Source organism: Pseudonocardia yuanmonensis (genome assembly GCF_039542425.1).
GTDB lineage: Bacteria > Actinomycetota > Actinomycetes > Mycobacteriales > Pseudonocardiaceae > Pseudonocardia > Pseudonocardia yuanmonensis.
Genome location: NZ_BAABIC010000027.1, coordinates 1 through 97,543, shown reverse-complemented (window position 1 = coordinate 97,543; position 97,543 = coordinate 1). Strand labels below are relative to the sequence as shown.

Sequence of the window (97,543 nt, the reverse complement as noted above, 5' to 3'; positions counted from 1 at the left end):
CGACGATCCGGTCGCCGTCGGCGAGCAGCAGCGCGACCAGTTCCTGCTGGATGGCGTAGCCGTCGGCCATGCCGAGGTCGGGCTCGGTGTCGGTGAACGGGGGGATCGGGGTGCGGGTGCGTCGGGCGTCGTAGAGCGCGCGGGCCTTGGCTACGGCGTCGATCGTGCGGTCGGTCATGCGGTCAGCTCCTGGGCCAGTGCGATGGCGACGTCGATCATCATGTCCTCCTGGCCGCCGACGTAGCCGAGCTCACCGCAGCGGCGGAGGATGTCGTGGGCGGGCACCTCGTAGCGCTCGGCGGCCCGCTCGGCGTGCAGCAGGAACGAGGAGTAGACCCCGGCCCAGCCCTGGACGATGGCGTTGCGGTCCATCTTCGGCCACCGGGTCAGGTACGGGCGGACGATCTCCTCGGCGGCGTCGAGCAGCCGTCCGACGTCGAGTCCGGTCCGCACACCGAGGCGGTCGAAGACCGCCGCGAGGACCTCGGTGGGGGAGTTGCCCGCGCCGGCGCCGAGCGCGCACAGCGAGCCGTCGAGGTAGCGGACGCCGACCTCCTGGGCGACCACGGAGTTGGCGACGCCGAAGCTGAGGTTCTGGTGGCCGTGGTAGCCCACCCAGGCGTCGTCGCCGACCTCGGCGACCAAGGCCTCGAACCGGGCCCGGGCCTCGTGCATGAGCAGCGCGCCGGCCGAGTCGGTGACGTACGGGGCCTGGCAGCCGGCGTCGACCATGATCCGGGCCTGCTTCGCCAGGTCCGCGGGGCTGGTCTTGTGCGCCATCATCAGGAACCCGCAGGTCTGCATGCCCAGCTCGCGGGCGGCGGCGAAGTGCTGCGGGGAGACGTCGGCCTCGGTGCAGTGGGTGGCCACGCGGACCATCTCCGCGCCGGCGTCGTGGGCGCGCCTGAGGTCGTCGACGGTGCCGATGCCCGGCACCAGCAGCACCGCGATCCCGGCCTGGCGGGCCTCGTCGCGGGCGGCGGCGATCAGCCGCATCTCGTCGGTGCCGGAGAAGCCGTAGTTGAACGACGAGCCGCCGACGCCGTCGCCGTGGCTGACCTCGATCCACTCGATTCCGGCGGCGTCGAGCGCGCGGACGGTGGCGCGGACCTGGGACTCGGTGAACCGGTGCGCCATGGCGTGGCTGCCGTCGCGCAGGGTGGTGTCGACGATGCGCACGTCGTCGCGCAGCGCGGGACGGGACGGGGCGGGGCGGGTCATGCGGCGGCCTCCAGCTGGGCGCGGGCCATCAGCTCGCCGATCCGGGCGGCCGCGGCGGTCATGATGTCGAGGTTGCCGGCGTACGGGGGCAGGTGGTCGCCGTTGCCCTTGACCTCGAGGAACACCGCGACGCGTGCGTGCCCGTCCCAGGCCTCGGTGGGCTCGTCGAACTGCGGCTCGGCGCGCAGGGTGTAGCCGGGCACGTACTCCTGCACCGCGTCGACCATCTCGTGGATCGACGCGGTGATCGCGGGGCGGTCGGCGTCGGCACCGATCATGCAGAACACGGTGTCCCGCATGATCATCGGCGGCTCGACCGGATTGAGAATGATGATCGCCTTACCGCGGGCGGCGCCGCCGACCTCGGCGACGGCCTGGCCGGTGGTGTGGGTGAACTCGTCAATGTTCGCCCGGGTGCCCGCCCCGGCCGAGCGCGACGCGATCGAGGCGACGATCTCGGCGTAGGGCACCGGGGTGACCCGGGAGACCGCGCGCACGATCGGGATCGTCGCCTGACCCCCGCAGGTGATCATCGAGACGTTGGGTGAGGCGAGGTGCTCGGCGCCGTTGACCGCGGGCGAGACCATCGGACCCAGGTGCGCGGGGGTGAGGTCGACGGCCTGGATGCCCGCCTCCGCATAGCGGGGGGCGTGGGCGGCGTGCGCCTTGGCCGAGGTCGCCTCGAACACGATCTGCGGGAGCGGGTCCTGGCGCAGGAGCCAGTCCACCCCCTCCGCGCTGGCCGCAATACCGCGCGCCCGGGCGCGGGCCAGGCCCTCGGACTCCACGACGCCCACGACGTAGCGGACGTCGAGCACCGGACTGGTGGCCAACTTCGCCAGCAGATCGGTGCCGATGTTCCCCGGGCCGACGATGGCCACCGGGATCCTCTGCTGCTGCATAGTGGGACTGTCACATCCTGGGTTCGAGGCGGTCATCAGGGCGACTCGCTCAGTGGAACGCGGGGGAACTCGGGGGCGACGAGCTCGACATGCCATCAGCCGGCTCGACAGGAGCGCCGGGCGAGTAGGCGAAGTCCGTTTGCGTTCGGCGAATCCGGCCCAGCGCGAAGTGGGCGGGCAGGAGTACGCCCCGCTGCGGGCGAGGTCCATGCACAGCTCACGCCGCTGCGGGCGGCGCGCCGCGGATCGGCGTCGCCGGATCGGGCCAGCTCGAAGTCGTTGAACCGGAGGGGATGGTGCAGGACGTCTCGGCTCATGGTCGCTGCGACGCCTTCTGACTCGAGATCGACGACGAGGTGGCCTGTCGTGATCGGGCAGGGGGCAGAGGGCGATACCGGGGACGATGGTGTGCGGAACAGTCACGGTCTCGAGCAGCCTCGCCTCGGCGACCGAGAGCATGCTGTCGGCGTAGGTGCGCGAGGTCGGCTCCGGCCCGCCCGGGGTGCCGCGGTGTGCAGTGCCTCGGGCCAGGACAACTCGTCGGCAACCACGAGATGCCGGGCACGCGGGAAGGCGGGTCCTGCGGAGCAGCCAGTCCACGCCCTTGGCGCTGGCTGCGATCCCCGCTCTCGGGCCGGGCCGTCGGACTCCACCACCCCGATCACGTACCGGACGTCCAGCACGGGGCTGTCGGCGAGCTTCGCCAGGAGGTCCGTACCGACGTTCCCCGGCCCGACGATCGCGACCGGCACTCGCGCAGAACTCATGACACCGCCAGGAAGTCGTGGATCAGGGAGCCGAGCTGCGTCGGGACCTCGTACTGCAGGAGGTGCCCGCAGCCTGCGAACAGGTGCAGGTCGCATTGCCGCAGGTGCTCGGCGAGGAAGAGCGATGCGTCGGCGGAGATCGTCGCGTCGTCCTTGCCGTGCACCGCCAGGACCGGGTGCGAGACGGCGGGGAGCACCGTCTCGTCGTAGGTCGGCATGGGGGCACCGCCGCTCATTGCCGCCTGGAAGGACCGCTGGACCTCCGGACGCACGGCGGTGGCAAGCCGCTCCGTGACGTACCGCTCGATCCCGGGGACCGCCCGGGACAGCTGCGCGTCGACAAGGGTGCGCATGCCCGCCTCGTCCGGGGCCCCGTAGAAGTCGGTCAACGTCGTCAGGTTGGCCTTGACCGGGGTTCCCCCGGCGGCCAGCAGCACGACACGGTCGACGCGCGTAGGGGCGCGGAGGATCAGCTCCAGTGCCACCCGGGCGCCGTAGGAATGCCCGACCAGGTGCACGCGGTCCAGCCCGAGCGCGTCCAGCAGCGCGAGCACGGCGTCGATCCGTCGGTCGAACCACGGGCCCGGCCCGGCGGGCACGTCCTGCGGGTGTCCGCTTCGCCCGAACCCGACGAGGTCGGGGACGAGGCAGCGGAACCCGTCGAGCGCGGGCAGGACCGGCGCGAAGCTCAGCGCTCCGGTCGCGCCCGGGCCGGTGCCGTGCAGGAACAGCACGGGCGGCCCGTGCTCCGCGCCCGCCGTCGCCAGGTGGGTGACGTCCGGGCCGGTGGTCACCTCGTCCGTCCTCACCCCTGCGCCCTCTCGAACGTCAGGGCCCTCCCGAACAGGTCGCGGATCCGCTGCCAGGACACCGTCGCGCCATGCTCGTGGTAGGTGGGGAGGCCCGGGAACATGAAGCCGTGGTCGGCGCCGTCGTAGATCTCGACGGTCGCGTTCGCGCGGGCCAGCTCGTCGCGCAGCGGCTTGTTCACCTCGAGCGAGGCGAGCGTGTCCGCGGCGCCGAACGCCACGAACAACTCGGCGCCCAGCGAACCGACACTCAGGTGGGGCGAGTCCGGCTCCTCCGTCACGCAGAACGACGGGTGCATCGTCGCGCCGGCGACGAACTCGTCGGGCCGGGCGGCGAGCAGCCGGAAGGTGAGCCGCGCGCCCACGCAGAATCCCATGGCGCCCTTGACTCCGGAGCCTGCCACCGGGTCCTCGGCGACGGCGTCGAGCAGGGCGGCCACGTCGGCCAGCACCGCGTCGTCGTCCAGGGAGCCCACTGCGGTCATCAGGCGCTCGAACTCCGGGGAGCCCGGGCCCTTGCCGATCCCGGCCAGGTCGAAGGAGATCTTCGGTCCGATTCGGTGGTAGAGGTCGGGCAGGACCGCGTAGTAGCCGGCCTCGGCCACCTTCGCGGCGACGTCGTAGACGTCCTTTCGCAGCCCCGGTCCGTCGTGGAAGACGACGACCACCGGATGGGGGCCCTCGCCGTCGGGATGGCGTACCGCGACGGCCATCGGCCCGTCCGCGGTCTGTACGAGCAGTTCCTTCTCGATCATGTCGATCCCTCTCCCCGCGTCCGTGCGGTGGTGACCGCGAAGCCGATGATCCACTCCGGTATCGGCCGGTAGAACGACGACTCGGTCCGGTAGGGCCCGGCGGTCTGCAACGCTGCGTGGGCCGCGATCCAGGACCGGACCTCGTGGATGGAGCTGCCGCCCTGCTCGCCGAGCCACTCGACGCCGAAGGTGTCGAACGACGTGAGGTCGCCCTTCGAGAACAGCGTGAGGAGCGCGCGGTCCAGGTCCGGGTTCAGGTCCATGAGCGGCGACTCGCCGCGCGCGAACGACTGGCCGGCCTGATAGATCAGCTCCTCGCGGGCCTGCTGTTCGGCCGGGGTACGGCGCTTGTCCACCAGGTAGGCGGCCGCCTCCGGGGTGGCCTCGCGCAACCGTGGGATCGGCACGTCGTGCGACAAGCCACCCGAGCCGACGAACAGGACCCGCCGGTCGAGCCGACTCGCCCACTCGCCCACGGCCTCCCCGAGTCGCCGGACCCGCCGCAGCGGTCCGAGCGGCTCGGCGACCGAGTTCAGGAAGACCGGGATGACGGGCCGTGCACCGCTCGAGCCGAACAGGATCTCCAGGGGCTGGGAGATACCGTGGTCCACGACCATCTTCTCCGACATCGCCACGTCGAGGTCGGCGTTCAGCAGGTGGGCGATCAGGTCGTCCGCAAGCGCCTGGGGCACCTCGAGGTCCCCGGCGCTCGTGCCGTAGTCCCCGATCGCCGTCGCCGCAGTGCCGACGCAGAACGGCGGCATCAGCTCGTACCGGAAGCCCTGATAATGGTCGGGTCCGAAGACCACGACCAGCTCGGGGTCGAAAGCGTCGGTGAACGCCCGGGCCTCCCGCAAGGCATCCGCCACCGCGCGCGCCACCGACTCGCCCGGATCGGCGGTGTGCAGCAGCGGCGAGTGCGACATGCAGCAGAGGGCGAGCTCGGACTCCATGGTCAGACGTTCAGGGAACGCAGCGCGGGCGCCACGTGCTCGCCGAAGAGCTGGTAGGAGCGCATCGTCTGCTCCTTGGTGAGGTTCCCGAACGAGCCCCAGTTGAGGAAGTTCCCGCAGCCGATGGTCTCCATCTGGTCGACGATCTGGTCGCGGACGGTCTGCGGCGTCCCGACGCAGATCGCGCCGATCCCGACCAGGGCCTCGAAGGAGACGTCGTCCCCGGCGAACGGGCGGAAGAAGGACTGGTAGTGCTCGTAGCCCGCGGGCACGTTGTCCAGGTCGTGGAACACCGCGGCCTCCTTGAACGCGGCGAACAACGCGTTGAAGGCGGGCTCCGCGAGATCGCGGGCTTCCTGCTCGGAGTCGGCGATGAAGACGTTGCGGCACACGCCCATGTCACTGGGCTGTGCCTCGCGCCCCGCGTCCGCGGCGGCCTTCTTGTAGCCGTCGAAGATCGTGCGCATCTGCTCAGTGGGGGAGAACACCGAGGTGAACTTGAAGCCCTTCTGGGCCGCCCAGGCCACGGTGTTCGGGCTCAGTGCAGTGACCCAGATCGGCAGCTCCGGGCGCAGGGGGCGGGGCCAGATACCCACGTTGTCGTAGTTGTAGAACTCACCGTGGAACGACCAGGTCGGCTCCTTCCACGCGGACTGGATGAGAGCGACCGATTCCTCGAAGCGGGCGCGGGTCTCCTCCATCTTCACGCCTTCGCGGATGAACTCCGGCTCATCGACACCCCGCCCCAGGCCGACCTCGAGACGTCCGCCGGTGAGGTGGTCGAGCATCGCGCCCTCCTCGGCGAGGCGGCGCGGGTTGTGGAAGGCGGTGATGTTGGCCATCACGCCGATGTTCATCCGGGTCGTCCGTTGCGCCAGCGTCGCGACCAGGAGGTTCGGTGACGGGCTAATGCTGTACGGGGTGAAATGATGCTCGGAGAAGAAGACCCCGTCGAACCCCTGGTCCTCGGCGGCGACCCAGGACTCCAGCTTCCAGTCGTACAGCTCCTTGCACAGCTGCGGGTCGAACTTCGCAGGGTCCGGATCGTACGGGTAGCTGAAGATCTCGAAGAGCCACGACTTGACCACTTGATGCTCCGTCCACTTCGACATCGGTCCGTCCCGCGTCGTGACTGCGAGGACGGACTCCTTGAGGCAGGAGCGATGCTAAAGCCGGCGTGGGGCTCCGACAATCCGCTCCTCGCTCAAGCCAGTCCACTTCTCGCGTTGACCGCGAATCGCCGGAGCGGGGCCGGAATGGCACTTCGAGACGCCCCTCCAGACGAACCTCCTAGCTTCACGCGGTTCGCGGACGACGAGCAGCGAGAAACGGATGGTCGACCTGTGCGGATACGGGTTGAGTCCATCCGGACCGTGAAGTCCGTGATACTGGAGGTGGACGATGAGGTTCGGTGTCCTCTACGACTTCCGTAATCCCGCGGCCCAGCGATGGCACATCCCGTGGGCCGATTTCTACGGGGCCACTTTCGAGCACATGGAAGAGGTCGAACGGCTCGGCTTCCACGCCCTCAGTCTGTGCGAGCACCATGGCGACCCGGACGGCTACAACCCCGGCCTGCCCGTCACCCTGGCCACGGCGGCGAGCCGAACGAGCACGATCCGGATCGGGACCAACATCATCCAGGTCCCCTTCTACCACCCGGTGCTGCTCGCCGAGCAGCTCGCGGTGCTCGATGTCGTGTCCGGAGGGCGCCTCGACGTCGGTCTGGGGCAGGTCGGCCCGACCTTCGACATGGAGTTCCCCATGTTCGGCGTCAACCCACGCAACCGCCCGAGCATGCTCGACGAGGGCCTCGACATCATGACCCGGGCCTGGCGCTCCCCCGAGCCGTTCTCCCACCACGGCAAACGTTGGCGGCTCGACGACGTCTGGCTGAACCCCAAGCCGCTGCAGGACCCGCTGCCGGTGTGGGTCGTCGCAGCCTTCTCCGAGAAGGCCATGGACCGCGTCGCGGGACGCGGCCTCGACGTCGGCGCCCAGGCGGCTACTTCCTCGGCCTCACCGGCGGTGAGACCTGGAAGCAGTGGCGCGCCGCGTGGCACGCGGCATGCGAAAGGGCGCAGCGAGCCCACGACTACGCCCAGATCTACACCTTCGGCACCTGCTACGTCACCGACGACCCCGAGAAGGCCTGGGCCGAACACCGCGAAGGTCTCTTCCACGCCTTCCACTACGAGCGGGCGGGCCTCCACCCCTACAGCTCGATAATGATGGACACGGTGCCGCAGACCCCGGAGGACATGCCCGGCTGGGAGAACCTGTTCCAGACCCCGGAGCAGGCGATCGCGCAGCTCCGCGCGGACTACGCGGACGGGGGACCGACCGAGCTGCACCTCATGGCGCACCGATCGGGAATGACGTTCGAGCAGTCCGCGCAGTACCTGCGCAACTTCGCGGAGAAGGTCATGCCCGAGGTCGCACAGCTCTGAATCCAGGACATCCGATGAGGCCGGTGGTGGGAGAGTGCGGCGCCACCGGCCTTCTCGTCCGCGGCCGGCGCAAACCGGCTCACACGCAGCGCGAACCGGCTTTCGCTTCCCCGCCAGGGGCTTACGATGACCCAGACTCCGACCAATGGCGCCGGGTTCGGCACGGCGTCGTGACGAGCACAGGAGGACTGCGGGGTGACAGAGCCGATTCGACCCGAACGCGGCGCGCTCGCCCAGGTGGAGCCAGAGCCCTCGGCAGGCACGCTGGTGCGCACGAGCGACGTCGACGAGGCCAGCGCGGCGATCTCTCAGGCCTACGCGCCCAACAAGCTGCAGATCGCGGGGCGCCCGAGCCGGTTCGAGATGCGCTTGTGGACGAACGGCATGCCTGGGCTGGACTTCGGCTACGTCGAGCTCGGGACCGACGTCAGGCTCTACGCACCGCCACCCCGGTACTACGTGGTCGTGCTCGCCGGCGTCGGGCATGTTCGAGTCGGCCAACGGCAGGACTCGGTCCTCGCCACGGGCGGTCGCGCCGTCGTGGTGTCCCCCGACGAATCGGTGTACTTCGAGGACTGGAGCCAGGACTGCCGCCTGATCACCGCTCGCTTCGAGCCCGCGGCGCTGGAGAACATGCTCGCCTCGCTGCTCGGGCGTGTCCCTGCCGCTCCCCTGCGCTTCGCCATCCAACTGGACCTCGACGGGCCCCGCGCGGGCTCGTTCCTCCGAACCCTGCAGCTGCTGCGATCCGAGTCGGGTCGGCCGGACGGGATGATGGCCGACCCGGTCATGGCAGGCAGCCTCGCCGGCCTGGCCATGACGGGCCTGTTGCGAGGACAGCCGCACAACTATTCGGACGAGCTGTCGGGACCCGAACGGAGAGTAGCCCCCGCGAGCATCCGCAACGCCCTCGATCTCATCGAGGAGAAAGCAGCGGACATCGTGTCGGTCGCCGACCTCGCCGCTGCGGCCGGGCTGAGTGTGCGGGCTCTCGAAGAGGGATTCCGCCGATACGTCGGCAAGCCCCCCATGACGTATTTGCGCGAGTTCCGACTCGCCCAGATCCACGCCGAGTTGAGGGCCTCGGAACCCGAATCCACGACGGCCTCTGCAGTCGCGAGACGATGGGGCTTCAACCACTATGGGCGATTCACGGCGAGTTACAGTGCGCGTTACGGCGTAAGCCCCGCGGAAACCCTGCGTCGGCCGCGCAAGGTGATCATCTAGCGCGGGATTCGGCGACCTGGGTACTGCGCTCCGCAGCCATCACGACATCTGCCCCTTGGACGCCGACCACTCGGCGGGCTTCTCCACCCGACGAGCCAAGCCCGCAAGCAGCGGCACGCGGCGATCACGGCAGCCCGAGATGCGCTCGGCGCGGCGCCACTCGAGGAGCCAGTCGGAGTATCACCGACCCGGTGGCGGGGTGGCCGGTTGAAGCGTAGGTCGTGCCGCTCCAACTCCTCCACGTCGCCAACTGCGCTGGTCTTCGGCGGCCGAGATCGCCAGCCACTCTCTAGCGCCGCTCTGATCGAACCCACCGCGACCTTGCGGAGCCCCTGACGCAGATCAAGCCACTGATGCCAGAAGTGCGCTCAACGACCTACGCGACGTGCCGGGCCCCATCGCGTGCTGGTAGGAAGCGTGGAAGTGCAGCAGAGCCTGCGGATCGAGGCGGGCGGCGACCTCGAACACCTCGGGGTGGTGCCCCCGGTCCGCACGGATGCGCTCGAGGACGTCCTCGACCGCCGTCTCCTTGCTCATCGCGCCCCTACTCCGGCTTGGCGCCGAGGAAGGTCTCGTCGTCCAGGGCCAGCACCAGGGACAACAGGGCGCCCGGGTAGCTGTACTCGCGCATGCCCATGAACTGGCCGGACACGAAGGGCGTGAAGGTGGACTCGCCCGGGCCGTAGACCGGGCCGCGGGCGGTCGCCGCCGAGGCCCTGATGTTGGCGAAGTGCACCTCGACCACCGGCTTCCCGGTGTCGTAGAGGGCGAACGGCACCGACTGGCTGGTGGTGGTCAGCCCGGCCGGGTTGACGAGGTATCCGTCGACCGATCGCCGGAGGAGTGGATGTACTCGAGGATGTCGCCCTCGTGGTTCGACATGAACCGCTCGATCTCGACGCCGAGCCGAGCGCCCCACTCCTCGGTGAATCGCCCGAGGCCCTCGGCGGAGACGTCGGGACCGTACATCCGCTTGTTCCGTCGCGCGAGGTTGGAGACGTTCGGGCCGTCGATCACCGAGATGAGGTAGCGCTGGCCGCTCGTCCGCAGGCCGTCGACGGCCGAAGGAGTCGTCACTGTGCTGGCTCGCTTTCCTGTGTCGGGTTCTTCCAGGCGAAGGTCAGTGCGGCCGGTGCCTGCGCCGAGCGGGGCACGGGCCCGACGTGCCGGACGAAGCCCAGGCCGGACACGCCGGCGTCCGCCAGCCAGTTGGCCGTGTCGACGAGGGCGGCAAGGTCGAGGCCTGTGTCGTGGCCGGCGAGCTCGAGGGCCTGCGCGGCGTCCTCGGTGCAGACCCCGCCACCGCGCTGGCCCGGCATCGCCGGGTGGCCACCGCTCCCGGCGAGGGAGACGTCGATGGTGCCGACGCCGAGCTCGGCGAGGGCGAGGACGTTCGCCACGCCGAGCCCCCGGTTGTCGTGAACCTGGACGGTCAGCGCCTCGAGCGGCAGATGGTGGGCGGCGACGTCGAGCAGGTCGCGGATCTGCGGTGGGGCGGCGTAGCCGGAGGAGTCGGCGAGCACCCAGTCGGTGACGCCGATGTCGACGAGCCGCCGCGCGATCGGCTCGAGCTCCGCCGGGCCGCGGGCGGGGCCGGTGGGTCCGCCCCAGGCGAAGATGACGTAGGTGCCCAAAGCGATGCCCAGGTCGGTTGCGACACCGGCGAGGCGCTCGAGCTCGTCGAGGGACTCGGTGGTGCTGCGCCCGATGTTGGCACGGGCGAAGTCCTCGTCTGCCGAGAGCAGGAAGGTGGCGGAGTCGGCGCCGGCGGCGGCAGCGGCGCGCAGGCCGCGCTCGTTGCCGATACAGCAGCCCAGCGTCAGTCCCGGGCCGCGCACCGCGCCGAACACCTCGGCGGCGTCGGCGAGGCCCGGGACGAGATCCGGGCGCACGAAGGAGGACAGCTCGAAGTCCCGGATGCCGGCGCGGACGAGTCGCTGCACGAGCTCGATCTTCAGCTCGGTCGGCACCGGATGGGCCTGGAAAGTGAGGCGTGGCGCGATCTCACGCAGCCGGACATCGTGCCGACCTGTCGTGCCGGGTCTCGCGGAAGGAGGTGGAATCATCAACTGTCCTTGCTGCCGTCAGCGGAGTCGGGTGGGGGAGAGGCCTGCAGCCTCGGCGTCCCAGGAGTCGTCGGTGAGTCCGGTCTCCCGCAGCACCGCCTTGCGGATCTTGCCGGTGGGGGTGGCGGGCATCTGGCCCACGAGCCGGTAGTAGCGGGGCACCATGAAGTGCGGCAGGGCCCGGTCGCAGTGTGCGAAGAGGTCCTTCAGGTCCAGCTCGGCGCCCTCGACGACCTGCACGACGGCCATGACCTCCTGTTCTCCGAGGTCGGAGGCGACGCCGACCGCGGCGGCCCCGGCCACGGCGGGGTGGTCCAGCAGGACGGCCTCGACCTCCTGGGAGGACACGTTCTCGCCGCGACGGCGCAGGGCGTCCTTCTTCCGGTCGACGAAGTAGAAGTAGCCGTCGGAGTCGGTGAAGCCGAGGTCACCGGTGTGCCACCAGAGGTTGCGGGAGGTCTCCACGGTGGCCTCGGGCTGACGGTGGTAGCCGGAGAACATGACGTGCGGGACGCGGGGCCGGTACACGATCTCGCCGACCTGCCCGGGCGGGACCGGGAAGCCCAGGTCGTCGTGGACCTCCAGGAGGGTCGTGGCGGACGGGACGCCCATGGAGCCGATCTTGCGCTCCCGGATCGGGTTCCACACGATCGTCTTGATCTCGGTGAGGCCGTAGCCCTCCACGACGTGGACGCCGAAGCGTTCCTCGGTGGCGGTGAGAACCGGGGGAGGGGCGGGTGCGGCGAAGACCTTGCGGGCGGGATGGTCCCGGTCGCGGTCGGACGGAGGCTGGGCGAGGAGCATGGGCAGGACCGAGCCGAGGGCGTTGAACTGCGTGACCTCGTGGCGACGGATCTCGTCCCAGAAGCGGCTCGCGCTGAACCGGCGGCCGAGCACGACGGTGGCGCCCGCGACGATCGCGTGCAGCGAGATGTTGATCTTCGCGGCCCCGTGGAACAGCGGCAGGCAGGTGTAGAGCCGCTCGTCGGCGGTGGTCTCCATGGCCACGGCGAACTCGTGCGCGGCGACCACCGGCATCAGGCCCGGGTAGATCGCGCCCTTGCTGCGCCCGGTGGTCCCGGACGTCAACATGATCCCCACGGGATCGTCGATGCCGACCTCGGGGAACGCCCGGGCCGGGTCGCCGCGGGCGATCAGGGCGTGCCAGGTGAGGATCTCGACGCCGGGCAGCGACAGCCCGGCCGGGACGGCGTCGGCAAGGAGGACGACGGTGTGCAGCGCGTGCGGACGCTCCGGCAGCTCGGCGACGAGGTCGAGCAGCCCGGGCTCGGTGAGCAGGACCTGCACGTCGGTATGGCCGAGCGCGTGGTCGAGGAAGGTGCCCTTGTAGGCGGTGTTCACCGGCACCTCGACCATCCCCGCCCGGGCAATCCCGAAGAAGGCGACCAGGATCTCGGTGCGATTGGGCACGAACACGCCGACGGACGTGCCGGGGGCGAGGCCGAGGCCGAGCAGGCCGCGGGCCACCGCGGACGACGCCGCGTCCAGCTCGGCGTAGCTGAGCTGCTCGTCGTCGAAGACCAGGGCCGGTTTGTCGGGGGTTCGGGACGCGCGGTCGGCGAGCACTCCGCCGACGGTCCCGCCACCCAGCGAATGCAGGTCGAGCACGGTCAGAGCTCCTTCTTGGCACGTAGCAGGAAGTCCTCCAGAGCAGGATCCCAGCCGGCCTCCGCCCCGGTGGTCACCAGGAAGGTCCCGACACCCATGTCGTGGTAGGTGCCGAGGGTGTTCAGGATCTGCTCCTCGGTTCCGACGAGCGCCTGAGAGTTGGCGAACCCGCCCAGCAGCTTGGTCAGCCCGGTCCAGAAGCAGGTGTCGTGGAGCTCCTCGTCCGTCAGCGCCAGCGCCCGCCGGCGTCCGACGGAGTTGTCGGTGAACGAGGAGCGGAGGAAGGCGTGGCCGCCCTGGGCGTCGGCGATCTGCTGCTCGACGGCGCGGGCCTTCGCCCACGCGTCGTCCTCGGTCTGGCCGAGGAACAGTCGCAGGCTCAGCGAGAACTCCATCGGCCGCGCGTAGCCGTCCGCGGCGGCCCGGACCCGTGCGATGCGCTCCCGTGTCCCGGCGAAGGGCTCGCCCCAGAGCATGTACAGGTCGGCGTGGCGGGCGCCGAAGTCGACCGCGGGGTCGCTCTCCCCGCCCATGAAGATCGGGACCTGGCCCTGAACCGGCCGGGTGAGGATCTTGACGCTCTCCGCGGTGTAGAAGCGGCCCTCGTGGTCGAACGACGACGGTTCGGTCCAGGTCCGGCGGACGAGATCGAGGTACTCGATCGCCCGCTCGTAACGCTCCGACTTCGGGGTGTCGTCGCCCTCGCGATGGAGATCCTTGTCCGAGCCCCCGACCACCACGTTGATGGCCAGTCGCCCGCCGGCCAGCACGTCCAGGGTGGCGAAGTACCGGGCCGCGGCCGTCGGGGCCATCACCCCGGGGCGGTGGGCGATGATCGGCGAGAACTTCTCGGTCATCGCCAGCATGTACGGCGCCGTCGCGTGGTTGTGCGGCCAGATCGACGAGTACCCCACGAGCACCCGGTCGATCGCCTCCGACGCATCGAGCTCACGGACCCGCTCGGCCAGCCGGACGGGGTCGCTCTCGCCCGGTTCGAGCGGCTGGAGCCCCGTGAAGAAGTCGACCATGACTCACCCTCCTGTAGTAGAATGCTTGCACTATATAAGCATGCTGGCTATTTTTCGAGGGCGATCTGCCGGAGGGTCTCGACCACGGGCGCCGACACCTCGATCGTCCCGCGGCGGCGGATCGCCGTTCGGAGCGCAGCCGAGCGGTCGAAGGGGACCCGGACGGCCGCCTCACCCTCGACCGGACGGGTGGCGCGCACGGACTCGGCGAAGGCCGCGGCGCGGGCGGCGAAGTCCGCGGCGTCGCCGAGGATGGACGGGTCGACGATCACGGCCAGGAAGCCGCAGTCGGAGACGCCCTGGGGCGCTGCCGAGGCACCCGCGAGCATGCCGAGCAGGTGGACGACGAGCGCGAGCCCGGATCCCTTGTGGCCGCCCCACACGGCGAAGGCACCCTGAAGGGCCGCGGCGGGGTCGGTGGTCGGCAGGCCCGCGGCGTCGTAGGCCTTCCCCTCGGGCAGCGGTTCGCCGAGCCTGCGCGCGAGGGTGACCTCGGCGTGGGTGATGGACGACGTGCCGATGTCCCAGATCACCGGGCCGTCAACGGTCGGGAAGCCGAAGGCGATCGGGTTGGTACTGAACCGGGCCTCGGTACCTCCGTACGGGGCGACGACGGCGGGACCGCTGCCCGCGATCATCCCGACGAACCCGGCATCGACGACGCCCTCGAGGTAGTACGAGAACATCCCCGTGTACCAGGTCCGGCGGGCGCCGACCACGGCCATGCCCTGGGCGCGTGCCTTCTCCAGGCCGATCTCGATCGCGTGGGCCGCGACGAGGTAGCCGACCTGGTCCCCGCCGTCGAGGGCCGCGGACACCGGCGTCTCCCGGTCGACCCGGATCGACTGCGGCGGCTCCGTGGTGCGGAGGCGCTCGATGATCGACACCGCGCGGGCCAGCCCGGCGTAGGACAGCCCGCGCAGCTCGCAGTCCATGAGATGGTCCGCGATGACCGCGGCCTCCTCCGTGGCGTAGCCCGTCGCGACCAGTGCCTCGGTCACGGTGCGGAGGGCGTCCTCCAGGGTGAGGTCGACCGTCGGTGCGGAGGTGGTGGTCGAGCCGGGCATGTCAGAACCTCCAGTTGTAAGGATGCTGTCTAAGCTTGGTGCGTGGACACAGCTGCGGGTCAGTCGGACTACCTCACCGATGCGGTCACCCGCCTCGAACGCGCCGTGGCCAACATCGGGGCGATGCGGCTGAAGCCGTGGCGCATGACGCTGTCCGGCTACGCCGCGCTCAAGATCCTTGAACGGCAACCCAATTTGTCCCTGGCACAGCTCTCCCGCCGCTGCTTCGTGAAGCCCCAGACGATGACCAGGATCGTCGCCGAGCTCGAGCGCCGGGGATGGGTGGACCGCAGCCCGCACCCGGAGAGCGAGCGGGCCATGTCGCTGACCCTCACCGCAGCCGGCCGGACCAGCCTCACCGAGATGGCCGCCGAGGTCGACAAGATCGAGTCGACGCTCGGCGACATGCTCGAGCCCGGCCAGTTCCCCGAGCTCGTCGCCACCCTGCGACGGTGCGCCGTCGCGGTCGAGACCGAGATCAAGGACGCCCGCCGCGCGGGTCGCGACTGAGCCTCAGGCCGCCTACCGGGGTGGCCGTCGCCGTGGGACGCCGGACCCGGGGCGTCAGGACGGTGGGCAGGGCCAGCGCAGTGAGGCCACTGAGCGCGGCCGAGCCGATCAGGACGAACGCGCCGGCGCGGTTGTCGCCCGTCGTCTGGACCAGCCACTGGGTCACGTACAGGACGGATCCGCCGAAGACGGCCACGGCGATGTTGAAGGCCAGCGAGACGCCGGTGCCGCGCGCGTGCACCGGGAACAGCTCGATGTAGGTGATCGGGGCGATGCCCGTGTAGAACGACGGCGCCGCGGCCAGCAGTACCGCGAAGATGCCGAGCACCCACGGGTTCGTCGACGACGTCAGCCCGGCCATCAGCGGGTACGAGGCGACGACGATCACCGCGGTGGCGATGAGCAGCGCGGGTCGGCGCCCGATCCGGTCCGACACGCGTCCGCCCGCGAGGACGAGCCCGATCCCGACGGCCAGGGCGACGCCGATCACGACGGTCGCCGTCACCAGGGAGAACTTGAGCTGGATGATCAGGTTCTGCACGTAGGTGAACGCGAGGTAGAAGCCGACGGCGTGGGTGGCGGCGACCCCGATGAGCAGCACGCCGCGCCACAGCCTCCGGCCGACGGGCGGCCGGTCCTGCGCGACCTCCTGGACCTCGACGAACTCGGGGGTCTCGCCCAGCCGGCTCCGCAGGTAGAACCCGATCGCCCCCAGCGGGAGCGCCAGCAGGAACGGCACCCGCCAGCCCCAGGCCTGCATGGCCTCCGGGCCGAGGGACAGGGTCAGGCTCACGACGATGACCGCACCGATGAGCAGGCCGGCGAGGCTGCCCATCTGCACGCGGCTCGCCATCTCGCCCTTGCGGTTCTCGGGGGCGAACTCGGCGGCGTAGATGATCGCGGTGCCGTACTCGCCGCCCGCCGCGAGCCCCTGCCCCATCCGCAGGACGACGAGGAGGATCGGGGCGGCGATCCCGATCGTGGCCGCGGTGGGCAGCAGGCCGATCAGCGTGCTCACCACGGCCATGCCGATCAGCGTCACCACGAGGGTGGGCTTGCGGCCGATGCGGTCGGCGAGCGGACCGAGGAGCAGCCCGCCGAGCGGCCGGATGACGAACGCCGCAGCGAATACGGCGAACGTCGAGAGCAGCGCGACGCCGGGGGTGGAGTTGGGGAAGAAGTTCTTCGCCAGCACGGTGGCCACCAGGCCGTACACCGCGTAGTCGTAGTTCTCGACGGTGTTGCCGATCGCGGCGGCCAAGGTGGTGCGGCGCACCGTGCTCGCACGTGCGTGTTCCGCTTCGGACGGTGCCGACATGGCGACCTCTCCTTCGAGGCGATGAAGCAGTTGATGTGCGCAGCTGCACGGTCGCCGAGACGCTAACCGAGCACACACCGACGTGCAAGCATGCTTGCGACATATTCGGTAGCTGAATTAGCCTGAAGCGCGCCTCCACGGCGCAGCATGGAAGGAGAACGACCCGATGCCAGTCATCCCGTCGACGTCGACGAGTTCGGTGCAGGACGGCGACCTCGCCGACCGGCTCGCCGTACGGGACGTCCTCGAGCGCTACACCCATGCGATGGACCGCAGGGACGAGGCACTCATGCGGAGTTGCTTCACGCCGGACGCTGATCTGTCCTACTTCGGCGGCCTGCGTCGCTTCACCGGCACCGAGTTCGCCGATACGTTCGTGTCGTCCCTCGAGCCCTTCGGCTTCATCGACCACAGCATCAGCAGCCTGCGGATCACGGTCGACGGCGACATCGCCGCGGTCGACGTGCATCTCTGCGCCACGATGGCCCTCAAGGACGCCCCGGTCGTACTGATCCGATGGGTCCGGGTGACCGACGAGCTCGTCCGCGAGCCGTCCGGATGGAAGATCGCGAAGCGCCGGCACGTGCCGCAGCTGCAGTACGAGTCGTCGACGTCGGCGATCGACTTCCCGGGCATCGGGGGAAAGGACCCACAGGCCGCCGACCTCTCGTAGCGCTTGCACGCGCTCCCGGCAGGCACGTGGGGTCCGCGGTCTGCTCGCCGCGTGGACGTCGAGGTCGTCGCGTCGAGGCGGCGGCCGCTCTGGTGACGCAGGAGGAGGTCGAGGGCCTTGCGCAGCTCGAGGAGCTGCCCGGGCCACGCGGGGATCTTCGTGCGGATGGTGTTGGGGCCGTTCAAGTTCGAAGGGATCACCGCCGCCCCGCCGACCCACACGTCCTGTTGCCGTCGAGGAGGGCGCGACACCGCCGGGCCCGACCAGCACCATGACGACGGTCTACGGCTGGACGTCATTTGAGTCGACGCATGGTCACGACACGGCCAGGAGAGCGCCGGGACGTCGACGCCACCAGCCGTCTGGCGGACCTGGCCTACCAGAACTGCACCGCGCGGATCGACCGGCCGCCGGCGCCGATGGTGGCCGACTACGCCGCGGCGGTCGGCGACGGAACGATGTGGGTCGCCGAGGACGAGAACGGTCTGCTCGGCTTCATCGTGCTGGTCGACGCCAGTGATCATCTGCTGCTCGACAACGTCGCGGTGGACCCGCACGCCCAGGGTCGGGGAGTCGGCGCGCAGCTCCTCGCCCTCGCCGAGAGCGAAGCCCGCCGCCGCGGGTACGACCGGATCCCAGCTCTACACGAACGAGGCCATGACGGAGAATCTCGACTACTACCCGCGCAAGGGCTACGTCGAGACCCACCGTGGCGAGCAGGACGGGTATCGCCGGGTCTTCTTCAGCAAGACCCTCGGCGTCCGCTCCGAGGAGCGCTCAGGGTCCTAGCCTGTCACTTACGCTCCGGTGGTGGTGCCTGCCACTTACGCTCCGGTGGTGGTGCGTGAGCACGGCGGCGCGACTCAGACGTCCGGACGCATGCCGCGCCACAGCAGGTCCATGAGCGCCTCGGTCTGGCCGCGCCAGTCGGCCCGGGGGTCGAGGAACAGCAGGCCGCCCAGGCCGCGCAGGACGGTCTCCGGGTCGAGGCCGGGGCGGATGGTGCCGGCTTCGACGTTGGCCTCGAGCAGCGTGGCCACCGCGTCGACCATGGCTTCGTAGGCCTTGCCCGGGACGTCCTCGTCGTCGGCGTTCGTCGCGGTACGCAGGGCGTCCGCGAGGCCGCGCTTGGTCATCATGTACCGGGCGAGGTGGTCGGTGGTCCACGCCCGGAAGGCCTCCGGCGGGGACTTCTCCCGCAGCAGGGCGGGGACCACGTCCAGCATCTGCTGCACCTCGTGCCGGTACACCGCGAGGACGAGCGCCCCCTGGGTCGGGAAGTGCCGGTAGACGGTGCCCACCCCCACCCCCGCCGCCTTGGCGATGGCGTTGAACGACAGCTCGCCCGTGTCGGCGAGCGATTCCGCCGCCGCGGCGAGGATGCGCTCGTTGTTGCGGCGGGTGTCCGCGCGCCTCAGGTTCACGGGTCCCGTCGTCATCGTCACCTCCCAGGCCTCCCGCAGGAATGTAAATCACGGTCGGCCGAGCGGCGAAGGGGACACTCGCCAACCGGATAGATATCCGCTAGAGTTCTCGCTGGGACCGGATGATTATCCGTTTTCCATCGTACGGACTGACGAGCCAGCGCCCTCCGATGCCGCGTCATCGCCTCGGCGGACATGCGGCGAGGAAGAGAACCTCAGTGGACATCTCACTCGAAGTGAACGGCAGAACCGAGAACCTGGACGTCGGGCCCGGTGTCACGCTGCTCGACGCGTTGCGCGAGCGGCTCGACGTGACCGGCCCCAAGAAGGGATGCGACCGCGGCCAGTGCGGCGCGTGCACCGTGCACGTGGGCGGCCGTCCCGTGCTGTCGTGTCTGACCCTGGTCGCGACCGTGCGTGCGCCGGTGACCACCGTGGACGGGCTCGCCACCGATGACGAGCTGCACCCGGTCCAGCAGGCGTTCGTCGACCAGGACGCGCTGCAGTGCGGCTTCTGCACGTCCGGACAGATCATGTCGGCCGTCGCCGCGGTGGAGCAGGACGTGGAGGACGTCCGCGAGTTCATGTCCGGCAACCTCTGCCGCTGCTCGGCGTACCCGAACATCGTGGCCGCGATCAAGCAGGTGAGGGGGGCCGATGCAGTCGTTTGAGCTGACCGCACCGACCACCGTCGACGACGCCCTCGCGGGCGCCGGCACCTACCTGGCCGGGGGTACGACGCTGGTCGACCTGATGAAGCTCGACGTCCTGACCCCCCGGCACGTCCAGGACATCAACGCTCTCCCGCTGCGTGGCATCGACACCACCGACGGGCTGCGGCTGGGCGCGCTGGAGCGGATGAGCGATGTCGCGCGGCATCCGGGGGTGTACCCGATGATCTCCCGCGCGCTGCTGCAGAGCGCATCGCAGCAGCTGCGCAACATGGCCAGCATCGGCGGGAACCTGATGCAACGCACCCGGTGCACCTACTTCCGCGACGTGTCGATGCCGTGCAACCGGCGCGATCCCGGCAGTGGCTGCCCGGCGCGCTCGGGTGCCAACCGGACGCACGCGGTGCTGGGCACGAGCGAGGCGTGCGTGGCGACGCATCCGAGCGACGTGGCCGTCGCGCTGGTCGCGCTGGACGCGCGGGTCACCCTCGCGACCTCGGCCGGCAGCCGCACGGTGCCGCTGCTCGACTTCTACCGCCTGCCCCACGACACCCCGCACGTGGAGAACGACCTGCGCCCCGGCGAGCTGATCACCGAGATGGTGGTGCCCCGGTTGGACTGGGCGGCGAACTCGACCTACGTCAAGGTGCGCGACCGGCAGTCCTACGAGTTCGCGCTCTGCTCGGCGGCCGTCGCGCTGGACGTACGGGACGCCCACGTCGTCGACGCCCGCGTGGCGGCCGGCGGCGTCGCGACCGTGCCGTGGCGCCTGACCGCCGTCGAGCAGGCCCTGCGTGGCGCGCCGGCGACCGAGGAGGCCTTCCAGGACGCCGCATCGGTCGCGGCGGAGGGCGCGGCGCCGCTGTCCGCGAACGGCTTCAAGGTTCCGCTGTTGCGCCGGACCGTCGTTCGTGCCCTCTGCGAACTGACTGAGGACGAACCGAGCGGGAGCCGAGGATGATCACCACGCGGATCGACGCCCCACTCAAGGTCACCGGCCGGGCGCGGTACGGGTCGGACCACAACCTGCCCGGCATGCTGCACGGCCACGTGGTGACCAGCACGATCGCGAACGGCGAGATCGCGGCGATGGACGTGGCCGCAGCGCAGGCCGCGCCGGGGGTGGTCGCCGTCTACTCGCCGTTCGACCCCCTCGTCCTGCGCACCCCGACGACCCCCATGCTGGGCGACACCTGGGTGCCGTTGCAGGACCGGAGCGTCACCCACTACGGCCAGCCGGTGGCCTTCGTCGTGGCGGAGACCTACGAGCAGGCCAGGGACGCGAGCGCGCTCGTCGAGGTGTCCTACGACGAGCGGCCCGCCCGCACCTCGCTGGTGGGCAACCTCGACCTGGCCGAGGACGCGCCGCCCGGCCTGGACGGGGAGCCGTCGAGCCACGTCGTCCTCGCGGACGGGGTGGAGTCGATCGAGGACGCGCTGGCGGGGAGCCCGGTCGTGGTCGGGGGGCGGTACTCGACGCCGACCCAGAACCACGCGGCGATGGAGCCGCACTCCGCCGTGGCGCACTGGGACGCCGACGGTCTCACCGTCTACAGCGGGAACCAGGGAGCCTTCGTGCAGCAGGCGGACCTGGCGGCCGCACTGGACGTCGACCCGTCCGCGGTGCACACGGTGAACCCGTTCGTGGGCGGGGCGTTCGGCGGGAAGGGGCGCACGTCCGTGCCGGCGTTCCTGGCCGCGGCCGCCTCCCGGGTCCTCGGGAGGCCGGTCAAGGCGGCGCTGAGCCGAGAACAGGTCTTCACCGCGACCGCGAACCGCCCGGAGACGCTGCAGGAGATCACGCTGGGCGCCGACCGCGACGGCACCCTGATCGCGGTGCGCCACGACTCCTGGTGCAGCGCAGCCACCGACCTGTCGTTCGTGGAACCCACCTCGGCCACGTCCCGGGTGGCCTACCGCACCCCGAACCTGGCCATCAGCCAGAAGGTGGTGCCGCTGCACATCCCGCGGACCACGTTCATGCGCGCGCCGGGCGAGGCGCCCGGGTCGTTCGCGCTGGAGAGCGCGATGGACGAGCTGGCCGTCGCGCTGGACATGGATCCGATCGAGCTGCGGCTGCGCAACGGATCCCTCGGCCCCGTCGGCAGCGACCTGCAGTGGTCGAGCAAGTACCTCGACGACTGCTACCGGATCGGCGCCGAGCGCTTCGGCTGGTCGAGCCGGAGGGCCACCGGCACGCGGGACGGCGACTGGCTGGTCGGGATGGGCACCGCGACGGCGATGTTCCCGGCGCTGCGGTTCCCGACCACGACCGAGATCACGCTGCAGGCGGACGACACGGCGCTGGTCTCGGTCGGCGGCTCCGATCCCGGTACCGGCCTGCTGAGCGTGATGGCGCTGCTCGGGGCCGAGGCGCTGGACGTCGGACCGGAGCGGATCACCCCGCGGCTGGGCCTGTCCGCCTACCCGCCCGGGGGCATGTCCGGCGGGTCGACCGCCACGGCGAGCGTGGGGTCGGCGATCGTGGCCGCGGCCTCGGCGGTGCTCGAGGAGCTGCAGTCGCTCGCGAGCGCGCCGGGCGCGCCGTTCGCGGGGCAGGACGTGACCTACGCCGCCGGCCGGGTGCTGGGTGGCGGACGGTCGATGACGTTCGGGGAGCTGCTGTCCGCGCTCGGTCGGGCCTCGGTCTCCGCCACCGGGTCCTCGGGCCCGGGCGAGGAGATGACCAAGCACTCCTTCAGCTCCTTCGGAGCCCAGTTCTGCGAGGTCCGGGTGCACCGGTGGACGGGTGAGGTGCGGGTGTCGCGGATGCTCGGCGTGTTCGACGCCGGCCGCATCGTGAACGACCAGGCCGCCCGCAGCCAGCTGAGGGGTGGAATGATCTGGGGCGTCTCGGCGGCCCTGCACGAGGGGCTGGAGATCGAGGGCGGCGGGCGGCTCGCGAACGGCGACCTGGCCGGCTACCTGCTCCCGGTCAACGCGGACATCCCCGAGGTCGACGTGCACTTCGTGCAGCACCCGGACACGCTGCACAACCCCGTCGGCGCGCGGGGCATCGGCGAGATCGGGGTGGTCGGCATGGCGGCGGCCGTGGCCAACGCCGTGCACAACGCCACGGGCGTCCGGGTCCGACACACTCCCATCACCATCGAGGACCTCCTCGACGGCCTGCCGTCGTAGGGGCTCGCTCTCGTCCGTCGGGTCGGCGCGCGAACGGTCCAACTGACCCGGAAACGCGCCGACCCGACGACCAGCGAGAGGCGCCGTACGTGGCCGGTCGTCCTCCGGGGGCAGCGGCCGGTAGGACCGCCGGGCACCCGCGCCGGAGCTGCGCGGCCACCTGTGTGCGGGGCACGGCCGACTCGCCGGACGACCCAGCACAGTCGGGGCGGTAGGCCTGGAAGGATCTCGGCCGCCGAGCCTCCTCGGGACCGCCGGAGGAACGCACTCATCAGCAGCCTGTCAGCGGAGCTGGAAGAGGCCGGCTGCGCCCCTGCTGCCGCCGACGCACATGGTGACGACGACATGGCGAGCACCTCGTCGCTGCCCTTCGAGGAGGGCGTGGCCGACCAGCCGTGCGCCGGTCATCCCGTAGGGGTGGCCGATCGCGATGGGGCCGCCGTTGACGTTGAGCCTGGCGGGACCGATAACGAGCGCATCCCGGCAGTACAGCGCCTGGGAGGCGAAGGCCTCGTTGAGCTCCCACAGCGGTCGGTTGTGGGAGCACGTCACGGGCGAAGTAGGCGGTGACCCGGCGCCGGATCTCGTTCTCCCGCGGGTACTGCGGCTTGGCCGCGAACATCGTCGCCGTCTCGGCCGCGCTGCGGCCATGCTTCGTGGCGAGGAGGATCTTCTAACGCTGCAGCCGGACCGGTGATCTTGGGGAGACGCCCAATTGCGTCCGGGCCAGTCTCTGAACGAAGCCCTCGGGCTTTCGCGGCACGCCCCTGCCACCCGGCGGACAGTTCTGACCGCTCGCGCCCATGACGCCACTCATGACACAAAGTCCCGCATACGGGTGCTGCCAAGGGGATTGGAGAGGGTTCCCGCACCAGCGTTGTCGCTGGTAGGAGGCTCGGGAGGGGAGTGCATCGCGCTTTACACCCGAGCGGTCGCAGGTTCGATCCTTCGAGCGCGCTCCAGTGTGTGGCGGCCACGAGGAGGAACTGGGTCACGACACGCCGAGGGGCGACGTGTCGCAGCGGAGGCAGATGACGCCGGGTCCGGGTGCTGGCTGCGACCGCGGCTCGGGCCAGCGCCGCAGCGGGGATCGGAAGGTGTCGCCGGTGGCGAGCTTGGCTGCGGTCTCCGGAACTCCGTACGCTGAGGCTGATAGACGCGATCCGGGGATTCGGGGAGCGCTGCAAACGCATAGTGCGCCGAGCCGACGCCTTCCTCCAGTAGCTCGATCATCCGCCATTGAGCATCAGCACGACGTCGCCGCGCACAGCCAACGGGCGACACCCTCACGAAACCGGGGGTGTACGGCAGGCTTCCGCGAGCGCCACCGCACCACAGCCAGGCGGCGAGCGTCAGGCGGACGAGCGGGTGGACAGCGCGACTCCGGCGGCGGCGTAGTAGCTGTGGCTGAACTCGCAGGGCGTGCCGGTCGAGTCGATCAGCAGCCGCTCTTTGAGCAGCAGGAGCGTGGACGGCGGGACCTCCAGCAAGCGCCCGGTGCGTTCGTGCGCCCGGACCGCGTGCACTGTCGTTTCGATCCGGCTCACCTCCGACCCGTGAGCCCGGGCGAAGAGCTCGTCGAAGTCCGCGGCGGAGTCGCAGCTGAGCGGCCGAGTGGGGACACCCGACCGGGAGTAGCGCAGGTACACAATGAACGGCCGCTCGTCGCGGTACACCCGATATTCGCCGACGGTGATCGTCGGCTCCTCGGTGCGCAGGATGCGGGCGAGGAACAGCGGGGTCGGCACCGTGGCCACAGACAGTCGTTCCGCCCGGTACCGCCCGGTCTCCGCCGGGTCCCAGCCAATCCCATTGTCCAGGGTGAGATCGGCGATCGTCCGCTCGATCGTCGTCCCCGTCCGCCGGTTGCGACGCACGAGGCCCTCTTCGGCCAGTCGGGCCAACCCGCGGCGCATCGAGTTGCGGCTGACACCGAAGTGTGTCGCGAGCTCCTGCTCGTCCAGCCGGGCTCCGACGGGAAGCAGCCCACTGCGCAGGGCCGCGCGCAGCTCACCGTGCACCGACGTCGCGGAGTGCCGCAAGGGGAGACCTGCCCGATCGACCTCGGCGCGGGCCCGAGGAACGACGACCGGCGCCTGTGCCGGTTGGCTCGCCCGGCCGCGTCGGGTTCCGGTGCTCAAGGCGGTCCGCGCAGCAATATAATGGGAGACGCTGTACTCGCGGGGGACACCGTCCGCGCTCCACAGCACCCGGGACTTGACCAGCAGCGCGGTGCCGATCGGCACGCTGAGCTGAGCCGCGACCTTCTCGTCCGCCTCCACCGCCTCCACCCAGCAGTCCACCGCCCCCAGCGGGCTGCCGTAGGCCTGGGTGAACTCCCTGTCGAAGTGGGTGTCCGAGGAGGTGAGCACAAGTTTGCGCTCGGCGCCGTCGGACAAGCTGAACCGGGTGTAGAGCATCGTCGGCTCGCCCCGGCGAACCAGCACGAGTTCCGTGAGGTGGACGCGGGGCCCGTCGTCCGCCAGGTACCGGCGGGTGAGCGGGGTGGCGGCGACCCAGCGGCGTTCCAGGACCTCGCAGTGGTACGCCTCGGCGCCCGCCGTCCTCCAGCCGACGCCGTTGTCGATCTGGACGTCCGTGATGTCCGAGCGGACGACGGTCCCCGCGCGGGGGGACCGCGAGACGATCCCTTCGGCCACGAGAAGGCCGAGTGCGGCGCGCACGGCGTTTCGACTCACCGAGAACCGGTCGACCAACGTGGACTCGTCCAGCCGGTCGTCCGCCTCGATCAGGCCGGTGCGGAGGCTGGACCGCAAGGCGCCATGGACGCTGGTCACGGACCGCAGCCGGACCCGGTGGTCCCGGAGCGCGCGCTCGCGCGTCACGCGGCGGTACTCCTGCTCGTCCTGTGCGGCTCGCATATGTCCTCCAGCCTGACCGGGCGGCATGTCGACGGCCGCTGCGCTGGGGCACGCACGGATCGTTTGACGAGCAGATGCCGCTCCCGTCACCGGTTCGTAACGACCTAGTTGCGCCGCTCCGGTACGGCGCGCCGCCGGCAGCGGAAATCAGCGGAAAAACGCGTGGCCGCGGTCACAGGAAATGGTTCCGCTGAGTGGCGTGGCTCGATCCGTCCGGACCGCCAGCGGCGATCCGGGTGCGTCCGTCTCGTCCGTCCATCGCCTGTGAGCAGCGCTTTCGACGGTCGGCTCGGGGCGGTCCGGCTGGCGGGGATCGGCGTAATTCCGGTTTGACTCCGCGTGTCACGCCGCCGCAATACGGCCTCCATACGGTTCTCGCCATCCCCCGACGGCGACGAAGATCCGGTGATGTTCGTATGAGTGCACCCCCCTTCCACCTGGGTTGGTTCTATTCGAAGGGCTTCGGCCCGAAGGCCTGGAAGCACGGGTGGGCGGGTCCGCGAGCGGCGGTGGCGCGCTTCACGAAGCCGGACGTCGCCGTTGATCTGGCCCGGGCGATGGAGCGCGCCTGCTTCGACTACCTGATGATCGAGGACTCGTCGAACGTCCCGTACACCTACCAGGGCTCGCACAACGCCTATCTGCAGCACTCCGTCGACACCCCGAAGCTCGACCCGATGGTGCTGGCCCCGTTCCTGCTGCAGGCGACCGAGAAGCTCGGCGTCGTCGTGACCTGCTCGACGACCGAGTACCACCCGTTCATGCTGGCCCGCGCGATGAACGCCCTCGACCACACGTCGGACGGTCGGGCCGGCTGGAACGTGGTCACCGGCTCGAACGACGGCGGGGCGCAGAACTACGGCCGGGACAAGCAGTACCCGCACGACGAGCGTTACGACATGGCGGACGAGTTCCTCGAGGTCGCGCACGGGCTCTGGCGCAGCTGGGACGACGACGCGGTGGTATTGGACCTGGAGAAGGGCATCTTCGCGGACGGCGACAAGGTCCACCCGCTGAACCACGAGGGGGCCTACTTCCGCTCCCGCGGTCCGTTGTCGGCGCCGCGGTCGCCGCAGGGCTCGCCGGTGATCTGCCAGGCGGGCGGGTCCGGGCGCGGTCGGGCGTTCGCCTCTCGCTGGGCGGAGACGATCATCTGCGCGGCCCGCGGTGTCGACGCGATGAAGGCCTATCGGGAGGACGTCCGCGCGCAGGCCGTCGCGGCCGGCCGCGATCCCGACTCGATCAAGGTCCTGTTCCTGATCTCGCCGATCGTCGACGAGACGCCGGAGGCGGCGCACGAGCGCCGGCAGGCACGCTACGACTTCGCGGAGAGCGAGGTCGAGTTCGGACTCGCCGCCCTCTCGCGCAGCTCCGGGATCGACTTCTCGCAGTTCGCGCTCGACGAGCCGCTTCCCGCCCTGACGTCCAACGGGCACCAGTCCAGCGTCGCGCAGATGGAGGGCAAGGTCCTCCGGGACGTACTGCGCTACCAGCGCCACCTCGAGTGCGTCCCGCTGACCGGCACCGCTTCGAGCGTCGCTGCCGAGATGCGGGAGATCATGGCGGAGGTCGGCGGGGACGGGTTCCTGCTCAACGAGAGCTACTTCTCCCGGCGGTACGTCGCCGAGATCTGCGACGGACTGGCGCCCGAGCTGCAGCGGCTGGGTCTGACCCGGACCGAATACGAGTTCGACACCTTCCGCGAGAACCTCCTGGCCTTCTAGAAGGAATCCGCTATGAGCGCACGACCTTTCCACCTGGGCTGGTTCTACTCCAAGGGTTTCGGCCCGAAGGCGTGGAAGCACGAATGGGCCGGTCCGCGGTCCTCGGTGGCGCGGTTCACCAAGCCGGACACCGCCGTCGACCTGGCCCGGGCCATGGAGCGGGCCTGCTTCGACTACTTCATGATCGAGGACTCGTCGAACGTCCCCTACACCTTTCAGGGTTCGCACAACGCGTACCTGAAGCACTCGGTCGACACCCCCAAGCTCGACCCGACCGTGCTCGCGCCCTACCTCATCGCCGCGACCGAGAAGCTCGGAATCGTCGTGACCTGTTCGACGACCGAGTACCACCCGTTCATGCTCGCCCGGAAGATGAACGCCCTCGACCACGTCTCCGACGGGCGGATCGGCTGGAACGTGGTCACCGGATCGAACGACGGCGGGGCGCAGAACTACGGGCGGGACAAGCAGTTCCCGCACGACGAGCGCTACGACATGGCGGACGAGTTCCTCGAGGTCGCCCACGGCCTGTGGAGCGGGTGGGACCCCGACGCGCTGGTCCTGGACCTGGAGAAGGGCGTCTTCGCTGACGGGGACAAGGTCCACACCCTGCACCACGACGGCCGGTACTTCCGTTCGCGCGGCCCGCTGTCGTCCCCCCGCTCCCCGCAGGGTTCCCCGGTGATCTGCCAGGCCGGCGGGTCGGCGCGCGGGCAGGCGTTCGCGGGCCGCTGGGCGGAGACGGTCATCGCCTCCGCTTCCACCCCGGAGAAGATGAAGGCCTACCGGGAGAACGTCCGCGCCACCGCCGCGGCGCACGGCCGCAACCCGGACCACATCAAGATCCTCTTTCTCGTCTCGCCGACCGTCGACGAGACCCAGGAGCGCGCCGAGGACCGCTACCGGCGCAGCCTGGAGATCGACGACAACGAGACCGAGTACCAGCTCGCGTCGCTCTCCCGGCAGTCGGGGATCGACTTCTCGCAGTTCGCACTCGACGAGCCGCTGCCCGAGACGTTGGTCAGCAACGGGCACCAGTCGATGGTCGCCCAGTGGCAGGGCCGGGTGCTCGACGACGTCATCCGCGGCAATCCGCTCAACTCCGGCTCCGGAGCCTTCGTCGGCACCGCGGACCGCGTCGCCGCGCACATGGACGAGGTGATGCGGGAGGTCGGCGGGGACGGGTTCCTGCTGGTCAACAGCTACTTCTCCCGGCGGTACGTCACCGAGATCTGCGACGGCCTGGTGCCCGAGCTGCAGCGTCGCGGGCTCACCCGCACCGCCTACGAGCACGACCGGTTCCGCGACAATCTGCTCGCGTTCTGAGGGGCCACGCGATGATCATCACAGCTCAGCTGGCCCTCGGGCCGGACACCACGCTGCCCGCCGTCGAGTCCGCGGTCCGCGGTCTCGAGGCGGCGGGCGTCGCCGCGGTCTGCGTGCTCGACGCCGCCGACACCGGCGCGGTGAGCCCGTTCGAGTCGACCACCCTGTGCGGGCGGCTGGCCTCGACGACGTCGGGGATCGGCCTGGTCGCCACCAACTCCGCGCTCTACGGCTTCCCCTACCACCTCGCCCGCCGGCTCGCGACCGTCGACCACTTCTCCGACGGCCGTTCCGGGTGGCTGCTGAGGACCGGGACCGCTGCCTCGGAGCAGTCGGCCTACGACTGGCGCTCCACCCGCGGGCGGATCGCGGAGCTGCACCGCGCCGCCGAGTACGCCGAGATCGCCCTCGAGCTCTGGGACTCGTGGGAGGACGGCGCCCAGTACCCGGACAAGGCGACCGGGGACTACAAGGACGACACGCGGATCAGCGCGATCGACTACCGCTCGTTGGCCTTCCGGGTCGAGGGCCCGCTCGACGTGCCGCCCTCGCCGCAGCGGCGTCCGGTGCTGGTCGCCGAGGTCGGCACGGCCGAGGAGGCCGGGTACCTCGCCCCGGCGGTGGACGTGGCGCTGGCTCCGGACGCGGCCGTCGCCGCCGCGGTGCGGACCGCCGACCCGGCCACCCTCGTCCTGCTCGTCCTGCCCGCGGACATCCCGGCCGCCGAGGCCTCGCGGCGGCGCACCGAGGCCGGCGCCGCCGGCGTCGCACTGGAGTGCTCGACCGACACCGCCGATGCCGCGGCCACGCTTGCCGCCGCGCTCGGTGCCAGCCGCGCGCCGGGCGGCACGCTCGCCGCCGCGCTCGGCCTCGCCGGGACCCTGACCCACGGAGGACGCGCCGCATGACGCGCATGCACCCCGATAAGATGCACCTCAGCCTCAATTTGACCGAGTACGGCCGGCACTCCGGTGGCTGGCGGCACGCCGTCAGCGACGTCAGCCGGATCCCGAACCTCGAGGCCTACCGGCACGCCGTACGCACCGCCGAGCGCGGTCTGTTCGACCAGGCTTTCATCGCGGACACCCCGGTGCACACCTGGGGCCGGTCCAGCGCCACGACCACCCGGATTGACCCGCTGGAGATCGCGGCGGCGCTGTCCACCGAGACCGAGCACATCGCGATCATCGCGACCCTCTCGACCAGCTACAACGAGCCCTATGACGTGGCCCGCCGGGCGGCGTCGGTCGACGCGATCACCGGTGGTCGCCTCGGGATCAACTACGTCGCGTCGACCGGCGACGCGATGGCGCGCAACTTCCACCGGGCCCGCCAGCTTCCGCACGACGAGCGCTACGTGCGGTCCAACGAGTTCATCGAGGTCGTCACGAAGCTGTGGGCGAACGCCCCGACGGCGGACCGGCCCGGCGAACCGGTCACCCACCACGGGCGGTTCTTCGACGTGGAAGCCACCCTGGACGTCCGGCAGCCGATGCACGGCAGGCCGCTGATCGTGCAGGCGGGCTCGTCGGCCGAAGGGCGCGACCTGGCCGCCCGCTGGGCGGACGCGATCTATGCGGGCGGATCGACCTTGGAGCGGGCCCAGGAGTACTACCAGGACATCAAGGCCCGCGCCGCCGCCTACGGCAGAGACCCGGACAGCATCAAGGTGCTGCTCGGCATCGCTCCGTTCCTCGGCGACAGCGCTGAGGAGGCGGCCGAGCTTCAGGCCGTGCTGGACGCCAACCACGCCGAGGGCGCAGACCTCGTCGGGCACCTGTCCGGCCTGCTCGAGTACGACCTGCGCGCGCACGACCCGGACGGCCCGCTGCCGTTCCACCTGCTCCCGGAGGTGGAGTCGGCGAGCGTCAGCCAGGCCACGCTGTTCACCCGTATGGCGCGCGAGGAGAACCTGACGATCGCGCAGACCGCCTATCGCTCCTACGTGGGCGGGCTGGCGAACATGCAGTTCGTCGCCACCGGCACGCCGGCGCACGTGGCGGACGTGATGGAGGAGTGGTTCCGCGCGGGCACCTGTGACGGCTACTCGCTCGTCGCGCCGATCCTGCCGCAGACCATCGACGCGTTCGTGGACGGCGTGGTGCCGATCCTGCAGGAGCGCGGCCTCTTCCGGACCGCGTACGAGGGCAGCACCATCACCTCCCACTTCGGCCTGTCCTCGCTGGATCCCCGCGTCCCGGCGGCGGTGGCCTGATGGCGGGCCGCACACGCGACGTCGCGCCCTTCCACCTGGCCTGGTTCACCTCGTTCACCGCTCCGGCCTGGCGCTCCACCTTCGGCGGGGACACCGGCACCGAGTGGATGACCGGCGAGTACTACGTGTCGATGGCGCGCCAGCTCGAGCGCGCCGGCTTCGACTTCATGATGTTCGAGGACTCGACGATGGTGTCCGAGGCGCTCGGCGGCACCATGGAGCAGGACCTCAAGCACAGCCTGCACAGCCCGAAGCTGGACCCGTTCCCGCTGCTGCCCCTGCTGGCCAAGGCCACGAAGCACATGGGCTTCATCGCGACCGGCTCCACGTCGTTCTACTCGCCGTACATCCTCGCCCGGGTCATGGCGACGATGGACCACCTCACCGGTGGCCGCATCGGCTGGAACATCGTCACCTCGTCCGAGGACGTCGCGGCGCAGAACTACGGCATGGACGCCCTGCCCCCGCACGACGAGCGCTACGACCGCGCCGAGGAGTTCGTGCAGGTCGTGAAGGCGCTCTGGGACTCCTGGGAGCCGGGCGCCATCGTGATGAACCGGGAGACCGGGCACTACGCGGACCACACCAAGGTCCACCGGATCGACTACCGCGGGAAGTACCACGCCTCGCGGGGGCCGCTGAACATGCCGGCGGGGCCGCAGGGCCACCCGGTGCTCTGCCAGGCGGGCGGCTCGCCCAAGGGGCGGGACTTCGCGGCCAAGCACGCCAACGCGATCGTCGCCACCAACCCGAACGTCGAGAAGATGGCCGCCTACCGGGCGGACATCCGGGAGCGGGCCGCCAAGCACGGCCGCGACCCCGACGACGTCAAGGTGCTGTTCCACGCCGCGCCGATCATCGCGGAGACCACGGAGGAGGCCCAGGCGGCCTACTACCGCGTCTTCGGGATGGACGACCCGCTGCAGATCGAGCAGACGCTGGCGATGACCGCGGCCGTCACGGAGATCGACTTCTTCCAGTACGACCTCGACGCGCCCATGCCACAGGACCTGAAAACCAACGGCCACCAGTCCGTGCTCGACGACTTCATGAAGCGCAACGAGGGCAAGACCCTGCGCGAGTCGCTGGGCGAGCGCCTCCGCCTGGGCCCGCTGCTCGTCGGAACGGTGTCCGAGGTGGCGGACCAGATGGAGGACATCGTGGCCCGCACCGGCGGCGACGGCTTCCTCATCCGGGCGGAGACGGGCCTGTCCCACACCCGCCGCTACATCGACGAGATCTGCTCCGGCCTGGCGCCCGAGCTGCGGCGCCGCGGGCTGATCCGCAGCGACTACCCGAACGACCTGTTCAAGCAGAACCTCCTCCAGTTCTAGGAGTACGACGTGAGTGCCAACCCCTTCCACCTCGCCTGGTTCGGCGCGGGCGGCTTCGGTGTCAAGTCCTGGAACAAGACCTGGTCCGGCCGCGGCGGGCTGGACTGGGCGAGCCCGCAGCTGTGGGTCGACGTCGCGCAGGCCCTGGAGCGGGCGCGCTTCGACTACATCATCATCGAGGACTCGTCCTACGTGCCGGACGCCTACGGCTCGAACTCCAAGGCGTACCTGTCCAGCGCCACCGCCACGCCCAAGATGGACCCGACGGTGCTGGCGCCGATCGTGGCCCACCTGACCAGCCGGATCGGCATCGTGCCGACGCTGTCGGTCACCGAGTACCACCCGTACATGCTGGCGCGGAAGATCAACACCCTGGACCACATGTCGCAGGGCCGTACCGGGTGGAACATCGTCACCTCCTCCAGCCACCGCGCCGCGCAGAACTACGGCAAGGACCTGCTGGAGGAGCACGACCTCCGCTACGACATCGCAGACGAGTTCTTCGACGTCAGCTGCCGGCTGTGGGAGTCGTGGGAGGTCGACGCCGTCACCGTGGACGAGCGGAACGGCGTGTGGGCGGACTACGAGAAGGTCCACACGATCGACTTCGAGGGCAAGTTCTTCAAGGTCCGCGGCCCGCTCAACGCGCCGCAGTCCCCGCAGGGCCGCCCGGTCTTCACCCAGGCCGGCGGGTCGCCGCGGGGCAAGCGGTTCGCCGCGCGCACCGCGAACTCGGTGATCTCCGGCGTCGAGGGCGGCGTCGAGGCGATGAAGCGGTTCCGGGACGACATCCGTGAGCAGGCCGTCGCCTACGGCCGCGACCCGAACGACGTCAAGGTGCTGTTCATGGCCTCCCCGGTGGTCGGCGAGACCGACGAGGAGGCCCGGGCGAAGCGGGAGCGCCAGATCGCGTTCGCCGAGGCCCATCCCGAGCTCGGCCTGCTGCACCTGTCCCGGCACTCCGGCATCGACTTCGCGCAGTTCCCGCTCGACGAGCCGATCCCGGACACCGCGACGACCAATGGTCACCAGCAGATGCTGGCCCAGGCCATCGGCAAGACCCCGCGCGAGTTCCTCCGCAAGAGCCTGTCCACGATGGAGTTCGTCGGCAGCCCCGACACCATCGCGGCGACGATGGACGAGGTCATGCAGGAGGTCGGCGGGGACGGCTTCCTCATCGCGAACTTCGACCTCAACCGCCGGTATGTCAGCGAGATCGCCGACGGCCTGGTCCCCGCGCTGCAGCGTCGCGGCCTCACTCGGACCGAGTACACGCACTCCCGCTTCCGGGACAACCTGCTCGAGTTCTGAGCCCGCATACGGGCTCTGGGCTGCCGACCACCGAATCGAGGACCCGTGACCGAACCCGACATCTCGCGCCCCGCGGACGACCCGCTGCTCGACGTCCGCGACCTGACTGTCCGCTACGGCAGCGGTGCCGACGGCATGGTCGCGGTGGATCGCGCCACCCTCGCGATCGAAGGCGGCGAGCACGTCGCGATCGTGGGGGAGTCCGGCTCGGGCAAGACCACGCTCGCACTTGCCGTCGCGGGCCTGCTCCCGCTGGACGGCGTGGAGACGACGACGGAGTCCTTCCGGTTCGCGGGCGGCGACGTGGTGGGGGGCCGGCGACACGCCGTCCCGCACCGCACTCCGGGCACGTCGATGGTGTTCCAGGACGCCATGACCTCCCTCGACCCGGTCGCAACCATCGGCTCGCAGTTCACCGACGTCCTGCGCGGCGTGCGTCGGGTGGCGCGCCGCGAGGCGCGGGCGCTCACCGTCGAGTGGCTCGGCAAGGTCGGGCTGCCCGATGCCGACCGGGTACTCAAGCTCCGCCCCTACGAGCTCTCGGGCGGCATGCGGCAGCGCGTGATGCTCGCGCTCGCGCTGTGCAGCGAGCCGAAGCTGCTGATCGCGGACGAGCCGACGTCCGCACTGGACGCCTCGCTGAGCCGGGACGTCATGGACCTGCTGCGAGACATGACCCAGCGCACCGGCGCGAGCCTGCTCGTCGTCAGCCACGACATCAAGCTGTGCCGGATGTACGTGGACCGGATCGTCGTCATGTACCACGGGCGGATCGTGGACGTGGTCCGCGCGGACCGGGTGGAGCAGGACGCCACGCACCCCTACACGCTGGCGCTCACCGAGTGCGTGCCCACTCTCGACTCCGCCCGGCTGCACAGGCTGCCCACCCTCTCCGACGCGGCCCGCGCCGAGTTCGACCGGATCTCCGCGGAGCAGGCTGCGGGAGAGTCCCTCACCCCGGGCGCCGCGCGGGCCGAGCTCGATCAGGTGTCCGCGTGAACCGCCCCGTCTCGCTGCGGGCGGAGGGATTGATGCGCGCCTTCGGACGGGGCGCGACCCGGCACGTCGCCGTGCAGCCACTGGACCTGGAGATCACCTCGTCCACGTCTCTCGGGATCGTGGGCGAGTCCGGCTCGGGCAAGTCCACGCTCTCCCGGCTGCTCGTGGGGCTGGACCAGCCCACCGAGGGCATGGTCACCCTGGACGGCGCCTCCGTGGCGCAGCTGCTGCGTAGCAGGTTCGGGACCCGTGACCTGCGCCGCACGGTGCAGTACGTCGCCCAGGACACGTTCTCCTCGTTCGACCCGCGCCGCACCATGCGAGACGCCGTGGCCACTCCGCTGCGGGTGCTGCGCGAGCTCGAGGGGGCCGCGGCCGAGGCGGAGATCACGCCCGTGCTGGACCTGCTCAAGCTGGACCGGCGGATGCTCGACCGCTACCCGAGCCAGCTCTCCGGCGGGCAGCGGCAGCGGTTCGCGCTGGCCCGCTCGCTCGTCGTGCGGCCCCGGATCCTGCTGTGCGACGAGGTGGTCTCGGCCCTGGACGTCTCCGTGCAGGGCGCGGTGCTCAACATGATCCGGGACTACTGCGAGGAGCACGAGGTGGGCCTCGGGTTCGTCTCGCACGGGCTGCCCGCGACCGCCTTCGTGGCCGACGAGCTACTGGTCATGTGCCGGGGCGAGGTGGTGGAGCACGGGCCGACGCAGCAGGTGCTGGACCGCCCGACCCACCCGTACACGATCTCCCTGCTCGACGCGTACCGCCGCGGACCGCGGCACCTCGTCCCCCTGGCGGAGCCGGCGTGACGGTGTCTCACTCCACCTTCCGGCGGGCGTCGGACCCGGCCACCCGGCGCGGCTGGACCGTCCTGGTCGTCACGACGTTCGGCAGCCTGCTGATCTTCCTGAACAGCACGGCCACGAACGTCGCGCTGCCCGCCATCTCGGCGGACCTGTCGATCCCGGCGGCGACGGCGGACTGGATCCTGCTGTCGTTCATGCTCACCCTGTCCATGTCCGTGCTGACCGTCTCGCGGATCTCGGACATGGTCGGGCGGCGCCGGATCTACCTCGCGGGGCTCGCGGTCCTCGTGGTGTCCAGCGTCGGCGCCGCATTCGCCGGCGGGGCGGCCCTGCTCGCCGCGCTGCGCGGAGTGCAGGGCGTGGCCGCGGCGATCATCATCACCGGCGCCACCGCGTTGATCTCGGACGTCTTTCCGGCGCACCGGCTGGCGGGCGCGCTGAGCATCAACATCATGATGGCGTCGGTGGCCGGCATGCTCGGGCCGCTGGTCGGGGCGCTGCTGCTGGAGACCTTCGGCTGGCGGTCGCTGTTCCTGGTCAACGTGCCGTTCGGGCTGGTCGCGCTGGTGCTGGCGGCCACGGTGCTCCCGCACGACCGGCGTAGGCCGGGCGCGGGGGAGTCGCTGGACGTGCCGGGGGCGATCCTCTCGGCCGTCGGGCTCGCGTGCCTGCTGCTCGCAGTGAACCGCTCGTCCGCCTGGGGCGTCACCGACCCCCGGGTGCTCGGGCTCGGCGCCGTGGCCGTGGCAGTGCTGGGCGCGTTCGTGATCGTGGAGCGCCGGGCGGCCCGGCCGCTGGTCGACCTCGGCCTGGTGACCGACCGGAACCGGGCGCTGGCTTACGCCACCGCGTTCCTGATGGCCCTCCCACAGGCCGCCTCGCTGGTCCTCGTGGTGCTCTACCAGCAGGCAGTGCTCGGCGCCTCGAGCATAGAGGCGGGCGTCGCCGCGACGGTGGTTGCCGCCGCGCTCGTCGTCACCTCGCCGATCGCGGGCGTGCTCGCCCGGTTCCTGACCCCGCGCTCGGTCTCCTCGGCGGGCTGCGCACTCGCCGCGGTGGGCTACCTGCTGCTCGGCCTGTCGATGACGGGCACGGGCATCGGGCCTCTGTTTCACATCGGACTCGTGCTCGTCGGGGCGGGCAACGGGATCTTCATGGCGCCCAACACGGCGTCGATCGTGCGCGGCCTGCCGGTGGACCGGCGCGGGATCGCCAACGGCATCCGTTCCCTGATGTTCAACAGCGCCCAGACCCTCGGCGCCGCGACGGCCCTGCTGCTCGCCGCCGCCGGGCTGGCCGGCGCCGGCGTCGGCGGCTACGACGGCGTCGTCGTCGATCCCTCCGGCGCCCTCTGGGGCTTCCACGTGGCCGCCACCGTGCTCGTCGGCTGCGCGGTCGCCGCCACCATCACATCGCTGTGGCGATCCGGCGCGTGGCTCGTCACCCTCACCGGGCCCATCACCACAGCGGCAGCACCGGCGCCGTCGCCCGCACCGAGAGGAGAGGACCGTTGACCCCCTTCCTGGCCCGGCACCGCTGGTGGCTCACCCGCACACTGGTGCTGCCGCTGCACATCGCGGTCTTCGCGAGCGTGGCGTTCTTCCTGGTCCGGCTGGTGCCGGGTGACCCGGTCATGGCCCGGGTGGACGCCAGCGGCGGCTTCACGCAGGAGGACTACGCCCGGGCGGCCGAGCAGATGGGCCTGTCCGGCTCGGTCTGGGAGCAGTTCGGCCGGTTCTGGTCCGAGCTGATCACGTTCGACCTGGGCACCTCGCCCGTGACCGGCCGTCCGGTGTGGGAGGAGGTGATGACGCGGCTGCCGTCCACGATCGAGCTGGTCACGCTCGGGCTGCTCGGGTCAGTGGTCCTGGCGCTGGTCCTGGCGCTGATCACGGTCAGCACACGCAGCCCGCGGCTGCACGCGGTGCTGCGGGGCTACGGCAAGCTCGCCGGCTCGGTGCCGGACTTCGCCGTGGCGATCCTCGGCCTGGTGCTGTTCTTCGTGGTGCTGCAGGTGATCCCGGCGCCCCTCGGCCGTGTCGACCCGCGGATGGCACTGCCGGACGTCACAGGGTTCCCGCTCCTGGACAGCGTGATCACCGGCCGGTGGGACGTCCTCGAGGCCATGGTTGCGCGCTACGTGCTGCCGCTCTCGGTGCTGGTCCTGGTGCACACCCCGAGCCTGTGGCGGCAGCTGAGCCTGGGGCTGTCCGAGCAGGTCACCGCCGCGCCCACGCTGTTCAAGGTCGCGTCCGGTGCCACCCGGCTCTCGGTGTACCTCTCCGTGCTGCGCCGGGCCAGCGCGTCGTCGGTGGTGATGCTCGGCGCGATGTTCGGCGGCCTCATCGGCGGCGTCGTCGTGATCGAGGAGCTCTTCGGCTTCGGTGGCGTCGGACAGTTCGCCATCACGTCGGTGGAGCAGCTCGACTTCGTGGGCCTGCAGGGCTTCCTGGTCGTGGTCGCCGGGCTCTGCCTGCTGGTCTTCTTCCTCGTCGACCTCGTGAACATGATCCTCGACCCCCGACGCCGCCCGGGCGTCCGAATGGACGGCTGAGCGCCATGACTGAAGTCCTCGTCGCGGTTCCCACCCCCGTCGCCGCCACGGCCCCGCGCAGGGGCGCGCCGGCGTGGCGCACCTGGCTGCCTGCACTCCCGTTCGCGGTGCTCGTGCTGCTCACGATCGTCGCCCGCTGGGTGGTCCCGTTCGACCCGGAGACCGTGGTCGCGCCTGCCAACCTCGCCCCGGACGGCACCCACCTGTTCGGCACCGACTCGACCGGGATGGACGTGTTCTCCCGGACGATCGCCGCCGCCCAGGTCAACCTCGTGATGGCAGTTCTGGTCACGCTGATGGCCACGGCCATCGGCCTGGTGCTCGGTCTCGTGCTGGGCATGAACGAGGCGGCGGGCGGTGCCCGCGGGCTGTTCGGCCGCGGCATGACCCGGTTCACCGACCTGACCGACGCCGTTCCGCCGCTGATCGTCGGCGTCGTCGTGGTCGGGCTTTTCGGGCCGTCGCTGGTCAGCCTGAGTGTGGCCCTCGCGTTGATCCTGATGCCCAACCAGGTCCGGCTCACCCGCGCCGAGGTGCTGAAGGTGCGCGGGGACGCCTACGTCGATGCCGCGCGGATGGCGGGCCTGCTGCCCTGGCAGGTCATGATCCGCCACGTGCTGCCAAACTCCGCCCGGCCCGCGATCGAGAACAGCTCCAACGTCTTCGGCGTCTCGATCATCGTCTCCGCGTCGCTCGGCTTCCTCGGCGTGGGCTTGAACCCGCCGACGCCGGAGTGGGGCGTGATGATCTCCAACGGCATCTCCGACGTCATGCTCGGCGGCTGGTGGACCACCCTCTTCCCGGCGCTTGCGCTTTGCGCCGCCGTGTCGTCCGCCGCGCTCCTCACCGGCGTCATCACCCGACTGACCCGCTCCCCGGGCCAGTGATCCCTCCGCTGCGCCATCCCCACTAGGAGAACCCCCGTGACCCAGCCCGACTCCCCGGTCCCCGCGCCGATCCTCTCGGCCCGCGGCGAAGGGATCATGAACTCGGCCTTCGGCCGCCGCCGCTTCATCGCCGGTGGCCTGTCCGGCCTCGGCCTGCTCGCCCTCGCCGCCTGCGGGGGCGGCGGCGCGGGCGCTGCGAGTGGCGGCGGCGGAGGCGGCAACCGCTCGCTCGTCGTCGCCGTGCCCGCGCTGGCGCCGACCCTCGACGGCGTGGTCGGCGGCGGTGGCCTCACCCTGGAGTCGTTCGAGATGAACGCGAACCTGCAGGCCGGGCTCGTCCGCAACCCCTACATCACGGGCAAGACCGAGAACACCGTGGTGCAGGACTTCAACACCTACGTCGGCTACGTCGCGGAGTCCTACGAGGTGTCGCCGGACGGCCTGACCTACACGTTCCACCTGCGCCCCGGGCTCACGAGCCCGCTCGGCAACGCCATCACCGCGGACGACGTGCTGTGGTCGTTCGAGCGCAAGTGGAACACCCCCACCTACTCGAAGACGGTCTGGCAGGGCGGCTTCGCAGGCCCGCAAGCGATCAGCAAGGTCGACGACCGGACGGTCGCGTTCACCCTGACCAACGCCGGCTTCGGCCTCACGTTCCTCGGCCTGCTCGCGAACCTGCAGGGACACATCTACGACTCGACCGCGCTCAAGCAGCACGCCACCGGCGCGGACCCGTACGCCCTGGAGTGGGCGAAGGCGAACGGTGGTTGGGGCCTCGGGCCGTACCACGTGACAGCCCAGACCCCCGACCAGGAGATGGTCCTCACCGCCAACCCGAACTACGCCTACGGTGCCCCCGCCATCGGCCAGGTCACGCTGCGCGTGGTGGGGGACGCCGGCACCCGGGCCTCCCTGGTGGCCAGCGGGGACGTGGACATGGCGGAAGGCATCCGCCCCACCGACCAGGCCCGGCTCGCGAACAACGACGCAGTCGTCGTGCCCGAGGCGGACCCCATCGAGTACGTCGACCTCACGCTGGTCACCAATAAGGCCCCGTTCGACGACGAGCGGGTCCGTAAGGCAATGGCCCTGGCCGTCCCGTACGAGCAGATCATGCAGCAGATCTACGCGGGCCGGGCCGTCCAGATGGTCGGCAACATCAACCCCAACACCCGCAACTACGACGTCTCGCAGCTGCCGAAGCCGTCGTCGGACGTTGCCCGGGCGAAGGCCCTGCTGGCGGAGGCGGGCCACGACCGGATCGCCTACACGCTGTCGGTGTCCACGGCCACCCAGGACCTCGTCGACGCCTGCGTGCTGGTCCAGTCCTACGCCCGCGAGGCCGGCTTCGACATCACGATCGACCAGAAGACGGCCGCGGATTTCTCGACCATGCGCAACAACGCGACCGGGCAGGCGATCATCTATCGCAACCGGTCGCAGGTCCAGACACCGACGTACGCCTGCACGATCTTCTGGAAGCCCAACAACGACGCCTCGAACCCGTCGCGGTGGCAGGACGCCTCGGCAGCGCGCTTCTGGGAGGTGGTGAACCGGGCGCAGGCCATCCCGGACCCGCTGAGCCCGGAGGCGGGCCCGCTGTGGCTGGAGGCCCAGAAGATCCTCGTCGACTCGTCGCCAGAGATCTTCGTCTGCTCGATCCAGCCCTCCCAGATCTTCCGCACCGACGTCGGCGGCTTCACCTACCGGTCGGAGAACGCGATCGACTTCGGCAACATCACCATCCTCGACGCCTGACCCCGGACCGGATCGCGGCAGTGCCGCCGCGTCCTGTTCCCGTACCAGGGAAGTGACGACCACGCCCCCCGAACGCCCGGCGGCCGCATCGACCGCACCCGCCGGTACCCCACCTGCCCGCAGCCCCTACGCCGTCCTCGCCGTCACCAGCCTCGCGCTGGCCCTGGTGCTGATCAACGGCACATCGATCAACGTCGCGTTGCCGGACCTCTCGCGCGACTTCGACGCCCCCGCCGGCGTGGCCGACTGGTTCCTGCTGGCCTTCCTGCTCGCCAACACCGCGTCCATCCTCGTGTTCGGCCGCATCTCCGATCTCGTGGGCAGAAGACGGATCTACCTCGCAGGAATGACGGCCTTCATGGTCCTGAGCGTGCTGGCGACCATCGCCCCGGACGCCGGCACCTTCATCGCGGTGCGTGCGCTCCAGGGTGTGTCCGCCGCGACCATCGTCGCGAACACCTCGGCGCTGGTCGCCGACGCCTTTCCCGAGCACCGGCTCGCCTACGGACTCAGCCTCAACCTCACCGCCGCCTCCGTGGCGAACACCGCTGGCCCCACGATCGGAGGGCTGCTCGTGTCGGCCGCGGGCTGGCAGGCGGTGTTCCTGGTCAACGTGCCGTTCGGGCTCGCCGCTCTGCTGCTGGGACTGCGTATGCTTCCCGCGCCGCGTCCGCGGACCGGGCCGCGCGAGACGTTCGACGCCAAGGGCGCGGTGCTCTCGGCGGCCGCCCTCGCGGCACTGCTGTACGGCGTGAACCGGCTGTCGACGGCAGGCCCGGCGGACCTGGGCGTGTGGGCGCTGCTCACCGCAGGCGTCCTGCTGTTCGTCACCTTCGGGCTGCTCGAGCGGAAGCTGGAACATCCGCTCGTCGACCTCGCGCTGATTCGTGACAAGGGGCGGGCGTGCGCCTACGGAGCCGCGTTCTTCCAGTCCTTCGGCCGGGCGGGCGTAACCGTGCTCGTGGTGCTCCAGCAGCAGATCGTGGCCGCTCGCTCCGCAGCCGAAGCCGGGTTCATGGGGATGGCCATGGCGCTGGCAATGGTGGTTGCGACGCCCGTGTCCGGCCGACTCGCTGCGGTCCTCACGGCACGGACATTGACCGCGATCGGCGGAACGCTCTCCGTGGTGGGGCTGGTGGGTCTCGCCTTGTCGCCCGCCACGGCCCCACTTCCCCTGACGATGGGCTGGCTACTGCTGGTCGGGGCCGGCATCGGCCTCTTCACCACGCCCAACACGACCGCGATCATGCGCGGTGTCCCCGCCGCCCGGCGCACCGTGGCGAACGCAGTCCGGTCGATGCTCTACAACAGCGGCGCGGCGCTGGGTACGAGCGTCGCGCTGCTGGTGGTGTCGGCCTCCGGCATCGCCGGCTACGACGTGCAGGACGCCGGCCCGGCCGTCCGGGCGGCGTTCACCGTCGCGCTGCTGGTCTGCGCGGCCGCCGAGGCCGTCGCCTTCGCATTCGGGGTGGCACGGGGCGGCCCGTGGCGGATTCGGCCTCCTGTCCCGGAGCGGCCGCTGTCCGGGATCCGGGGAGCGGCGACATGAGCGACCCGGTTGCACGCGGCGCAGCCGTCGCGGTGCTCGCCACGACGTCCTTGTCCGCGCTGCTGGTGTTCGGCTCGGCGGCCGCCCTGGGCGTGGCGGTGCCTTCGATGGCGACGGACCTGACGGAAGGCCGGTCCACCGCATCCTGGATGGTGCTGGCGTTCCTGCTCGCCAACTCGGCGACGATCCTGGTCTTCGGCAAGCTGTCGGACTCGCTCGGCCGCCGCCCGCTCTACCTGGGCGGGCTCGCGGTGTTCACGGCGGGCTCGGTGGTCTGCGCGTGGGCCACGAACGACGGTCTGCTGATCGCCGCGCGAGTCGCGCAGGGCCTGGCGGCGGCCGCGGCGGTCAGCAACACGACTGCAGTGCTCAGCGACGTCTTCTCACCACCGCGGCTACCGCTCGCGTTGTCGTTCAACATCACCGCGGGCGGCTCGGCCACGCTGCTCGGCCCACTGGTTGGCGGGCTGCTGGTGGACGGGTTCGGCTGGCGGTCGATCTTCGTGTGCACAGTGCCCATGGGGGTCCTCGCCGTCGGCATCGGGTGGTGGAGCCTGCGGTACGCGCACTCACCCGGTCGCGCGGCCGGCTTCCGGTTCGACGTATCGGGCGCAGTGCTGTCGGTCGCGGGGATCGGGGCCGTCCTGTTGGCCGGCCAGCTGCTCGCCGACCGCCGGTGGGCTGCCGCCGGGCTGGGGTTGGTGGTGGGGCTGGTCGCACTGGGGGCGTTCGTGGCGGTCGAGCGCCGGGTAGGGGAGCCGATCCTGGACCTGCGCGTGCTGGGCGGTGACCGCGGCTACGCCTACGGATCCTCCTTCTGCGCGGGGCTGGCGTTCGGTGCGTCCGTGCTGCTCGTGGTGCTGTACCTGCAGACCGTGCGCGGCTTGTCCGCCGCGGCCGCGGGGGCCCTGGCCCTGCCGATGGGGCTCGCCCTCGTCGTCGCGTCGCCGGTCACCGGCATGCTGGCCCGGCGAATCTCCGCGCGTGTACTGACCACGGTGGGTGCCCTGGGAGTTGGCTTCTCCATGGTCGCTCTCGCGGGCCTGCTGGGTGGCGATCCGGACGTCCTCGGGATCGCGCTGCTCCTGCTGCTCACCGGATTAGGGGAGGGCATGTTCATGGCGTCGATCACCCGCCGGGTGATCGACGGGGTCGCACCGGACCGGCGGGCGATCGCGAACGGGTTCCGGTCGGTGCTGCACAACGGCGCGCTAGCCCTCAGCACGGCAATGGTGCTGGCAATGGTGCTCGGGACGCCGGGCAACGTGGCGGGGTACGTCGTGACTGCGGCGACTCTGGGGATCACAGGGCTGCTGGCGGCGCTGCTGGCGGCGAGGCGGGTACGGATCGGATGACGGAGGACGTGGAATGAGGCCGGGTGCCGTGCTGGTGACCGACGAACTGCAGCTGCGGGCGCTGGGCACGCCTCCTGCGGGCTGGCGGCACGCCCTGTGGGACGAGCTGGAGGCGGGCGCGGTGCCGGAGGCGGACGTCCGGTTCGTGGCGATCGACCGACGAGGAGGGCCCGCCCGCCGCCGTCGGATGCGGGAGCTTCCCCATCTGGAGCGCGTGCAGGTGCTCAGCGTGGGATACGACTACGTGGCCGAGTACGTGCCCTCGGGCGCGCGCCTGCACAATGCCGCGTCCGTGATCGCCGAGACCACCGCCGAGCAGGGGTTGCTCGGGATCCTCGCGGCCCTGCGCCGGCTGCCGGACTACGTGCGCGCCCAGGACCGCTGCGACTGGGTCGACGTGGACGACCCGACGAGCACAATTCCGGCGTCGGCGTTGGAGAGTCTCGTGGGTGCGACGGTGCTGCAGCTCGGGCACGGAGTGGTGGGGAAGGCGCTGGCTCGCAGGCTGGAGGTCTGCGGAGCCGAGGTGGTGCCGTTCGCCCGCACCGCGCGGCTCGAGGCCCGGCGGCGGGTCCGCCCTATGGAGGAGCTGGACGATTGGCTGCCTCGAGCGGACGTCGTTTCCTCGGCGCTGCCCCTCGGCCCGCAGACGCGCCGGATCGTCGACGCCGCCTTCCTTGCGCGGATGCGCGCCGGGGCCCTGTTCAGCAACGTCGGACGGGGCGCCACCGTCGACACGGCCGCCCTCATCGCAGAGCTGGCGACCGGGCGGATCCGAGCGAGCCTTGACGTCGTCGACCCCGAGCCGCTACCGGCAGACCACCCGCTCTGGCGGATGCCGAACGTGCTCCTCACCCCGCACATGGCCGGCGACGCCCGGACGACGGCGCGCGATCTCGCGGCGCTGGTCGCGGCTCAGGTCGAGGCGTACCGGACAGGGCACCCGTTGATCGACGACGTGACGGACCATCTGCCGCGCCACGCTGAACATGTGTCCTGACGGACCCAGGTGTCGTCGGTCAGGGTGAGCCACTGGCGGGTGAACCGGTCGGCGGCGCGGCGGACGGACCGGCAGGTACACGTTCTCCCGGCGTGGCGGCGGGGACGACATCGCCGGAGCCCGCGTGGCGTATTGCCCCGCTGTCACAAGGTCGCTGCTGGTCAACGCCTTGTGCGCAGGTAGTCCGGCAGCGCAATCCGCCGATCCTCACCCGTAATGCGCGGGCAACACCTGGCGGGTTTCGTGGGCGTCACCGCACGGTGACAGGAGGCTTGTGATGATCGTTCCCGATCCGACCGAGACGAGCGCGTTGCGGCGGGCCTACGGCACCTTCCCCAGCGGGGTGACCGCGGTCTGCGCGCTGCGCGAGGGCGCCCCGGTGGGTATCGCCGCCAGCTCGTTCGTGTCCGTGTCGATGGACCCGCCGCTGGTGTCGGTGTGCGTGCAGCACACCTCCACGACCTGGCCGCTGCTGGCCGACCGGCCCCGGCTCGGGCTCTCGGTGCTCGGGTCGACGCACGACCGGGCCTGCCGGCAGATCGCCTCGAAGACCGGGGACCGGTTCGCGGGCATCGGCTACACCGTGACCGACGGGGGCGCGGTGCTGTTGCACGACGCCGCGGCGTGGCTGGACTGCTCGGTCCACGAGATCGTGACGGCGGGGGACCACGATCTGGTCCTGTTGCGCGTCGAGGCCCTGCAGACCCACGACGACGTCGCCCCGCTGGTCTTCCACGGCAGCCGCTTCCACGCGCTGTCCGCGCTGGCGGCCTGATGTCCGTCCAGCCCGACACCATTCCGGCAATCGACGGCGTCGGTGCCGCCGTGGCCGCGCTGCGCGCCGGGCGGCCGGTCCTCGTCGCCGACGACGCCGGCCGCGAGAACGAGTACGACGTCGTCCTGCCCGCAGCGCTGGCCGAGCCCCGGTGGACCGCCTGGGCCGTGCGGCACACGTCCGGGCTGCTCTGCGCCCCGCTCACGGCCGAGCGCGCCGACGCCCTCGCCCTGGACCCCATGGTCCGCGACAACCAGGACCCGCGCGGCACCGCCTACACGGTCTCGGTCGACGCCGCGCACGGCATCGGCACGGGGATCAGCGCGAAGGACCGGGCCCGCACCGCCCGGGTCCTCGCCGACCCGGCCAGTCGGCCCACCGACCTCGTCCGGCCCGGCCATCTGCTTCCGCTGCGCGCCCGCCCGGGTGGGGTGGTCGCTCGGCCCGGGCACACGGAGGCCGGGGTGGACCTGTGCCGACTGGCCGGGCTGCCCCCGGTCGCCCTGATCGCCGAGCTGGTCGGCGAGGGCACCGGGATGGCCGGCGGTGAGCACGCTGCCCTGCTCGCCGCGCGGTACGACCTGCCGGTCCTCGACATCGCCGAGCTCGTCGACCATCGGCTCCGGTTCGGCGACGGCGAGCGGGGCCGGGTCACCCGGGCCGCCACCACGCGGCTGCCCACCGAGCACGGCTCGCTCGACGCCGTCGGGTTCCGCGACGAGGTCACCGGCGCCGAACACGTCGCGCTCATCGGGCGCGGGCCGGCCAGCCGGCCTCTCGTCGCGGTGCACGCCGAGTGCGTGACCGGCGACGTCTTCGGCGGCATGACCTGCGGCTGCGCCCGGCGCTTCGCCGACTCGGCGGCCCTGGTCGCCCGCGAGGGCGGGATCCTGGTCTACCTGCGCCGCCCGGGCGCCCGGGCCGTCGGCGCACCCGGCAGGCACACCTGGACCCCGGCCGACGACGGCGCCGCCGGCGCGATCCTCGCCGACCTCGGCCAGCGTGCCGTGCGGCTGCTACCCGGTCCTGCGTCGGCCGTTCGCCTCGCCCGGCCCGACCTCGCCGTCCTGCCCGTTCCCGCGCCCACCTCGGGGCCCTCGCCTCGGCCCGTCCGTCTCCTGGAGATCTCGTGACCGTCACCGTCGTCGTCGGCAACCCGAAGCCCGGGTCCCGCACCCGCGCGGCCGGTGATCTCCTGGCCGAGCGGCTCACCGGGTCCGCCCCGGACCATGTCGTCGAGCTGACCGAGCTCGGGCCCGGCCTGCTCGGCTGGGGCGACGAGGCCGTGGCCTCCGCGGTCAAGACCGTGCAGGCGTCCTCGTTGGTCGTGTTCGCCAGCCCGACCTTCAAGGCCACCTACACCGGGTTGCTGAAGCTCTTCCTCGACCAGTTCGCCGGCGGCACCGGGCTGCAGGACGTCGTCGCCGTGCCGCTGATGCTCGGCGCCGGGCCCGCCCACGCCATGGCCCCCGACCTCACGCTCAAGCCCGTCCTGGCCGAGCTCGGCGGCACCTGCGCCCTCCCCGGCCTCTACCTCCTCGACGCGAGCTTCGCCGACGACCCGCTGCTCGCTGCCTACGCAGAACGCTGGGGCTCGGTGGCGTGCGCCCTGATGGCCCTACGGGCCTGACGGCGAGGATCTCCGGCTTGACTCCGACAGCGTGGTCGACCTCCACCCTTGCGTGCATGTGCTGCAGCGCGTGACACCACTCATGATGCGATGAAGGAGCGGGGCCTCCGCTCCTCGTGACAGTCGGCTCATGCTCGAGGTGCTTCACGTCAACGACTCGGGAGGCCCCTGTGAGTGGAGCATACGAGGGACGGCAGTTCGTCGGGATGGATCTGCATCGGCGGCGGTCGGTGTTGGTGCGGATGACCGAGGCCGGGGAGCGGCTGGAGACGGTGCGGATCTCCATTGACCGGGAGTATCTGCAGCGGGTGATGGCGCGGGCGGGTGAGGCGCCGGAGGTCGTGCTGGAAGCCACGTATGGCTGGTACTGGATGGGCTTGGCGCTATCGGCTGGCCGAAATAAGTCCAACTTGGGCGTCGGAGGTATTTCGGTGAGGGATCCGAGTGTGACGCGCGTCATTAAGAGGATGCTGAGCCGGCAGTGTGGCGCCCATGAACTCTGCTGCAGATTTCCTGGCTCTGCCACGGCTCCGGCATAGAGGGTGCAGGACTAGTACCGCAGAGGCGAGAAGTGTTGTCGATCTTTCCCGCTCGTGGCGTGATCGTGCGAGGACGAAGCAGTTGTCGAACAGGCCACACCGCTCTCTCTCTGAACAAGACCAGCGCTACATGCAACCGCAGCCGCGGTGGGTGCTGTCTCCGCCGCATCTCCTGTTAGGTCGGGAGCCGTGGCTCACCGTGTGGCGCTTGCGCTGTTCGTCGCCATGCCGGTCGGCCAAGGCGCCCGGCGCCGTGGCGGGCTTCTTCTCGACGGTCGACGACGCCGCGACGCCGGTCCTCAATCAGAAGGGCTCCGGTGCATCTCGCTGATCGTGAGGGCGGACCGCGGTGACCGCTCGAGGTGGGCTGTTCGCGGCGGGGCGCGCGCCGCATACCCCGCGTGGAATTGTCAGCTGCGGGCGTCCAGGGAGTTGATTCCGAAGGCGTGCATCTTCCGGTAGAGGGACGACCGGGACATTCCCAGCATCGCAGCGGCGCTCTTGCGGTTGCCGCCCACTTCGGCGAGTGCGCGGACGATGGCGTCGCGCTCGAGTCGCTCGATGGGGGAGAGGGCGCGCCGGCTCGTCGTGAAGCACGACGGCGGCAGGTCCTCGCGGCGGATCGCGCCCGCGGGACGTCGCCGGAGCGCGGCAGCGAGGACTTCATTGAGCTCGGCGACATTACCGATCCACGCGTTCCTCACCAGGACCCGCTTCGCGTCGTCACTGCACTGCGCAGCACGTCCTGGAGCCAGCCGATTGAGCAGCGCGGTGATGAGTTGGTCCAGGTCGTCGATGCGGTGCCGGAGCGGCGGGGCGGTGACGGTCGCCTCGAAGAGGCGCAGCAGGTCGTTCGGTGTTGCTGCGGCGGAGCCGACGGTCGCCACTACCCATGGCTGGGGGTACTGCCGCAGGAGGTCCTCCAGCAGCGCGCTCATCTCAGCGACGCGCTCGGCCGGGAGCCGGTCAAGGTGTCGCAGGACCACCGTCAACCCGGGAGCCGGCTCGCGGTCGATGGCGTCGATCAGCGCTCCCGGGGCGTCGACCTCGCAGTTGACGACCGCGAACCGCGCTCCAGACCTGCTGTCCTGATGGACGCCGTGGGCCAGAGCGAGTTTGCCCACCCCGGCCTCGCCGACGATGAGGAGCGGCAGCTGCCCGGTGGCCGCCTCGCGGGCCTGCACCGTCGCATCAATCCACGTCTGCGAGCGCCCGACTAGGCCTGGCAGCGCGACTGGCGGCGACACGCGCGCAGAGCGAGGCTTCGGCGGTGTCTCCGGGATGTGCAGCTCGAACACCGCTCCGGCTACGCCTGCACCGTGGATGACCGTGCGACGGCGAACCTGGGCCCAACGTCCTTCCGTCAGTGACATGCCGACCGGCATTCCTCGGTCGCCTGGCCGGGCCTCGACGGCCATGATCTTGAGGAAAGCCACGTCGGCGGGCGTGAGGAGGGCCGATGCCCGCTCATTGGCCATCACGATGTCGCCGCAGACCGACAGCACGGCACACGTGCAGCGGCGGCAGCTGGCGAGGAAGGCTTCCAGCACCACCCGTTGGCGCTCGGTGCCGTCGTCCAGCAGCAGTCGCTCGATGTCGAGTGCGGCTTCCTGCACCAGAACCCGCATCATCGGGTGGGCGTCCTCGGCCATGCAGCTGAGGTCGATCAATCCCTCGATACGTCGAGTCAATGGGTTGCGGATCGGTGCCCCTGCGCAGGCGAAGGCCATGCTGCGCTCGTTGAAGTGCTCAGGGCCGGAGACGAAGACCGGCCGGCCGTCCTCGAGCGCTGTGCCGACGCCGTTGGTGCCGACATAGGCTTCTGCGTAGCTGAAGCCGGGCGCGAAGTACACGTTGTCCCAGACCCGCGCCAGCCTGCGCTCGCTGTCCTTACGCTCGAGCAGCCGTCCCTTGTCGTCCGTCAGGACGACGCTGACCGGGATCCCGTCAAGCCGCTCGTGCATGCGCTCCATCACTGGGGTGGCGCACCTGACGAGTCGGCTGCGAAGATCGATCTCATCGCCGTATGGGACGTGAGGAGTGCCGATGTCCACGCCGGCGAAGCGGGACCGCCGCCACGAGGTGAGGATGGTCTCCTCAACCACCGCGTCCGCCACGGACCCGGACGCGAGGAACTCGGCACGGGCCTTCGCCACGCGCAGCCTCCGGTCCGTAGTGGGCACGGCGAAGTTCCTTCTTGAAGCGGAGAAGTGTCCGGTGCGTTCTCGGGCGCAGAATATAGGGAGCGCCGGACTCTGCCCAGGGTCCGTTCTGAGTATCGCCGGACGGTTTGCCCCTCGTGCCAGCCCCGTTCCCTCACCTTCTGATCGACAGGCTCGGCACGGTCGTTCCGATGTGGTGGTCCTGATGGCGCCCCTGCTCATCGGCGGTTCGCTGGTCGCATCTCGGGGACGGTGAGCTCGCCGTCGTCGACGATCAGCTCGTCGTCGAGGTAGAGGCTGTTGCCGCGCATCGGGATGTCGAAATGTCACGCCGTGTCGTTGGGTCCGCCGAGCTCGTTGTTCGGGCCGATGGAGAACATCACGTTGCCGTAGAAGGAGCGCAGCTCCATCCCATCCCACGCCGAGCTGGGTCAGCCCGTGCCAGTGCGCCCGCTCGTCGAGCCCCCAGCCGACATGGGACATGCCGTAGCCGCGCGGGTCGTCGAAGCTCTCGATGTAGGAGCGGAGCAGGTCCGCGTCCAGCCCCGAGGAGCCCCCCGCCGCGGATGTCGCGGATGAACCCCTCCTCGATGGTGATCTCCACCGGGGTCTGTACAGAGGTGTTGAACGGCAACTACACGTCCCGGACAGGTCAACTGCCGCAGACAGATCCCGTTGAACGGGTTCTGGTCCATCACTTTCGCCCTTCTCGATCTCCACGGGGCCCAGAACATCCACGGAGCACCCGGTATGAACCCGGTGCGTGAGCCCCGCGATCGCCGAGGTGATGACAGCCGGTCCGGCCCGAGCCGGTGTCCCAATGTGGGACACCCGCGGCCTCGTCGCCGGTGTGTCATGACCGGCATTCCGGCGGATCCGGACGGCGGCATGGAGGACCCGTGAAACCCCCGACTTTCGACTATTTACGGCCCGATTCCGTGGCCGAGGCGATCGAGGCCCTGGCTGCACACCCCGACTCGAAGGTGCTCGCGGGCGGCCAGAGCCTGATCCCGATGATGAACATGCGGCTTGCTCGTCCGACCGCTCTGGTCGACATCGGGCGTCTCGCCGACCTGCGCGGCATCGAGGCGAACGGATCACTGCGCGTGGGCGCGACGGCCACGCAGGCGGACGTCCTCGGGCACGAAGCCGTTGGCCGCCGCTGGCCCCTGATCACCTCGGCACTCACGCACGTCGGGCACCCGGCGACACGTTCCCGGGGGACCTTCGGCGGCAGCATCGCGCACGGCGAGCCGGCCTCCGAGCTGCCCGCCGTGATGCTGGCCCTCGACGCACACTTCACCCTGCGCGGGTCGAGCGGCGAGCGCGTGGTCCATGCCCAGGACTTCTTCCTCGGGCACTACACCACAGTCCTCGCGGAGGACGAGCTGCTCGTGCAGGCCGAGATTCCCGACGCCAGTGGCTCGGCCTGGGGATTCGGCGAGATCGTGCGCCGGCACGGGGACTACGCGCTGGCGGGCGCGGCGGTCCGGGTCGACACCGACGGCGCTGGGCGGATCGAGGAGGCACGGGTCGCGCTGTTCGGCGTCTCGGGGCGCCCCGTCCGGTCCACCGCCGCGGAGGAACGGCTGGTCGGCACCAGGCTCGGTGACCGCGACACGGCGGTCGAGGCGGGCCGGCTCGCACTGTCCGGTCTGGACGTCGCGAGCGACTCGTTCGTGAGCGCCACCTACCGGCAGGAAGCCGCGGCGACCGTGGTCGAACGCGTGCTGCTCGACGCGGCGGCGCGCGGAAGGGGAGAGAACTGATGAAGACCCGACAGGGCACCGTGGCGGTCGAGCTGACCGTCAACGGCGAGAAGCGCGTCGCCGCGGCCGAGCCACGGATGCTGCTCACCGACTTCCTCCGGCACGGCCTGGGATTGACCGGCACCCATGTCGGCTGCGAGCAGGGGGTGTGCGGCGCCTGCACGGTGCTGGTCGACGGCCAGCCCGCCCGCGCATGCCTGACTTTCGCCGTGCAGGTCGAGGGCGGTTGTGTCGACACGGTGGAGGGCATGGCCGAGCCGGGCGCCCTCTCCGACGTCCAGCAGGCGTTCCGCGCAGAGCACGGCCTGCAGTGCGGTTTCTGCACTCCGGGCATGCTCGCCAGCACCGAGGCACTCCTGCAGGAGAACCCGGATCCAACCGACGACGAGATCCGGGAGTACCTCTCGGGCAACGTTTGTCGCTGCACCGGCTACCAGGGCATTATCGCGGCCGTCCGGCGCGTCGCGAACGAGCGGAAGGCAGCCTCCCGTGACGCTTGAGTCCACCGCACCTACCTCGGCAGCCACGTCCGCCACGACTCCGCAGCGGGGTCCCGGGGCTCGCTACGTCGGCCGTTCCGTCCAACGGGTCGAAGACCCCCGCCTGCTCTCGGGACGTGGCCGGTACCTCGACGACATCACGCTGCCGGGCATGTTGCACGCCGCGTTCGTCCGCAGCCCGCACGCCCATGCCCGGATCGTGGCCGTCGACCCGAGCGAGGCGCTCGCCCTGGACGGCGTGGTCGCGGTCTACACGGCGAAGGACCTCGACTGGCTCGCGCCCATGGTCTCGACCGGACCGATGCGCGAGGGGGTCGTGGCGCAGTCACGCACTCCTCTCGCCACGGACGTCTCGCGACACGTCGGGGACCCGGTCGCTGTCGTCCTGGCCCGGTCCCCGTACCTCGCGGAGGACGGGCGCGACCTCGTCGAGGTCGAGTGGGAGCCATTACCGCCCGTGCTCGATCCGCTCGCGGCGCTGGAGCCGGGAGCCACCCTGGTGGACGAGGCACTCGGCACGAACAACATCTCCCATCTCGAGCAGTCGGTCGGCGAGGTGGAGGAGGCCTTCGCCGAGGCAGACCACGTCACCCGCATCCGCTTCCACTCCGGCCGGTCGACGGCCGCACCGATCGAGTGCCGCGGCGTCGTGGCCGAGTATGAGGACCGAGCAGGTGGTCGGTACAACGTCCACTCCTCGACCCAGATGCCGCACCTGCTGCGCATGCTCATGGCCCCGGTGCTCGGGGTTCCCGAAGGGCGGCTGAGCATCAAGGCCCCGGACGTCGGCGGAGCGTTCGGTCTGAAGTGCTCGGTGTTCCCCGAGGACATCGTGATCCCCGCCGTGGCCCGGCTCGCCGGCCGGCCAGTGAAGTGGATCGAGGATCGCTGGGAGGACCTCGCCGCCGGAGTGCACTCCAAGGACATGCACTGCACCATGGAGATCGCGGCCAAAGCCGACGGCACGATGACCGCCTTCCGCGGGCACTTCGTGACCGACTCCGGTGCGTACTCGTCCATTCCCTTCACCCCACTGGTCGATTCCCAGGTCGCCGGCGTGTACTTGTCGAGCTGCTACGGCGTGCAGAACGTCGCGTACGCCGTGGACAACCCGCTCACCAACAAGTGCCAGATCGGCGCCGTGCGCGGTGTCGGGTGGGTGCCCGGGCAGCTCGCCCGGGAGGTGGCGATCGACGAGCTCGCCCGCGCGCTGGAAAAAGACCCGGTCGAGCTCCGTCTGCAGAACATGATCGGGCCGGAGGTCTACACGACGCCGTTCGGGCAGACCTACGACGGCGGTAGCTACACCGCCTCGTTGGAGAAGGCGCGCGATTCGGTCGACTACGCGGCCTTCCGGGAGCGGCAGGCCAAGGCCCGCGAGGAAGGCCGCTATCTGGGCGTCGGGTTCAGCCCCTTCGTCGAGCCGACCGGCTGGGCGACATCCAGCGCCGCGGCGGGTGGCCTGCCGAACGGCTTCTTCGACACCGCTAGCGTCACCGTCGAGCCCGACGGATCGGTGACGGTCACGACCGGCCTGCACTCGCACGGGCAGGGGCACGAGACGACGCTCGCCCAGGTGACGGCCGACGAGCTCGGCGTGCCGATGGAGAGCGTGCGGATCGTCTTCGGCGACACCGACACCTCCGTGTTCGGCATGGGGACCTACGCCAGCCGCAGCGCCGTCCTCGGATTCGGCTCCATCCACGAGTCCGCCGTACAGGTCAAGGACCGTCTCGTTCGGCTGGCGGGGGCCATGCTGGAGGCCGACCACACCGACATCGAGCTCGTCGACGGCGTCGCCAACGTCAAGGGCGTCCCGGGGAAGTCGGTGCCGCTGCAGCAGATCGCCCTCTTCGGCTACTTCGGCGGCCCGGCCCGCCCTGACGACGTTCAGCGCGACGGGCTGACCGCCACCTCGGGCTACAACCCGGGGGAGACGTACGCCAACGGGTGCGGCGCAGCGGTCGTCGAGGTCGACGTCCGGACCGGCTTGGTGACGATCGAGCAGCTCGTCGCGGTGGAGGACTGCGGCGTCGTGCTCAACCCGACCATCGTCAAGGGACAGGTCGCCGGGGCCCTCGCCAACGGCATCGGCATCGCACTCCTGGAGGACCTCGCCTACGAGGACAACGGCGAGTTCGTCTCGGGCAGCCTGCTGCACTACCTGTACCCGTCGACGACCGAGGTGCCGGACCTGACCCTGCACACCATCGAGACCCCATCGGCGGTCAGCGCCGGAGGAGTCAAGGGTGTCGGGGAAGCGGGCACGATCTCGGCGCCGGCCGCGATCGTGAACGCCGTCATGGACGCACTGTCGCCCTTCGGCGTCGTCGTCGAGAAGACGCCGATGACGCCGGAGTACCTCCGCGAACTGCTCAGGGCCGCCGAGAGCAACGGTTCGGCTCCGGCTCGGCACTGATCGGTGTCGGCGAGGGGCACGGCGATCCAGCGCCCTGCCCCTCACCGGCCGCTCGTCACCGACCTGCGCATCCACGTACAAAGAGGGCGAGGTAGGAGAAGTGCCCCCAGCCGAAGCCGAGATCTCCTGGGAGACCCGCGGCGACGCCACCGCCGCGACCCCGCTGCTGTTCGTCCCACCGCTTGGACGAGGGCGCAGGAGCTGGGAGCCTCAGGTCGCCGTGCTCGAGGGCGCGCATCGCTGTGTGCTGTTCGACCCGCGCGGGATCGGCCGGTCGAAGGACGTCGCGTGTGACTCCTACTCCGCGGGCACCATCGCCGAGGACGCCCGTGACGTCCTGGACCGGAGCGGCGTGAACCGGGCGCACGTCGTCGGGTGGTCGCTCGGCGCCGCCGCCGCAACGCTCCTCGCCCTGCATCACCCCGAGCGCGTCGCCTCCCTCACGCTGCTCACCCCCTGGACCCGGATCGACCCGCACCTCGCGCTGGCCTTCGGGATAATGCGGGACCTCGTCACGCACGCCTCGGCCGAGTCGGCGGAGATCGCCACTCTGTGGCTCATCCTCTCGCGCGAGGCGGTCAACGCAGCGGGGGAGCAGTTGCTGATCGAAGCCCGCTCCGACGTCACCAATCCCGGCTATCCCACGAGCGGGACGATCCGGGACTACCTCGACTCGGCACTCGCTTTCGACGTGTCGGACCGGTTGAGGGCGCTGTCCATGCCCACCCTCGTCATCGGAGGGGCCGAGGACCGCCTCGTCGACGTCGCGCACGCCCGCGCGACCGCGGCGGCCATCCCCGGCGCCTGCCTGCACGTGCTCGAAGGCACCGGCGCCACACACGCCCTGCCCGTCGAGCGTGCCGACGAGGTGAACGCGCTGATCCGGACGTTCGTCGAGAGCCACGAAGCGTCGGACGCCGTCCCCACCACCTGAAGACGGCCCCGAGAAGGGCATGAGATTGGAGAGTTCTGTGAGCACCCCGAACCCAGGACCGGCAGCAGAGGCGCCTGTCGACGTCGATGTCGTCGTGGTCGGCGCCGGCTTCGCCGGTCTCTACGGAGTCCACCGGTTCCGCACGGACGGGTTGTCGGTGCGCGGCTTCGAGCGCGGCAGCGGAGTGGGCGGCACGTGGTTCTGGAACCGGTACCCCGGTGCGCGCTGCGACATCGAGAGCATCTACTACTCCTACTCGTTCTCCGAGGAGCTCCAGCAGGAGTGGACGTGGACCCACCGCTACGCCACGCAGCCGGAGATCCTGGCCTACCTCAACCACGTAGCGGACCGCTTCGACCTGCGTAAAGCCTTCGCCTTCGACACCTCGGTCACCAGCGCCGTGTTCGACGACGAGAGCCAGACCTGGACCGTCACCGCGGACAACGGCGAGATCGTCCGGTGCCGCTTCGTCGTCATGGCGACCGGGCCGCTGTCCACGCCGGTCGACCCGCAGATCCCCGGCCTGACAGAGTTCGGCGGTCAGGTCGTCCGCACGAGCGACTGGCTCGACGAGATCGACCTGACCGGCAAGCGCGTCGGGATCGTCGGGACCGGGTCGTCGTGCATCCAGTCGGCGCCGATCATCGCCGACGAGGCCGAGCACCTCCACGTCTTCCAGCGCACGCCACAGTTCTCGATCCCTGCCTGGAACCGACCCTACGACGAGGACGAGATCGCGCGCATCAAGGCCGGATACCCCCGGATGCGGCAGGACGCCTGGGACACGGTGGGCGGGATCATCTACGAGCAGGCAGACCACGACCCGCTGACCGCGACCCCGGAGCAGCGGCAGGCCTGGCTGGAGCGCACCTGGGCCCGAGGTGGCTATCTGATGATCGCGAGCTACCCGAACGTCGTGTTCAACGACGAGGTCAACTCCATGGTCGGCGAGTTCGTCAAGGAGAAGATCCGAGCCCGGATCCATGACGAGAGGGTCGCCGATCAGCTGACTCCGACCTATCCGTTCGCCGCGAAGCGGCTGTGCGTGGACACGGACTACTTCGAGATCTACAACCGCGAGGACGTGACGCTCGTCGATCTCCGGGAGCACGGGATCAGCCACGCCGACACAGGCGGCATCGTCCTCAAGGACAGCTCCCGCATCGACCTCGACGTGATCGTGCTCGCGACAGGTTTCCACGCGCTCACCGGCGCGATCCTCGGGATCGATCTCCGGGGCCGCGGAGGCGTGACGATCCAGGAGAAGTGGTCCGGCTCGGCCGCGAACCACCTCGGGTTGACGGTGGCAGGCTTCCCCAACTTCTTCATGGTGAGCGGGCCGGGCAGCATCGGCGTGCTCTACAACATGATCCCCGCCGCCGAGCAGCACATCGACTTCATCGCCGACGCGATCGCGTACCTGGACTCGCACGGGCTCACCTCGATCGAGCCGACCGAGGAGGCCGAAAAGGCCTGGTCCGCGCACGTGAACGAGGTCGCCGAGCAGTCGGTCTACCCGAAGGCGAACACCTGGTACATGGGCGACAACGTGCCCGGCAAGCCGCGGGAGTTCCTCGCCTACGCCGGCGGCGGGCCGGCCTACTTCGAGCACTTCACCAAGGAGCAGGCCGAGGGCTACCCGAGCTTCGTGCTCCGGGAGAGGTCCTCCCGATGAGTGTCCCTGCGCTCCTCCTGCCGCTGGTTGCGCCCGCCGGGGCGAGCGAGCTGAGTGACGCGAGTGGGGGGCGCGGCGGCGTCGCGCACACCACGGCCGTCCTACTGCTGCGGCAGCGGGGGCGGAGCGGTGCAATAGCGGGGCGGGGTCGCCGAGAGGCCGATCGGGTTGCGGGTCAGTGCCACGGCGGATCCGTCGGAGCGGGGCAGCTCGACCACTGGATCCAGGCCGAGTGACTCCGCTAGTGCGAACGCCCCGGCGATGTCGTTCACGACGCCGGCGGGCACGCCGACCTCGGACAGCTGCGCGGCCCAGTCGGCGGCCGGCCGCTCTCGGAGCTGCTTCTCCAGCAGCGTGCGGAGGGCCTCGCGGTTCGCGACCCTCGCCGGGTTCGTGGCGAACCGGGCGTCGGTGGCGAGCTCGCCGAGGTCGAGTACCGCGCACAAGGCCCGGAACTGCCGGTCGTTGCCGACCGCCAGTGCGAGGTCGCGGTCGGCGCACGGCAGCAGCTCGTAGGGAGCGATGCTGGGGTGGCGGTTGCCGAGCCGTCCGGGCACCACGCCTCCCGCGGTGTATGCAGCGCCTTGGTTGACGAGCGCGGCGAGCAGGCTGGAGAGCAGGTCGACCTCGACCCGCTGGCCGGTGCCGGTGGAGTCGCGGTGGCGGAGCGCGGCGAGGATGCCGACGGATGCGAACAGGCCGGCGAGCACGTCGACCAGCGCCACGCCGACCTTCTGCGGCTCCCCGTCCGGGTCGCCCGTGATGCTCATCAGCCCGCCGACCGCCTGGACGAGCAGGTCGTAACCGGGCAATGCCGCGCCTGCTCCCGGCCCGAACCCGGTGATCGAGCAGTAGATGAGTCGAGGGTTCGCCGCGCAGAGCTCCTCGGCCCCGAGTCCGAGCCGGTCCATCACGCCCGGCCGGAAGTTCTCCACCACCACGTCCGCGTCGAGGGCCGCCGCTCGCGCGGTGGCACATCCGGAAGGGGTGGCCAGGTCGAGCGCGACCGAGGACTTGTTGCGGTTGACCGCCTGGAAGTACGTGGCCTCACCGGCGTCGTCGTAGGGCGGACCCCAGGCACGGGTGTCGTCGCCGGTTCCCGGTCGCTCCACCTTCGTCACGACCGCCCCGAGGTCGGCGAGCAGCATCGTGGCGAACGGCTCGGCCAGCACGCGCGAGAAGTCCAGGACGTTGAGCGGGCCGAGCGCAGTGGGCGGAGCTGCCACGCGCCACCTCCTCGTTAGAAACCTTTCGACGAGGCTAGGTAGGGTCGACGACGTGCGTCAAGCAGTGATGGACACCTTCAGCGGTCACTCCCGGACGAGCGTGGAGCTTGCCGGCTCGCACCACGCCGTAGCTGGCTCTCCTGGACGAATCAGCAGGTCCTGGTCGGCAGATGCTGGTGCTTGGGCGACTCGGGCCGGTGTCGGGCGGTCGAGAACTGACGCTTGACCTCCTGCCAAGTCACCGGGCTACGATAGAAACGAATCCAGCGACCTACGCCACTCAGCGAAGTGTAGGGCCGAGCCCGGTACGCGAAGCCTCGGCGACTGCTTCGACCTGACCCGAGAGAGGAGACGCGCCGTGACCGACTACGACCCCGGCGCTCCCAACGCTCGTCGCTTCCCGCGGGTGATCGTGCCCGACGAGATCGACAAGATGCCGCGGCTGACCTTCAACACCGGCATCACCACGAACATCTTCCTGTCCCGCGAGCGCGACGACGCCCGCTACTTCCGGCACGGCTACTGCTACGGCGAGCCGGACCACCTGCCCTACCACTGGGACCAGCAGGACTTCGACGAGACGCACTACGTGCTCGAAGGCAAGATCCACCTGGTCGTGGAGGACGCCGCGGGCCGCACGATCGTGCTCGAGGCGGGCAAGGGCGAGCACATCTATCTGCCCGCCGGCTACAAGTACACGCTCGAGAGCACCGGCGTCGCCTACCACTTCTTCTGGACCTCCGGCCCGTCGCCCAAGGTCGGCGTGGCCGATGCCCCGGAGTACAGCCGCGAGCTCAAGGCCCTGCGTACCTCGGAGGGGAACTGACCATGGCTGTGACCGCGAGCACCTGGCAGCCGCTGCGCGGCGACAAGCGCTGGGCCTACCTGTCCCGGGCGAAGACCATCCGCATCGCCACGGCGAACGAGGACGGGAGCATCTACCTGTCGCCGCTGTGGCTCGTCGTGCACGACAAGAAGATCTATATCCCGATCGACGCCGCCTCACGGCACGCCGCGAACTTCACCGCCGGCCGGGCGCTCTCGGCCCTGGTCGACCAGGGCGAGGAGTACGCCACCGTGAGCGGCGTCCGGATCAGCGGCACAATGCGCAAGGTCGAGGACGAGGCGCTGGCCGAGACCCTCGCGCAGTTGGTGTTCGACAAGTACTTCCACGTCGGGCACCCCTACGCCGAGCAGTACCTGGAGTTCGGCCAGGTGGCCGGGCGGACGTACTACGAGCTGGTCCCGGACAAGATGGTCGGCTGGGACATGCGCGAGATCAACGTGATCGCCATGCCGGAGGCCCGCGTGCTGCCGGCTCACGTGGGGGACCGGATCCTGTGAGCAGCACCGACGGGGCGGGGCCGCTGCGCGTGCTCTTCGCCGGCGAGTCGTGGATCAAGCACACGATCCACATGAAGGGCTTCGACCAGTTCCACAACACCGAGTACGAGGAGGGGGCCGGCGAGTTCCTGGCGGCTCTCGACCGCGAGGGCTTCGACGTCACCTACGTGCGGGGCCACGAGATCTCCTCGAGGTTCCCGAAGACGATCCAGGAGCTCGACCGGTTCGACGTCGTCGTGCTCTCCGACATCGGCTCCAACTCCTTCCTGCTGCCTGACGAGACGTTCCAGCGTTCCGAGCGCAGCGCGAACCGGCTGGCGCTGCTGCGCGACTGGACGCGGGCAGGCGGTGGCCTGGTGATGATCGGCGGCTACCTGTCCTTCACCGGCATCGACGGCAAGGCCCGGTTCGGCATGACTCCGCTCGCCGACGTGCTGCCGGTGCGGATGCTCGACCACGACGACCGGATCGAGGAGTCCGAGGGAGTCAAGGCGGACTTCGACGAACCCACTCACCCCGTGCTCGGCGGCACCCCTGCGGAGTGGCCGCCGCTGTTGGGGTACAACCGCGTGATCGCCAAGCCGGACGCGACGACGATCGCGCGGGCGGGGGAGGATCCGTTGCTGGTCGTCGGGCAGGCAGGTGAGGGCCGCTCCGTCGCCTTCGCCTCGGACCTGGCGCCGCACTGGGCCCCACCCGAGTTCGTCGGATGGGCGCACTATCAGAAGCTGTGGGCGTCCATCTTGAGCTGGGCGGCCGGCGGCCGTCCGTAGGAGGTCTCAGCCGTGGTAGCACGCCGTCGTCCCACCATGAAGGACGTCGCCGCGCATGCGAAGGTCTCGATCAGCACGGTCAGCTATGTGCTGAACGACAGCGGGCCGGTCGCCCCCGAGCGCCGCAACCGGGTCCTCGACGCGATCCGGCTGCTCGACTACTCGCCCAACGAGTCGGCGAGAAGCCTCAAGCGGCGCTCGGCGTCGACCATCGCGATGGTGGTTCCCGACCTGACCAACCAGTTCTTCGCCATGGTGACCGAGGGGGTGCAGCGGGCGGCGTCGGCGGTCGACGTGCTCGTCGTCCTGGTCGTACCCGACGCCACCGAGCAGCCCGAGGAGAACCAGGCGAAGCTGCTTCGCAGCCAGCGGGTCGACGGCGTGATCTACCTGTCCGGCACCGGCTCCATGCCCGCCGCCATCTACGACCTCGCCCGCTCAGGGCCCGTGGTGCTGGTCGACGAGCAGATTCCCGGCCGGGACCTGCCCGCGGTCGTGTGCGACTCCCGGCGCGGGGCGCGAGAGGTGGCTGCGCACGTGCTCGAGCAGGGGCACCGCAGGCTGGCCGTGATCGGCGGGCCGCCGGCGTTATGGACGGCTCAACAGCGTCTCGCCGGATACCGGGAGGCGTTCGCCGGGGCCGGCCTCGACCCCGACTCCGTCCCGGTCCACACCGGGGACTACCGGTTGGAGTCGGGCGCCGCCGCCGCGGCGGCGATCCTCGACGGCCCGGCGGACAAGCAGCCGACGGCCCTGCTCTGCGCCAACGACCTCATGGCGATCGGCGCGATGGAGTGCCTGAAGGCGCGCGGACTGCGGGTCCCGGAGGACATCAGCGTGGTCGGCTTCGACGACCTGCCGATGTCGGCGCTGCTGACACCCAGGCTGACCAGCGTGCGCCAGCCCGCGCACGAGATGGGGTATCGGGCGGCGAAGGTGCTGTTCGACCTGCTCGAGGGCAACGACGACGACGCGGGCGAGCTGCTGGCCACCGTCGTCCAGATCCGCGACAGCGTCTGCCCACCCAGGGAGAATCGATGAGCGGCACCGACGTGGTGGTCGTCGGCGCGGTCAACGTCGACATGGTGGTGACAGCGCCCCGACTGCCAGGACCGGGGGAGACCGTGGTCGGCCCCGGCGTCGAACGGTACGGCGGCGGCAAGGGCGCCAACGCCGCCGTGGCCGCGGCGCGGGCCGGAGGCCGCGTGCACTACGTCGGCGCGGTCGGGGACGACGACCTGGGCCGCGGCGCCGTTGCGGAGCTGCGAAACGAGGGAGTCGATGCGGCGGGGGTGGCCATCAGTGAGGCCGCCACCGGGGTCGCACTGATCGTCGTGAACCCTGACGGCGAGAACCAGATCGCCGTCGGCGCCGGTGCCAACGCCCGGGTCGATCCTTCCGCCGTCGAGTCCGCTCTGCGGCGGACACTGCCCCGAGCGGGATGTGTTCTGGTCAGTACGGAGATCCCGGGCGAGGCCGTCGATGCCGCGGTGCGCGGAGCCCGGGTTGCCGGAGTCCGCTGCATCCTCAACCCGGCTCCGGTCCTGCCGTCCCTGATCGACCTGCTCGAGCTCGGGCCGCTGCTCACGCCCAACGCCGGCGAGCTTCTCGATCTCGCCGCGGCCGCCGGCGTCGACCACGGCGCCGTCGGGGCCGGACCGCCGTCGTCGGCGACTGTTCTCGGCTGTGCCCGCGCCCTGTCCGGTATCACGGGAGCCGAGCTGGCGGTGACGCTCGGCGCGGACGGGGTACTCATCGTCTGGCCTGGCGGAGCCGTCGAGCACCTCCAACCCCATCCCGTGACCGTTCGCGACACGACCGGCGCAGGCGACACCTTCAACGGCATCCTCGCCCTGGAGCTCGCCCGCGGGGAACCGCTCGCCGCCGCGGCGCGAACCGCCAACGTCGCCGCCGCGCTCTCGGTGGCCGGTGAGGGAGCGCGCGGCGGCATGCCCTCGATCCACGAGCTAGCCCACGCCCTGGTGGCCCACTGATCGACTACCGGGGGAGGAGACCCCTATGGATGCTAGAAACGGTTCAAGCTTCCTTAAGCGGTCGCTGCACTTGCACCCGTGCGTATTCGTGAGTGCAAGCACTCCGGCCTCAAGGTCTCCGGGCGCGTGTGGCGCTCTGAACTGCCCAGATTCGGGGTCGTCTGCCCAGGAGCCGGCTGTGCTGGCAGCTCCCGACGCAGGCATGGCTGAGGCGGCGTCGTTCGAGAAACCTCCTTCAGGTGAGTTGACGGTCACACTAGAAACGTTAAAATCACGTTGCTGGACGGCTCGCCCCCTGGTGGACCGTCGGACGGATACGCAAGGCTGCATGTCCCGCGTAGAACCCCGGTTCCACGCATCCTGAGCCACCTCTGCCGCGCCCTCGACGAGGTAGCACGGCGGGTCGGTAGAAACGACTCCGTGGAAGGTGAACGAGCCGATGGGCTACCTCGACAACCTGATCATCAACACCGACAACTACAAGCACTGCCACTACCCGCTCTACCCCCCGGGCACCGAGTACGTCTCGAGCTACATCGAGTCGCGCGGTGGCGAATGGCCGGTCGTGCAGTTCGTCGGCCTTCAGGCGTTCCTGCGCGAGTACCTGATGCGCCCGATCACCCTCGAGGACATCGACGAGGCCGAGTTCGTCGTCCGCGAGCAGGGGATGCACTTCAACCGCGAGAACTGGCTCGGCATCCTCAACGACCATGACGGCTTCCTGCCCGTGGAGATCGAGGCCGTCCCCGAGGGCACCGTCCTGCCGGCCCGCAACGTGCTCGTACAGGTGATCAACACCGACCCGAAGTACTTCTGGGCCACCAGCTTCTTCGAGACCGCCCTGCTGCGGGCGGTCTGGTACCCGAGCACCATCGGCACGGTCAGCTGGCTGTCCAAGATGGTGATCAAGGAGGCGCTCGCGCGGACCTCGGACAACCCGCAGCTGATCCGCAACACCCTGCACGACTACGGCGCCCGCGGCGTCAGCTCCCAGCAGTCCGCGGCCCTCGGCGGTCTGGCGCACCTGGTCAACTTCGAGCAGTCCGACACGGTGCCGGGCATCCTCGCCGCGAAGCGCTTCTACAACGCCGGCAAGGTCTCCAACTCCGGCCCGAACTCCGAGCACGCGGGCTTCTGCGCCTGGGGCCGCGAGAACGAGGTCGAGGCCCTGCGCAACATGCTCGACGTGTACGCCTCCAACGGCGTCGCGCTGCTGCTCACCGACACCTACGACCACGAGAACTGCGTCAAGAAGATCGTGGGGATCGAGCTCAAGGAGCAGATCCAGAACTTCCCCGGCCTGGTCGGCATCCGCCCAGACTCCGGCGACATCGTGCAGGTCACCGCCGACACCACCGAGTGGCTCATGGACGCCTTCGGCTATGAGGTCAACTCCAAGGGCTTCAAGGTCCTACCCCCGTACATTCGAGTCGTGCAGGGCGACGGCGTGAACTTCTACAGCCTGCCGCAGGTCTACATGGAGCTGGAGCGCCGCGGCCTGGCCGCCGACAACGCCGTCTTCGGGATGGGCGGGGGCCTGCTGCAGCACTGGAACCGCGACACCATGAACTTCGGCCAGAAGGCCTCCGCGGTGTGCGTGAACGGCGAGTGGCGCGACATCGCCAAGTCGCCGACCGGCGCCTCGTTCAAGGTGTCGAAGAAGGGCCGGCTCGCCCTCAAGCACGAGAACGGCGTGTACACCACCGTGCCGAAGGGGTCGATCCCCGAGTCGGAGAACGTGCTGCAGCCGGTGTTCCGCAACGGCAAGCTGCTCAAGAAGTGGGACTTCACCGAGCTGATCGCCAACGCCGAGCGCGAGGTCCCCGAGTCCTACTACATCGAGCACGTTGCGCAGATGCGCACCGTGTCCGACGAGACCGCGGTCACCGCCCGCGCCTGATCGGCGCCCCTGCATCGGCGCTGCGAGCAATCATGGTGCCGTCGCGGCCGGGTCGAGACCCCGCGCCGCGGCGGCACGCACCTCAGCGATCTGGAGAGCCGGCCATGACCCGCACCTACCTGCACGTCTTCGACATGGACGGCACACTGCTCCGCGGCGCAGCGTCGGTGGAGTTGGCGCGTCACCTGGGGACCTTCGAGGCCGCCGACCGGATCGAGCGGGCCTGGGTACGCGGGGAGATCGGCGAGGTCGCGTTCTGGGAGCAGATGCTGCCGCTGTGGGCCGAGGTCACCGAGGACGAGATCGACGCAGCATTCGCGGCCTCGTCCTGGATCGAGGGCGTGCGGGAGGTGTTCGACGACATCCGACGCCGGGGCGAGAACATCGCGGTCATCTCGCAATCGCCGCACTTCTTCGTCCGGCGGCTGGAGGCCTGGGGCGCCCACCGCACCTTCGGATCCGACATCGTCCCCAACGGGCCCACTCGGCAGGACCTGCTGCTGACCCTGCAGCACAAGGTCGACATCACCCTCGGCCTGCTCGCCGAGCTCGGGCTCACCGCGCACGACTGCGTCGCCTACGGCGACTCCACCTCCGACAGTCTGCTGTTCGAGCACCTGCCGCACACCGTCGGGGTCAACTGCAGCCCGGTCCTGCGCGAGCGCGCGACCGTCTGCTTCGACGGCGACGACATCCGCGGGGCCTACGCCCTCGGTCGGCAGCTCCTCGAGGGCGTCCGAACCCCACCGGAGTACGCGGAATGACCACCGATGCGCCCGCCCCCGCCCCGCCCGCCACCAGCATGCGGCTCGGCTACGACAAGCGCCTGATGCTCTTCGCCGGACGTGCCAATCCCGCGCTGGCCGAGGCCATCGCGCGCGAACTCGGGGTCGAGCTCGGGCCGGTCACCTTGAAGACCTTCTCCAACGACGAGGTCTACTGCCGCTTCACCGACTCCATCCGCGGCGCCGACGTCTTCATCGTCCAGCCCATGTGCGGCAACCCCGCCACCGGCGTCAACGCCAACGACGCCCTGCTCGAGCTGCTCGTCATGATCGACGCAGCGGTGGGGGCCAGCGCACACCGGGTCATCGCCGTGACCCCCTGGTACGGCTACTCCCGTCAGGACAAGAAGTCCGCGCCGCGCGAGCCGATCTCCGCGCGCCTGGTCGCCCGGATGCTCGAGTCCGCGGGAGTCGACCGGGTGCTCACCATGGACCTGCACGCCGGCCAGCTGCAGGGCTTCTTCTCCCGCCCGGTCGACCACATGACGGCCCTGATGATGCTCGCTGACCACTTCGGCTGTCTCGATGACGATCCCGACGACCTGGTCGTCGTCGCCCCGGACGCGGGGCGGGTGAAGCTCAACAAGCAGTTCGCAACCCGGATCGGCGCGGGACTGGCGATCCTGGACAAGGAGCGTCCCCGCCAACAGGTCGCCGAGATCGGGCACGTCATCGGCGACGTCCACGGCAAGACCGCGATCATCGTCGACGACATCATCGACACCGCCGGAACACTGCGGGCGGCAGGCGAGGCCGTCGAGCGCGCTGGAGCCAAGCGCGTGTTCGCCGCCGCCACGCACGCGGTGCTCAGCGGCAAGGCGCACGAGAACCTGGCCGACGCCCCGTTCGAGCGCATCGTGGTCACCGACACGATCCCGCTGCGCCCCGGCGTCCCGGGCAACGTCGATGTCGTCTCCACCGCACCGCTCCTCGCGGACTCCATCCGCCGGATCTTCACCGACGACTCGGTCAGCGAGGTCTTCGGCGGCCACAACCACCTGTTCTGATGACGCACCCGACGCCACGCCGTTGTCGACAGCCGGCCTCGCAACGGGGCGCATGGAGGGGTTGCTCCTGTGGCCACGCAGGATCCGGCCGGTGGCGTCCGCATCGGCTATAGGCATCGGCCGAGCAGTTCGGACTGAACTGAGCGAGCACTTGCAGGAGTAGCTCGGACTGGACCGTCGGCGGGAGGCAGTGTGGCCACGATCAAGCGTCTATGTGTGTTCTGCGGTTCGAATTTCGGCAGGGGCGGGAGCTATCTCGAGGCTGCTCGTGAGCTTGGCCGGCTGTTGGCGCGTCAAGGGATCACCCTGGTGTACGGCGGAGCGGGCGTCGGAACGATGGGCGCTCTCGCCGATGCCACTCTGGAGGCGGGTGGAGAAGTCATCGGCGTCATCCCGCAACAGCAGACGGGAGAGGAGATGGCCCACCAGGGCTTGACCGAGCTCCACGTGGTCGAGTCGATGCACGAGCGTAAGGCGATGATGAGCGAACTCGCCGACGGTTTCGTCGCGCTTCCCGGCGGCCTCGGCACGTTGGAGGAGTTCGCCGAAGCGCTGACCTGGGCCCAACTCGGCCTGCATCGTAAGCCGACGGGATTGTTGGATGCCAACGGCTACTACGGCCTCTTCCTCGCGTTCCTTGACCATGCAGTAGCCGAAGGCTTTCTTCGCCCGACGGACAGGCAGCTCGTCCTGGCGGGGCGGGATCCTGACGCGCTCATCACAGAGTTGCAGCGGTGGGAGCCACAGGGGAAGCAGCGCTGGGAGCCGGTCCGTGAACCCGAGGGTGGACCACGCTGACCAGTGCTTGCTTTGCCGTCCGGGAAGATAGGCCCCCAGGTAGCCAGCTCGTTTACGCGGAGCGACGCGGGGAAATCACGCGCTGATAGCCGGAAGCGCTCAGCCGCCGTGGCGAGGGCAATATCACTGCCCGGGACCGCCGCGAGATCCTCGATGACGAGATCCGAGCATTCTGTCACGCTGAACTCGGCGATGCTTCTGGCGCCTCCGTTCACCGGGTGCGAAGCGGTCCGCCTTGCGTCGACTGGTCAAGCTAGACGTTGAGTCACACGCGCCCCTGGCGGGCCGGGTCGATGAAGGGAGTTCCGATTCAGCTGAAGTTGGTTCAGCCCTCGAGTGCCGTATTATTTCAAATAGCGTTGGGCAAGCATTCGCTGTGACACGGTGACAGTTTGTGGAGGCACTGACAATGGTGTGCACTCTCGTCCTCGGTCATGTCCTTCAGACGGGCAGTCACCGCCGAGCGGGCATCGCCCCATGACGAAGGAATCGAGGAGGCGACCGTGCCGAATCCCAGTTCGCTGATCATTGACACCGACCCCGGCGTGGACGACGCCTTCGGGATCCTCCTGGCGTTGTCCAGCAGCATTTGCGACGTGCGTGCCGTCACGGCCTCGTACGGCAATGTCGCCCTGGACAAAACGTTCGTCAACGCCCGGCGGATTCTCGCCCTTGCGGGGCGTACCGACGTACCGGTGGCCGCCGGCGCAGCTCGGCCACTGGTACACGTGCAGGCTGAGGTCGCGCCGGAATGGCACGGCGCAGATGGCCTTGGCATGCACTCGAGCGGCTTCCCGGAGCCCGGGCCCGCCGACCCCCGTCCCGCCCTCGACCTCATGGTCAGCGTCCTGCGGGAGTCGTCGGTCCCGGTCACGATCGCCTGCCTGGGCCCGATGACCAACACCGCACTTCTGCTCGCTGCGCATCCCGAACTGACCCCGCGCATCAGGCGCATCGTCGCGATGGGGGGTGCACTAGGCATGGGCAACACCCGTGGGGCGGGCGAGTTCAACGTCTACGCGGATCCCGAGGCCGCACAGCGTGTACTCACCCAGCCCGAGGTCCCCGTGACGCTCGTGCCGCTCGACCTCACGATGAACTGCGCTGTCGACGACCAGTGGCTCGACGAGCTCAGCCAGGCCGGGCCGCGGTGCGCAGCCCTCGTCCGCACGGCGGCGCTCTATCGCGAGGCCACCCGTGAACGGTACGGACACGACGCGATCGCCCTGCACGACATGCTGGCCATGCTGGAGGCCGTCCGTCCCGGGACGCTGTGCACCACGCCCCATCGAGTCAATGTGGCGTGCACACTCGGCCCTGGACGCGGAATGACCGTACCCGACCGCCGGCCCGACGCGTCCGGCCCGCTGGTCGACATCGCGCTCGACGTCGAGGTCAAGGTCGCGCTCACAGACGCCCTCCGGCACCTGACCACCCTCGGCTGACGCGGTTCGCAGGCTGTCAAGGCAGGTCCGCCACACCCGGAACAACAACGCCGCCGCCGCGGTCCAGCCGGCGATCAGCGCGAGCGTGGCGGGGCCGAGGACGGCGACGAGCGCCGCCACGATCACTGCGACGAGCAGCGACGACAACCTCGTCACGCAGAGATGCCCTGGTGGCGTCCGGTGCTCCTGAAGACCACGTGCTCGCCCCAGCTACTTCGAACTCGCAGTGCGGCCACGCTGCCGCTCGAGCTCCCGTCTGCCGTAGGTCGCCTTCCGGACGGCCTCTTCGCTCTCGAGGCTGGAGCCGAGCGCCCCGGCCACGATACCGACCGAGCTCGCCAGCCACACCAGCTTGAGGTAGGCGCCGAACGAGGGTGGTCGGTGCAGCTGCGAGGAGAAGTAGCCGGGATCGATCGCGGTGGCGGCGTTGTAGAGCACCGCCTTGGCCCGGGCGTCCCGGTCGTCCGGGCGGTCCCAGAGGTGGTTGTAGGCGATCAGCCAGGTCGCCATGGCCAGGATCGCGACCACGGAGATGAGCAGCAGCCGCAGCGACGACAGCGAGGTCGCCATCGTCCAGAAGCTCGTGGTCACGATGGCGTAGGCGCCGGTCGCGGCGGCCGCTGCGGTGGCGCTGGACAGGTGGGGGACCAGCCGCCACGGGCGGTTGTCGCGCACCATCCCGGCGAGCAGCCGCAGCCTGCCGCGCAGCCCGACCAGGGCGAGATGTGCGTCGGTGTCCTCCTCGGCGCTGATGTGGCGCAGCGGGCTCCACCGCGGGATGTCCGGGGAGCGTTCTCCGTCGGAGCGGGGTTCGTGCCCGGTGAGGGCGCCACGAAGCCCGCCGGTCGACCGACCGCAGGCTGTCCGCGTAGTCGGGCTTCGGCGCGGACGGAGGCGTGGCGACCCGTGCCATACCGACGACCTTGGCGCTCAGGCGCACAACCTGCACCCGCGGCGCGCCGGGCGGCGGGTGCGGCAGCGGACTGCGACGCCTTCCGCGCCCGCGAGGCATCAGGAAGGCGGCGGCCGGCGGCCGACCTCCTGGTCCGGCTGCGCTGCGAGCTGGGACGGAACGACACCTACGGCCCGGTGCCGCCGATGTCTCCGCCGGGCGTGCGGAGGGCGGCGGAGCAACTTCGGGGGTCGGCTGACGCGCCCGGCCTCGAGGGCCACCCCTCGCCGGCTCTCCCGCCGGTCGACCGGCAGCGCCATGAGCCTGGCGCTCGGCAACCTGGGGACCTCGCCACCACAGGGCCGGCATCCGCACACCCGACCCCAATGCCCAGGCCGAACATCCGACATCGGCGGAGTTCGCGCACTGCTGCGGCGCGGGTCGGGCGTGCGGCTGGCCGATCGCGCGGGCGACCCGAACGCCGGGTGAGTCAGGAATGCGGTGGGGCGGCTGCGGCGCGCCAGCATCGCCCGCAACGGACGACGGAGAGCGGGCCTTGCGCCACCACGACGGCCCCCTGCATATCCACGAACGGCTCGAAGAGCTCCTTGAGGCTGCAGTGGAGGATGTCGCAGAGCGCGGCGAAGGTCCGGGTCGGGATCTGTTGCGGCGTGCCGGTCACTGGCCGGTAGACCAGGCTGTCGGAAGGTTCATGCCGCGGGGAGCGAAGCAGCGGCGCCGGCTCGGCGACTGCCGGACCTTGTCCTACCGGATGGGCTAGTTTCGGCGGTGGGGTCCGAACCGCTGATCGATGCAATGGTGTGCAACGGTCGTCATCGGCAGTGCTGAACAGATCGCAGATCTGCTGCACTCACATCTTGGCTGCTGGCGCCGATCAGCCTCCTGCGGTGCGGCAGCGAATCCAACGTACGCTCCGCCGACCGCCGCGGGTGTCACCCACTCAGTGGGCGACACCCGCGGTCCGACGTCACTCCCGACGAACCATCAGGAGAGGACGAATCCCGCGTAGCCGTTCTCGACGGACTGTCGGCACTTCTCCAGATACATGGGCAGCCCACCGGGGTAGGCCAGCAGTTCTCTCTTCTTGCCGGGCACGTTGGCGTTCATGTACCAGGAGTTGGCGAGCGGGAACGTTGTCGAGGTGGCGAGCGCCTCGAGATGGTCGTGCCACTCCTGTTCGGCCTCGGCAGTGGCCTCGATTCGGGTCAGGCCGTTTTCGCGCATGTGGACCAGGCAGTTGATGACCCAGTCGCCTTCGAGCTCGGCGCAGGTGGGGCCGTTGCAGAATGCCGACGGGCTCTGCGGGCCGTAGACGTAGAGCATGTTGGGGAACCCGGCGGTCGCCCTGCCCAGCGCGGTGCGGGCGCCGTCGCGGAAGACCTCGCTGAACGATTCACCCTTGGTGCTGCGGACGTCGATGTCGGTGAGACCGCCGGTGAAAGAGTCGAACCCGGTAGCAAGAACGATCACCTCGAACTCGTGCTCGCGGCCGTCCGTCGTGACGATCCCGTTGCGGGTGACCTTCTCGATAGGCGTCTCCTTCAGGTCGACGAGCTCGACGTTGTCCTGATTGAACGCGTCGTAGTAGGTGTACTCGAGCGGGCAGCGCTTCGTTCCGAACGGGTAGGGGGGCACCGCCGGCGCAAGCTTTTCGGCCAGGTCCGGGTCCTTGATGCGCGGGAGGGTCTTTTCGCGCCAGAAGGCGTAGATTCGGTTGCCCACCTCGGCGTTGAAGAACATGTCAGCGTAACCGCCGAGCCAGATCTGGAGACCGCCCTTGAACCAGAGCTCTTCGAGCGTCGCGTTGAACTCCTCGTCGGAGATCTCCGCTGTCGGTGTGAAGATCACGTCGTACTCGAGTCCGCCGAAGGTCTCCTCCCGGTACTTGAAGAGCTCCGGATACCCCTGACGAAGTTCGTCGTTCGCGGCGGCGTCGAGCTTGCGAGAGATCATCGGAAGGGCCGTTGCCGGGGTGCGCTGGAACACGGTGAGGTGTCCCACCTCAGGCGCGATGGACTGGATGACCTGAACACCGCTGGCGCCGGTCCCGATGACGGCAACCCGCTTGCCGGTCATGTCGTAGCCCTGAGGCCAGCGGGAGGTATGGAAGTAGTCGCCCTGGAAGTCCTCAAGCCCGGGAATGTTCGGGAGCAGTGCCTTGGAACCCGTGCCCAGCAGCGGAAGGACGAAGCGCGTCCGCGTCTGGAAGGTCTCGCCGGTCCGTTCGTCGCGGGACTCGACCGTCCAGGTGTTGAACTGTTCGTCGAACTGCGCCGCGGTGACCCGGGTGCTGAACCGGATGTCGCGGCCGAGGTCGAGCTTGTCGATGACGAACCTGAAGTAGGCCTGCAGCTCCTCCTGACCCGGAAAGATCTCCGACCAGTTCCATTCGCGCCAGATCCGCTCATCTGAGAACTGGTAGAGGGTGGCCTCGGTGTCCACCCGAGCACCGGGGTACTGGTTCCAGTGCCAGACCCCGCCGGCGTCGGAGCCGGCCTCGTACAGCTTGACGGCGAAGCCCAGCGACCGGAGACGCTCGAGCTGGTAGATCCCCGAGAATCCGCCTCCGACAACAAGGACGTCGAGCTCCTCGACGACAGACGTGCCCATTCGGGTTCCTTCCTTTGCGTACTGGAGTCACGAGCGTCCGGCGCTCGTCGCAGGGTGGACGAAGGTCGGTCGGAGAGCTTGTGCCGTGACCCTGGTCACCAGAGGCCATTGAAGCTGCCGCGAAGGCTCTTGTCAACGGCCGCTAACTCGCAAGGTCGAGGGTTGGAGAGGTAAGTCGCCGACGCGAGCGGAGCATCCAGCCGCTATGGCGCCACGATGCCACAGAAGGTAACCGGCACTCATGTGGGATCTCTGTGGGGCGTGTCGCCCGCCGACGTGCGTACGGGCAAGAGGCAGCTGTTGCGGGATCCGGAAGTCGGCGCTCGTGAGTGGAAGGCCGAAGCGGAGGCGGGCGCTCAGCCTTCGCTTGGCGAGACGCCGAGGATGGCGCCGGTCAGCCGAGCCAGTTCCGGCTCAAGACGCCGGTCGGCGCGCAGGTGTGGGATACGGACGATGCCGTCGATGGTCGTTCGTGCGGCGTTGACCAGGACCATCGCGTCGCTGTCGGAGAGCTCTGGGCGCGCTGCCATGAGCCAGCGCAGCCACTCGCCGACGTCGTCGTTGGCCATTCGGTTGAGACGTTCGTGGACGTCGAGCGGCAGGTAGAGCCGCTCGGTGACGGAGACCGAGGCCAAGTCGGTCTCCTGGACACCGAGCCGGACGTACCCGTTGATCAGGGCAGTAATGATCTCTTCGTCGGGTACCGGCAGGCGTAGCGCGCGAGACGTCTCCAGCGCCAGCCATTCGCTGAACCGCGTGAGCACCGCGACCAGGAGGTCTGCTTTGGTGTCGAAGTATCGGTAGAGGGCAGGACCGACGACGCCGGCTTCGCCGCCGATCTCGTCGATGGTCACCCCGCCGTAGCCGCGGCTGCGGAACGTCCGCGCGGCCGAGCGGATCAGCAGCTCCCGCCGCGCGGTCGGGGGCCGATCAACCGGACGCAGACCGTCATGAACCGGCTCCTGTGCGGGAAGGCAACCAACCACTCGGATGCCTGCCTGCAAGAGGAGGTCTGCGAGGCGGGTCGACGCCAGGCTCGTGTCGTAATGCCCCGGGCTGGTCACGAGGCCGACGACTGCCCAGCTGCGCAGCTCACGCAGGAAGGGGTCGAGATCGGGACGGGCCGGCGCGATGCTGAGGGCATTGACCCGATCGGCGATCCAACGCGTGCGCGCCCGCACTTCGGCGAAGTCGTCAGGGCCGAGATGACGGGCTTCGCGTTGCCACAACAGCGAGAGGCGCAGGCTCTGCAGGGCAGTCTCGATGAGCATGCGAAGCCCTGATGCCAGGTCTGGAGGTGGCGTGTCTCCGAGCGAGGTGAGGGTCTCGATGAGCCGGCTCTGATCCTGGTGCACGACATGGGACAGCAGGGCCTGTTTGTTCGCGTAATGCCGGTAGAGGGCTCGGGCCGTGATGCCACTGGCCTGAGCGATGTCGTCCATCTTGACCGAGTGGAAGCCTCGAGCCGCGAAGAGCGCGCTGGCCGCCTCCCCGATGTCGGCACGTCGGGTCTTGGGCCGCTTGGCGTGCGCGCCGGTCGTCATGCCTGCGCTACTCATTCTCTCCTCCTTCCCCTGCTGCGGCCCGCGCGACATCCTAGTCCGTGGTGATCTCGGGCCGGGTTGCCGAGTGGATGTGGCGCTCGGCAACCCGGCCGAGGTCTCATGCGGTCTGCGCAGGACCGACGCCGCTGCGGCCGACGGAGGCAGTGAGAACCGCTCCGTTCGAGCGGCCCTCGTGGAACTCCTCGAGTGTGGTCGTGTTGCACATCAGGTAGAGCACGTCGAGCCCGGGGCCTCCGAACGCGCAGGCAATCGCCCAGGTGCCTGGGGTGGGGACGTGGTCGGTGATCGCGCCGCCTTCGAGCACCCGGTAGAAGCCGCTCTCGTCACCCGGGGTGAGTGCATTGCCGAACCAGACGCCGCCGTCGCCGTCCAGCGCGATGCCGTCCGGGTGGAAGCTGTCGGGCAGCTGCGCCCAGAGCCGCAGGTTCGACAGAGATCCGTCCGCAGCCACGTCAAAGGCGCTGATGCGATGGGTGAAGGTCTCGGCCAGCAGCAGTGTGCGCCCATCCGCGGTCAGGGCGGCGCCGTTGGGGAAGAGCACCTCCCCGGGAACGCGCCGCACGTGCCCCTCGGGGTCGACATGCGCCAAGTTGGTGGTGCGGGGGTCCTCGGTGCCCAGGGCGAAGCCGAAGTTGCCCACGTAGGCATGTCCAGACGGCGACACGAGCATGTCGTTGCCGAGTCCGGTGGCGATGTCGCTGAAGTCCGCGTACTCGGTGGTCGTTCCGTCGGGAGCGATCCGCAGGACCTTGGCGGTGGCCTGGGAGACGACCAGGACGGAGTCGTCGGGGAGAAATCCCAGGCCCGATGGGGAGCCCTCGACCTTGGCGACGGTCTGGTAGCTGCCGTCGTCGTCGAAGCGGAGTACCTGCTGGGCGAAGAAGTCGCTGGCCCACAGGTGGCCGGCGTGCCAGCGAGGGGCCTCCAGGAACTGGTGCCCCGCCGAGAACGGGTTGGTCGGATGGATCTTCATTGTTCCTCCTGGTTCCTGACGGGCTGTAAGGGTCGGGCCCGTGTTACCGGGTCGGTTCCGCTGTCGGGGGGCATCGACGGAGTCGGTCGCGCAGCTTGAACTTCTGGACCTTGCCGCTGGCGGTGCGAGGTAGCTCGTCCACCAGGACGAGGTATTCGGGGAGCTTCTGCACGGCCAGGCGATGGTGCTCGCGGAGCCAGGTGGTGAGCTCATCGAGATCAACCTCCACCCCCGCTTCTGGGACGACGACGGCGCAGGCCCGCTCGACCAGCACCGGGTCGGGGACTGCCACCACGGCGACGTCGGCGACCTTGGGGTGCTCGAAGAGGCGGTCCTCGACCTCCTTCGCGCTGATGTTCTCGCCGCCGCGGATGATGATGTCCTTCTGGCGGCCGGTGATCTCGACGTAGCCCTCGTCGTCGAGGACCGCCAGATCCCCGGTGCGGAACCAGCCGTCCGGGGTGAAGGCGTCGGCGTTCAGGGCCTCGTCCAGGTATCCGACGAACAGTTCCGGACCCCGCACGAGCAGGTGCCCGGGGTCGCCGGGTGGCACCGGCTGGTCCTGGTCGTCGACCACGATGAGCTGCGCCTGGCCGATCGCACGCCCGTCTGTGCGTGCGCGCTTGTCCGTTGGGTCGGAGAGGTTGCTGCTGGTGGCGGTGGGGAACTCGGTGGAGCCGTAGACCCGGCTGACCAGGCAGCCGAGTTCGTCTGTGGCCTGGCGTACGAGCTCGGGGGGCACGTCCGCGCCCCCGCAGGCGAAGAGACGCAGCGTGCGGGTCGCCTCGGGTGTGCGGGTCGGATGGTGAACCAAGCCGTGTAGGAACGGGGTGGCGGCCACCATGAACGTGCATCCGTGGCGCTGTATCAGCTCCAGGCCAGCGCCAGGTTCCCAGACATCCAGGAGCACCACCGCGCCGCCGAGCATGAAGGGGAGCTGCAGGCCGTAAAGGACACCGGTGATGTGGGTGACCGGGGACGGCATGAACACCACGTCCGAGCTCGTCAACCCGAAGAACTCGATCATGCTGCGGTTCTCGTAGTCGAGGGTGTTGTGCGTGTGCAGGGCACCCTTCGGGCTCGAGGTCGTGCCGGATGTGTACAGCAGTAGCGCGATGGCGTTCGCGTCGTCCGCGGCCTTCCCGCCCGCTCGGGGCCGCGCCGGGGCCGCCCTGGCCAGGAAGGCGTCCAGCGCGATGACACCGTCCTCGGACGGAGCGTCACCGACCACGACCACGGTCGCCAGGTCCGGGAGCTCGTCCCGTATATCGCGGAGCATGCTTGGGAAGTCGAAGCCCCGGAAGGTCGCCGGGACAAAGACGATCTCCGACTGCGCCTGCCGCAGGATGAACGCGACCTCGGAGTGCCGGTAGATCGGGATGATGGGGTTGCTGACGGCGCCAAGGCGAAGCGTCGCCTGGTGCAGGACCACGGCCTCGGCCCAGTTAGGCAGCTGCCAGGAGACCACCGTGCCGAGCCCGACACCGTGGTTCCGCAGGGCCGTGGCCCAGCGGTCGACCTCACGGTCGAGGGCGCCGTAGCTCCACAGGTTCCCGCGGTCGACGAGGGCCAGGCGGTCCGGGTGCTGAGCGGCCCGCTCTCTCAGGTAGGAGTCGACGCGGGTGTCCTCCCAGAGGCCGGGCGCGGTATAGGCGGCGACGAGATCGGGTCGGGGGCGGTACTTGCCGGGCGCGGTGACTGTCATGACGTGCTCCGGGGCTCGGCGAGCTGTGATCCGGTGAGCAGGCTGTCCCCGATCCGGTGGGTGAGCTCCTCGTGGTCGCCGTACCAGGCGCGCAGCGCGAGGGCGCGCTTGTAGTACAGATGCAGATCGGTCTCGGTGGTGAAGCCCGTGCCGCCGTGCATCTGGATCGCGCTCTCACAGACGCGAACCGCCGCGTCCGCTGCGTAGGCCTTGGCGACGGCCGCGAGCACAAGCAGCTCGTCCGCGCTGCTCGATGTGGCGTCCTCCAGGGTGACGTCGCAGAGGTTGCGCAGCGAACTCGCCAGCGCGTACATGTCGGCAAGGGTGTGCTTGACCGCCTGGAAGGCGCCGATCGGACGACCGAACTGCTTTCGGACCTGCACGAACGCGGTGGTTTCCTCGACCATCCTGACGGCGATCCCGGCAAGTTCGCACGCCGCCAGGATCTGGGCCCAGGCGCGCAGCTCCGCGACGAACCGTTCGGCCGCGGAGCCGGTGAGCACCGGCGCGGTCCCGGCACCGGCCGGCTCGGCGAAGGTGACGCGCGCCAGCCGGGCAGTCGGGTCAGCACTCTCGACTGGCTCGACATCGACTCCGGGACCCCGGGACGAGAGGAGGTGGACGGCCGTCCCTTCTGCGGACTCCGCTACGACGAGCAGAAGGTCGGCCTCCCGGGCGAAGCGCACCGGCAGCATGCTGCCCGCCAGCCCTGCAGGCTCCCCCCGCACGTGGCCGCCGTCCACCGACCAGCTCCCGTGAGCGGCGGGGTCGACCAGCGCGACGACCGCGCCGGACAGATCGCTCCGGCCTGACCCTCCGTCGTCGAGGTGTCGGAGCAGGAGCGCCGGGAGCAGGAGCCGCTCGGGCATGGGGCCGGGCACGAGGTGCCGCCCCAGGGACACCATCGCCGCGCCGACAGCGGAGAGGGGCAACCCCAGTCCGGCGGCCTTGTCGGGAACGGCGAGCGCGAACCAGCCGAGGTCGGCGATCTCGTCCAGGAAGGTTCGGTCCCAGCCCTGACACCGGGTGAGTGCGTGCCTGCGCTGCGAGTCGTACGACCGTTTCAGGTAGGCGTCGACAGTCTCTTCGACCTCGGCCACGAAGGTGTCAGTCACGAGGAAGCCCCAGGAGTCGTTCGGCGATGATGTTGCGCTGGATCTGGGAGCTGCCCCCGTAGATCGACGCCGCCCGGGAGTACAGGTGATCGTGCGCCCGACGGGCGACGTCGAGGCCCAGGGGGCGGGCGGCCGGGGTGGCCCGCAGCGGACCGAGCAGATCGGCGATGGATCCGTAGACCTGCTGCTCGATGTCGTTGAGCAGGAGCTTGTCGACGGAGTCCTCGGGCACCGGGCCGGTGTCGGCCGCCAGCCTGCCGATCGACTTCCGGGTCTGGGCCTCGAGGACGCGCAGCGCCACGTGGGAGCGGCCCACGGCCGCTCGCACCCGATAGCCGCGGCGCGGGTCGGCGTCGCGTGTCGGGCACGCGGACAGCTCGTCGATCGCATCCTGCAACGCCACCTCGTACTCCACGCGTCGCCGCAGTGTGTAGGCCGCGCGTTCGGTCCCGAGGGTGTGCCGGGCAATCGCCCAGCCTCCGTCGAGCTCGCCGACGAGGTTCTCGCGGGGCACGCGCACCCGGTCGAGAAACACTTCGCAGAACTCCTGGTCCCCGGTCATCTGGGTCAGCGGCCGCGTCACGATCCCGGACGAGGACATGTCGACCAGGAGATAGCTGATGCCCCTGCTCTTCGGCGCGTCGAGATTTGTGCGGACGAGCATGGCGCACCAGGACGCGAGGTGCGCCCAGCTGGTCCACACCTTCTGTCCCGAGACCACGAAGTCGTCCCCGTCGATCTCAGCGCGCGTACGTAGGGACGACAGGTCCGATCCCGCCTCCGGTTCGGAGAAGCCCTGGCACCAGATGTCCTCACCCGAGAGCAGGCGTGGCAGCAGCTCGGTGCGCTGGCGGAGGGTGCCGAACCGGTCGATGGAGGGTCCCACGACGTCGAGCCCGATGAGCCCGATCGGTTGCGGGGCGCGCGCTCGCGCGAGCTCCTCGGAGAACACGAGCTGATGAAGGTGAGTGAGCCCCTGCCCGCCTGCCTCCCGTGACCAGGCGATGCCGATCCAGCCCGCCTCGTACAGGGTGTGCTGCCACTCGCGCAGCACGCGGAAGCGCTCGGTCAACGACAGCGGGACCTCGGGGATCCTCGCCTCGGCAAGCCACCTGCGGCAAAGGGTGCGGTACTGCGTGAGGTCGGCGGCGAGGGCCGGATCAGCCATCGTCGTCATCTCACTGTCCTGTGTAAACCGGCGCGCGGCGCTCGACGAACGCGTTGACGGCTTCCTTGGCGTCGTCGTACGCGGCGAGCTCTCCGGTCAGTCCCTGCTCGAACTCGTAGCCCTCCTTCAACGGCATGTACTCGATCGCGTTGAGGCTGCGCTTGGCGAACCGCAGCACAACAGGGCTGTGTCGAGCGATGGAACGGGCGAGCTCTCGGGCCGCTGTGTCCAGCTGGTCCGCGGGCACGATCTCGCAGATGCCTCCGTAGGGCAGCAGCTCCTCCGCGGGCACCAGATCGCCCTGCAGATGAAGCCGACGGACGACACCCTGAGGTGCCAGTCGTGACAGATGCTTGGCACCCCCCATCACGCCGACGTTCACCTCAGGGAGGGCGAATCGAGCCCCCTCCGCGGCGACCACGAGGTCGCAGGAAGCCGCGATGGCGAGGCCGGTACCCACCGCGACACCATGCACTGCAGCGATCACCGGTACAGGGCAGTCGTAGATGGCCCAGAACGCCTCGCGAACCACCCGCATCCGCTCGCCGGCGTTCTCGGGGGTCATGGTCTGAAACTCGGCGAGGTCGTTACCGCCGCAGAAGTGTTTGCCCCGGCCGCCGAGCACGATCACCCGAGCGTCTGGCAAGTGGGTGCCGACGTCGTCGAAGAACCGCTTGATCTCCAGGTACATCGTCCCGTTCACGGCGTTCACGGGGGGCCTGTCGAGCCAGACCGACCCGATCGTGCCCTCGGCGGCGAAGTCGATGAACTCAAACTTCTGCACGCCGACCTCCTTCGTCAAGTCGTTCATCGCTCATCTCATCCAGGTCAAAGGCATGTGCGTCAGTCCAGATCGTATCCATCGCTGCGGAGGCGTTGTCAACGCTTGCTAACCCGTCAGCCGAGATTCCGTCACCGACTGGGGGCGGATCGACCGCCTGCGCCCGAGCGAGCTGTACGACCTCGGGGCAAGGCCGTGCCGGTGACAAGCGCAAGGCTGACGCGGTGGTCGTCACGCAGGCCGCACGCTGAGCTGCTGCCCGGCATGGTCTACTTGACGAGGAGTGTCGACCGGTTGCGGCGTGCCAGGCGGGGCCGTCACGGCGCCCCCACTGCTCAAGACCTGCCCCACTCGGGAAACGGTCGGTCTGCCGCTGGGGACCATCGGTGATCTACGCCCTATCCGATCAAGGCGATGGTCGCGGTGAGTACCGGAGAGTTTCCGGTCAGGGAGAAATGGGTCTACGAGCCGAATTCGACGGCTTCCGCGACCACGCCCATGCCTCCGGTGGGCGGGTGGCGTTGCAGAGTTGGCAGCCGCGGTCGCTGACGCGTACTTCCCGGAGATCGTCGCCGCAGTCGCCGAGCTCGGCGATGACGTCGTGCTCGACGGGGAGCTGGTGGTGTGGCAGCAGGCCGGTCGACTTCCTGGCCCTCCAGGAACGCCTACAGCCCTCGACCGTCCACGCAGCCCGGCTCGCGGTCAGGTCGGCGGCCAACGTCCTGTCGCGGGACGGCAAGACCCTGCGCTCGATGGCGTGGACTGAACGCCGCGACGTCTGGAGCAGCTGCTGGGCGCCGGCTGCCGCACGGGCGGCTGACCCGGTCACCAGCGCTGCCGCGGTGCCGTAGATAAAGAAGTCGTAGAAACTCGATCGTGGTGCCGGCCAGGCAGGCGGCTGCCACCTTGCGGATCGGGGTCTCCTGGACGGTCGCGTCCGCCGCGGTGGTGGGACGTGTGGCGCCGGACGGTCGGCGGGAGTGTGTCGTTCCGCTTCGTCCGGATCCAGCGGGTGTGCCGCGATACGGAACGCGGCGGGTGTCAGCTCGTCGTACGCGTGCTGGAAGCGGTCTCGGCGTGGATGACCGCGACCGTTCCGATGATGTGGCGCTCCATGGACGAACGGGCCCTCGCCTGGTCCCCGGCGTGCAGGGCCTCGCGGATTTCCTCGTGGTCGTCGTGGCGTTCGTCGAGCGCGGAGCTCAGCGGCTGCGGCACGCCGGTGGTGTTGATCAGGAAGTCGGACAGATCCCACATCTTGCGGCTGGTCTCGGCCATGATCCGGGAGTGGGCCATGAGGTGGATGGCCTCGTGGAAGCGCCGGTTGAGCACCCGGTAGCCACGGGCGCGGACTCCGGCGTCCTTCTCCGAGCGCAGCTTGCCGATCCGCTGGGAGATCAGGTCGAGCTCGAGGAGCTGGTCCTCGGTGCGCCGCGTGGCGGCGATCCCGGCGATGCTGCCTTCGAAGCCGCCGAACATATGGAAGAAGTCCTCGACCTCGCGCAGGTCGTACGTGGCGACGCGGGAACCGACCTGCGGCAGGATCTCGATCATGCCGTCGCCGGACAGGCGCCGTAACGCCTCCATCACCGGCTGCTTGCTGACGCCGAACTCGGTGCGCAGCGCCTCGGTCGAAAGCCGCTCGCCGGCTGCATAGCGGCCTTCGAGCAGTCGTTCCTTGAGCTGGTCGTACACGGCGTGGTTGAGCCGACTGGCACCGCGGTCGAGACGGGTCGGCTGCGGGTCGGTCACACGCAAAGAGTAACCGGACCGTTCTGAACCGTCGGCGGTCGCGCCGTTCGTACTCACCCGGGACCCCCTTGTGCACGTCGACGGGCCACCTTTACTGTGACGCTAGAAGCGTAGCATGCCAGTTGCCCGGAACCGCTGCGCGAACCCATCCGCAAAAGGAGCAGACATGGAGTTCTGCATCGGTACCTGCGCCAAGATCGACCAGGTCGGCCTGGCGAAGCAGGCCGAGGACGTCGGTGCCAGCCACTTCGGGGTCGGTGAGGGTCCGCTGCTGTTCAGCGACCCGTACCAGTACCTCGCCCTGGCGGCCCGCGAGACCAGCTCGATCAAGCTCGGCACCTGGGTGACAAACCCGCTGACCCGCATCGCCCCGGTCACGGCGAACTCGATCGCCACGCTCAACGCGCTCGCCCCGGGCCGGACGTTCCTCGGTATCGGTACGGCCAACAACGCCCTGCGCTCGATGGGTAACCGTCCGGCCAAGCTCTCCGAGCTCGACACCGCCCTCGACATCGCGCGCGGCCTGCTGGCCGGTGAACGGGTCACGCAGAGGTGGCTGGGCCAGGAGCGCGAGATCGAGTTCCTGGACAAGAACGGCCACTGGTACAACCTCGAGGACCCGGTCGAGATCTGGATGTCCGCCGGCGGCCCCAAGGGGCTGGCGATCGCGGCCAAGCACGCCGACTACATGACCTACTGCCTCGGACCGAACCCCGAGATGATCGGGGTGGTCCGCCGCGAGCTGGACAAGGCCGTCGCCGAGGCTGGCCGCCCTCCGGGCTCGGTCAAGCTCGTCGCGCTGTCCTGGTTCTACCAGCTGCGCGACGGGGAGACCTGGGAGGACGGGATCGACAACGGCTTCGGCTCGGGACCGATCTCCTCCTGCATTACCAACGCCGGGTTCATGCAGGAGCACGTCGACGAGCTCGGGGCGCCGATCGTCGAGGCCTCCACCCGGGCCGCGATGGCCTACCTGGGCGACTCCACCGCGCCCGACGCTCCGCACTACCTCGAGGTGTGGGCGAAGTACCTGCGCGGCCTCGACCCCGTGCACCGCCCGATCATCACCAAGGAGCTCGTCGACTACTGGTGCCTCTACGGCACCCCGGACCAGCTGCTGGAGAAGACGCAGCTGATGCGCGAGGCCGGGTGCGACATGGTCTCGGTCTTCCTGTCCAACCCGTTCACCGCCGAGCGCGACATCGCCGACATCGGCTCGTCGATCCTCACCCGCGCCTGAGCCCCACGACCTGAGAGGACGGATCGATCATGACCAGCTTCGACCCGAACAACACTGCTGTCGTCGCCGTGCACTTCCAGAACGACATAGTCGGACCGGACGGCGCCTTCGCCGGGTTCTTCCGCGCCGAGATCGAGCGCACCGGCGTGCTCGGCACCGCGGCTCGGCTGCTCGACGACGCCCGCGCCGCGGGCGTTCCCGTCGTCTACACCCGGGTGGCGTGGAAGGACGACTACTCCGACCTCAACGCCAACTCCGCACTGCTCGGCATGGTCGCCCAGACGGGGTGTCTCAAGGACGGCAGCGAGGGGGCGGCCATCACCGACGAGGTGACCCCGCGGGACGGTGACCACATCATCACCCACCAGCGCGTCGGCGGGTTCACCGACAGTGACCTCGACACCACCCTGCGGGGGCTCGGGGCGACCACGCTCGTGTTCACCGGGGTCGCGACCAACGCCTCGGTCGAAGGCACCGCCCGCGCCGCCTCGGACCTCGGCTACCGCACCGTTGTCGTCGCCGACGCATGCTCCGCGGGCTCCCCGGAGGCGCACAGCGCTTCGCTGGAGTCCCTCGCTCTGCTGGCCGAGATCGCCACGACCGACGAGGTCCTCGCCGGGCTGGCCCAGCCCGCCGCGGCCAACGCCTGAGCACACACCGAACTCGCCCCCAGTCGGTACCGGGTGGGCGGCGCCCCGCCGCCCACCCGCCCGGCAGCACCGACCGGAGTACCCATGAGCGAGACCCTCGACCACCACGCGCACCAGAGCAACGCGGAAACCGGCAACGCCGACCGGATCCGCGCGAGCGCGGCCCGCCTGGTCGCTGCGGCACGCACCGGGGCCCCGTGCGCCCCCGTCCGGGAGCTCCTGCCGGACGCCGCGCTCGAGACCGGCTACGCAGTGCAGCAACTGCTCACCCAGGCGCGCCTCGCCGACGGCCGGCGCATCGTCGGGCGGAAGATCGGCCTGACCGCTCCCGCGGTCCAGGCGCAGCTCGGCGTCGACCAGCCCGACTTCGGTGTCCTGTTCGACGACATGGCCTGCAGGCAGGACCAGCCGATCGACATCGGCCGGCTGCTGCAGCCCAGGATCGAAGCGGAGATCGCGTTCGTCCTGAAGGCCGACCTCGCCGGCGACGACGAGATCACTGCCGACGCCGCCCGCGCCGCGGTCCGACAGGCCGTCGCCGCACTCGAGATCGTCGACAGCCGCATCGCGGGCTGGGACATCACCATCGTCGACACCGTCGCGGACAACGCCTCGTCGGGGCTGTACGTCCTGGGCGACGAGCCGATCGAGCTCGGCGACCGCGACCTGCGCGCCGTCGAGATGACCCTGACCAGCAGCGCCGACGGGGCCACCGAGACCCTGTCGACCGGCACTGGAGCAGCGTGCCTCGGCGACCCGATCAATGCCCTGGTCTGGCTCGCACGCACCTCCCGGGAGCTGGGTACGCCGCTTCGCGCGGGCGACGTCGTGCTCTCCGGGGCCTTGGGAGCGATGGTGCCGGTCGAGGCGGGCCACACCTACGTCGCGACACTCACCGACCTCGGCAGCGTCCGTGCCGAGTTCTCCACCGCGCCCGTCGCCCGCTGACCGACCGGCCGGAGACGAGACCGCGAACACTTGGGTCAGGTCAACTGTGATGCTAGAATTCTAGTTCACGGTTGACCGCTCTGGGTCTCCTCGACGTCCGAGCCGGTTCGTGCCGGCAGCTCCGAGAAGGTGCCATGGATACAACGACGCTTCCGCCGCCCGCCTTCACCCCGTTCACCCCTGCCGACGGCTTCGACACCGACGTGATCGTGATCGGGCTCGGCCCCGCCGGGGGCACCGCGGCGCTCGCCCTGGCCACCTACGGGATCCGCGTGCACGCCGTGTCGCTGTTCCCGTGGGTCGCGAACGGCCCCCGGGCCCACATCACCAACCAGCGCGCGGTCGAGGTTCTGCGCGACCTCGGCGTCGAGCGGGAGGCCCAGCGCTACGCCACCCCGTGGGATCAAATGGGGGACACACTGTTCACCACGAGCCTGGCCGGTGAGGAGATCGTCCGGCTGCAGACGTGGGGGACCGGGGACCGCCGCTACGGCGACTACCTGCAGGGCAGCCCCTGCACGATGCTCGACATCCCGCAGCCGCTGATGGAGCCGGTGCTCATCAAGAGTGCGGCCGAGCGCGGTGCGGTCATCAGCTTCCACACCGAATATCTCTCCCACGAGCAGGACAGCGAGGGCGTCGCGGTGCTGTTCCGCGACGTGCGCACCGGGCAGACCTTCTCCCAGCGCGCCCGCTACCTGCTGGGCTTCGACGGTGCCCGCTCCAAGGTCGCCGAGGACATCGGGCTGCCCTTCGAGGGCGAGCTGGCCCGCGCCGGGACCAACTACATCCTGTTCAACGCGGACCTGAGCCGCTACGTGGCCCACCGGCCGAGCATCCTGCACTGGATCTACAACTCCAAGGCCGGCTTCGGCGAGATCGGCATGGGCCTGCTGCGCGCCATCAAGCCGTGGAACCAGTGGATCGCGGGCTGGGGTTTCGACATGGCCGGCGGCGTCCCGGACCTGCCCGACGACGTCGTCAAGGACCGGATCCGGATGCTGGTCGGCGACGACGACCTCGACATCGAGATCGTGTCCCGCTCGGTGTGGTACGTCAACCAGCAGCACGCGACGAGCTACCAGGTCGGAAGGGTGTTCTGCGGCGGCGACGCCGTGCACCGGCACCCGCCGTCGTCCGGGCTGGGATCGAACACCTCCATGCAGGACGCGTTCAACCTCGCCTGGAAGGTCGCCTACGTCGTCAAGGGGCACGCCGGGGCCGGCCTGCTCGACTCCTACACCCCGGAGCGGATGCCGGTCGGCAAGCAGATCGTCGCCCGGGCCAACCAGTCCCGAAAGGACTACGCGGGGCTGCGCGAGTGGCTGGCCGCGGACAGCGACGACCCGGTGCGCGACGGGCTGGCCAAGCTCAAGGAGGCCAGCCCCGCGGGAGTGGCGCTGCGCGAGCGGCTCTACGAGGCCCTCGAGCTGAAGAACACCGAGTTCAACGCCCACGGCGTCGAGCTGAACCAGCGCTACGAGTCCGGCGCCGTGGTGCCCGACGACACCGTCGGCCCGGAGGAGTGGCCGCAGCATCCCGAGCTGTACCTGCAGGCCACGACCCGGCCCGGGGCGAAGCTGCCGCACACCTGGCTCGTCGGCCCGGACGGCTGCCGGATCTCCACGCTCGACGTCGTGGGCAAGGGCAAGATGACCCTGCTGACCGGGATCGGCGGGGTGGCCTGGAAGCGGGCCGCGCAGAAGCTGGACCTGCCCTTCCTGCGCACCGTCGTGGTGGGGGAGCCAGGCACGATCGACCCCTACGGCAACTGGCACCGCGTGCGGGAGGTGCACGAGGCGGGCGCGATCCTCGTCCGTCCCGACGGCTACGTCGCCTGGCGGCACAGCGGCGCGGTCTGGGACGACGACCGAGCCCTCCCCGAGCTGCAGGCCGCGCTCGGCTCCGTGCTCGCCCAGGGCATCGACGACGCGGCCCGCGACACCGAGGTGCCCGTCTACAGCACCCAGGTCGTGCCGATTGCCGTGCCACAGGCCGACCCCGGCGACGGCTCGGACCGAGAGAACACCTCGACGGAGGAAGCACTGCGATGACCGAGCGCCCGTACACCAGCGTCTGGAACGACCTCAACCAGGTGGAGTTCAGCCAGGGCTTCCTGCAGGCCGGGCCCTACCGGACCCGCTACCTGCATGCCGGTGACGACTCCAAGCCCGTGCTGCTGTTCCTGCACGGCATCACCGGCCACGCCGAGGCCTACGTCCGCAACCTCGAGGCACACGCCGAACACTTCTCCGTGTGGGCGATCGACTTCATCGGGCACGGCTACTCCACCAAGCCCGACCACCCGCTGGAGATCCCGCACTACATCGACCAGGTCAACCACATCCTGGACACCCTCGGCGTGCAGAAGGCCTACTTCTCCGGTGAGTCACTCGGCGGCTGGGTCACCGCCCGCTTCGCCCAGCTCCACCCCGAGCGCGTGGAGAAGATCGTGCTCAACACCATGGGCGGCACGATGGCCAACCCGAAGGTGATGGAGCGGCTCTACACGCTGTCGATGGAGGCGGCGAAGGACCCCTCCTGGGAGCGGGTCAAGGCGCGCCTGGAGTGGCTGATGGCCGACCCGACCATGGTCACCGACGACCTCATCCGCACCCGCCAGGCCATCTTCCAACAGCCGGACTGGCTCAAGGCATGCGAGTCGAACATGACGCTGCAGGACCTCGAGACCCGCAGGCGCAACATGATCAGCGACGACGACCTGCGCGCGATCCAGGCCGAGGCACTGGTCATCTGGACGACCAAGGACCCGTCGGGCCCGGTCGACGAGGGCGAGCGGATCGCCTCGCTCATCCCCAACGCCCGGCTGGCCGTGATGGACGAGTGCGGGCACTGGCCGCAGTACGAGGACACGGAGACCTTCAACCGGATCCACCTCGACTTCCTGCTCGGGCGAGAGGAAGCGGCACGATGACCCTCGCGCTGGTGGCGACGAGCCACAGCCCGCTGCTCGACCACGCCGAGCTGCCCGCCGACGTCTCCGCCGAGCTCGACGGCGCCTTCGGCCAGGCCCGCGCGTTCGCCCGCGACTTCGACCCGGACGTCGTGGTCAACTTCGGCCCGGACCACTTCAACGGGTTCTTCTACCGGCTGATGCCTCCCTTCTGCGTCGGGTACGCCGCGCAGAGCATCGGCGACTACGGCAGCCAGGCCGGCCGCCTCGACGTCCCCGAGGACCTCGCCCGCGGCATCGCCGAGGCCGCCCTCGACGCCGGCATCGACCTCGCCGTGTCCCTGGACATGGAGGTCGACCACGGCGCCGTGCAGCCGATGGAGATCCTCTTCGGCGACATCACCGCAAGGCCGTTCGTGCCGGTGTTCGTCAACTCGGTCGCCCCGCCGTTCACGCCGGTCAAGCGAGTCCGACTGCTCGGCGAGGCCATCGGGCGCCACCTCGCCGGACTCGACCAGAAGGTCCTGCTCATCGCCTCCGGCGGGCTGTCCCACGACCCGCCCGTGCCCCGGCTCGCCACCGCCACCCCCGAGCAGCGACGGATGCTGCTCGGCCACAACGGGACCCCGACGCCGGAGGCGCGCGCGGCCCGTCAGGAGCGGGTCTACGCCGCCGCCCGGGACTTCGCCGCGGGCAGCGCCACCATCCAGGACCTCGCCCCGGAGTGGGACCGCGAGCTCATGGAGATCCTCGCCAAGGGCGACCTGAGCCCGCTCGACAAGTGGGACCCGGCCGAGATGACCCGCATCGCGGGCAACTCCTCGCACGAGGTCCGCACCTGGATCGCCGCCTACGCCGCGCTCGGCGCCGCCGGGCCCTACTCGGTCCAATACAGCTACTACCGGCCCATCCGCGAGCTGATCGCCGGGTTCGGCCTGACCACCGTCGCACTCGACGGCCACTGACCGTCGAGGCACGAGGAGCGCAGACATGTCCAAGACCAAGGTCGCCATCATCGGCTCGGGCAATATCGGGTCCGACCTGATGATGAAGGTCATCCGGCTGTCCGAGACTCTCGAGATGGGGGCGATGGTCGGTATCGACCCTGCCTCCGACGGGCTGGCCCGGGCCACGCGGCTCGGCATCCCGACGACCGCCGAGGGCGTCGACGGGCTCATCGGTCTGCCGAACTTCGACGAGATCGACGTCGTCTTCGACGCCACCTCGGCCCGCGCGCACGTCGCGAACGCCGAGACGCTCGCCCCGCACGGCAAGATCCTCATCGACCTCACGCCTGTGGCCATCGGCCCGTTCGTCGTGCCCGCGGTCAACCTCGACCAGCACGCCGAGGCACGCAATGTCAACATGGTCACCTGCGGCGGGCAGGCCACCATCCCGATGGTCGCCGCCGTCGCGCAGGTCGCCCCGGTCCGCTACGCCGAGATCGTCGCCTCTATCGCCTCGAAGTCGGCCGGCCCGGGGACGCGGGCGAACATCGACGAGTTCACCGAGACCACGGCGAAGGCCATCGAGGTCGTGGGCGGCGCGAGCCGCGGCAAGGCGATCATCGTGCTCAACCCAGCGGAGCCACCGATGATCATGCGCGACACGGTGCTGTGCCTCGCCGGCTCCGCCGACGAACCGGCCGCCGACCCGGAGGCGATCAAGGCCAGCGTGGCCGCTATGGCCGAGCAGGTCTCCCGCTACGTCCCCGGCTACCGGCTCAAGCAGCAGGTCCAGGTCACCCCGATCGCCGAGGACGAGCCGCTGGACACCCTCGTCGGCGCCGGCGCCCCGCGTCCGCGCTGGAAGGTGTCGGTGTTCCTCGAAGTCGAGGGCGCCGCGCACTACCTGCCCGCCTACGCCGGGAACCTCGACATCATGACCTCGGCCGCCCTACGCACCGCCGAGCTCCTCGCCAATCGCAGCGCCTCACGCGCTGCTACCGCACAGCCTGCGGAGGCCCTCCGATGACTGCGACTACCGCGACTACCCCGCCCGCCCTGTACATCCAGGACGTCACCCTGCGGGACGGGATGCACGCCATCCGACACCGCCTCGATCCTGCCGATCTTCGAAAGATCGCCGCGGCGCTCGACGCCGCCGGCGTGGACGCGATCGAGGTCGCCCACGGCGACGGCCTCGCCGGCGCGAGCCTGACCTACGGCCCGGGCAGCAACACCGACTGGGAGTGGATCTCCGCCGCGGCCGACGTGGTGAAGAACGCCGTGCTCACCACGCTGCTGCTGCCCGGCATCGGCACCCTGCACGAGCTGCAGAGGGCTCACGACCTGGGCGTGCGCTCGGTCCGGGTGGCCACGCACTCCACCGAGGCCGACATCGCCATCCAGCACATCGGCAAGGCCCGCGAGCTGGGCATGGACGTCTCCGGTTTCCTGATGATGTCGCACATGGCCCCGGCCGCGGACCTGGCCACGCAGGCCAAGATCATGGAGGACGCCGGCGCGCACTGCGTCTACGTCACCGACTCCGGTGGCCGGCTGACCATGGGCGACGTCCGCGACCGGGTCCGCGCCTACCGGGACGTGCTCGACCCGGGCACGCAGATCGGCATCCACGCCCACGAGAACCTCTCGCTGTCGGTGGCCAACTCCGTGATCGCGGTCGAGGAGGGCGTGATCCGGGTCGACGCCTCGCTGGCCGGACAGGGCGCCGGCGCGGGGAACTGCCCGATCGAGGCGTTCATCGCCGTCGCGAACCTGCACGGGTGGAAGCACAGGTGCGACCTCTTCGCGCTGCAGGATGCCGCCGAGGACCTCGTCCGCCCCCTGCAGGACCGGCCGGTCCGGGTCGACCGGGAGACCCTGACGCTGGGATACGCGGGGGTCTACTCCAGCTTCCTGCGCCACGCCGAGCGGGCCGCGGCCGAGCACGGGCTCGACACCCGCGACATCTTGGTCGAGGTCGGCGGCCGCGGGCTGGTCGGCGGGCAAGAGGACATGATCGTCGATATTGCCCTCGACCTCGCGGCTGGCAAGAGGTAGGAGCGCAGGAATTGCCTCGACGCTGAGATGAGGCCGGAAGGTTATGACTGGCTCCGCGCCGACTGAATGCGCTCGCGGGCGTGACACTACTCATGACACGAAATCCCGTTCAGGGGTGCTGTCAAAGCGGCTGGAGAGGGATCTCCTTCAGCGCTGCCGCTTCCAGGAGGCCAGGCTGGGGAGTAGTGCGCGTGTACCGACCTGTGCTTCAGGTGGCGAAAGGTTGCACCCCGCACGCGAGGTCGAGATGCACCCGGCCTCGCTTTGAAGCGAGGGGTTGACCGCCCGCAGACGATCTCGACCACTCAACGGGACATCATCAATGTGGGCTGACGTCCGGCAGCCAGGAGAGGTCGGCAGCTTGCAGCATCCCCGTTCCCGTGCTCAGGAGTTGCAACTGATCCGGAGCCCTCGATTCCTCGGCTCGCCCGGCCGAAGCGCGGCTCCGGACCTCGGGCGGGTTGCCGGGGTGGGCGCTGCGGACGGCACCATGCCGCATGCTGGCCGAGACCGTGCAAGCGCGGTCAGACTGCCTGCATGCCCACCGTCGACACGGCCTCGGTCCCCGCGAACCTCACCTTCTCGCCCTCCGACGTTCCGCCGCCCGATCAGCGGGGTGATCGGCGATGATTGGCCCGCCCGACCCGTTCGCGTCTGACCGCTTTCCCCGCAGCTCGCGTTACGACCCGGAGTGGATTATCGCGGCGATCAGCGGCGGAGCGAACTCGCTGTGGCTCGCCGAGTGGCTCGCGGCGGCGATGCCGCTGCGTGCGGGGATGCGTGTGCTGGACCTCGGCTGCGGCCGCGGCGCCTCGTCGATCTTCCTGCATCAGGAGTTCGGGGTGCAGGTGTGGGCCACGGACCTGTGGTTCAGTGTGGATGAGCGGGCGCGGCGCATCTGCGACGCCGGCGTGGCTGACGCCGTCTTCCCGATCCATGCCGATGCCCGGGCGCTGCCGTTCGCCGCGGGGTTCTTCGACGCGGTCGTCAGCATCGACTCCTTCGTCTACTACGGCACCGACGACCTGTACCTCAGCTATCTCGCCCGGTTCGTGCGGCCGGGTGCCGCCATCGGCATCGCGGGCGCCGGACTGACGCGGGAGATCGACGGCGCGACACCGGAGCACCTGCAGGCGTGGTGGGAGCCCAGCATGAGCTGCCTGCACTCGCCGGAGTTGTGGCGGCGGCACTGGGAACGAAGCGGTGTCGCCACCGTCGAGCTCGCCGACGCGATGCCCGACGGCTGGCGATGCTGGCTGGACTGGCAGCAGGCCGTCGCGCCGGGCAACACCGTGGAGATCGAGGCGCTGACCGCGGACCGCGGGCGGCATCTCGGCTATGTCCGAGCGGTCGCGCGACGGACGGACCGGAGCCTCGACGAGCCCATCGTGTCGGTCCCTGTCATCTACCAGGAGCGACCGGTTCGCCGGACATGATCCGCCCATCACCTCGAGGGCGTGGCCTTGGCAGTTCGGGCCAACTCGGCTGAGACAGGGCCGGCCAGCCGAGGGCCGGGCCAGTGCTCCTCGAGCAGGGGCCAGGCCAGCTGGCAGGACACCAGCTCATTGTCCGTCTATAGCAGACACGCCGAGATCCTTCCGAAACGAGTTCTTGAAGGCTGCCCTTCCCAGTAACCCTTACCCTTCAAGGGTTGCTCGGGAACTATTGCGATCCATGCCACGATTACGAGGGCGTAACGGCTGGCCTCCGTCTGCGATATCCCAGTCATTCAAGCCGGGCAGAGGAAGCGGTACCTTGGACCACAGATACGAAACCGTTGTGACAGCGGTTATGGCGCTGGCGACAGAATGCGGTATCCAGGCAGCCGTCGAAGGAACTGGTTCCGCCGCTTGGCGCGACCTTGGCGATGCCCTATTCAGTGCCGTGGTGCGGGCTACTGATCCCGTTCTCCCCGACGGTGTGCTGCACCAACTGGCAGAGATCGCGAATGATGCCGCCGTTCAGCACGTGGCGTCTCCCGAGTACGCGGACGGTTCTAGCGGTGCGGGCACTGGTGCCGACTGGGGCGCGGCGCCGTCCGGCATCTGAGGCCCCGGACCGGTCCTCGTGCGCTCCCTACCCGGGGACCGGTCCGGATGCCACCTGCCCCGTTTGCGGCGCCAGGGCCGTGTCTAGTTCAGACGGTAAGGCGGCGCCGCCTCTCATCATTCAGATGGCTGGAGGCGAAGGTGGCTGAAGAAGGAGCTCGACGGGCTTACGTCGAGAAGGGCATGGCCGCAGCCAGCAAAGAATCATTGTCGAGGCTCGCCCCAGGGGCGAGAGATGCTTTTCGTTCCGCCTGAATAGCGGGACATCGTGCATCTACTGCAAGATCTATGCGCGGCAAACAGGGAATCTGCCCTCGGGAATTCCCAGCTTGCGAGCTCTGCGAGAGCAGTGGTTGGTACGCCGCAGGTTGGCCCCGGAGAAGTCGGGGTTCTGCCGGGTCCTCCGCTCGTCGGCACGGCGGTTTCGACAGCTGCTCCGACAAGACAACGCCGAGCGCCGGCGTAGGGCTGAGTAACAGGAGCGCACCCATACTGGCTGGTGCTCGGAAGAGTGCTACCGACACCGGATCTTGAGGGAGTAGGCGGATCGGGGGCGGCCGGACAGGGCGAGCTGTCCCCACCGGCCGCCCCGATCAGGGTCGTACGTCTGCCCGCGTGGGTGTGCGAGCCTGGCGGACACCCCTGGCCATCGAGATCTTGGTCAGAGCGTCGAACGGAGGTGTTCAACGGCGGCCTCGTGGATCTCGGCGCTCCGGGCGATCGCCCCGGAGGCCCAGTAGAGGGCGTGGGCCAGGCCGGCGATCCGCGTGCGCGTGACCTTCACCCCGGCTGAGTCGAGCCGGCGCGCGAAGTCCTCGCCCTCGTCGCGCAAAGTGTCGTACTCGGTGGTGACGACCAGGGTCGGCGGCAGACCGTCCAGGGCGTTCCTCGTGAGCGCAAGCCGCGGATCGGCGACGTCGTCAGGTCCGGTGACGTATTGCGCCCCGAACCACTGGAGCGCGTCGAGGTGGATCAGGTAGCCCTCGGCGAACTCTCGGCGGGATGCGGTGTCGGCGGTCGGGTCGACCAGGGGGTAGAGCAGGACCTGTGACCGGACGCCGGGCTCGCCGGCGTCCCGGGCTCGGATGACGGCTGCGCAGGCCAGGTTGGCGCCGGCGCTGTCGCCCATCACGGCGATACGGTCGGGGTCCCCGCCATAGGCGCCGATCTCCTTGGCGGTCCATTGCAGGGCCGAGAAGGCGTCGTCGTGGGCGGCGGGGAAGCGAGCTTCCGGAGCGCGGCGGTAGGTCACTGATACGACGACCGCCCGGACATCGAGCGCGAGGGCTCGCACCGGCTCGTCGACGATGTCCAGGCCGCCGGCGACGAATCCACCACCGTGGATGTACACGACGACCGGGAACGGGCCGTTGCCCGGCGGCACGTACACACGCGCGCGCTGCTGCGGGTCCGAGCTGTAGCTCACGTCAGCGATGTTCGCGACCTCGCGTTTGGGCTTCTGCAGGCCGGCGAAGGAGTCGATGGCGTGTCGGGTCGCCTCTACGCCGATCTTCTCGAAGGACTGGAAGCCCTGACGGTCGAGCTCGGCGATCAGGGCGGCGACATCGGAGTCGAGTGGCACGGGCCCTCCTCAGGCCTGGGCGAGGGCGGGGGTGTTCGAGGGGGCCGCGGAGAGCTCGAAGCCCTCGTAGCCGTTGGAGACGACCTCGTCGCACTTCGCGCGGTAGGCAGGCGCCCCGCCGAGGTAGACGAGCACGCGCTTCGGCTTGCCGGGGATGTTGTTGCCCATGTACCAGGACGTGGGGGAGTCCGGCAGCAGAGTGGCCTGAGCCAGCTCGTTGGTGTGCGCCACCCACGCCGCCTCGGCCTCCGGGGTCGGCTCGATGACCGCCTTGCCGTCCTCCCGCAGGTACTGGATCGCGGCGACGGAGAAGTCGACGTGGTCCTCGATGGCGAGCGGCATGTTGTACAGAACGGACGGGCTCTGCGGGCCGGTGATCATGAAAAGGTTGGGGAAGCCGGCCGCCATGAGGCCAAGGTAGGTCTGTGGGCCGTCAGCCCAGTGGTCGGTCAGCTTGAGGCCGTTGCGGCCGGTGATGTTCATGGCCAGCAGCGGGCCGGTGCAGGCGTCGAAGCCCGTGGCCAGGATCAGCATGTCGAACTCGTGTTCGGTGCCGTCGGCGAGCCGCACGCCGGTGCTGGTCACGCGCTCGATCGGGTTCGACTTGACGTCGACCAGCTCGACGTTGGGCCGGTTGTAGGCCTCGTAGTAGTCGGTCTCCAGCGGGGGCCGCTTGGTCCCGTAGGGGTAGCCCCGGGGCGCCAGCAGCTCGGCGGTCGCCGGGTCCTCGACGCGCTCGTGGATCCGTTCGCGGATGTAGTCGGCGATGGTGTCGTTGGCGGCCTTGTCGAACAGGATGTCGCCGAAGGAGTCGATGAACAGGCGGAAACCGCCCCGGTTCCAGCGGTCGTCGAACACCCGTCGACGGTGCTGGGGGTCCACCGCCAGCGCGGAGGGCTCCACCTCGGAGTAGGGGACCCCGAGGAAGTGGTTGCGCGAGGCGTCCCGGATGGCGGAGTAGTCCGCCTTCTCCGCAGCCTCCTGCTCCGGGTCTGTGGGGGCGTTCGCGATCGGGGTGGCGTAGTTCGGCGTGCGCTGCAGGACGGTGAGGTGGCCCGCGGTCTTGGCGATCTCGCTGATGGCCTGGATGCCGGACGAGCCGACGCCCACGATGCCGACACGCTTGTTCTCGAAGGACACCGGCTCGTGCGGCCAGTTCCCGGTCATCAGCACCTCGCCGGCGAAGTCCTCGACCCCGGGGAAGTCCGGCTTCTTCGGCACCGACAAAGTGCCGGCGCCGGACACCACGTAGCGGGCCGTGTGGGTCTCGCCGCCGTCGGTGGTCGCGCGCCAGACGGATTCGGCGTCGTCCCATGTGAGCGACGTGATCCTGGTGTTGAAGCGGATGCTGCGCCGCAGGTCGTAGCGCTTGGCGACATGGTCGAGGTAGCGAAGGATCTCGGGCTGGGCGCAGAAGCGTTCGGTCCAGTGCCACTCCTGCTGGAGCTCGTCGTCGAACGAGTACGAGTAGTGGACGCTTTCGATGTCGACACGGGCTCCGGGGTAGCGGTTCCAGTACCAGGTACCGCCGACGTCGCCCGCGGCGTCGAATGCGAGCACGTCGAGATCCTGCTTGTCGCGCAGGACGTGGACGGCGTAAAGGCCGGCGAAGCCTGCGCCGATCACGATGGCGTCATGGGACACAGCAACTGGGGACACCAGGATCCAGCCTCCTTTGGTTGGGGGTGTTCGCCGGGCAGTGACAGCCGGTTCCGGCTGCATCTGTGAGCGCCGCCTCAGAGTGGGCGCTCCACCCTCGCGCGGACAGGGCAAAATCACCCGAACGACCACCCCACTGGGCACGGCGACCTACCTGCGTGAGGATTGGGGTACACCCGGTCGTGCAGTCCGGCCGGAGGCCCTCCGAGGCATGAGATGCTCCGGCGGGTAGCCCACGATCAGGAGGCCGTATGGCAGGCGTCGCCGGCGACGCTCGCGCCCCTCGCGTCCGGTCCCGCGAAGTCGGGGCCAAGGATCCCACCACGGCGCTGACCAGCTTCATTGGCCGAAGGCAGACCGTGGCGGCGTTGGAGGCCGAGCTGCGGACCTCGCGCCTGGTCACTGTCACCGGTCCGGGCGGGGTGGGAAAGACCCGCACTGCGCTGACGGTCGCTGCCGGAGCCGACATGGGCGACGACGTCCTCGTCGTCGAGCTCGCCAGCGTCACGGAGCCGAGCCAGGTCGCCCCGGCGGTCGCCACGGCATTGGGGGTGCCCGACCAGTCCAACCGGGACGCCGTCGACCGTCTCGTCGACCATCTGGCTGGTTGGCGGGCACTCCTGGTCCTGGACAACTGCGAGCATCTGTTGGAGGCCAGCGCGGACCTCGTTGTCCGGCTGCTCGGCGCACTTCCGGAGTTGCGGATCCTGACGACGAGTCGGGAACCGCTGGGTATCGCCGGCGAGCGGGTCCACCTGCTTGCCCCGCTCGCGGTACCCGACGAAGCAGAGGCCAGCGGGACGGCCGCCCTTGATCATGTGCCGGCGGTCCGCCTGCTGGTCGACCGCGCCCGTAGTGTCCTGCCTGACTTCGCCGTGACGCCGGAGAACCGGGAGGCAGTGGTCACCCTCTGCCGCCAGCTCGACGGGTTGCCGCTCGCGATCGAGCTCGCTGCGCTGCGCCTGCGCTCGCTGTCGGTGTCCCAGGTCGTCGAGCGACTCGATCGGCGTTTCACGCTGCTGGCGGGTACGGACCGGTCCGCGGACTCGCGGCAGCGCTCCCTGCGCGCTCTCATCGACTGGAGCCACGATCTCTGCGGCCCGCGGGAGCGGCTGCTATGGGCGCGGATGGCCGTCTTCCCCGCTGCCGTCGACCTCGAGACGGTCGAGCGGGTGTGCGGCTTCGGCGAATTGGCAGACGACCATCTGCTCGACGCGCTCGACGGCCTGGTGGGGAAGTCGATCGTCGTCGCGGAGCGCGATGGTGAGCACGTGCGCTACGGCCAGTTCGTGACGCTGCGCGAATACGGCGCCGAGCTCCTCGTCTCCACCGGCGAGGCTGCGGAGCTGTGCCGCCGGCATCGGGATCACTTCATCGATCGCGCCGCGCTGTCCGTGCGACGGTGGTGCGGCCCGCACCAGGCCGCGGACCTCGCCCGGCTGCGTGAGGACCACCCCAACCTGGTCGCCGCGTTGGCGTGGTCCGCGGAGACCCCCGGCGAGGCGCCAGCAGGCGCGTGGCTGGCGTCGTTGCTGCGCTACCACTGGATCGCCGGTGGCTTCCTCAGCAACGGACGGCGGTGGTTGGAACGCCTGCTCGGAGATCTCGAGCCCGGCACCTGTGAACGCGGCACGGCGCTGTGGGTGACGGCCTGGGTGGCGCTCATCCAGGGGGACCGAGCCGTCGCTCGCGAATACCTGCGGGAGAGCGCCACCATCGCCCAGCAGCTCGGGGACGAGGCCATGCAGGGCCACGTCGCCAACTGGCGAGCCCTGCTCAACCTGTTCGAAGGCGACCTGCACGCCGCCATCGAGCTCTACCGTCAGGCCATCCGGCTCCATCGCCGCGTCGACGACGTCGCGTCCGAGCTGACCGCGGCCTTCCAGCTGGCGATGGCCCAGGCCTACGCCGATCACCCCCGCGACGCGCTGCGAACCTGCTCGACGGTGGTCGCCCGGGCGTCCGGCGAGGGCGAACTGTGGAATCGCGCCTACGCCCACTGGGCGGCAGCGATCAGCCACCTGCACCTCGGTGACGTGCCGGAGGCCCGCACCGCCATCGCGCAGGCCATGCGCATCGAGCAGGACTTCCGGGACGGTGTCTGCACCGCCTTGTGCATCGAGGTCTGCTCGTGGGTGGCCGCCTCGTTCGGGCGTGCCTCCGACGCGGCAGCACTGGCCGGTATGGCCGGTTCTGTGTGGCGCCGGATCGGAACGGCGCTGAAAGCGTTCGGGCCCCACGCCTTCGCCGAGGCACTGCGGCACGCGGAGCGGGTCGACGAGGCCATCGGCGAGGCGCAGGCGGCGTCCATCCGAGCCCAGTACGGAGAGGTCAGCGTGTCCGACGCCGTTCGTCTGGGGCTCGAACTGCTCGGCGGCAGGAAGGGCGCGGCGCGAGCGCGTCAGCCGCTCGCCCCGCCTCCGCCCGTACCGACCGTCGACGCCTCGTCGTTGACTTCCCGGGAGCGTCAGATCGCGGTCTTGATAGCCAGGGGGATGAGCAACCGTGCCATCGCTGCCGAGCTGACCATCTCACCGCGAACCGTTGACGGACACGTCGAGCGGATCCTGCGCAAGCTCGACTTCTCCTCCAGGTCCCAGGTCGCCTCCTGGGTGGCGGCGACTACCTGAGTACACCCCAAACGCCACCCCATCGCCGCCGCCATTCCTTGTTCGCCGCGGCCCTACCGGCCAGCCTCATCGGTGTACAGCAGGCGGGTCCGGAAGCGCAGCCTCCGGAATCCGGACGAGTCCGGACGTACCAAGCCCCGCCTCCACCCCGTACGCCGAGAGCGTGCACGCCCCGCACAGGGAGGTGCGAGATGACGGTCCCGCCCCGGGAGCTGCGCAACGCCTTCGGGCGGTTCGCCACCGGTGTCACCGTGGTGACCTGCCGGAACGACGAGGGGACCCCGCACGGGGCGACGGTC

81 protein-coding genes and 3 pseudogenes are annotated in these 97,543 nt (G+C 70.0%); 53 read left to right on the top strand and 31 right to left on the bottom strand.

Annotated features, from left to right (window positions below; genetic code table 11):
* Positions 1-174 precede the first annotated feature (174 nt).
* From dmpG (ABD990_RS29405) to ABD990_RS29380, 6 genes are all read right to left on the bottom strand, one after another.
* Positions 175-1,221 (bottom strand): 4-hydroxy-2-oxovalerate aldolase, encoded by a 1,047-nt coding sequence (gene dmpG / locus ABD990_RS29405; RefSeq protein ID WP_345384031.1) that lies wholly within the window; start codon positions 1,219-1,221, stop codon positions 175-177.
* Positions 1,218-2,123: an acetaldehyde dehydrogenase (acetylating) gene (locus ABD990_RS29400; protein ID WP_345384030.1), complete on the bottom strand. Its 906-nt coding sequence runs from the start codon at positions 2,121-2,123 to the stop codon at positions 1,218-1,220. The genes dmpG (ABD990_RS29405) and ABD990_RS29400 overlap by 4 nt, the downstream gene beginning before the upstream one ends.
* A gap of 763 nt (positions 2,124-2,886) precedes the next feature.
* Positions 2,887-3,684: an alpha/beta fold hydrolase gene (locus ABD990_RS29395; protein WP_345384029.1), complete on the bottom strand. Its 798-nt coding sequence runs from the start codon at positions 3,682-3,684 to the stop codon at positions 2,887-2,889.
* A gap of 11 nt (positions 3,685-3,695) precedes the next feature.
* Positions 3,696-4,454: a dienelactone hydrolase family protein gene (locus ABD990_RS29390; RefSeq protein WP_345384028.1), complete on the bottom strand. Its 759-nt coding sequence runs from the start codon at positions 4,452-4,454 to the stop codon at positions 3,696-3,698.
* The gene (locus ABD990_RS29385) at positions 4,451-5,407 is read right to left on the bottom strand and encodes a 3-carboxyethylcatechol 2,3-dioxygenase (protein WP_345384027.1); all 957 of its coding nucleotides are present in this window, start codon (positions 5,405-5,407) and stop codon (positions 4,451-4,453) included. Before ABD990_RS29385 ends, ABD990_RS29390 begins: the two co-directional genes overlap by 4 nt.
* Before the next feature lie 2 nt (positions 5,408-5,409).
* On the bottom strand, positions 5,410-6,519 hold the full coding sequence (locus tag ABD990_RS29380) for an LLM class flavin-dependent oxidoreductase (protein WP_345384026.1): 1,110 nt from the start codon (positions 6,517-6,519) through the stop codon (positions 5,410-5,412).
* Positions 6,520-6,808: 289 nt separating this feature from the next.
* Here ABD990_RS29380 and ABD990_RS29375 point away from each other — a divergent pair, with 289 nt between their 5' ends.
* The 3 genes from ABD990_RS29375 to ABD990_RS29365 all read left to right on the top strand — a co-directional run bounded on the left by ABD990_RS29375 (position 6,809) and on the right by ABD990_RS29365 (position 9,084).
* A complete protein-coding gene (locus tag ABD990_RS29375) occupies positions 6,809-7,636 on the top strand; it encodes an LLM class flavin-dependent oxidoreductase (RefSeq protein ID WP_345384025.1) in 828 nt (275 codons plus the stop codon).
* Positions 7,636-7,857, top strand: a complete 222-nt coding sequence (locus tag ABD990_RS29370; protein WP_345384024.1) for a hypothetical protein — start codon at positions 7,636-7,638, stop codon at positions 7,855-7,857. The genes ABD990_RS29375 and ABD990_RS29370 overlap by 1 nt, the downstream gene beginning before the upstream one ends.
* A gap of 195 nt (positions 7,858-8,052) precedes the next feature.
* Positions 8,053-9,084, top strand: coding sequence for an AraC family transcriptional regulator (locus ABD990_RS29365; RefSeq protein WP_345384023.1), 1,032 nt, complete (start codon positions 8,053-8,055; stop codon positions 9,082-9,084).
* Positions 9,085-9,426: 342 nt separating this feature from the next.
* On the opposite strand, the gene ABD990_RS29360 is transcribed toward ABD990_RS29365, so the two are convergent.
* From ABD990_RS29360 to ABD990_RS29335, 6 genes and pseudogenes are all read right to left on the bottom strand, one after another.
* The gene (locus ABD990_RS29360; protein WP_345384022.1) at positions 9,427-9,621 is read right to left on the bottom strand and encodes a hypothetical protein; all 195 of its coding nucleotides are present in this window, start codon (positions 9,619-9,621) and stop codon (positions 9,427-9,429) included.
* Positions 9,622-9,628: 7 nt separating this feature from the next.
* A pseudogene (locus tag ABD990_RS29355) lies at positions 9,629-10,053 on the bottom strand (type II 3-dehydroquinate dehydratase).
* A 104-nt stretch (positions 10,054-10,157) separates the two neighbouring features.
* Positions 10,158-11,054: a beta/alpha barrel domain-containing protein gene (locus ABD990_RS29350; RefSeq protein ID WP_345384021.1), complete on the bottom strand. Its 897-nt coding sequence runs from the start codon at positions 11,052-11,054 to the stop codon at positions 10,158-10,160.
* 114 nt (positions 11,055-11,168) lie between these two features.
* Positions 11,169-12,779 (bottom strand): AMP-binding protein, encoded by a 1,611-nt coding sequence (locus ABD990_RS29345; RefSeq protein WP_345384020.1) that lies wholly within the window; start codon positions 12,777-12,779, stop codon positions 11,169-11,171.
* Between the two features lie 2 nt (positions 12,780-12,781).
* Positions 12,782-13,807, bottom strand: a complete 1,026-nt coding sequence (locus ABD990_RS29340; protein ID WP_345384019.1) for an LLM class flavin-dependent oxidoreductase — start codon at positions 13,805-13,807, stop codon at positions 12,782-12,784.
* 47 nt (positions 13,808-13,854) lie between these two features.
* The gene (locus tag ABD990_RS29335; RefSeq protein WP_345384018.1) at positions 13,855-14,874 is read right to left on the bottom strand and encodes an Ldh family oxidoreductase; all 1,020 of its coding nucleotides are present in this window, start codon (positions 14,872-14,874) and stop codon (positions 13,855-13,857) included.
* 42 nt (positions 14,875-14,916) lie between these two features.
* Here ABD990_RS29335 and ABD990_RS29330 point away from each other — a divergent pair, with 42 nt between their 5' ends.
* Positions 14,917-15,384: a MarR family winged helix-turn-helix transcriptional regulator gene (locus ABD990_RS29330; RefSeq protein ID WP_345384017.1), complete on the top strand. Its 468-nt coding sequence runs from the start codon at positions 14,917-14,919 to the stop codon at positions 15,382-15,384.
* Here the strand turns inward: ABD990_RS29330 and ABD990_RS29325 are convergent.
* Positions 15,353-16,660: an MFS transporter gene (locus ABD990_RS29325; RefSeq protein ID WP_345384016.1), complete on the bottom strand. Its 1,308-nt coding sequence runs from the start codon at positions 16,658-16,660 to the stop codon at positions 15,353-15,355. The two genes, ABD990_RS29330 and ABD990_RS29325, sit on opposite strands and share 32 nt — an antisense overlap.
* 208 nt (positions 16,661-16,868) lie before the next feature.
* On the opposite strand from ABD990_RS29325, the gene ABD990_RS29320 reads away from it, so the two are divergent.
* The 3 genes and pseudogenes from ABD990_RS29320 (at position 16,869) to ABD990_RS29310 (ending at position 18,164) form a co-directional block, all read left to right on the top strand.
* Positions 16,869-17,375, top strand: a complete 507-nt coding sequence (locus ABD990_RS29320; RefSeq protein WP_345384014.1) for a nuclear transport factor 2 family protein — start codon at positions 16,869-16,871, stop codon at positions 17,373-17,375.
* Positions 17,376-17,686: 311 nt separating this feature from the next.
* Positions 17,687-17,962, top strand: a pseudogene (locus ABD990_RS29315) (GNAT family N-acetyltransferase); the annotation flags it as partial.
* A gap of 70 nt (positions 17,963-18,032) precedes the next feature.
* Positions 18,033-18,164, top strand: a complete 132-nt coding sequence (locus ABD990_RS29310) for a hypothetical protein (protein ID WP_345384036.1) — start codon at positions 18,033-18,035, stop codon at positions 18,162-18,164.
* A gap of 74 nt (positions 18,165-18,238) precedes the next feature.
* Here ABD990_RS29310 and ABD990_RS29305 read toward each other — a convergent pair whose 3' ends face one another.
* Positions 18,239-18,814, bottom strand: coding sequence for a TetR/AcrR family transcriptional regulator (locus ABD990_RS29305; RefSeq protein ID WP_345384013.1), 576 nt, complete (start codon positions 18,812-18,814; stop codon positions 18,239-18,241).
* A 203-nt stretch (positions 18,815-19,017) separates the two neighbouring features.
* On the opposite strand from ABD990_RS29305, the gene ABD990_RS29300 reads away from it, so the two are divergent.
* From ABD990_RS29300 to ABD990_RS29290, 3 genes are read left to right on the top strand one after another with little or no spacing between them, the layout of a single operon-like run.
* Entirely contained in the window at positions 19,018-19,470 is a 453-nt protein-coding gene (locus ABD990_RS29300; protein ID WP_345384035.1) for a (2Fe-2S)-binding protein, read from the top strand.
* Positions 19,457-20,431, top strand: a complete 975-nt coding sequence (locus ABD990_RS29295) for an FAD binding domain-containing protein (protein WP_345384012.1) — start codon at positions 19,457-19,459, stop codon at positions 20,429-20,431. The genes ABD990_RS29300 and ABD990_RS29295 overlap by 14 nt, the downstream gene beginning before the upstream one ends.
* Positions 20,428-22,611: a xanthine dehydrogenase family protein molybdopterin-binding subunit gene (locus ABD990_RS29290; RefSeq protein WP_425569686.1), complete on the top strand. Its 2,184-nt coding sequence runs from the start codon at positions 20,428-20,430 to the stop codon at positions 22,609-22,611. The genes ABD990_RS29295 and ABD990_RS29290 overlap by 4 nt, the downstream gene beginning before the upstream one ends.
* A gap of 282 nt (positions 22,612-22,893) precedes the next feature.
* On the opposite strand, the gene ABD990_RS29285 is transcribed toward ABD990_RS29290, so the two are convergent.
* Positions 22,894-23,163 carry a thiolase family protein gene (locus tag ABD990_RS29285; RefSeq protein WP_345384011.1) on the bottom strand — a complete coding sequence of 90 codons (270 nt, stop codon included), beginning with the start codon at positions 23,161-23,163 and terminating at the stop codon, positions 22,894-22,896.
* 800 nt (positions 23,164-23,963) lie between these two features.
* Complete coding sequence (locus tag ABD990_RS29280; protein ID WP_345384010.1) at positions 23,964-25,493, bottom strand: GntR family transcriptional regulator; 1,530 nt, start codon at positions 25,491-25,493, stop codon at positions 23,964-23,966.
* Between the two features lie 416 nt (positions 25,494-25,909).
* Here ABD990_RS29280 and ABD990_RS29275 point away from each other — a divergent pair, with 416 nt between their 5' ends.
* The 18 genes from ABD990_RS29275 (at position 25,910) to ABD990_RS29190 (ending at position 46,716) form a co-directional block, all read left to right on the top strand.
* A complete protein-coding gene (locus ABD990_RS29275; RefSeq protein WP_345384009.1) occupies positions 25,910-27,217 on the top strand; it encodes an NtaA/DmoA family FMN-dependent monooxygenase in 1,308 nt (435 codons plus the stop codon).
* Positions 27,218-27,229: 12 nt separating this feature from the next.
* On the top strand, positions 27,230-28,543 hold the full coding sequence (locus ABD990_RS29270; protein WP_345384008.1) for an NtaA/DmoA family FMN-dependent monooxygenase: 1,314 nt from the start codon (positions 27,230-27,232) through the stop codon (positions 28,541-28,543).
* 11 nt (positions 28,544-28,554) lie between these two features.
* The gene (locus ABD990_RS29265) at positions 28,555-29,451 is read left to right on the top strand and encodes an LLM class flavin-dependent oxidoreductase (protein ID WP_345384007.1); all 897 of its coding nucleotides are present in this window, start codon (positions 28,555-28,557) and stop codon (positions 29,449-29,451) included.
* Positions 29,448-30,758 (top strand): NtaA/DmoA family FMN-dependent monooxygenase, encoded by a 1,311-nt coding sequence (locus ABD990_RS29260; RefSeq protein ID WP_345384006.1) that lies wholly within the window; start codon positions 29,448-29,450, stop codon positions 30,756-30,758. The genes ABD990_RS29265 and ABD990_RS29260 overlap by 4 nt, the downstream gene beginning before the upstream one ends.
* The gene (locus tag ABD990_RS29255) at positions 30,758-32,092 is read left to right on the top strand and encodes an NtaA/DmoA family FMN-dependent monooxygenase (RefSeq protein ID WP_345384005.1); all 1,335 of its coding nucleotides are present in this window, start codon (positions 30,758-30,760) and stop codon (positions 32,090-32,092) included. Before ABD990_RS29260 ends, ABD990_RS29255 begins: the two co-directional genes overlap by 1 nt.
* 9 nt (positions 32,093-32,101) lie before the next feature.
* On the top strand, positions 32,102-33,403 hold the full coding sequence (locus ABD990_RS29250; RefSeq protein WP_345384004.1) for an NtaA/DmoA family FMN-dependent monooxygenase: 1,302 nt from the start codon (positions 32,102-32,104) through the stop codon (positions 33,401-33,403).
* Positions 33,404-33,448: 45 nt separating this feature from the next.
* Complete coding sequence (locus tag ABD990_RS29245; protein WP_345384003.1) at positions 33,449-34,402, top strand: ATP-binding cassette domain-containing protein; 954 nt, start codon at positions 33,449-33,451, stop codon at positions 34,400-34,402.
* Positions 34,399-35,208, top strand: a complete 810-nt coding sequence (locus tag ABD990_RS29240; RefSeq protein ID WP_345384001.1) for an ABC transporter ATP-binding protein — start codon at positions 34,399-34,401, stop codon at positions 35,206-35,208. The genes ABD990_RS29245 and ABD990_RS29240 overlap by 4 nt, the downstream gene beginning before the upstream one ends.
* Positions 35,205-36,719, top strand: a complete 1,515-nt coding sequence (locus ABD990_RS29235) for an MFS transporter (RefSeq protein ID WP_345384000.1) — start codon at positions 35,205-35,207, stop codon at positions 36,717-36,719. Before ABD990_RS29240 ends, ABD990_RS29235 begins: the two co-directional genes overlap by 4 nt.
* Entirely contained in the window at positions 36,716-37,759 is a 1,044-nt protein-coding gene (locus ABD990_RS29230) for an ABC transporter permease (RefSeq protein WP_345383999.1), read from the top strand. The genes ABD990_RS29235 and ABD990_RS29230 overlap by 4 nt, the downstream gene beginning before the upstream one ends.
* A 5-nt stretch (positions 37,760-37,764) precedes the next feature.
* On the top strand, positions 37,765-38,646 hold the full coding sequence (locus ABD990_RS29225; RefSeq protein ID WP_345383998.1) for an ABC transporter permease: 882 nt from the start codon (positions 37,765-37,767) through the stop codon (positions 38,644-38,646).
* A gap of 36 nt (positions 38,647-38,682) precedes the next feature.
* Positions 38,683-40,407: an ABC transporter substrate-binding protein gene (locus tag ABD990_RS29220; protein ID WP_345383997.1), complete on the top strand. Its 1,725-nt coding sequence runs from the start codon at positions 38,683-38,685 to the stop codon at positions 40,405-40,407.
* Positions 40,408-40,459: 52 nt separating this feature from the next.
* Complete coding sequence (locus ABD990_RS29215) at positions 40,460-41,956, top strand: MFS transporter (RefSeq protein ID WP_345383996.1); 1,497 nt, start codon at positions 40,460-40,462, stop codon at positions 41,954-41,956.
* Positions 41,953-43,311, top strand: coding sequence for an MFS transporter (locus ABD990_RS29210; RefSeq protein ID WP_345383995.1), 1,359 nt, complete (start codon positions 41,953-41,955; stop codon positions 43,309-43,311). The genes ABD990_RS29215 and ABD990_RS29210 overlap by 4 nt, the downstream gene beginning before the upstream one ends.
* 13 nt (positions 43,312-43,324) lie before the next feature.
* Positions 43,325-44,311, top strand: coding sequence for an NAD(P)-dependent oxidoreductase (locus ABD990_RS29205; RefSeq protein WP_345383994.1), 987 nt, complete (start codon positions 43,325-43,327; stop codon positions 44,309-44,311).
* Between the two features lie 277 nt (positions 44,312-44,588).
* A complete protein-coding gene (locus ABD990_RS29200) occupies positions 44,589-45,086 on the top strand; it encodes a flavin reductase family protein (RefSeq protein ID WP_345383993.1) in 498 nt (165 codons plus the stop codon).
* The gene (gene ribB / locus ABD990_RS29195) at positions 45,086-46,219 is read left to right on the top strand and encodes a 3,4-dihydroxy-2-butanone-4-phosphate synthase (RefSeq protein ID WP_345383992.1); all 1,134 of its coding nucleotides are present in this window, start codon (positions 45,086-45,088) and stop codon (positions 46,217-46,219) included. Before ABD990_RS29200 ends, ribB begins: the two co-directional genes overlap by 1 nt.
* Positions 46,216-46,716 (top strand): NADPH-dependent FMN reductase, encoded by a 501-nt coding sequence (locus tag ABD990_RS29190; RefSeq protein ID WP_345383991.1) that lies wholly within the window; start codon positions 46,216-46,218, stop codon positions 46,714-46,716. Before ribB ends, ABD990_RS29190 begins: the two co-directional genes overlap by 4 nt.
* Positions 46,717-47,665: 949 nt before the next feature.
* Here ABD990_RS29190 and ABD990_RS29185 read toward each other — a convergent pair.
* On the bottom strand, positions 47,666-49,438 hold the full coding sequence (locus ABD990_RS29185; RefSeq protein WP_345383990.1) for a sigma-54-dependent Fis family transcriptional regulator: 1,773 nt from the start codon (positions 49,436-49,438) through the stop codon (positions 47,666-47,668).
* Between the two features lie 197 nt (positions 49,439-49,635).
* A pseudogene (locus ABD990_RS29180) lies at positions 49,636-50,051 on the bottom strand (2,5-dihydroxypyridine 5,6-dioxygenase NicX family protein); the annotation flags it as partial.
* Between the two features lie 265 nt (positions 50,052-50,316).
* Here ABD990_RS29180 and ABD990_RS29175 point away from each other — a divergent pair.
* The 5 genes from ABD990_RS29175 to ABD990_RS29155 all read left to right on the top strand — a co-directional run bounded on the left by ABD990_RS29175 (position 50,317) and on the right by ABD990_RS29155 (position 56,714).
* Complete coding sequence (locus tag ABD990_RS29175) at positions 50,317-51,186, top strand: FAD binding domain-containing protein (protein WP_345383989.1); 870 nt, start codon at positions 50,317-50,319, stop codon at positions 51,184-51,186.
* Positions 51,186-51,686, top strand: a complete 501-nt coding sequence (locus ABD990_RS29170) for a (2Fe-2S)-binding protein (protein WP_345383988.1) — start codon at positions 51,186-51,188, stop codon at positions 51,684-51,686. Before ABD990_RS29175 ends, ABD990_RS29170 begins: the two co-directional genes overlap by 1 nt.
* Positions 51,676-54,105, top strand: a complete 2,430-nt coding sequence (locus ABD990_RS29165; RefSeq protein ID WP_345383987.1) for a xanthine dehydrogenase family protein molybdopterin-binding subunit — start codon at positions 51,676-51,678, stop codon at positions 54,103-54,105. Before ABD990_RS29170 ends, ABD990_RS29165 begins: the two co-directional genes overlap by 11 nt.
* Before the next feature lie 100 nt (positions 54,106-54,205).
* Positions 54,206-55,039, top strand: a complete 834-nt coding sequence (locus ABD990_RS29160; protein ID WP_345383986.1) for an alpha/beta fold hydrolase — start codon at positions 54,206-54,208, stop codon at positions 55,037-55,039.
* A gap of 37 nt (positions 55,040-55,076) precedes the next feature.
* Positions 55,077-56,714: a flavin-containing monooxygenase gene (locus ABD990_RS29155; RefSeq protein ID WP_345383985.1), complete on the top strand. Its 1,638-nt coding sequence runs from the start codon at positions 55,077-55,079 to the stop codon at positions 56,712-56,714.
* A 101-nt stretch (positions 56,715-56,815) separates the two neighbouring features.
* Here ABD990_RS29155 and ABD990_RS29150 read toward each other — a convergent pair whose 3' ends face one another.
* Complete coding sequence (locus ABD990_RS29150) at positions 56,816-57,940, bottom strand: CaiB/BaiF CoA transferase family protein (protein ID WP_345383984.1); 1,125 nt, start codon at positions 57,938-57,940, stop codon at positions 56,816-56,818.
* A 358-nt stretch (positions 57,941-58,298) separates the two neighbouring features.
* On the opposite strand from ABD990_RS29150, the gene ABD990_RS29145 reads away from it, so the two are divergent.
* From ABD990_RS29145 to ABD990_RS29100, 10 genes are all read left to right on the top strand, one after another.
* The gene (locus ABD990_RS29145; RefSeq protein ID WP_345383983.1) at positions 58,299-58,766 is read left to right on the top strand and encodes a cupin domain-containing protein; all 468 of its coding nucleotides are present in this window, start codon (positions 58,299-58,301) and stop codon (positions 58,764-58,766) included.
* A 2-nt stretch (positions 58,767-58,768) separates the two neighbouring features.
* Positions 58,769-59,284, top strand: coding sequence for a pyridoxamine 5'-phosphate oxidase family protein (locus tag ABD990_RS29140; RefSeq protein ID WP_345383982.1), 516 nt, complete (start codon positions 58,769-58,771; stop codon positions 59,282-59,284).
* Positions 59,281-60,057, top strand: a complete 777-nt coding sequence (locus ABD990_RS29135; RefSeq protein ID WP_345383981.1) for a glutamine amidotransferase — start codon at positions 59,281-59,283, stop codon at positions 60,055-60,057. The genes ABD990_RS29140 and ABD990_RS29135 overlap by 4 nt, the downstream gene beginning before the upstream one ends.
* A gap of 36 nt (positions 60,058-60,093) precedes the next feature.
* Entirely contained in the window at positions 60,094-61,098 is a 1,005-nt protein-coding gene (locus ABD990_RS29130) for a LacI family DNA-binding transcriptional regulator (RefSeq protein ID WP_345383980.1), read from the top strand.
* Positions 61,095-62,051 (top strand): PfkB family carbohydrate kinase, encoded by a 957-nt coding sequence (locus ABD990_RS29125; RefSeq protein WP_345383979.1) that lies wholly within the window; start codon positions 61,095-61,097, stop codon positions 62,049-62,051. Before ABD990_RS29130 ends, ABD990_RS29125 begins: the two co-directional genes overlap by 4 nt.
* A gap of 427 nt (positions 62,052-62,478) precedes the next feature.
* Positions 62,479-63,951: a nicotinate phosphoribosyltransferase gene (locus ABD990_RS29120; protein WP_345383978.1), complete on the top strand. Its 1,473-nt coding sequence runs from the start codon at positions 62,479-62,481 to the stop codon at positions 63,949-63,951.
* 104 nt (positions 63,952-64,055) lie between these two features.
* A complete protein-coding gene (locus tag ABD990_RS29115; protein WP_345383977.1) occupies positions 64,056-64,715 on the top strand; it encodes an HAD family hydrolase in 660 nt (219 codons plus the stop codon).
* Positions 64,712-65,743, top strand: a complete 1,032-nt coding sequence (locus ABD990_RS29110) for a ribose-phosphate diphosphokinase (RefSeq protein ID WP_345383975.1) — start codon at positions 64,712-64,714, stop codon at positions 65,741-65,743. Before ABD990_RS29115 ends, ABD990_RS29110 begins: the two co-directional genes overlap by 4 nt.
* 201 nt (positions 65,744-65,944) lie before the next feature.
* Positions 65,945-66,541, top strand: a complete 597-nt coding sequence (locus tag ABD990_RS29105; RefSeq protein ID WP_345384033.1) for an LOG family protein — start codon at positions 65,945-65,947, stop codon at positions 66,539-66,541.
* A 434-nt stretch (positions 66,542-66,975) separates the two neighbouring features.
* Positions 66,976-67,986, top strand: coding sequence for a nucleoside hydrolase (locus tag ABD990_RS29100; RefSeq protein ID WP_345383974.1), 1,011 nt, complete (start codon positions 66,976-66,978; stop codon positions 67,984-67,986).
* A gap of 210 nt (positions 67,987-68,196) precedes the next feature.
* On the opposite strand, the gene ABD990_RS29095 is transcribed toward ABD990_RS29100, so the two are convergent.
* The 10 genes from ABD990_RS29095 to ABD990_RS29055 form a co-directional block, all read right to left on the bottom strand.
* Entirely contained in the window at positions 68,197-68,664 is a 468-nt protein-coding gene (locus tag ABD990_RS29095) for a hypothetical protein (protein ID WP_345383973.1), read from the bottom strand.
* Between the two features lie 704 nt (positions 68,665-69,368).
* Complete coding sequence (locus ABD990_RS34630; RefSeq protein ID WP_486362910.1) at positions 69,369-69,749, bottom strand: helix-turn-helix domain-containing protein; 381 nt, start codon at positions 69,747-69,749, stop codon at positions 69,369-69,371.
* Positions 69,750-69,883: 134 nt separating this feature from the next.
* Positions 69,884-71,509, bottom strand: a complete 1,626-nt coding sequence (locus tag ABD990_RS29090; protein ID WP_345383972.1) for a flavin-containing monooxygenase — start codon at positions 71,507-71,509, stop codon at positions 69,884-69,886.
* 356 nt (positions 71,510-71,865) lie between these two features.
* On the bottom strand, positions 71,866-73,068 hold the full coding sequence (locus tag ABD990_RS29085; protein ID WP_345383971.1) for a TetR/AcrR family transcriptional regulator: 1,203 nt from the start codon (positions 73,066-73,068) through the stop codon (positions 71,866-71,868).
* Positions 73,069-73,171: 103 nt separating this feature from the next.
* Complete coding sequence (locus tag ABD990_RS29080; protein ID WP_345383970.1) at positions 73,172-74,047, bottom strand: SMP-30/gluconolactonase/LRE family protein; 876 nt, start codon at positions 74,045-74,047, stop codon at positions 73,172-73,174.
* Positions 74,048-74,090: 43 nt separating this feature from the next.
* The gene (locus tag ABD990_RS29075) at positions 74,091-75,752 is read right to left on the bottom strand and encodes an AMP-binding protein (protein ID WP_345383969.1); all 1,662 of its coding nucleotides are present in this window, start codon (positions 75,750-75,752) and stop codon (positions 74,091-74,093) included.
* Positions 75,749-76,495 carry an acyl-CoA dehydrogenase family protein gene (locus ABD990_RS29070; protein WP_345383968.1) on the bottom strand — a complete coding sequence of 249 codons (747 nt, stop codon included), beginning with the start codon at positions 76,493-76,495 and terminating at the stop codon, positions 75,749-75,751. The genes ABD990_RS29075 and ABD990_RS29070 overlap by 4 nt, the downstream gene beginning before the upstream one ends.
* A gap of 364 nt (positions 76,496-76,859) precedes the next feature.
* On the bottom strand, positions 76,860-78,044 hold the full coding sequence (locus tag ABD990_RS29065; RefSeq protein WP_345383967.1) for an acyl-CoA dehydrogenase family protein: 1,185 nt from the start codon (positions 78,042-78,044) through the stop codon (positions 76,860-76,862).
* 1 nt (position 78,045) lies between these two features.
* On the bottom strand, positions 78,046-78,846 hold the full coding sequence (locus ABD990_RS29060; RefSeq protein WP_345383966.1) for an enoyl-CoA hydratase-related protein: 801 nt from the start codon (positions 78,844-78,846) through the stop codon (positions 78,046-78,048).
* A gap of 1,011 nt (positions 78,847-79,857) precedes the next feature.
* Positions 79,858-80,568 carry a GntR family transcriptional regulator gene (locus ABD990_RS29055; RefSeq protein ID WP_345383965.1) on the bottom strand — a complete coding sequence of 237 codons (711 nt, stop codon included), beginning with the start codon at positions 80,566-80,568 and terminating at the stop codon, positions 79,858-79,860.
* A gap of 166 nt (positions 80,569-80,734) precedes the next feature.
* On the opposite strand from ABD990_RS29055, the gene ABD990_RS29050 reads away from it, so the two are divergent.
* The 9 genes from ABD990_RS29050 (at position 80,735) to ABD990_RS29010 (ending at position 90,761) form a co-directional block, all read left to right on the top strand.
* A complete protein-coding gene (locus ABD990_RS29050; protein WP_345383964.1) occupies positions 80,735-81,808 on the top strand; it encodes an LLM class flavin-dependent oxidoreductase in 1,074 nt (357 codons plus the stop codon).
* Positions 81,809-81,837: 29 nt separating this feature from the next.
* Positions 81,838-82,458 (top strand): cysteine hydrolase family protein, encoded by a 621-nt coding sequence (locus ABD990_RS29045; protein WP_345383963.1) that lies wholly within the window; start codon positions 81,838-81,840, stop codon positions 82,456-82,458.
* Positions 82,459-82,542: 84 nt separating this feature from the next.
* Positions 82,543-83,406 carry a 2-keto-4-pentenoate hydratase gene (locus ABD990_RS29040; protein ID WP_345383962.1) on the top strand — a complete coding sequence of 288 codons (864 nt, stop codon included), beginning with the start codon at positions 82,543-82,545 and terminating at the stop codon, positions 83,404-83,406.
* A 134-nt stretch (positions 83,407-83,540) separates the two neighbouring features.
* Complete coding sequence (locus ABD990_RS29035; protein WP_345383961.1) at positions 83,541-85,460, top strand: FAD-dependent monooxygenase; 1,920 nt, start codon at positions 83,541-83,543, stop codon at positions 85,458-85,460.
* Positions 85,457-86,341 (top strand): alpha/beta fold hydrolase, encoded by an 885-nt coding sequence (locus tag ABD990_RS29030; protein WP_345383960.1) that lies wholly within the window; start codon positions 85,457-85,459, stop codon positions 86,339-86,341. Before ABD990_RS29035 ends, ABD990_RS29030 begins: the two co-directional genes overlap by 4 nt.
* Positions 86,338-87,285 (top strand): 3-carboxyethylcatechol 2,3-dioxygenase, encoded by a 948-nt coding sequence (locus ABD990_RS29025; RefSeq protein WP_345383959.1) that lies wholly within the window; start codon positions 86,338-86,340, stop codon positions 87,283-87,285. Before ABD990_RS29030 ends, ABD990_RS29025 begins: the two co-directional genes overlap by 4 nt.
* A 25-nt stretch (positions 87,286-87,310) precedes the next feature.
* Complete coding sequence (locus ABD990_RS29020; RefSeq protein ID WP_345383958.1) at positions 87,311-88,294, top strand: acetaldehyde dehydrogenase (acetylating); 984 nt, start codon at positions 87,311-87,313, stop codon at positions 88,292-88,294.
* Positions 88,291-89,325, top strand: coding sequence for a 4-hydroxy-2-oxovalerate aldolase (dmpG, locus tag ABD990_RS29015; protein WP_345383957.1), 1,035 nt, complete (start codon positions 88,291-88,293; stop codon positions 89,323-89,325). The genes ABD990_RS29020 and dmpG (ABD990_RS29015) overlap by 4 nt, the downstream gene beginning before the upstream one ends.
* A 626-nt stretch (positions 89,326-89,951) precedes the next feature.
* A complete protein-coding gene (locus ABD990_RS29010) occupies positions 89,952-90,761 on the top strand; it encodes an SAM-dependent methyltransferase (RefSeq protein WP_345383956.1) in 810 nt (269 codons plus the stop codon).
* Between the two features lie 1,273 nt (positions 90,762-92,034).
* On the opposite strand, the gene ABD990_RS29005 is transcribed toward ABD990_RS29010, so the two are convergent.
* Both ABD990_RS29005 and ABD990_RS29000 read right to left on the bottom strand, forming a co-directional pair.
* Positions 92,035-92,955 carry an alpha/beta hydrolase gene (locus ABD990_RS29005; protein WP_345383955.1) on the bottom strand — a complete coding sequence of 307 codons (921 nt, stop codon included), beginning with the start codon at positions 92,953-92,955 and terminating at the stop codon, positions 92,035-92,037.
* Between the two features lie 9 nt (positions 92,956-92,964).
* Positions 92,965-94,614, bottom strand: a complete 1,650-nt coding sequence (locus tag ABD990_RS29000; RefSeq protein WP_345383954.1) for a flavin-containing monooxygenase — start codon at positions 94,612-94,614, stop codon at positions 92,965-92,967.
* 251 nt (positions 94,615-94,865) lie between these two features.
* Between ABD990_RS29000 and ABD990_RS28995 the strand changes: the two genes are divergently transcribed.
* Positions 94,866-97,244, top strand: coding sequence for an ATP-binding protein (locus ABD990_RS28995; protein WP_345383953.1), 2,379 nt, complete (start codon positions 94,866-94,868; stop codon positions 97,242-97,244).
* Positions 97,245-97,543 lie beyond the last annotated feature (299 nt).

Coding starts and splice junctions, on each gene's coding strand:
- ABD990_RS29305 (WP_345384013.1), bottom strand. CDS start 18,814: ATGACGACGGGACCCGTGAACCTGAGGCGCGCGGACACCCGCCGCAAC.
- ABD990_RS29295 (WP_345384012.1), top strand. CDS start 19,457: ATGCAGTCGTTTGAGCTGACCGCACCGACCACCGTCGACGACGCCCTC.
- ABD990_RS29400 (WP_345384030.1), bottom strand. CDS start 2,123: ATGCAGCAGCAGAGGATCCCGGTGGCCATCGTCGGCCCGGGGAACATC.
- ABD990_RS29340 (WP_345384019.1), bottom strand. CDS start 13,807: ATGGTCGACTTCTTCACGGGGCTCCAGCCGCTCGAACCGGGCGAGAGC.
- ABD990_RS29040 (WP_345383962.1), top strand. CDS start 82,543: ATGAGCGAGACCCTCGACCACCACGCGCACCAGAGCAACGCGGAAACC.
- ABD990_RS29170 (WP_345383988.1), top strand. CDS start 51,186: ATGAAGACCCGACAGGGCACCGTGGCGGTCGAGCTGACCGTCAACGGC.
- ABD990_RS29075 (WP_345383969.1), bottom strand. CDS start 75,752: ATGACAGTCACCGCGCCCGGCAAGTACCGCCCCCGACCCGATCTCGTC.
- ABD990_RS29270 (WP_345384008.1), top strand. CDS start 27,230: ATGAGCGCACGACCTTTCCACCTGGGCTGGTTCTACTCCAAGGGTTTC.
- ABD990_RS29010 (WP_345383956.1), top strand. CDS start 89,952: ATGATTGGCCCGCCCGACCCGTTCGCGTCTGACCGCTTTCCCCGCAGC.
- ABD990_RS29065 (WP_345383967.1), bottom strand. CDS start 78,044: ATGACGACGATGGCTGATCCGGCCCTCGCCGCCGACCTCACGCAGTAC.
- ABD990_RS29255 (WP_345384005.1), top strand. CDS start 30,758: ATGGCGGGCCGCACACGCGACGTCGCGCCCTTCCACCTGGCCTGGTTC.
- ABD990_RS29310 (WP_345384036.1), top strand. CDS start 18,033: ATGACGGAGAATCTCGACTACTACCCGCGCAAGGGCTACGTCGAGACC.
- ABD990_RS29025 (WP_345383959.1), top strand. CDS start 86,338: ATGACCCTCGCGCTGGTGGCGACGAGCCACAGCCCGCTGCTCGACCAC.
- ABD990_RS29280 (WP_345384010.1), bottom strand. CDS start 25,493: ATGCGAGCCGCACAGGACGAGCAGGAGTACCGCCGCGTGACGCGCGAG.
- ABD990_RS29130 (WP_345383980.1), top strand. CDS start 60,094: ATGAAGGACGTCGCCGCGCATGCGAAGGTCTCGATCAGCACGGTCAGC.
- ABD990_RS29085 (WP_345383971.1), bottom strand. CDS start 73,068: ATGAGTAGCGCAGGCATGACGACCGGCGCGCACGCCAAGCGGCCCAAG.
- ABD990_RS29390 (WP_345384028.1), bottom strand. CDS start 4,454: ATGATCGAGAAGGAACTGCTCGTACAGACCGCGGACGGGCCGATGGCC.
- ABD990_RS29050 (WP_345383964.1), top strand. CDS start 80,735: ATGGAGTTCTGCATCGGTACCTGCGCCAAGATCGACCAGGTCGGCCTG.
- ABD990_RS29380 (WP_345384026.1), bottom strand. CDS start 6,519: ATGTCGAAGTGGACGGAGCATCAAGTGGTCAAGTCGTGGCTCTTCGAG.
- ABD990_RS28995 (WP_345383953.1), top strand. CDS start 94,866: ATGGCAGGCGTCGCCGGCGACGCTCGCGCCCCTCGCGTCCGGTCCCGC.
- ABD990_RS29115 (WP_345383977.1), top strand. CDS start 64,056: ATGACCCGCACCTACCTGCACGTCTTCGACATGGACGGCACACTGCTC.
- ABD990_RS29200 (WP_345383993.1), top strand. CDS start 44,589: ATGATCGTTCCCGATCCGACCGAGACGAGCGCGTTGCGGCGGGCCTAC.
- dmpG (WP_345383957.1), top strand. CDS start 88,291: ATGACTGCGACTACCGCGACTACCCCGCCCGCCCTGTACATCCAGGAC.
- ribB (WP_345383992.1), top strand. CDS start 45,086: ATGTCCGTCCAGCCCGACACCATTCCGGCAATCGACGGCGTCGGTGCC.
- ABD990_RS29385 (WP_345384027.1), bottom strand. CDS start 5,407: ATGGAGTCCGAGCTCGCCCTCTGCTGCATGTCGCACTCGCCGCTGCTG.
- ABD990_RS29080 (WP_345383970.1), bottom strand. CDS start 74,047: ATGAAGATCCATCCGACCAACCCGTTCTCGGCGGGGCACCAGTTCCTG.
- ABD990_RS29275 (WP_345384009.1), top strand. CDS start 25,910: ATGAGTGCACCCCCCTTCCACCTGGGTTGGTTCTATTCGAAGGGCTTC.
- ABD990_RS29225 (WP_345383998.1), top strand. CDS start 37,765: ATGACTGAAGTCCTCGTCGCGGTTCCCACCCCCGTCGCCGCCACGGCC.
- ABD990_RS29030 (WP_345383960.1), top strand. CDS start 85,457: ATGACCGAGCGCCCGTACACCAGCGTCTGGAACGACCTCAACCAGGTG.
- ABD990_RS29375 (WP_345384025.1), top strand. CDS start 6,809: ATGAGGTTCGGTGTCCTCTACGACTTCCGTAATCCCGCGGCCCAGCGA.
- ABD990_RS29125 (WP_345383979.1), top strand. CDS start 61,095: ATGAGCGGCACCGACGTGGTGGTCGTCGGCGCGGTCAACGTCGACATG.
- ABD990_RS29110 (WP_345383975.1), top strand. CDS start 64,712: ATGACCACCGATGCGCCCGCCCCCGCCCCGCCCGCCACCAGCATGCGG.
- ABD990_RS29095 (WP_345383973.1), bottom strand. CDS start 68,664: ATGGTGCGCGACAACCGCCCGTGGCGGCTGGTCCCCCACCTGTCCAGC.
- ABD990_RS29335 (WP_345384018.1), bottom strand. CDS start 14,874: ATGCCCGGCTCGACCACCACCTCCGCACCGACGGTCGACCTCACCCTG.
- ABD990_RS29060 (WP_345383966.1), bottom strand. CDS start 78,846: ATGAACGACTTGACGAAGGAGGTCGGCGTGCAGAAGTTTGAGTTCATC.
- ABD990_RS29020 (WP_345383958.1), top strand. CDS start 87,311: ATGTCCAAGACCAAGGTCGCCATCATCGGCTCGGGCAATATCGGGTCC.
- ABD990_RS29140 (WP_345383982.1), top strand. CDS start 58,769: ATGGCTGTGACCGCGAGCACCTGGCAGCCGCTGCGCGGCGACAAGCGC.
- ABD990_RS29035 (WP_345383961.1), top strand. CDS start 83,541: ATGGATACAACGACGCTTCCGCCGCCCGCCTTCACCCCGTTCACCCCT.
- ABD990_RS29265 (WP_345384007.1), top strand. CDS start 28,555: ATGATCATCACAGCTCAGCTGGCCCTCGGGCCGGACACCACGCTGCCC.
- ABD990_RS29210 (WP_345383995.1), top strand. CDS start 41,953: ATGAGCGACCCGGTTGCACGCGGCGCAGCCGTCGCGGTGCTCGCCACG.
- dmpG (WP_345384031.1), bottom strand. CDS start 1,221: ATGACCCGCCCCGCCCCGTCCCGTCCCGCGCTGCGCGACGACGTGCGC.
- ABD990_RS29320 (WP_345384014.1), top strand. CDS start 16,869: ATGCCAGTCATCCCGTCGACGTCGACGAGTTCGGTGCAGGACGGCGAC.
- ABD990_RS29100 (WP_345383974.1), top strand. CDS start 66,976: ATGTCCTTCAGACGGGCAGTCACCGCCGAGCGGGCATCGCCCCATGAC.
- ABD990_RS29205 (WP_345383994.1), top strand. CDS start 43,325: ATGAGGCCGGGTGCCGTGCTGGTGACCGACGAACTGCAGCTGCGGGCG.
- ABD990_RS29260 (WP_345384006.1), top strand. CDS start 29,448: ATGACGCGCATGCACCCCGATAAGATGCACCTCAGCCTCAATTTGACC.
- ABD990_RS29045 (WP_345383963.1), top strand. CDS start 81,838: ATGACCAGCTTCGACCCGAACAACACTGCTGTCGTCGCCGTGCACTTC.
- ABD990_RS29360 (WP_345384022.1), bottom strand. CDS start 9,621: ATGAGCAAGGAGACGGCGGTCGAGGACGTCCTCGAGCGCATCCGTGCG.
- ABD990_RS29090 (WP_345383972.1), bottom strand. CDS start 71,509: ATGGGCACGTCTGTCGTCGAGGAGCTCGACGTCCTTGTTGTCGGAGGC.
- ABD990_RS29290 (WP_425569686.1), top strand. CDS start 20,428: ATGATCACCACGCGGATCGACGCCCCACTCAAGGTCACCGGCCGGGCG.
- ABD990_RS29370 (WP_345384024.1), top strand. CDS start 7,636: ATGATGGACACGGTGCCGCAGACCCCGGAGGACATGCCCGGCTGGGAG.